Raw genomic sequence first — 87,113 nt, 5'->3', positions numbered from 1 at the left:
AAACATCCTGAATGAAATGCACGCCCGACAGACCAGCAAAAAGGTCAAGGCTGCCATGCACACAAGATTTGCCAATGGCGCACACTATGGAGCCTATGCACCACTGGGCTATGTAAAAGACCCGGACAAAAAAGGTCATCTTCTGATCGACCCGGAAACGCGCTGGATTGTAGAGAAGATTTTTGACCTTGCCGTACACGGGCGTGGAGCCGCCAGCATTACACGGATTCTGGTGGAGGAGAAAGTACCTACCCCCGGCTGGCTGAACTATGAAAGATACGGGACTTTCGCCAATATCTACGCCGGTGCGCCCGCAGAAAAAGCCTATGCGTGGACGATTGCACAGGTCAAGAGCATTTTGAAAGAGGAAACCTACATCGGTCACAGCGTTCACAACAAGCAGAGCAACATTTCATTCAAGAACAAGAAAAAGGTGCGGAAGCCGCAGGAAGAATGGTATCGTGTGGAAAATACCCACGAAGCCATCATTTCCGAAGAAGTGTTCCAAAAAGTTCAGGAGCTGATTGCAAGCAGACGCAGGCGACAGAAGAATGGCACAACGCAGATATTTTCCGGGCTGGTAAAATGTGCGGACTGCGGATGGTCATTGGCTTATGGTGTAAACAGCCAGAACAAAAATCCCTATGCACACTACCATTGCAGTAAGTACGGACAGGGATTACGCCAGTGTTCCATGCACTATATCCGCTATGATGTACTGTATGCCTATGTGCTTGCAAGACTGCAATACTGGTCTATGATGGTACAGAAAGACGAGGACAAGCTGCTGAAACGGCTGCTCAATGCCAGCGACAGGGAAAGAAACTCTGCGAAGAAAAAGCAGGCTGCGGAGCTGAAAAAGGCAGAGAAGCGTAAAGCCGAGGTTGACGGGCTGTTTGCTAAAATGTATGAGGACTGGTCTGCCGGACGCATAACCGAGTATAACTTCAATATGCTGTCCGAGAAGTACCAGAACGAGCAAAAGGAGCTTGAAACAAAAATAAGGCAGCTTCACGAAACGATGGAAGCCGCCGTACAGACCGCAGCGGACGCTGAAAAGTGGATTGCCCTGATGAAACAGTATGTCAACCCTGTGGAGCTGACCGCCGAACTTCTGAACACTCTAATTGAAAAAATAACCGTCCACGAAGCTGTCAAGGGCGAGGACGGAAGCCGTGAGCAGGAAGTAGAAATCTACTACCGCTTCATTGGCAAAATCGACTGACCTTTCTTTTTTACCCAACAATATCTTTAATTAAGGGAAACGGGTTCTAATATGCCTGATATTAGTTTGTTGGCTGAATTGGCTGATTTTTATGATGTTAGTATACCTGAAATCATTGATGGAGAAAGAAAAAGCGAGAATATGAATGAAGAAATAAAAGAAACAGTATTGAAATTATCTGATTATACAGAGACAATTAATCAAAAAATTAAAGGAAAGTTATTTGTACTTACGGTTATTGCAATAATAGGAACGATTGCGTTTGTGATTATTGAATTTACAGGACTAGATACACCTGGAAGTGTCTATGAAAGAGTAGCAAGTGCAGGTCTTGGGTTAGATTGTGGTATGTTAATAGTCCTTGCAATGTATCTTTCTGGACTTTTAGGAAAGATTAAGGCAAGACGAAAAATGAAACGATAGTACAACTGTAAATAAAAAGTCTGATAGACCGTAAAATTCTAGTTTGACGGAGTAATAGATATGAAAATCCGAGAAGTGAATGAGAATAAAAAGCAATTTATAGCATTATTGTTATTAGCTGATGAGCAGGAAAATATGATTGATCACTATCTTGAAAAAGGTACTATGTATGTACTTGAAGATGGTAATGTAAAAGCTGAATGTGTCGTTACTGATGAAGATAATGGAATACTTGAAATTAAAAATATTGCAGTTGATCCTCAGAATCAAGGACAGGGCTATGGGAAAGCATTGATTGACTTCCTTGTAAGTAAATATTCAGATGAATATTCTATTTTGCAGGTTGGAACAGGTGACAGCCCGTTGACCGTACCGTTTTATGAAAAATGCGGATTTGTCCGATCTCACAATATTCCGAATTTCTTTACGGACAATTATGACCACCCAATTTATGAGTGTGGTGTACAGTTAATAGATATGGTATATTTGCAAAGATGTTTATAACTTCCAGTTTGTCAATTACAGGTGACATTGAAAGAGTCAGCCCATTCAAGATGCTGGCTCTTTCAAAAATTCCATTCTAATAAATTGCACGACAACTTAAAGTAAAAATGAATACCCATTAGTAAGAAGTGAATAGAAAAATGAATAAAAGAGTGGTGTTTCGTATAATTATGAGTTAGTATGCATCAGACACACTTTTGTAAAAAGGGAGATTTCTATTTACTCTTCCATTCTTGTTTTTCTTATAGACTCTAATACTTGACTCTCCAAAGTATCCTAATACCCACAACAAAGAATGTACCTTGGCACATTCTCGCACCTGCGGCGGTCGCTTGCGACATCTACCTTATACGCCGCAGTGCGCATCCTCGCGAAGCGTTTTTTACTTTACAGGAAAGCAATTTCCTGTAAAGCAAGAAAAAAGCAATCCTTTGACCTAACCAAAAGACCGCTTTTCTTGATTCTTACTAATTCATATTAATTCTCATTCATCTTCGCCAATTTTGCTGCCTGGTCTGCTGCAATCAGAGCATCTAAGATTTCCTGGATGTCACCATTCATGATTTTATCCAGTTTATAGAGCGTAAGATTGATTCTGTGGTCGGTTACACGTCCCTGTGGGAAGTTATAAGTACGAATCTTCTCCGAACGGTCACCAGTACCAATCTGGCTTCTTCTGGCTTCTGCTTCTGCATCATGCGCCTTCTGGCATTCTATGTCGTATAATTTAGCACGTAAAAGTGCAAATGCTTTCTCTTTATTCTGCAGCTGTGACTTCTCCGTCTGGCTGTAGATTACAATTCCGGTTGGATAATGGGTCAGACGTACTGCAGAGTCTGTAGTATTGACACACTGTCCACCGTTTCCGGATGCACGCATAACGTCGATTCGGATATCCTTTTCATCAATCTGGACATCTACTTCTTCTGCTTCCGGCATTACTGCTACTGTAATAGTAGAAGTATGGATACGTCCACCGGACTCTGTCTCAGGTACACGCTGTACACGATGTACACCAGATTCATATTTCATAACAGAGTAAGCACCCTGTCCGGTAATCATGAAAGTAACACTCTTCATTCCACCGATTCCGATTTCTTCGCATTCCATCGTCTCAACTTTCCAGCGTCTGCTCTCTGCATAATGGACATACATACGGTAAATCTCAGCTGCAAACAAAGCTGCCTCATCTCCGCCGGCACCGGCACGGATTTCCACAATGACATTCTTATCATCATTCGGATCCTTTGGAAGAAGAAGAATTTTCAGTTTCTGCTCTAATTCTTCTACTCTTGCCTTGGAATCATTTAATTCCTCTTTGGCAAGTTCTTTCATTTCTTCATCTGTCTCTTCGTCCAGCATTGCAAGAGAATCTTCAATATTCTGCTTGCACTGTTTATATTCTTTATAAGCTTCCACGATAGGTGTCAGATCACTCTGCTCCTTCATCAGCTTACGAAAACGCTCCGGATTATTTGCCACATCCGGTTCACTTAACTCACTCATCAACTCTTCATAACGAATCAATAAATCCTCTAAACGATCAAACATTTTAATTTCCTTTCCCTTTTACCACACGATCATTTCGTGCAAGGTCTTTGATTACTTCAACTTCTGTAAATCCTGCGTTACGCATCAGCTCAGAGACTGCTTCTCCCTGGTCATAACCAATTTCCATGTAAACATATCCGCCAGGATTCAAATAATCCTTTACCTGTCCGGCAATCTTCCGATAAAAATCAAGACCATCCGCTCCGCCATCCAATGCGTTTTCCGGCTCAAAATCCCGCACCTCCGGCATCAGTGACAGAATCTCTCCTGTCGGTATATAAGGCGGATTCGCCATGATTACATCAAAAGTCTCGGTAATATTATCAAATAAATCACTGCGTATCCAGTCCGCATCCACTTCATGCATCTTTGCATTTTCTTTCGCTACCAGCAATGCAGTTTTCGAAATATCACTTCCAACACCGGTAAGTTCCGGTGCATTTTTCAACACACTGATTAATACACAACCAGACCCTGTACAAAGGTCTAATACTTTCATCCCCGGCTTTACAATCTTCAATACCTGCTCCACTAAAGTCTCGGTATCCTGCCGCGGTATCAGAACATTGGAATTTACTTTGAATCGAAGCCCCATAAATTCCTGTTCTCCAATAATATACTGTAACGGAATATGCTCGGCACGTTTCTGTACTGCAATCTCATATTCTTTCTGAGCATCCTGTGTAATATCTTCTTCCCCGTGAACGTAGTAGTAACTGCGTTCAATCCTGCATACCATCTGTAAAAGATACCATGCATCCAGTGCGGCATCCGGCACTCCTGCATCTGTAAGACACTTTGTACCAAATTCCACTGCCTCTCTATAAGTCATATATTACGCCCTTTTCTTTTACATTTCGCTCAAATATTTTTTCCAGTCAAATACTGCTTCCACGGAAGCAATACCAACCTCAATCATAGAATCATCCGGTTCTCTTGTTGTAAGCCTCTGCAGCCACAATCCAGGTTTACTTAAGAAATTCACTACCGGATTATCACTTTTTCCGGCAAGCCGGATAAATTCATATGACACACCAGCAATCACCGGTATCAGCAGCAAACGAAGCACTACCTTCAAAATCCGGCTCTTTACATCAATAAATGCAAAGAAAATAATACTGATAATCATTACAAACAGGAGAAAACTTGTACCACACCGCTTATGCAGTCTGGAACTCTTTCTCACGTTTTCTACATTCAGCTCCATTCCATGTTCAATGCAGTTAATGCATTTGTGCTCTGCTCCGTGATACATGAATACACGCTGGATATCCTTCATTAAGGAAATTGAAGCAATATATGCCAAAAAAATCATCATTCGGATGATACCTTCAATCAGCGCCAGTGCCACATGGGATGTAATAAATTTCTGAAAAATCAAAGAAAGATAATATGGCAGAATCATAAAGATTCCAATGGCAAGTACAAAGGAAAATGCAACAGTAATACCCATTTCTGCTTTTTCTTTTTTTGCTGCTGCCTCTTTTGATAATTCTTTCTTTTTTGCTTTGGTATCTTCCTCATCCTCTTCAAAGAACGATGCGGAATATGTAAGCGTTGATATTCCAAGCGTCAAAGACTCCACAAAACTTAACACTCCACGTAAAATCGGAATGTTCCGCAATGTCTTGTTTTTAATCAGTCCATAATACTCTTTGGTATCAACGGTAATCTCTCCATCCGGCTTCCGGACTGCCACGGCGTACTTTTCCTTATTTTTCATCATTACGCCTTCTAAAACTGCCTGTCCACCGATTCCCGAATATTTCATGTGTGACCTCTCTTCCTGTTTCTAAAAAAAGGTTGAGATTAGAAACCTCAACCTTATCTTTCAGTCACATTGTGCAATTTCTATTTCATGCCGTATTTCTTATTGAACTGCTCAATACGTCCACGAGCCTGGTTAGCTTTCTGCTGTCCAGTATAGAATGGATGGCATTTGGAACAAATTTCAACGTGAATATCCTCTTTGGTTGAACCAGTTACGAATGTGTTACCACAGTTACATGTAACTGTTGCCTGATAATAATCTGGATGGATTCCTTCTCTCATGTCTCTCACCTCTCATATATGAATTGCTTCGCAATTACGACATTTGTCTAATTTAAGTGCGATACTGTTTAGTTTCCGAATAAACAGCTTATTCATTGTAGCATAGGAAAAGCTGTTATGCAAGTGTTTTTAAACAAATTTTGTCTTTTTTACAGTCTGGATATATTCCCGGTTGTTTTTCGTCCGGACAAACATATTTAAGATGCTCTCAACCGCTTCATCGGTACGCATGCCATTGATTGCCTTACGCATAATAAATACAGCCTCCTGCTCTTCCTGTGTCAGTAAGAGGTCTTCTCTTCTTGTACCGGATTTTACAATGTCAATTGCAGGGAATACACGTTTCTCAGATAACTTACGGTCAAGCACCAGTTCCATGTTACCGGTTCCCTTAAATTCCTCGTAAACAACATCATCCATCTTGCTTCCGGTATCTACCAGTGCTGTTGCAAGGATTGTAAGGCTTCCGCCCTCACGCATATTACGTGCTGCACCAAAGAAACGCTTCGGCATATGGAGGGCTGCCGGGTCAAGACCACCGGATAAGGTTCTTCCGCTTGGCGGAACTGTAAGGTTATATGCTCTTGCAAGTCTTGTAATACTGTCTAAGAGAATCATAACATCCTTCTTATGTTCTACCAGACGTTTTGCTCTCTCAATTACCATCTCGGATACTCTCTTATGATGCTCCGGCAATTCGTCAAAGGTAGAATAAATAACTTCTACATTCGGTCCTTCAATTGCTTCCTTAATATCGGTAACTTCCTCCGGCCGCTCATCAATTAATAAGATAATCAGATGCATCTCCGGATTATTCTGTTTTACTGCCTGCGCCACACCTTTTAATAATGTAGTCTTACCTGCTTTTGGCGGGGAAACAATCATTCCACGCTGTCCCTTACCAATCGGAGATACTAAATCTACAATTCGCATTGCCATTGCACTGTGGCTTGTCTCAAGCCGGATTCTCTCATCCGGGAAAATCGGAGTTAAATCTTCAAAATTCTTCCGCTTTACAGCCTCCGACGGATGCAGGTCATTAATGGAAGTAATGTATAATAATGCAGAGAATTTCTCAGCCTGTGTCTTAATTCTGGTATTTCCGGTCACAATATCTCCGGTTTTCAGATTGAACTTACGAATCTGGGATGGAGAAACATAGACATCATGCTCTCCCGGCAGATAATTTTCACAACGGATAAATCCGAATCCATCCGGCATAACTTCAAGAATTCCATGTGCCTTCACACCGCTGTCTAAGTCCTTGTTTTCTTCTGCCACACGCTCAGTTTCATCCTTTTCCGGAATATGCTCATCCGGTGTATGTCTTACTGTGCTTCGACGCATCTCGCCCTCATGTCCCCTCGCTGCATTTTCCCGGTGCGGACGTTCTGCGCGATAGGTTCTGGTTTCTGCTACCTGCTCCGTAGTTTCTGTTGTGCCTTCTGCTTCTTTCTTTGCTTCCTGCACCTTTGCTTCCTTTTCATCTTCCGCCAGCATCGCTTCTACTAACTCAGCTTTCTTTAAGGTAGAAATTCCTTTCATTCCCCTTGCTTTCGCCAGTTCACGCAGCACTGCCGCAGAAAGACTTTCATACTTCTCTCTCATTCTATTCTCCTTACCTCTTGCTTATTTGATTATCTGCTAAATAATTGGGATTTCTTTTTGAAATAAAAATAATTGGAACGTAAGATTCGTCTTTTCGTATTATACAACAGTTTCTTTCAAATAGGAAGTCCTTTTTCTTGCTTTAAAAATTTTTTAATGATATGATACTAGACGGAAGTAATCAATGGCTAAGAAAAGGAGACGAACTATGGATACCAACGAAAAAGCAATTGAAATGCATAAAAAATGGAATGGAAAATTAGAAACCATCTCCAAGACACCGGTAAAGACCCGGGAAGATTTATCTATCGCATACACACCTGGTGTTGCGGCACCTTGCCGTATCATCGCAGAAAATAAAGAAGAAGCTTATACTTATACCATGAAAGCCAACACCGTTGCCGTTGTATCAGACGGAAGTGCTGTTCTTGGTCTTGGAAACATCGGACCGTACGCAGCCATGCCGGTTATGGAAGGAAAATGTGTACTGTTTAAAGAATTCGGAAATGTCAACGCTGTTCCAATCTGCCTTGACACACAGGATACCGAAGAAATTATAAAAACTGTTAAAAATATTGCTCCGGGATTCGGCGGCATCAACTTAGAGGATATTTCCGCTCCACGTTGTTTTGAAATTGAAGAGCGTTTAAAGGAAATGCTTGATATTCCGGTCTTCCATGACGACCAGCATGGTACTGCTATTGTTGTTCTTGCCGGAATCATCAACGCATTAAAAGTAACCGGAAAAGAAAAAGAAAACTGCCGCGTTGTTGTAAATGGTGCCGGTTCTGCCGGTGTTGCCATCACCAAACTGTTACTGACTTACGGCTTTAAAAATGTTATTATGTGTGACCGCATGGGAATCATCGGCAAAGATTATCCTGACTTAAACTGGATGCAGAAGAAAATGACCGAAGTTACCAACCTTTCCAATGAATCCGGTACCCTTGCCGATGCATTAAAGGGTGCTGATATCTTCGTTGGTGTTTCCGCACCAAATATCGTGACTCAGGAAATGGTTGCATCCATGAATAAAGATGCCATTCTTTTTGCCATGGCAAATCCTACTCCGGAAATCATGCCAGACCTTGCCAAAGCTGCAGGTGCTAAAGTGGTCGGAACCGGAAGAAGTGATTTCCCGAATCAGGTAAACAACGTTGTTGCTTTCCCGGGAATCTTCAAAGGTGCTTTAGAAGGACACGCTTCCCAGATTACAGAAGAAATGAAGCTTGCTGCTGCAAAAGCAATTGCAGGGTTAGTATCTGATGAAGAATTAAATGAAGACTTTATTATGCCGGAAGCATTTGACCCGCGTGTTGCCGAAGTGGTAAGCCAGGCGGTCAAATCACACATCCGCTAATGAAAAACGGCACGATTACACTGTGGGGGGAGAAGCGCTACCACTCTCTGGACTACTATTTAAAAAATACATATCACGAAAAGGTATACCGGATTGCATTAAATGCCGGACTCAGTTGTCCCAACCGTGACGGACGCTTAGATACCAGAGGCTGTATTTTCTGCTCTGCCGGTGGTTCCGGAGATTTCGCCGCCTCTCCCACACTTTCTATCACAGAGCAATTAGAAACTGAAAAAAGGATTCTGAGAGCAAAAAGAAAATGTAACAAATTCATTGCATATTTTCAGGCATTCACGAATACTTATGGTTCTGTGGAACACCTGCGGGATCTTTATATGCAGGCAGTAAATGACCCGGATGTGGTTATTATTTCCATTGCCACAAGACCTGACTGTCTGCAGCCTGAGATTCTTTTACTGCTTGCCGAAATCAATGAAAAGAAAACCGTCTGGGTGGAACTTGGTTTACAGACAATCCATGATGACACCAGAGTGTTTACACGAAGCGGCTTTACTTATGAGACTTTTCAAAAGAGTCTCTTCGCCCTTCACGCCCTTTCTATCAAGGTGATTGTTCATCTGATTTTAGGACTGCCCCACGAAACCAGAGAAATGATGTCTGCTTCCGTTCAGGCAATTGCAAATCTCCCGGTTTGGGGAATCAAACTACAGCTGCTTCATGTATTATCCGGCACCGATTTAGCCGCTTATTACGAAAAGACGCATTTTCCGGTATTTTCCATGGATGAATACTGTGAAATGATTATTGACTGTCTGGAGCTTCTGCCGCCGGAAATGGTGATTCACCGGATTACCGGCGATGGTCCGAAGGATTTACTGATTGCGCCGATGTGGAGCACCGGAAAACGGACTGTTTTAAATCAGATTCACCGCCGCTTAAAAGAGCGGAATACTTACCAGGGACGCTTAGCAACTAAGAGGTGATTTTATGGCTGAACCAGCTACTTTATATAAATTAATTATTCTGCACATGCTTGAACATATTGATTTTCCATTGTCCAATGCGCAGATTTCAGATTTCTTTTTAGACAGGGAATATACCGACTACTTTACGATTCAGCAGGTCATTCATGACCTGATGGATTCCGGGCTTGTCCGTACGGAAAACACCCACAACAGTACACGGTATATCATTACTCCTGCAGGAAAAGAAACGCTGCATTTTTTTCATGACAAAATATCCCCTTCTATTGAAGAAGATATTGCTGCTTATTTTCAGGCAAATAAGCTTGCCATTAAAACAGAAAATGCATATCTATCCGATTATTACAAAACACCGGAACAGGAATACGGTGTGCGATGCCAGCTCCGGGAAAAAGGCCGTACCCGCCTTGATTTTACTTTAACTGTCCAGACAAAGGAACAGGCGGAAGCCATCTGCACCAACTGGCAGAATCAGGCAGATGATGTATTTGCCTGTCTGATGGATTTACTTTTAAAATAAATATCTAAAATAAATGTTATTCAAAAAGCGGAACAACGAGAAGATTTTTCTCTCTGTTCCGCTTTCTATAATTTCTTATATTTTCAGTTATTTTGTTCTTTTTATTTTATTCTTTTTTATTTCGCTCTTTTACTTCGCTTTCTTCTTTCTGCCATTCTTTGAAGGCTTCTGCTTCTTTACGCTGTAACCAAAGCTTCCAAGCTTCTTACCCAGCAGAAAATATTCTCCATGGGAATAAGTCACCAGCCCGCTCTGATTCAGTTCGAATTTACCTTTTTCATTCATATAGGAATCATCAACGGTAACGCCTACTACATCTGCCAGAAACATATCATGGCTTCCAAGATGTAATATCTGGCTTACCTTGCAGGCAATGTTTACCGGACTTTCTGCAATTCCCGGTGCCGATACCTGCGGAAGGTTCAGTGGTGTCAGATGCATGGCATCAAACTTGTCAACGTCACGGCCGGATTTTACGCCACAATAATCTGTGGCACAGACCAGATCCTTTGTCACAAGATTTACAACAAATTCGCCGGTTTCCGCGATTATTCCATTGGAATATCGTTCCGGGCGGACAGATATGGAAAGCATTGGCGGATTCGTACATACCGTCCCTGCCCACGCTACCGTAATAATATTCGGTTTTTCTGTCGGTCTCTGGCAGCTTACCATCACTGCTGGAACCGGATATAACATATTACCCGGCTTCCATGTTTCTTTCGCCATTTCAATTCTCCTGTATAAGTTGTTATCTTTTTTCTGTCTCTGATATGGGCATTTATACCTGCTATCATCCTGCCGTAAGCATTTACGCTTGCTGCAATCCTGCCATTAATGTTGGAATCATCTGTTTCTTACGGGATACTACTCCCTTTAAGTAAAAGCTGCCTGATTCATCCGGCTCTCCAAAGCACTCCTTTAAAAGGCTGCCTGCCTGTGCTCCGGCATAGATTACTTCCGAATTCTCATCCAGAATGTCCGTCAGCATCACAAATACGGCATCCAGTTTCTGCTCTCCCAATGCAATTTCCAGATATGGCTGCAGCTTCTTCTTCGCCATGCCAAGCTGCACGTCACTCATGGCACTAAGCTGTGCTACACCAAAATCAAATTCATCGGTATGGAAGGTTTTAAAATCCTGATAAAACAGTTCTTCTGTTGTCTTTTTCTTAAAATCACTGCCGGCTTCAAACATCTTCTTGGCCAGCTCTTCAATATCTACTTCTGCAATCTTCGCCAGCGCTTCTGCTGCTGCCCGGTCCATCTGTGTACAGGTTGGTGAACGGAACATCAAGGTATCTGAAATAATTGCTGCCAAAAGAATTCCGGCTGTCTTTTTATCAATGATTGTTCCCTTTTCCTGATACATCTGATAAATAATCGTTGAAGTACAGCCCAATGGCTGGTTCCGGAAAAATACCGGAGCAATCGTCTCAAGGCTGCCCAGTCGGTGATGGTCAATAATTTCTAAGATTTCTGCATCTTCGATTCCATCTACTGCCTGGGATTTTTCATTATGGTCAACAAGGATCACCTGTTTTTTCTGTAAATTTAAAAGATTTCGTCTGGAAAACATACCGACATATTTTCCATTCTCATCCAGTACCGGAAAATCACGATGACGCACTTTAGACATAGTCTCTTTCACATCATCCACATAATCCTCTAATTCGAATGTAATCAGATGCTCCTTTTTCATAATATATTTAATCGGCATACTCTGATTAATCAAACGCGCCACGGTAAATGTGTCATATGGTGTGCTGATAAGCATACAGTCTTTCTCTTCTGCAAGCTGCACAATGGTCTTTGTAATCTTCGCTCCGGAACAGACAATCACACAGCTTGCATTCATTTCCAATGCACAGAACTGTGATTCATAACGGTCTCCTAAGATAACCATATCGTCATCTTCAATATACTGCTCCATCATATCCGGTGTGGTAGCCGCAACAACAACCTTACCTTTTATGAAGTAACCATGCTCATTTCCTGTTACAAGAGTTCCATTTAAAGTTTCAACAATATTCTTATACTGCGTCCGGGCAGTTGCAAGAATCCGGTTGTCCAATACATCCATATAGGATTTTGCAATATCACTGGTAACAACCATTCCCTGCAGATTGTTCTCATTGTCAGTAATCGGCAATGACACGACATCTAAATTCTTCATCAGCTCCCATGCCCGTTTAATGGAAATGTGACTGCTGACGCCCTCCGTTCTACGATATTCAATATCCTTAATCTGTGCACCGACATCTGTTACCAGTTCCGGTTCCGGCACATCAAAAAATTTTAGGACATACTTCGTCTCTTCGTTCATATGTCCTGCTCTTTTCGGTATAAAAATACCGTCCTCTGTTTGATTTTTTAAATCTGCATAGGCAATCGCCGCACAAATAGAATCTGTGTCCGGATTCTTATGTCCAATTACCCATGTCTTTCTCTTTCCCTGTGTCATATAATTCCTCGTTTTAACTACTGCTTAAAAATTAAATACTCCAAGAGAATAAAGAATAAATGCCACCAATACTACAAAATTGATAACAGAAAACCAGGTTAAGCATTTTGCATAACCTTTTACGGTATTCAAGCTCTTCTCTAAAGTATCATTTTCCTCTAACTTAACGGTAAGCTCTTTGATTAAGTCCTGCATATTGCGGTAGCACTTTACATCTTCGGTATGTATTTTCTCAGCCAGTTCCAGTTTCATGCTGTCTAACTGCTGGGAAATTTCCTGTAAAGATGCCTGCATCTGTGCAGTCTGTTCTGCGGTTCTTCCTGTGGAATCACTTACGTCTGCTGCAATCTTTTCAGACAGTGCATTCAATTTTTCTTCTACACGGTTAATCATTTCTTCCATCTGACCGTGTACTCCGGTAAGAAGAACATCTGCTTCTGATTTACGTGCATTTAAAACATGCTGCAGTTCTTTTGCTTTTTCTTCTCTTTCATCTACGATATTCTGTAATTCCTGCACTTTGTCTTCTTTTGTAACAAGCAAAGCCTGAAGCTGTTTTGCTTTCTCACGGAATTCATCAATCTGCTTTAATAAGAAATCTTCCTTATCCATTCCTTTATCCACCTTACTGTTTGTCCTCTCTGACCTGTTATGCTGTTCGTTTTCTTTTAACGAAGGGGCTGCCTTTCTGGTCTCTGTATTTCTTATCTGTACCTTCTGCTGTGTCACCGGCTCTTTTCTGCTTCGATCCGGCGTCCCATAACTCTTCGCATTTTTACGGCAAAACATCGTTTTCAGCACATCAAAAAAGCTTTTCACTACCGTCTTCCTCCTGCGGAATCTCTTCCATTCCTATTACTGCTAGACACATTCTAGCATTTACCCTGTGATTTGTCCAGCAAATGCTCAACCATTGCTTTCTCCTTTGCTGTCAAATCTGCATCTGCCAGCAAATCCGGTCTTCGTTCCATGGTTCTTTTAATGGATTGTTCTCTCCTCCATGCTTCTACCTTTGCATGGTCTCCGGAAAGTAAAATAGCTGGAACTTTCTTTCCCATCCAGTCTTCCGGTCTGCTATACTGCGGATATTCCAATAAATTTCCTTCAAAGGATTCTGTGGTTCCGGATTCATCATTTGCCAGTACGCCAGGCACCATACGGGATATCGCATCCACCATGACCATTGCCGGAAGTTCTCCTCCTGTCAGCACATAATCTCCAATCGACACATAATCCGTCACAATTTCTTCTAACACACGTTCATCGATGCCCTCATAATGCCCACAAAGCAGTACCAGGTCTTCTTCCTTCGCATAATCCTTTGCCATTTCCTGCTGAAACGTATTGCCCTGAGGTGTAAGATATACTGTTCTTGGCTTTCTTCCAATCTTCTGCGCCACTGCCTGCCACGCATCATAAATCGGCTGTGCCTGCATTACCATCCCGGCTCCGCCACCATACGGATAATCATCTACTTTTTTATGACGGTCTAATGTATAATCCCGGATGTTAATTGTTTCTATATTTAAAAGGCCTTTGCCAACTGCTCTTCCGATGATACTGGTATTCAGTCCCTGTTCTACCATATCCGGAAATAATGTTAATATATGAAAATTCATTTTGCTACCTACTTCTTATTAATATCACGAAGCCCATTTAAAAGGTGTACCGTAATGGTGCCTTCCTCTATATTGACATTTTTTACACAATCCTTAATTGCCGGAAGTAAAATATCATCTTCCCCATCTTTATGTAATACATAAATGTCATTTGCACCGGTCTGAAGTACATCCTTTACTTCACCTAAATCTTCTCCGTCATCTCCGACTGCCTTTAAGCCAATCAAATCAGCCACGAAATACTCATTCGGAGCCAGCTTTACAGCATTTTCCCTTGTTACATATAGCCCTCTGCTCTTATACTTCTCTACATCATTTATATTATCAAATTCTTTGAATTTTAATATTACCAGATTTTTAAAGAAGCGCGCCTGTGTAACCTGAAGCTCCATCGGTTCCTTTCCAGTATCCAAAAATACCTGCTTCAGCTTTTTAAAACGCATGACATCATCTGTTGTCGGATATACCTTCACTTCGCCACGCACACCATGTGTATTGGTAAGTACTCCTACCTGCAGCATTTCTTCCTTCCAGTCTTCCTGCACTTTCTTCATATCCTATCCTCTTTCTCTCATACTTCCCGTTCTTCAGGCAAGCCTGAATTTAATTATACAAAAGAAGCATAACTGCCGCAAGTAAAAAAGGTAAGATTCTTAAGAATTCTTAGGAATCTTACCTTCTAACGGTCTCTTACTTTTTTATAATCAAAATTGCTCTTATAAATTAAAGTTTTCTACATTTCGCACTTTTGCAGTATCCGTTGCAGTAATCTGCCGGATTCCGCTCTGTTCAATGTTCTCTCCCACAAAGAACTGATACTGCTGCAGTACCTGATCTTTGTGCATATCGGATAATGCCTTCTCAACATCCAGACTATGTATATCACTTTCAGAACCTTTCATCTCGTAGGTACGATCCGGCTGGTACTGTGCTGCATAATCTGCTGCCCCAAAATCCTGTTCTCTTCGTACCGGAGTCTCTAAGGTATCCTTCTGCTGCTGTTCAGATGCACCGGCATCTGCTACCGCCTTAACAACCGGTGTATCTTCTACTGCATTCCGGATATTCTGTATGCTGTTGTAATCGTAAAATCCCGCATTGGGACGAATTCCTGAAATATTCATAACGATCACGTTCCTCACATCATAATTATCTGCTACTAATTTTATCGGATAAATTCAACAAAAATTAACCCTTTTCTCCTAAAAGATTTTCTTTTATTTATCCAGCATTTTCTTTAACTCATTCATAAAGGTATTTACATCCTTAAATTCACGATATACAGATGCAAAACGAACATACGCCACTGCATCTAAATCTTTAATCTTATCCATCAGAATCTCACCAATTACGGTACTTGGGATTTCCTTTTCTTCCCGATTAAAAATCTCTGTCTCCACTTCATCAACCAGTCTGGTTATCTGCTCCACGGATACCGGTCTCTTATGGCAGGCACGAAGTACACCTGCTTCAATCTTGGAACGGTCATACTGCTCTCTGCAGTTATCTTTTTTTATTACAATCAATGGAATTGTCTCAACTTTTTCATAAGTTGTGAAACGTTTTCCACAATCATCGCATAATCTTCTCCGGCGAATGGAGTTATTGTCATCTGCCGGTCTCGAATCAATTACTCTGGTATTTTCACTGCTGCAAAATGGGCACTTCATCTTTTTTCTCCTATTCTAAAAACTACGCAAAACACGCTTTTTGAATTTTGCGTAAATAATACCGTTTTTCCATCACCAAATGTTCATAAAGAACTGCTGATATCAGCTTTTACAAATATTGGTCGTACTATTTTTAGTATAACTTTCTCGTATTCTTATGTCAACTAACTTTTCACATCTTCTACACAGACATCTACCAGAATAATATCCGGTCCAATCCGCACAACACGTTTCCATGGAATAATATATTCGCATGCCGGACAAAAAATACAGAAAAATTTTCCCGGCGCAGCTACAACCAGTGCACAGATTCTTCCATTGCACTCATCCAGTTCCAAATCCACCACATTTCCCAGGCAGCAACAGTCTGCAATATTAATCACCTGCTTTTCACACAATTCACAATAGCGTATCATGTGCCTGCCCCACTGTGCCTTTTCTTCTATTTATACTATGCCGGATTTTTCAAAAGGTTCCTTATACGTTGAAACGGAATAAAATAATATCTCCATCCTGAACAACGTAATCTTTTCCTTCCAATCTTACCAGTCCCTTTTCTTTTGCTGCTGTCATGCTTCCACACTCAATCAGATGGTCATAGGATACCACCTCTGCACGTATAAATCCACGCTCGAAGTCGGTATGAATCTTTCCTGCCGCCTGCGGTGCCTTGGTTCCCTTGGTAATAGTCCATGCTCTTGTCTCATCTTCTCCTGATGTAAGGTAGCTGATAAGTCCTAACAATTTATAACTTGCTGCAATCAGTTTCTCAAGACCGGATTCTTTTAATCCAAGGTCCTCTAAGAACATTGCTTTTTCATCATCATCTAATTCCGCAATTTCCTGTTCAATCTGTGCGCAGATAACAAATACTTCACTGTTTTCTGCGGCTGCCTGTTCTCTTACTCTTGCAACATGTGGATTGTCTGCGCCATCATCTGCAAGGTCATCCTCACTTACATTTGCTGCATAGATAACCGGTTTTGCAGTTAATAAATTATAAGATGCAAACCATGCCTGCTCGTCCTCATCATCACTCAACGGATAAGTCTTTGCCATCTTTCCTTCTTCCAGATGTGCCTTTAAGGATTTCAAAAGTGCCTCTTCTTTTGCAAGTGTCTTGTCCATTCTTGCCTGCTTGGTAACTTTTGCAATTCTTCTTTCCAAGATTTCAATATCAGAAAAGATAAGCTCTAAATTAATGGTCTCAATATCACGAACCGGGTCAATGCTTCCGTCTACATGGACTACATTGGTATCTTCAAAACAACGTACAACATGAACGATGGCATCTACTTCACGAATATTGGCAAGGAACTGGTTTCCAAGTCCCTCTCCTTTGCTGGCTCCTTTTACAAGTCCTGCAATATCTACAAATTCAATGACTGCCGGTGTTACTTTCTTGGAATGATACATCTCGCCTAACACTTTCAGACGGTTATCCGGTACGGTTACGATTCCCACATTCGGGTCAATGGTACAAAACGGATAATTGGCTGATTCTGCGCCTGCTTTGGTCAGTGAATTAAATAATGTACTTTTTCCTACGTTTGGTAAACCTACGATTCCAAGTTTCATTTTATCTTTTACCTGTTCGAAAATCCTTAAGTTATCAGGGTTTTCGCCTTTCTATGTTATTTTACTAAATAATTTTTCATGCAAATTTTTAAGCTGTATCAAAGTCTTTTCTGCCATGTTGGCAAAAGGAGCTTAATACAGCCTATTATTATATCATAAGTCTTATTATTTTGAAACCATCAAAATTTAAAGTTCAGAGTTTCCATCTATTGATTTGTTTTACATATCACTATAATGATATCTGCAAGCTAAAATATATACGTTTTCATCATCTATCTTATATATAAGCCTGTCTTTATCATTTATTCTTCTACTCCAAAATCCAGTCAAATTTCCTGTTAATGGTTCTGGCTTCCCGATACCTTCATTTCCATTTCTGCATATATCCTCTATCAGACTATTTATTTTCTTTAATGTCTTACGGTCTTCTGTCTGCCAATATACATAATCTCTCCATCCGTTATCGGTGAAAACTTTATTCATCCACAGATACCTCCGCAAGATTCCGAACAGAATAATTGCCCTTCTCAAGCTGTTCTTTTGATTCCATTAACCAGTCATAATTTGCTTTATTACCCATTACATAGACATTTTCCATTAAATTGTTATAGGCTTCCTCTGATAACATTACAACATTTTTATTGTCCTTTCGTGTTACAATCATTGTTTCGTAATCATCTGTAACTTTATCCATATATGTTTTCATATTATCTCGTAAATTTGTATAATTAACCGCTAGCATAAGACCACCTCCATAAAGCAATGTACAGTTTTCTGTACTTTTATTATATTGTACAGTTTTCTGTACGTCAAGTACCTCTATCTTTTTATTTTATGGAAAGATCGTATAAATCATTCTGATTTACAACAGCCAGCAATATCCCGGATGCTTTCTGCCATGTCCGCATCAATGCCCACTGCCCGTTTTCCAAAATTTTCCGGCACGACCGCTGCGCCAAGGTTTAATCTTATCAGACTTATATTTTTATGCTCCCGCACCAGTTTTTCAAATGGGAAACGGATGATGGTCGGCGTATTAAATCCAACACCAAGTTCCAATAATACAAGTTTCTTATGCACCGCTTCGCTAAGATATTCCGAGAAAAGTTTTTCCGCATGATACCATGCCTCATCCTGAACGAAATATCCGTCTTTTCTTAGATTCATATCCATTGGTCCGCCACAGACCGGACATTTCGGTACCATGTAGGATGGAATCTTACAGTCTTTTCTCGCCTGATTCATCTGGGAAAAAAGCTTTCTTGCATCATAAATCTTATTATGGCAGCCCCGCCTGCACTGAATATGAAAATAGTCTCCCTGGGTACAGAATATTTTCTCTTCCGGCAGCCCGGCTTTCACAAACTGCCCATCTGCATTGGTGCTTAATACAAATATATTTTTATCAGAAAGAGCCTCTAATAAACACTTATGAAGTGGTGTCACATCAAGCTCCATGCCACCGAGCAGTGCCTGCTTCGACCAGTAGCCCCAATAGCTTTCTTCATCCGGATACGGATAAAAACCTGCCGAATACATATCCTGCATATAGGGCCCTTTTCCATACTTTTTCTGGAATTCTCCAAAATTTTCTTCAAAAAAGCTGCCTCCATACTGTGTGCCTGCTGCCGTGCTCATTCCGGCTCCCGCACCAATCAGAACATAATCGGCATCCTTTAACATCTTTCCAGCTTCATTTATCTGTTCCTGATATGGAATATCCTGAGTGATATAATCCCTTGCCGGTATTCCGCAAAGGAAGTTTTCAAACGTTATTTTCATGTGTACTCCTTAACTTAATTTTTCTCACTTACAACAGGTTTCTGTAAAACGCTTCATCATAATCCTTAAAAACATTAAAGACTACTTTTATCCGGCTTCCGGTTCTCTTTTTATATGCTTTCACCGTTTCCACTGCAATCTCAGCCGCCCGCTCATTTGGAAACATAAATACACCGGTAGAAATGCAGCAGAAAGCCATGGACTCTAAGATCTTTTCATCGGCCGCTTCCAGACAGGACTGATAACAGGAAGAAAGGAGTTCCTCATGTTTCTTTGTAAGCCTGCCACTTACAATCGGTCCTACGGTGTGAATCACATATTCACAGGGAAGATTATAGGCAGATGTAAGCTTCGCCTGACCGGTTGGTTCTTCATGTCCCTGTCTTTGCATCAGCTTCGCACATGCTAACCGCAGCTGGACTCCCGCATAAGTATGGATACAGTTGTCAATGCAGTTATGGCCGGGCTGGTAACAGCCTGTCATTCCGCTGTTGGCAGCATTTACAATGGCACCCACCTTAAGTCTCGTAATGTCTCCCTTGTAAAGATAAAGCTCCGGCTCTAATTCTTCCATTTCAGAAAATGTCACGATTCCCTTTTCGGCATTTACCTGCTGCAAATAAGCATCCTGTATGTGCAAAAACTCTTCATCTATAGCAGATGGCATTCTGACATTCATCAGTGACCGGAGCAGTGTTTTCTGTTCTTCTTTTCCGGCTGGAATCTGCATAGTCTTATCTTCTTTCCAATATCCCTTCCGCTCTTCTAACAATCTTTCGATTAAATAACGTCTTCTCTCTGACTGATTCATGCTATCCTCTTCTTTCAATTGCCTGCACCGGACAATTTTCATAACAGCTTCCGCAGTGCAAGCAATGATTCTGCTGTATTGTAAATGGCTCGCCTTCTGTGATACAGCGTTGCGGACAACTGCTCTGACAGGTACCACATCCGATGCAGGCATCCGTTATGTAATATCCCTTTTCTTCTATTCCAGCATTTCCCAATTGATATGTCTCCCGGAATATGGGATTAACACCCAGATTAAAATATTCTATTTCTGCTCTGTCGATGCAGAAAACAATTCCGATATTTCTGGTATCGCCCGGATATACATTGCCAAGATAAGGCTGTTCTTCAAAAATAATATCCCGCAATTTTTCCTGTTCGCTCTCCGCCACTGCATAAGCTTTTCCGGACATCCGAATCATTTCCTTATATCTGGTATAACAAAGAATCTGCACTCTGCCATCCTGTTGAAGCTCCCTGCAGAAATTTTTCCCTCTTGCTGAAAAAAAGTAAATTGCATCTTCTTCATAATGTATCGCACTGATATTTCGAATCTGTGGTGCTCCATCTGTATCCACCGTTGCAAATGCCAGCACACCTACTAACTGCATTTTCTTTAAACATGTTGCCAAATCCATTTTCTGTCACCTCTATTTTATTATCACGATTTGATGATATCCATTAACATGATAGCACCTCCCCGGTAATCTCATTTCTTGTCTTCCAGCACTGTGGATCTGCTCCATAGAAATTTCCGGCCGCTCCGTTTGCAACAGCCGGACAGCCTCTGCACCATGCTTTCAGTTCGCATTTACTGCATTTTACAAATTTATCATAGTCCCGGTATTTCTCCATCTGGCAGAGCCAGACATCTGCCAGCCGGTCTTCGAATATATTTGCCACCTTGCTGTCCATCACTCTTCTGCATGCCATCACATCTCCGTTTGAAGATATTGTAATATGACAGTTTCCACAGTTGCAGCCTCCATAAATCATTCCGTCCACTGCATTCTGTGGCAATTTGAACTGACCGTTTTCATATTCGTATAATGTCCACAGATGGTCTTTTCTATTAAAATAGGTCTCACATCCCGCCGCCTCATATGCTTTATATTTCGCATCACAGATTTCCAGTAAATCTCTATACTCCTGTGGAGTCAGATTGCTGTCTACCTCTCCGCCAGTTGAGACATAGCGGGAAAATGCATATACCTTAACTTTCGCTTTTACTACCGCATCAATAATATCCGGAATTTCCTTTAAATTAGTCTTTGATACGGTGCTCATAATAATACTTTTGATTCCTGCCCGGTTAAGGCAGCCAACCTTTTCCAGTGTCAAGTCAAAGCTGCCCGGTTTGCGGAACCAGTCGTGTGTCTTTTGCATTCCATCCAAAGACATCTGGTATTTCTCGCAGCCGCACACCTTTAACATTCTGCAGATTTCATCATTTAAATGAAAAGGATTTCCCATTAATGTAAATGGAATATTTTTGCTTTTCAGCAATACCAGCAGCTTCCAGAAATCCGGGTGAAGGATAGGATCTCCTCCGGTGATATAAAAATATGGTACCCGGTTATAAACCTTGCAGAAGTCTTCGCAATTTCCTACCACTTCACGCATCTGGTCGAATGTCATGCTTTCTAATTCCCTGCATCCGTCTCCCGAAAAAATATAACAATGTTTACAACGCTGGTCACACTCATCTGTAATATGCCATTGAAACGAAAAATACTGACTCATCCTATCCTGCCCTTCTTTCCTAATCTTTCTTATTTGTCAGATGCACCACAAGCTGTTCCGCATGCTGCCGGTTTCTGCTCCGGTTTGTCTGCTGCACCACAAGCTGTTCCGCACGCTGCCGGTTTCTCCTCTGATTTGTCTGCTGCTCCGCAGGCTGTTCCGCACGCTGCCGGTTTCTCCTCTGGTTTGTCTGCTGCTCCGCAGGCTGTTCCACACGCTGTACTTGTCTTTGCGTACACTTTGTTGTTCCATCCAAAAAGATTTGATAATGCCATTTTTGTTTCCTCCTCTGATTCTTTTATTTTTCGGCAATTTCCTTGTTGCAGACTTATCATAGCAAGAGTTTTTCCACTAAAAAAGTACGCACTTTTTTATTACATAGGCACCTTTTTGTAACCACTATACACATGCAGATTTATATGTTACATTATTTTTGAATCTAATATCACAATTTGAACAAATGGAGGGAATACAGATGTTGACAAAAGACGAATTACCGGAATGTCCGGTTGCTACCACGGTCCAGTTAATCGGCAGCAAATGGAAACTATTAATTATAAGAAATCTTTTAGAAAGACCCTGGAGATTTAATGAATTGAAAAAGAATTTGGAAGGAATCAGCCAGAAGGTTTTAACAGACAGCTTACGTGCCATGGAAGAGGATGGAATTATTACAAGAACTGTTTACCCGGAAGTTCCGCCGCGTGTAGAATATGCACTCAGTGACCTCGGCGAATCCATGCGTCCGATTCTTACTGCCATGCAGGAATGGGGAGACAATTATAAAGCGACCTTTCTTTACTGAAATAGATAAGAAAAAGCACGCCGTTAAAATACACTTTTGGGCTTCACCCATTTTGTATTTCAAGCGACGTGCTTTTCTTATAATACTCTTTGAATAGCATCTACTACCTGCTGCCACTCTTCCATGGCTTTCGGATAAAAATGCTCTATCTTTTCGATGTTTTTTTCTTTTCCGGCACACTCCAGCTGGTAAAAGAAATCTCCAAGCGTTCTGGCTCCGATGCCCCAGGCTTCACCCTTTAATCCATGGGACTGGGTTACGAATGTTTTCCATAATTTGTTCATCATTTCTATATCTGTTGCAGCTTCTGAATCTATGATAGTTGCAGCTTCTTTCATTGTTACTACATGATTTACCTTAAGAGATTGGAACGCTTTCTCTAAATGATGCTGCTTCTTCTCTTTTTCTTTTACAAAGATGCCTAACAATTCTTTATAGAACTGTTCATCTCCATCCGCATAGGATAAGCCTTCTTCTGCTGCAATTCCATTCTTCTCAAGATAATGTAATAAGCCTCTTAGCTTTGTTACCTTTGTATCATCCATGTTTCCCTGGAAAACCATATTTTCTTCCGGCAGATAATCCCTAAGATATTTCTGCAGCATAATCTCCAGTGTGCCCGGTTTTACCGGTTTGGTAATATACTCTGCAAATCCTTCGTTTTTGTACAGTTCTTTTGCACCAGCTGTTGCATTAGCGGTAAATGCCACTGCCTGCGTATAATGATTTCGTCCTTTCTCATCTGCACGGATGAGGTGCAGCGTCTCTATGCCATCCGGCTTTGGCATCATATGGTCTAAAAGAAGTAAATCATATGTTTTCTCTTCACATTTTTGAACGGCAGTATTTCCATCCATCACGGTTTCCATTTTAACCTTTGTCTTATGTAAAAGATGTTCTAATACCATCAGATTCTGCTCATTATCATCTACCGCAAGAATGGTAAAGCTGCTGTAATCCGCATTCATACTTTTCGCACTCTGTTTTGTAAAATGATGTTTTTCCGATACTTCTACCCACGGAATCCGAACCGTAAAGGTACTTCCCTTTGTCACTTCACTAATCAGGCTGAGACTTCCACCCATAGCCTCTGCCAGTTGTCTTGCAATATCCAGTCCGAGACCGATTCCGTCTTTTCTGCTGTTTCTGGCATTATTGCCCCGTTCAAAGATTTCAAAGATTTTATCCTGCTCTTCTTTTCCTATTCCGATTCCACTGTCAGTCACAGTTATCTTTAAAAAGGTATCTCCATTTTCCACCGCTTTTTCTACACCCAGCTCCACAAAGCCTTCATCTGTGTATTTCAACGCATTTTCCAGAAGATTAATGATAATCTGACGGATATGTGCCTTGTCTCCATAGAAATGTTTTCCTGGTTTTAATAATGGTTCCTCCATCCGCAGCCGGAAGCTTAAAGATTTCTTCTCTGCCTGTGGTCTCATCTGGGCTGCTGCGTCATTGATAACCTCTTCTAAAGCAAATGCATCCTTCTTTATCTGAAGCGTACCACTTTCTAACCGTGAAGCATCTAACACTTCTTCTATCAGTGCAACCATACTGTCACCGGCAGATGCAATTTCTCTGGTATAACTACGGATTTTTTCTTCTGATGTTTCTTCTGAAATCACTTCATTCATACCAAGTATCGTATGCATCGGAGTCCGCAGCTCATGGCTCACTTTCATTAAAAATCTGGTCTTCGCTTCATCCGCACTACGGAGTCTCTGCATCATTTCCAAGTTTTCTGTCTGGTCGATAAACCAGAGCATGCAGCCATCCTTCTCACCATTTTCCACAATATCTTCCATACGAAGTTCATAGATGCGGTCATTTTTATGCAACAGCCTTTCCCGGTTTGTCAGTGCCTGCAGGATTTCTTTTTGCCTGCTTGCGGCACTTCCTACCTTTATTTCCGGGAAAAGTTCCTTCATACGCTGATTGACGGAAATAATTTTATTTTCTGCATCCAGGATAATCAGGCCTTCTTTTCCATGATTAAATGCATTATCCACCGCAGCCTGCAGAGAGCCAAAATATCCATAACGAATCATTGCCATCATCATGCAGAACATCATAATTGTCATGGCAATGACTACCGGATTATAACTGCCAAATACACCCAGACCCTTTAAGATTAATTCCAGTGCAAAAGTTCCCACACCTGCTATCATATAAATAATCCGCTTTTTATGAATCGGTGAACTCTCCCCGTAACGCATGATACACAAAATAAATACCGCAAGTATTACCGTTCCCAGATGTATATAATGCAGTTTCCAGATGATTCCGGGTATAACTTCAATCCGGTGATATATGCCATCTTTCAATATCCGCATTGTTTTATAAAAATATGGATGATATTCTGCCGTAAATACTCCTGTCAAAACAATTGTATTAATTACTGCCTGAATAAAATAAATAAACTTTGGAATTTTTAATCTGCCAAATTCGGATGCAAACCATAAAAATGCCATCAGAAAGCCTGCCTGTCCCACATACTGGATACACAGCCCCGCAAGTGCCTCACCAACGGTATCCGAATGCACCAGTTCCAGATGAACTCCCACCACAAACAGCATGGTAAAAATATCATAAATAATAAATGCAAGCTGTGCTTTGGAGAGCTTTTTATGAAGGCAGACTGCCAACATAAAAAGCATCAGGATAAGCGCTATAATATTTACCGACACAAGAAAATAGAACATACTTCTTTTCCTTTCGTAAAAGTCTTTTTGACTCTTTTACCATATTATAGCGGAATGCCTGATGCTTTTCCACTGATTTTATTTTGCAAATAAAGGAGTAGATAAATAGCGGTCCCCGGAATCCGGAAGAAGCACCACAATGTTCTTTCCTTTATTTTCTTTCCTTTTTGCCAGCTCAACAGCTGCCTTTAATGCAGCTCCTGCACTGATTCCCACAAGAATTCCCTCGCTGCGGGCAAATGCTCTTCCTTCTTCAAAGGCATCATCATTTTTGATTGGAATAATCTCATCATAAACAGAAGTATCCAGTGTATCCGGAATAAATCCGGCACCGATTCCCTGAATTTTATGAGGTCCGACTTTTCCCTGTGAAAGAACCGGACTGGTTGCAGGTTCTACTGCAACAATGTGTACGGACTTCTTCTGCTTTTTCAGATATTTTCCAACTCCGGTTATGGTTCCACCTGTTCCGACTCCTGCCACAAAAATATCAACGCTGCCTTCTGTCTGTTCCCAGATTTCCGGTCCTGTGGTTTCTTCATGGGCTTTTGGATTTGCCGGATTTTCAAACTGTCCTAAAATAATTGAACCTGGAATCTCTTTATGAAGTTCTTCTGCTTTTTCGATTGCACCCTTCATTCCCTTATACCCGGAGGTCAGCACAATATGCGCTCCATACGCCTGCAGAAGATTCCGACGTTCTACCGTCATGGTTTCCGGCAATGTTAAAATTGCATGATACCCTTTTGCAGCCGCCACAGAAGCAAGTCCGATTCCCGTATTACCGGAAGTTGGCTCGATAATCGTAGCTCCCGGCTTTAATTTTCCCTTTCTCTCTGCATCTTCAATCATGGCAAGTGCCACTCGGTCTTTTACCGAACCTGCCGGATTAAAATACTCCAGCTTGGCAATGATTGCCGCATCCTCTACACCTGCCTCTTTCATATAATTATGAAGATAGAGCATCGGCGTCTTTCCAATCAGTTCCGAAGCACTGTCCACTATTCCTTTCACACACGTTTCCTTCTTTCTATTCCATTCCTTTGATATATCCGGTTGCAGACTGAATTGCCACTGCACCATCTGCAACTGCTGTGACTACCTGACGCAGGCTTTTCGTCCGCACATCTCCTGCCACGAACAGTCCCGCAAGACTGCTACTGCAGTCTTCTCCTGCAATCACATAGCCTTTCTCATCGAGAACGTCAAGGTTCTTTAATAATTCCGTATTTGGAATCATTCCAACCGCTTCAAAAACACCATCTACAGCTATTGTCCCACCGTTATCTAAAATAATACCATCTACTTTATCTTCCCCGGTGATTTCCTGTACTCTCGTATTGGTAAGTATCGTTACATTGGAAAGCTCTTCTAATTTCTTTTTTGTCTTCTCTGCTCCACGGAATTCTGCTCTCCGGTGAATGAGATATACCTGTTCGCAGATATCGGATAAATACAATGCATCATCCAATGCGGTATCTCCACCACCGATGACTGCAGCTTTCTTTCCCTTATAAAAGGCACCGTCACAGACTGCACAAAAAGAAACTCCTTTTGCCAGCAGCTTTTCTTCTCCCGGCACCCCTAATCTGCGGTTCTGACAGCCTGCCGCATAGACTACGGTTTTCGCTTCTATGTTCTTTCCATCTTCACAGGAAATGACAAAGCTTTGCTCTTTTTTTGTAATGGCTGTAACCTCTGCCTCTTCAATGGTTACTCCAAGTCCTTCGGCATGCTCTAAGAATGCCTCTCCTAAAGAATAACCGTCTTTGCCCGGCAGTCCCGGGTAATTATCTACCCGGCTGCTGTATGCAATCTGTCCGGTTCCAAGATATTCTTTTTCCAGTACAACTGCATCGAGGTTTGCCCGCTTAGCATAGATTGCCGCACTTAAACCTGCCGGCCCACTTCCAATGATAACTACATCTAACATATTACCAGATCTTCCTTTGTTGATTCGTCGCCTTCAATATGAAATGAATTGAGTACCGGCTGTTCCGGTTCCATCAGAGAAAGAATCATATAGCTTGCTTTACTGTCATATGCAAGACGCTTATCTTCTTCGGATGGTCTTGAAGGAGATTCCGGATGGGAGTGCCAGTTGCCTAAAGGCATGAGACCATTGGCACGCATATCCTTTACGGCTGCTAACTGCTCTTTCGGATCCAGTGTAAAATGCTCATTGGAATGGTCGATATTGGTCAACAGATATACCTTTTCTACCACCTTATCCTCTCCGTCTTTGGTTCCTGCAATCAGTCCGCAAGCCTCTTCTGGTACACAGCTTTTGGCATGTGCCAGTATTTTTTCATAATCTGCTTTTTTTAATGAAATCATGCTATCCTCTTTCTATGTTTCATGGGTTATGTATCTGATAACATTTATTTACTGATACATTTATTTATCTGTACATTCTGCCTGTTCATAATCAATCAGCTCTGTTATGGTCGGATGTTCTCCACAAACGGCACATCCCTTGCCATTCCAAGGAAGCTTAATCTTGTGGAATTCCTGCTTAATTGCATCATAGGTCAATAACTGACCGGTCAGCAGATCTCCTACTCCAAGGATGTATTTGATTGCTTCCATTGCCTGAAGGCTTCCGATGACACCACCCATTGCGCCGATAACACCAGCCTGCTTACAGGTCGGTACGGCATCCTTTGGTGGTGGATTCTTAAATACACAACGGTAACATGGTCCCTCTCCCGGAACATAGGTCATTAACTGACCTTTGAAACGGATGATTCCTGCATGGGAAAATGGTTTCTTTGCCATAACACAGGCATCGTTAATTAAGAATTTTGCCGGGAAGTTATCGGTTCCGTCAATGATAAAATCATAATCTGCAATGATGTCCATGATATTTTCACTGGTAATGAATTCACGATATGTACGGACTTCTACATCCGGGTTCATTGCATTAATGGTCTCTTTTGCAGACTGCACTTTTGCTTTGCCAACATCTGCTGTCTGATGAATAATCTGTCTCTGAAGGTTACTTAAATCTACTTCATCTGCATCTGCAATTCCGATGGTACCTACACCTGCTGCTCCAAGATACATTGCTGCCGGTGCTCCAAGTCCGCCTGCTCCGATGATTAAAACTTTTGCATTTAAAAGTTTTTTCTGACCCTTAGCGCCAACTTCTTTTAAAATGATATGTCTGGAATAACGTTCAATCTGCTCATCCGTTAATGCCATAGCTTCCACCTCCCATGAAGTAAAGGAATTCTACATTATCACCATCCTTAAGAACGGTTGTTGCCTTTGCTTCTGTTTCTATAAATTCATCGTTAATGGATACGGTTACATATTCCGGTGTCTCTACATTTTCCTGCTCAATTAATTCCGGAAGTGTTAATCCGTCTTTTACTTCTTTCTTTTCGCCTGCTACTGTAATCTGCATAATTTCCTTCCTCTCACTTTTCTTTATTTTTATTTGTCAAGGGACTGGGTAATCCACTCCTCAAGTACCGCTTTTTTCTCTGCACCACTCTTACGGGCAATTTCTTCGCCATCCTTGAAGAGTACAATGGTTGGTACAGACATTACACTGTATTTTTCTGCCAGTTCTGAATCAAAGTTGGTATTTACTTTATAGACATTTAATTTTTCTGTCTGTTCGTCTGCGATAGCACCAATGACCGGTGACATTTTCTTGCACGGAACACAACTGTCTGAGTAAAAATCAATCAGCACCGGGAGGCTGCTCTTCAATACTTTTTCTTCAAAAGTGTCTTTTGTTACGCGTTCTGCCATTTCTTTCTCCCTTCCAGATGTTTAGTCCTCAACCTTCTTTACAATGAGGTTATAGGTTCCATCTTCGTTATTAACCAGTTTTAAAATCTGATGTCCTTCTTCTTTAATACTGCGTGGTACATTCTGTACCGGCTCGCCGTCATTCATACGGATTGCAATGACTTCGCCATCCTCTAACTCATCAATTGCAACCTTTGCCTTTACAAAAGTAAGCGGGCACACTTTATCGGTAATATCTACTGTATCATCAATCTTGATTCCTTCGATTTCCATCTTATTTCTCCTCATATAATAATTTTTATTTTGAATTTCCATTCCGATTTTTTCTTTTTCTGCTGCTTCCGGCAACTCTATTTTTCTTCAAATGCATTGCGGATTACTTTGCGGAATTCATCTTCTCCTACGCGCTGTAAAAGTAAACGGAAACGCTCACCCGGATTTGCATGCTCTTCAAAGAATCCAATGGCTGCATCAGTCACACGGAATAATGTCTCTTCATCGGTAATCAGCGGAAGTAACTGTTCTCCTTTGTAAATATGATTTCCAAATAATCCACCAAAGGATACAATATATCCGCTCTTTCCTTCCCATGCATCTGTCGGGCAGGATTTTACACAACGGCCGCAGTTGGTACATTTATCATAATCAATGGTAACTTCTGTTCCGGTACATTTGATAGCATCTTCACGGCACGCCTTTTCACAGACACCACAATTGATACATTTATCTGCTACCCAGCTTACTTCCATACCACCTTTTACACCGATATCATTTTCTTCTGCCTTAAGACAGTTGTTCTGACATCCGGTAACACCAAATTTGAATTTGTGTGGAAGCTCTCTTCCGAAGTAATGCTCATCTAATTTCTTTGCCAGGCTATAGGTATCGATACATCCGCTCGGGCAGATTTCAGAGCCCTGACATGCGGTAACGGTACGGACTCTCGGTCCACATACACCAGGTTTTACACCACCGTCTGCTAACTTTGCACGAACCTCTTCTATATCTTCAAAGTTAATAAATGGAATCTCAATGCCCTGTCTGGAAGTCATATGAACATAGCCTTTTCCATATTTTTCTGCCACATCTGCTACTGCTTTAATATTTTCTGCTGTCAGGTTTCCTCCAACTACCTGAATTCTTAAAGAAAAGAATCCTTTCTGTTTCTGGCGCATAAATCCGCCTTTTTTCAATGCCGCATAATCAATTTTTGCCATTGTCTGCTTCCTCCATTTACTCTTTGCTTTTCTCTGGTCTGCTCTGATCCATTGCCTGTCTGAAGTCTTCGATTAAATCTTCGATATCTTCAATTCCGACACTGATGCGGATCAAATCATCAAATACTCCGGCGTCTCTTTTTTCTTCCGGGGTACTGTGTACATTTAATGTAGATTCCGGATGAATCACTAATGTTTTCGTATCTCCGATATTGGAAATAATCAGCGGAAGCTTTAATGCATTGATTATTTCAAATGCCCGTTTCTTGCTTCCGGTCCGTATGGTTAAGATTCCACCAAAACGGTCCTTAAACTGTTTCTTTGCGATTTCATGCCATGGACTGCTCTCCAATCCCGGATAATTGACTGTTACATCCGGATATTCTCTTAAAAAAAACCTTGCCAGTTCTGCTGCATTGTCACAGATACGCTCCATCCGGATTCCCAGTGTCTCTAACCCGATGCAGTTATAAAATGCATTCTGCGGAGACAGACAGGCTCCTGTGTTGCGGAACAGTCCATTCCGAAGCTTGGCAGTATAGGCAAATGGTCCAAACTTCTTAAAGTCTGCCATGCCCGGATATTTTTCCACATCCCACTTAAATCTGCCGCTGTCCGTAATAATTCCGCTGATGGAATTGCTGTGACCATTGATGTATTTAGAGGAAGAATTCATTACAATATCCGCTCCTAGGGAAAGCGGCTTCACTAAGAATGCAGTAGCAACCGTATTATCTATAATGAGCGGTACCTGATGCTCATGTGCCAGATTTGCAAGTGCCGTAATATCTGTCACATCAAGTCTTGGATTACCAATGGTCTCTGCAAAGTAAAGACGGGTATGTTCATTGGTCTTTGCTTCAAATGCAGCCAGGTCATTGTTTTCCACATAATGTGTTGTGATACCAAATGCCTCTAAGTCACGGAATAAATCAATGCTGCCGCCATAGAGACTGGCACTGGATACGATTTCATCGCCGGAACGAAGGATATTACAAAATGCATTGTAGAGTGCTGCCATTCCTGATGCACAGGCAACGCTTGCTACGCCACCCTCTAACGCCGTTACTCTTTTTTCAAATGCATCTACCGTAGGATTACTGATTCTCGTATAGGAATATCCCGGTGCCTGATTATGAAAAATCTTTTCTAACTTCTCTGCCGACTCATGCGCGAATGCACTGGATTGATAAACCGGAGTTGTTGTTGCACCTGTATTTGGTTCTCCCTGAAAATCTCCATGTAATAATGCGGTATTAAACTTCATCTTACGCTCCAATTCCTGCACGTCTTATTGTGCACTAAATACTTTGAACTGCCTTAGGAAAATCTATTTACGATTATTCCTATTGGTTTTGTATGAATTATATTTTACTATATTTTTCTAATTTGTCAATACTAATTTATCAGAGCATTGTTATTTCTCTCCGAATATGTTATTTTATTCACGCAAGCGACCGCCGCAGGCGCGAGAATGTGCCAAGGCTCATTCTTTGTTCCAACAATACTTTTCAGGAAACACAATACATATTTCTGGAATAACGGAAAGGATTTCCTATGTACACGAGAAAAAAAATTATTTTATCTTTTGCCGGAATGTTTTTCCTGCTACTTCTTATGATGTTGGCAAGTCTTTTTTTCGGCAGCGTTTTATTAAATCCGAAAGAGATTTTATCCTGCCTGATTCAAAATGACCGGACTTCTGTCACAGGTCTGTTACTTTTTCATATCAGAATTCCACGGATGTTTGGCGCCATTGCTGCCGGCATGGGTTTATCCTGCGCCGGAGTTATCTTACAGACTGTTATGAATAATTCCCTTGCCAGCCCGAATACCATTGGTGTCAATTCCGGAGCCGGATTTGCCGTTATGATTGGACTTGCCATCTTCCATGGCCGTGCAGCCCATAATGCCATCTTTGCTTTTGCAGGTGCCTTCCTTACGACACTTCTTATTTTTGCTCTGGCATATATGGCAGACAGCAAACGTACTACCATCATTCTTGCAGGTATTACCGTTTCTTCTTTTTTAAGTGCAGGAATCAATACGGTAAAATTATTAAGTGATGATATCACTTTAAACCTCACAACCTTTATGATTGGTTCTCTTTCTGATGTCACCACAAAAACGCTTTTTGCTCCCGGCATTGCCATTGTCATTGCGGTTATCATCTCCTGCTTTTTCGGAAGCCACATGAATGTTCTGAGTCTTGGAGAAGATGTTGCCCGCTCCCTTGGCATTCCGGTATCGCTGCTCCGTTTTCTGCTGTTGATGCTTTCCAGTATACTGGCAGGCTGTGTGGTAAGCTATGCAGGACTTTTAAGCTTCGTCGGGCTGATTGTTCCTCATATTGCAAGACGGCTCTTCGGCAATGATATGCGGCTTTTAGTTCCTCTTTGTGTTCTCTTAGGTGCAAGTTTCGTCCTCTTCTGTGACACTCTTGGTCGTGTTATTGCCGCACCATATGAACTTCCTGCCGGCATTATTCTTTCTTTTGTTGGCGGACCGTTTTTCTTATATCTTTTATTAGGAAAGAAAGGAGGCCGCAGAGTCCATGCTTAAATTTGATTCCGTTTCCATTGGCTACCACAAGGTGCCTCTGATTAAAAATCTGTCCGTTGAAATTCCTACCGGCAGCATCACAACCATCGTAGGGCCAAATGGCTGTGGCAAAACAACGCTGATTTCCGTATTAAATAAATCCAGCCAGCTTTTTAACGGCTCTATCACATTAGATGGCGAAGATATTTATCATATGAATGGACACCTTCGTGCCCAGAAAATTGCATTTTTACCGCAGATTCGTGAAGTGATTCCTGCTCTTCCGGTTCATACCTTAGTGGAGCATGGACGCTTTCCATATCTTGGCTTCTCCAGACGCCTCACCGAAGAAGACCGCAGACTGGTGGAAGATGCCATGGAATTTACCCATGTTACGGATTACCGCAACGTTGCAACTGACACTCTTTCCGGCGGAATAAGACAGCGTGTCTTCTTTGCCATGACTTTAGCCCAGAACTGCGATACGATTATTTTGGATGAACCGACTACCTTCTTAGACTTGGTAAGCCAGAATAATTTCTACCGGATGCTTCCAATCTTAAAGGCACAGGGAAAAACAATTCTTCTGGTGCTGCACGACCTTGCCAAAGCACTTACTATTTCAGACAAACTTATCGTCATGGAATCCGGTGCCATCTGCTTTCAGGGCACTCCGGATGAATGCGTACAAAAAAACGTCTTAAATAAAGTATTTCATACTTCACTTAAGACGTTCTCTGATGCGGAAGGAACTTACTACTTCTTTGAGTAAGTTCCTTACTTTTCCAATGTTTCATTCATACTTCCCATCCGGTAACCGCAAAGGTCTAAGGTTACATAGGTAAATCCATATTCCCGGAAAGTTTTTACAATTCTCTCCCGGTTCTCCTTTTCCATCAGCTTCGAAAATTCTTCCGGCTCAATCTCAATTCTTGCCATCATTCCATGAATTCTTACCCTCACCTGATGAAATCCCATATCCAGCAACAATTGTTCCGCTTTATCTACCATTGCAAGTTTCTCTTCGGATATGGTCTCTCCATAGACAAACCGGGATGACAGACAGGCAAAGGACTGCTTTTCCCAAGTTGAAAGATTCAATGCCTTCGAAAGAACACGGATATCCTGCTTGGTAAAACCACAGTCTCTGAGCGGACTTTTTATTCCAAGCTCTGCCACTGCTTTTAATCCCGGACGATAATCTCCGTTATCATCAAGGTTAGAGCCTTCCACCACATAGGCAATTTTCTGTTCTTCTGCAATCTTTAATATCTTTTCAAATAATTCATGCTTGCAAAGATAACAGCGGTTCTTAGGATTCTGTGCAAATCCTTCGATTTCAAGTTCTTCCGATTCTGTAATAAAATGTCTTATATTTTCTTTCCGGCAAAATGCTTCTGCTTCCCCTAACTCTCTCTTTGGAAATGAACAGGAGGACGCAGTTACTGCAATTGCCCGCTCTCCCAATACATCATGCGCCACTTTCAAAAGATAGGTGGAATCCACACCACTTGAGAATGCAACTGCCACGCTGCCTAATTTTTCAAAATATTGTTTTAACGCTTCCTGCTTTTTTAACTGTTCCGGAGTTGGCGCTGCTATTTTATCCATTTCTTATGCCTCTACTTTGTTTCTTCTCTAAGTTCTTTCACCGTAGCAAGCTCCAGACCGACCTTTTCTGCGATCACATCATCTGTCAGGAGATCTAAAAGGTTTCTTGCAACACTGATTTTTTCTCTGGCAATTCCACGGGCTTCGCCAATCCTGATGCCCTGTGCCTCGCCAATTTCTATTCCCTTGTTGGTCATCTCTTCCGCAAACGTACACATTGTAATCACCTCTCCTGCTTTCGCACGTTCTGCTACTGTTTTCTCTATTTTGACATAGGTTTCATCATTTGTAAACACCTGAAGCAGATTCAAAACCGCTTCCACATGGCAGATTGCCTCCGGATGTTCCGTTTCAATGACATACTGAATGTCCATCTCAATATTGTGATGGAAAAGTGTTTCCTGATAGCCTTTATAGCGGGACTCATTGTGACAATCTCCCACATATCCAATTTTGCGATGTCCCAGAGAAATCAGATATTCCAATGCCCTTGCTGCAATTCTTCGGAAGAACATTTATAATCCGGATTATTCAAAACACGGGATACAGTGGCTGTCGAAACGCCTGCTATCGCTGCAATTTTCTTAATCGACATATCAATCCCTCCTGTATCCCGCATTTTTTACGGGGAACCGCAAAAGCGTATTCCCAGCTATTTTTATGACTTATTTTTTACAACTAATTTCCTATAACCAGATTTCATCCTTGAAAATAATCTTACGATAAGTCTCAAAATGTAACCACTTATTGAAGAAGTCGCTGGATGGTTTTTCACCTGCTGCAGCCAGCTCGTCTAAGAATGCCTGTGCATCCTGTGCAGATGTAATGGCAACGGCAAAGCCTCTTCCATTGATAACCGGAACATTGCTGTACTGGTATTCTGCCAGCGGTGCAATCTTTTCTACCTTGCGTCCACGAACCTGTACAAAGATTCTTTCTCTTAAGATGACAATATCGAAGTCATCCGGATACTGATAGCTTTCCCCGCTTACCGGAATCTCATCTCCAATGGTATAGGTCTTCTGAACCGGACGTACCTTGGCAATCGTCATGCTCTCAAGGTTATAATAGAACTCTTCGAAAATGTCTCCATTTCCCTTAAGACTTCCATATACGAAAGCTGCTTTTAAATCCTTGCTCTCATCTACGGCAGCATCTTCTACTACACCGCAGGCAGAAGTCATATTGGAAATACGGTCAATCAGAATCAGCTCTCCTAAAGTCTTATGCTTTTTGAATTCATCAATGACAACCGGCTCCTGCAAATCAAGGTCACAGACTGCAATCTCATTTTTCTTAAGCTGTCCTGCCGGAATAAATTCACCGGTATTTACATCAATCTTATACTGAATGTTCTTTAAGATACCAGGAATCTGCTTGGTTCCAAGTTTTACCAGATAATCGGTTCCCGGTGTCAGCTCCTCATCATCCATCCAGAGAATGGTTGCTGTAAAGGATTTGCTGATTGGCAGGTTATTGCCGGATGCAATGACACAACCTCTGGATACGTCTACTTCTTTATCAAGCTGCAGCGTAACCGGCTGTCCCATAAAGGCACTCTGGCTGTCTTTATCTCCTACTAAAATGCTCTTGATATGTGCACGCTCATTGCTTGGCAGGGTAACAATTTCGTCTCCGACTTTTACTTCACCGGATTCAATCTGTCCCTGGAATCCACGGAAAGTATGATCCGGACGGCACACTCTCTGTACCGGCATATAGAAGCCCTCTTCCTGCTTCTTTTCTGTTACATCTACTTTTTCAAGGTATGGAAGCAATGCCTCTCCCTTGTACCAGCCAATCTTATCGGACTTGGTTGTTACATTGTCACCTTCTGTTGCAGAAACCGGAATAATGTAAATGCTCTCTAACTTCAGTTCGTCTGCTAATTTCCTAATCTGTGCTTCGATTTCTTTGAAACGTTCTTCGCTGTAGTCTACCAGATCCATTTTGTTTACTGCAAATACAAAGAATTTGATTCCCATTAATGCACAGATTCTGGCATGTCTTCTGGTCTGCACCAGTACACCCTGTTTTGCATCAATTAAGATAACTGCAAGGTCTGCAAAGGATGCACCAACTGCCATGTTTCTGGTGTACTCTTCATGACCCGGTGTATCTGCTACGATAAAGCTTCTGTTGTCTGTTGTAAAATAACGGTATGCTACGTCAATGGTAATACCCTGCTCACGCTCTGCCATCAGTCCGTCTAACAGAAGAGAATAGTCAATTGCTCCGCCGCGGCTTCCTACTTTGGAATCTAATTCCAGTGCTTTTTCCTGGTCTGTATACAAAAGCTTTGCATCATAAAGGATGTGTCCAATCAAAGTGGACTTTCCGTCATCCACACTACCGCATGTAATAAATTTTAATAATCCACTCATCTTAGAAATACCCCTCTCTCTTTCTTCTTTCCATACTGCCTGCTGCTTCGTTATCAATGACACGGGTGGTTCTCTCGGAAGATACTGCACTTAAAGTCTCATCGATAATTTCATCCAATGTAGTTGCTGTTGACTCTGTTCCTCCGGTCAAAGGATAGCATCCTAAGGTACGGAAACGTACACTCTTGTACTGGATTTTCTCTCCCGGAAGCAGACGCATACGATCATCGTCCACCATGATAATATTTCCATCACGATATACTACCGGACGTACTGCTGCAAAATATAATGGCACAATGTCAATTTTTTCACGTTTGATATACTGCCAGATATCGGTTTCTGTCCAGTTGGAAATCGGGAATACACGAATGCTCTCGCCTTTATTGATTTTGGCGTTGTAAAGTTTCCACATTTCCGGTCTCTGGTTCTTCGGGTCCCAGGCATGATTTTCATTACGGAAGGAGAAAATTCTTTCCTTTGCACGGGATTTTTCCTCGTCTCGTCTGCCACCGCCAAATGCTGCGGTAAATCCATATTTATTCAATGCCTGCTTCAATGCCTGTGTTTTCATGATATCGGTATATGCAGAGCCATGGTCGAATGGGTTAATGCCCTTCTTTACACCATCTTCATTGATATACTCTAACATTTCAATGCCAAGCTTCTTTGCTGTCTCATCACGGAATTGAATCATTTCCTTGAATTTCCATGTGGTATTTACATGCAGGAATGGAAATGGCGGCTTCTCCGGATAAAATGCTTTCATGGCAAGATGCAGCATTACGGAGCTATCTTTTCCAATGGAGTAAAGCATAACCGGCTTCTCGCACTCTGCGGCCACCTCTCTTATGATGTAAATTGCTTCTGCTTCCAGTTCATCCAAATGTGATAATTCACCCATACTTACCTCTTTCTGCCACCCTGTGGCGATTTATTAATATTGATTCGATTGCTTTCTGTCAATAACGATGGTTTCTACGGTGCCATCCCGTTTCTCTATCTTCCAGTCCAGATATTGTTCCCGGCTTGCTACACTCATCTTACTTCCCATGCCGCCCATATCTGCACCCAAGTAAAGTGCTATGGCATCTACCTTACATTCCTTAATACAGGAGCAACAGCCCCAGCAGTCCTTCGGATACAGCATACATGCCTTTCCGTCAGAGTCCATTCCAATCAGTGTTCCCGGACAGACCTGACTGCATCTGCCACATCCCACACATTTGCTTTGATTAATAGCTATGCTCATAGGTCTCACCTCGCTTTACTAATTCCCGGAAGAGCACATGGATTTTACCATTTTCTTTTCTGGTATTGACATATTTTAACCACTCATCACTCTTATCCGGATAATCTAAGTTTTCTGCAAAACTGTGCCATCGGGTTTCCTTTCTGGCTCTCAGATGATAAATCAGTGTCTCACAGACCGTCAGCCGGTTCTTAAGCTCATAGACAAACATCAGCTCATGCATATTGGAAGCTCCAAGCTCCTTCGAAAGTTCCTTTAACTTTTCGATTTTCTCTTCTGCCAGATTCAGCTGGTTTTCATTAAACTGATAATGATTGCTGATTCCGCCTGCATAGGTATCCATTACCTTCTGCATAGCTTCTTCTAACTGTTCCGTATCATATAAACCGGACTGATTTGTTAAAATCTTATCATACTCTTTTATCTTTTCTTCAAATCTGCTATCACAGAATGCTTTCTCTTCTCCGGTCATTTCATAGCTTGCAGCATTTTCTTTTGCAAGGTCTTCTACCATTGCCTTTGCTGCAATCTCGCCCTCGACCATGGCTCCTGTTACATATTTCTGTGGACAGCCTCCTGCCACATCTCCGGCTGCATACAGTCCGTGAATCGTAGATTCTCTTCTGGTGTCAACCCAATAACCACTGGCGGTATGTCCACCTACCACATACGGCTCGGTTCCTTCGATTTCCACATTCTGCTCACTTGGGTTCTTTCCCTGCTCAATCCATTTTAAGGTCTGGCTCGGTGCCATGTTAAGATAAGCCTTCTTTAAGGAATCATCCTGCTCTGCACTGATTCCTTCTGTCCGAAGATAGCATGGACCATGTCCTAATAAATTCTCTTTTACGGTTCCATACACACGCTGTGAAGTGGTAAGTCCGTATTTTGTCTCATATACTTCGCCAAGGGCATTTATCTGCTTTGCTCCCACACCCTGTGCAATGGTTCCGGTCGGTGCGATGGTATCTTTGCAACGCAGTGCAATAAAACGCATTTCAAAGGTGGTCATCTCTGCTCCCGATTCAATTCCCATAGCATAACCGGCTCCGGTATTAAATGGTGGATACCACATCTTATGTCTGGAGAATCCCGGATTGTTCGGCCGGTAAAGACCGGATGCTCCACCGGTTGCACAAAGCACTTTCTTCGCCCGGATTTCTACTGCTGTCTCATTTTCAATGGAAAATCCCACTGCACCATAAATCCTGTTCTCCTTTACCAGATAATCGGTAATTGCCACCCGGTTTAAAATCGTAACATTTGGCAGTACCTCTACTGCAGAAGCAAGTAATGGCTTGATATTCTCACCGTTGATTTTGATATTCCGGTTTCCTCTTGCCACATATCTGCCATTTTCATCTTTTAAAATGACAAGACCAAGCTTCTCCATTTTCTCTGTTACACGGTTTAAGCCCTCCGACATAGTAAGAAGCAAATCCTCTCTTACGATGCCGTCTGCATCCTTTTTTGCATAATCCACATAATCTTCCGGCTTTCTGCCCTCTACGATATATGCATTAATGGCATTTACTCCGGCTGCAAGACAGCCGCTTCTTTTGATGTTGGCTTTCTCTGCAATGATAACTTTCGCATCGGACTGTTCTGCAATGGTCAGTGCTGCATAACAGCCTGCGGTTCCACCGCCAATAATTAAAATGTCTGTATCCAATATTTTTCTGTTCTTAATTTCCATAGCAACTTAGATGTAGAATACATCATCCTCCTGCATTTCTTTATTTTCACAGAGATACGTCCGCTCTTTATCCAGCACATATAACCGGTAAATCAAAAGGCTTACCTTCTCTCCGATTTCAAGACTTTCTTTTTCCAATGGCCACTCACAGATTATCTCAATGCCGCCTACGTCTACCGTAACATCCAGACGGTTTCCACGGAATACGATATCCTTTACAATGCCATCCTGGGATGCACTCATATAGCGGTCAATTTTGCCAAATTTATGTATCTTTACAAATTCCGGTCGGATGACTGCTTTCGCTGCACCCTCGATTTTATCAAATCCATGCAGTTCTTCGTAATGTTCCACTAGGGAAGAACGTCCAATAAACTGTGCTACAAACGGAGTATCCGGTGTATTATAAATCTCTGCCGGTGTTCCAATCTGTTCGATGGTTCCGTGATTAGTAATGATAATCTCATCTGCCACCTCAACGGCTTCATCCTGGTCATGGGTTACGAAAATGCTGGTGATTCCAAGCTTTGTAACTACACTGCGAAGCCAGAGTCTTAATTCCGAACGAACCTTGGCGTCAATTGCTGCAAACGGTTCATCCAAAAGCAGTACCTGTGGTCTTGGTGCCAGTGCCCTTGCAAAAGCAACTCTCTGCCGCTGTCCGCCGGACAACTGGTTCGGATACCGCTTCTCCATACCGGAAAGTCCGGTAATCTCCAAAAGCTCCATTACCCGCTTCTTAATTTCTTTCTTTGGCACCTTCTGAAGCTCCAGTCCAAATGCCACATTGTCATATACCGTCATATAGCGGAACAATGCGTAGTTCTGAAAAACAAATCCGATGCCTCGTTTGGAAGCCGGTACATCATTGACCCGTTTTCCATCGATGTAAATGTCTCCGGAATTTGGCATTTCCAGTCCTGCAATCATACGAAGCAGTGTTGTCTTTCCACTGCCGGATGGTCCAAGCAGTGCCACCAGTTTTCCTTTTTCAATGCCAAAGCTGACATGATCAGAAGCTTTAAAACTGCCATATTGTTTGCATATATCTTTCATTTCAACATACATATCAGCGGCTCTCCCTTCTTGTTTTTGCCCGATATTCCAGAATATTTCGAAGGAATAATATAATAACTGCCAGAATAACCAAAAGCGAGGATACTGCAAATGCTGCAGTAACGGACTGCTCTGTACCCGACATATATAATGCATCGATTTCCAGTGGAAGTGTAAAGGTCTCTCCTCTTGTCTTTGACAGAGCATTGACCGCACCGAACTCTCCCAAGGCTCTCGATGTACAAAGGATGACTCCATAGAGCAATGCCCATTTCATCTGTGGAAATGTAATCTTAAAAAAGATTTTCAGTCCGCCGGCTCCCATCAGGGCTGCTGCTTCTTCTTCGTCCTTGCCCTGAGCATTTAAAACCGGAATCACTTCCCTTGATACATAAGGAAATGTTACAAATACCGTTGCTAAAATAACGCCCGGAATTGCAAAAGCGATTCTGATATTCGTTCCAAAAAACTGGTTAATTGCCCGGATAAATGGATAGGTCCAGCCCAGTCTTCCAAATGTCATCAAAAATGCCAGTCCCACGATAACCGGTGAAATGGAAAACGGAATATCAATCAAGGTTGCCAGCACCTGTTTTCCTCGGAAGGAAAACTTGGTTAAAAGCCATGAAACACATAATCCAAAGAATGTGTTAATCACCACCGCTGCCACTGTTGCAATCAGAGTTACCTTTAAAGCACTCTTTACATAATCTGTCCGGATGGACTGCATGTAAAAGGCAAATCCTTCTTTTAAGGAACTTGCAATGATGCAGAGCAGCGGAAGAACCAGCATCAGGAACAGGAACAGTACACTGACTGTAATCAGAATATGACGCGTACGTTTTTTTCTTTTTTCCAGTTTTTCAAGCTCATTCATACTTTTCTCCTTCTATAACTGATTCGTGCGTTGCGCCTGCTTCATCTGAATGATATTTACTGCAAATAAAATAAGGAATGATATGATTAACATAACCAGTGCAATTGCTGTTGCAGAGGCATAATCGATATAATTTAATTTCTGCATAATGACATAGGAAATTACCTGTGTATGCTCCTTGGCACTGTTGCCGGATATGTAGATAACGCTTCCATACTCTCCTACTCCTCTGGCAAATGCCAGTCCAAATCCGGTTAAAATTGCCGGTTTCATCTCAGATAAGATTACTTTGAAAAATGTTTTCGAAGGTGTTGCTCCAAGGATATAAGCTGCCTCTTCATACTGTCCATCCAATTTTTCCAATATTGGCTGAACGGAACGCACGACAAACGGAATTCCCACAAATACCAGTGCAATGACCAGTCCCACATGGGTATATGCTGCTTTTATTCCAAGGACTGCTAACGGCTTTCCGATGACTCCGGTGTCGGAATACATCTTTGATAAAGTAATACCCGCAACTGCAGTAGGCAGTGCAAATGGAAGTTCAATAAATCCATCTAAAATCCGTTTTCCCGGAAAATCATACCGGGTCAGCGTCCAGGCTAATATCACACCAAACACCACATTGATACATGCTGCTAAGAAAGAACATCCGATGCTGGTGGCAAATGCATATAATACATTTGACTTGGTCAGAAGTCCGAAAAATTCTGACGGAGATAACTTTAAAGAATATACCATTACGGATGCCAGTGGAATCAGCACAATCAGTGAAAGCATTGTAACTGTAATTCCAAGCGTTAAATGAAATCCCGGTATGACTCTGATTTTTTTATTTTTACGGAATCGTCTTTTCATACTTGCCTCTTCTTCTAGTAGTTATATATCTCATCGAACCAGGCATCATCAGCAAAATAATCTTTATATGCCTGATCCCAGCCACCAAAATCATCAATGCTCCAAAGTGTCATCGTCAGATCAAAGGTATCTTCATATTCCTTTAAAATTTCCTGATTGGATGGACGGTAACCATTCTCTGCGGCGAGCCGCTGTGCATCATCTTCATATAAATAAGATAAATATGCTTCTGCCACATCTCTTGTTCCATTGAAATCTACATTATCATCTACCACTGCCACACTGGGCTGTGCTAAGATACTGACCGTCGGAGAAATCAGTTCATATTCTCCCGGATAATTCTTAAGTACTGTCATGGCTTCATTTTCCCATGCAATCAGAACATCGCCTTTTCTATTTTCCACAAAGGTGGTTGTGGAACCTCTTGCTCCGGAATCCATCACGGAAACGTTGGCATATAGTTCTTTTAAGAATTCCTTTTGTTCTGCCTCACTATAATCCTTTTCCCTTGCATAGCTTAATGCTGCCAGAAAGTTCCAGCATGCACCGCCGCTGCTCTTCGGATCCGGCGTGATTACTTCAACACCCGGTTGAATCAAATCATCCCAGTCTTTGATATTTCTCTCATTTCCCTTTCGTACCAGAAAGACAATGGTTGAAGTATATGGTGCGGATTCATCCGGGAATTGATCCACCCAGCCCTCATTAATCAATCCGGTATCCTCTATCAACGAAATGTCATGTGCCAGTGCCAGTGTCACCACATCTGCATTACAACCTTCCACTACGGAACGTGCCTGCATGCCGGAGCCTCCATGAGACTGGATGACTTCCACTTTTTTTCCGGTTTCTGCTTCATAATGCTGTATGAACATTTTATTATATGCTTCATAAAACTCTCTGGTCGGATCATAGGAAACATTGGTTATGGTAATGACATCACTCTTTTGTCTGCCACATCCACTGAGCAGCAACATCATGACTGCAAGTAAAAGTGCAGTGATGTGGTAACGATATGTAATTTTCTTTCCCTGCTGTTTTCTGCTCTTCTGCATGTCACCCAACATTTCCTTTCTATCTCTTTTCATTGATTTTATAATTCGAATAAAGAGGTGGATAAATACCGCTCTCCGCTGTCCGGCATTAAGATAACAATATTTTTATCTTTATTCTCCGGTCTGCCTGCCAGTTCTTCTGCTGCATGTAAGACTGCACCGGACGAGATTCCAATCAGGAGTCCATCCGTCTTTGCCACTTCTCTTGTGGTATCAAATGCCACATCATTATCTACCGGAATAATCTCATCAACCAGTGACAAATCCATAACCTTCGGAATAAATCCTGCGCCGATTCCCTGTATCTTATGTGGTCCCGGTTCTTTTCCGGAAAGAACGGCGGAAGTTGCAGGTTCTACTGCCACAATCTTAATATCTGCTTTCTTTGCCTTTAAGCCTCTTGCTGTTCCGGTCAGTGTTCCACCGGTTCCTACGGAAGCTACAAAGATGTCTATCTTCCCGTCCGTATCCCGCCAGATTTCCTCTGCGGTAGTAAGCTCATGGATTTTTGGATTGACCGGATTTTCAAACTGCTGTGGAATAAATGCATTTCCATATTCTTCTTTTAACTGGGCTGCCTTCTCAATTGCGCCCCGCATGCCAAGCCGTCCCTGGGTCAGTACCACTTCTGCTCCCAGTGCTGTTACAATCTTTCTTCGCTCAACACTCATGGTATCCGGCATGGTTAAAATCAGATGCAGCTTCTTTGCCGCACATACAAATGCCAGCCCGATTCCGGTATTGCCACTGGTCGGTTCTATAATAACGGTCTTGTCATTAATCAGCCCGTCTTTTATTCCCTGTTCTATCATTGCTTCTGCCACACGGTCTTTTACACTGCCCAATGGATTAAAATACTCAAGCTTTGCTAAAAGGTGTGCCGGAAGATGCTTTGCTTCTTCGTAATTTTTCAGTTCCAGTATTGGTGTATTACCAACTAATTCTGTCAGAGATTGTGCTATTTTCGCCATTTCCTTTTTTCTCCTTCCCTGTAACTATTTACCATAATACCCTATAATTCATATATGGTCAATAGGAAAAGTAAGAAATTTTTTTCAGGACCTCGATTTTCCCGAAAAGTCCTGAAAATTTTTCTTTTTTACTCCGGTAAATGGACGGTGTCTCCTACCACAATCACTGCTGGCATTGGAATCTGTTTCTCCTGCACTTCTTTTTCGATGGTAAGAAGTGTTCCATATGCTGCCCGGCTGCTTCCATCAGAAGTTCCATGAATTACTGCTACCGGTGTCTCTACCGCTGCACCGCCGTTTTGTAATTCTCTTACAATCTCCGCAAGTCTTGTGTATCCCATCAGAAAGACACAGGTTCCATCCATGGCAGCCATTTTGTGAATCTCATCTTTTAATGATTCCTCATCTCCGGCAAAATGCCCGGTCATTACATGAAAGCTCCGGCTGACCTTCCGCTCCGTCACCGGAATTCCGGCAAGCTCCGGCACTGCAATGCAGGAGGAAATGCCGGGAATTACTTCTGTTTCAATGCCAGCCTCCGTCAGTGCGTCTACTTCTTCATTTCCTCTGCCAAAGACAAATGGGTCACCGCCTTTTAACCTTACAACATGCGCACCTTCTTTTGCCTTCTCTATCAGCAGCATATTAATCTCTTCCTGCTTCATGCTGTGTCTGCCACTGCGTTTTCCTACACAGATTTTTTCACAGTTTTCAATGGTAAAATCAAGAAGCCTTGTATCAATTAACGCATCATAAATCAGCACCTGTGCTTTTCTGATTTCCTGCATGCCGCGCAGTGTTATGTATTCATAGGACAGACAACCGGCTCCCACCAGAACCACCTTTCCTGGGGATACTTTCCTGACCGGACAAGCTTCTTTTCCGGATTGTGCCTCCTTACCCGAAAGTGCTTCTTTATCTGCAAATGCTTCTTTTAGGGTTTTGCTTTGATAATTTTCCAGTAAAATTTCACATTCAGTTTCTGTCAGGGGACGTCCTTTTTCCATACACACATCCGCTAAATCCATCAGAAAAGCAGCTCTCTTTTTGTCATCTTCGATTGCCATTTTTGCAAAAGGACGAATCTTTTCAAGATAATCCAGGATTTCTTCCATCCGCTCCGGGATGTCTGCGCTTAACCGGGCACGGAACGTGGTTGCTACTCTTGGACTTGCTCCTTCGGTAGAAATGCCGATACTGAGTTTTCCTTCCCGAATCAGCGACGGGAACAGGAATCCACATTTTTCCTTATCATCTACAACATTTACCAGAATATTCCTCTCTTCACAAAGCTTTGCTATCCTTGCATTCAATGCTTCATCCGAGGTTGCCGCAATAACAAAATCCATTTTTTCCAGATCTGTAGTTTCAAAATCCCGCTCGGATAAAATAAGTTCCGACGTATCTTCGTTCTTTTTTCTTTTCTCTTTTATTTCTTCGGAAAGTTTCCAGATTCCATCATCAATCTTTGGTGCAACAACCAGAAGCTCTGGTTCATAAGGCAGCAGCTTTCTTACCTTGCGTTCTGCTACAATACCGCCACCGACAATCAGTCCTCTTTTTCCTTTTAGTTCCACAAAAAATGGAAAATATCCCATCCCGCTTCTCCTTTATTGCCTATACTCTGTCACTTAAGTTTCTGCGTCTTAGTTTTCCTGATATAAAATGTCTGCCAGTTCTTTATACGCTTCTCCCCAGCGGGCATTTGGTTTCAGGTTGTAAAGCCGTTTATCCAGTACATAATAGTGATTCTCTTTCACTGCAGTAAGACTGCTCCATACCGGACTGTTAATTAATGTTTCCTGCACATTTTCCAGTGCCGCATCTGTATCGGTTCCCTGTGTAGTCACGAAAATATAATCCGGATCTGCGGTTACGATTGCTTCAAGGCTCAGATTATCCAATAATCCGCTGTCGCTGTCTGCAATATTCACACATCCCAAATCCTTTAACAGCTCACCACCTACGCTGCCTTCACTTCCTTTGGCTTTTACACCACTTGCTGCTGCACGTAAAAATAATACGCTTGGATGGGAATCATCTACCCTTGCCTTGATTTCTTCAATCTGTTTCTGAACCTCAAGTCCGTTTTTCTCATATAAATCTTTTCTTCCGGTAATATCTGTACAAATGTCTAACATCTGAAGATATGCGTCAAAATCAGATACATCAAAATATGCTACTGTAACGCCTGCTTCTGTCAGCATATTTTCCATCTCCACATTAGAAGTAGTATTGGTGCTTGCAATTACAAGATCCGGCTGTGCGGCAAGCAATGCTTCTGTATTTGGCTCCTGAATACTTCCAAGATTTACCACATCATCTCCTAAGTCAAGGTCTAATGACTCCCAGGAGTCATTGGCTGTTGCCACCAGTTCACCACCGGATAATAACCAGACATCTGCAAAGCTTCCAATCATGGCTGCCACACGGTCATGGGAAGTTACGGTTACATCTCTTCCCAGTGCATCCGTAAAAGTAACCGGATTCTCTTCACTGGCTCCCTCTGTCACTTCATTTCCTGCTTCTGTCACATTTTCTGTACTCTCAATTACCTCTGTCACAGACTGCTGCTCCGTGCTTAAGGTCTCCTTTGTATCCTTATTTCCACATCCTGTCAGTGCTGTAAACATTAATGTTACGCAAAGACCGAGTGCTGCTATTTTTGTTCTTACACTTCTGTTCATTTTTTCTTTTCATCCTTTTCCTATTCATTTACTATGAATTGTATTGTACTATATTTTTTTGATTTGTCAAGCAAAAAAGAGACCTCCTTCCGTCTTACAGAATTCAGTCTCTTAAGAATCAGTCTCTCGATTCAATCATAATCAATATTCCGTTTTTTAAATCTATCACCGCTTCATCCTCTACAATTTCATTGCTGACGCCCAATGTATTATCACTGGTAAATGCTGCATCCTGCAGAGGATATTTCATTCCGGTCAATGTTACTCCGGTTACTTCTGTGGTAAGAGGAAGTAAGGATACATACTTTCCGAACTGCTGACTCTTTCGAAGAACCGCGCGCTCTTTCAACAGGCGAATCCGGTTATGGGAATCTATGAGAAAACACGGAATATCTTTTGCCAGCGGCTGCATCAGAAGCTGTATATTACCTAACACATGGTCAAGCCTTGTGCCGGTGCCGCCTAATATATGGATTTCGCTGCTATTCCGTTCCATGGCTTTTCCGATGGCAATTTCAGAATCGGTATAATCCTTCTCCGGCTGATACTGGTGCCACTCAATGCCGCTTTGCCGTCGAAATGCTTCCAATATGGTTTTATCTGCCGAATCATAATCTCCTAATATGACATCCGGTTTTATCTGATTGCGGTAACAGAATTCCATGCCACGGTCTGCTGCTAAGATACAATCCGGTTTTACTCGTTCTATATAACTTAATGCAAATGCATCCTCTATGGTTCCGCCATTGATAATCAATGTTTTCATCTTATTTACCACCATTAATGAGATTTAAGAAACATCTGGTGTTCTCTTCCGCATCTCCGCCAAAAACTGCGCTTCCGGCAACAATAATATTTGCTCCTGCATCCATCAATGTTTCAACATTGGAAAGGTTTACGCCGCCATCTACTTCAATATCAAGCTTCAGCTTCCGCTCCTGCACCATTTTCTTTAACTGACGCACTTTATCGATAGTATAAGGAATCAGCTTCTGTCCGCCAAAGCCCGGATTTACTGTCATGATTAATACCATATCCACTTTTTCTAAAATATGTTCAATGGCAGTTAATGGTGTAGCAGGATTTAATGCTACTCCTGCAATGATGCCACGTTCCTTAATGGCTTCAATGGTTCGGTCTAAATGCTTACAGCTTTCTGCATGCACCGTAATCAAATCAGCTCCACAGTCTACTAGCTCATCAATATAACGGATTGGCTCATCAATCATCAGATGAACATCAAATATTTTATCGGTGCATTTTCGAATGGAGCGGATTACCGGCATTCCAAAAGAAATGCTTGGCACAAAGCTTCCATCCATTACATCGATATGAATGTACTGCGCCCCGGCTTCATCTACCGTCTTAATCTCTTCTCCTAATTTACTAAAATCTGCTGATAAAATAGATGGGGATAAACAATTCATCGTCTGATTCCTTTCTGTATCTGATATTTCTTTCGTATCTTATCTGGCTGTACTTTATTTTCGATATCCTATTTTCTATCTCTTTCGATACTCTAATTATTTAATACTTCTTTCTGTCCTTTAATTCTCCATAAAGCTGGCAGTAATTCTCATAACGCACCGGATGAATCTTTCCTTCTGATAAAGCTTCTTTGACTCCGCAGTCCGGCTCACTGATATGGGAACAGCCCTGAAATCTGCAATACGGTTCAAAGGCTGCAAACTCCGGATAACAATCCTGCAATTCTTCCTTCTCCATTTCCGGAAGATAAAGAGAACTAAATCCCGGTGTATCCATGATATAACCATCGCCCTTAAGCTGAATCAGTTCTGCATGTCTTGTGGTATGCCGGCCGCGCTCTATCTTCTTACTGATTTCACCGGTTTCCATACAGGCTTCCGGTGCTAAAAGATTAATAAGTGAAGATTTTCCCACTCCGGAAGGTCCTGCTACCGTTGTAGTCTTTCCTTCTAATATTTCCTGAAGTTTTTTTAGTCCCAGTTCCTTTTTTGCACTGACAAAGAGTATCTTGCAGCCGCTTGCTTCATAAATAGAAGCAATCTCCTGCTGCTGTTCTTCAGTAATCAAATCACACTTATTAAAACAAAGGATTACCGGAACATCCTGCCGTCCCATCATTACCAGAAAGCGGTCTAAAAGATTAAAATTCGGATTGGGACTTGCCGCCGCAAAAATCAAAAGCGCCTGCTCCACATTGGCAACTGCCGGACGAATCAGTGCATTTTTTCTAGGAAGAATTGCTGCGACATTTCCGGTCTTCTTTTCTTCTGAAATAATATCAATCTCTACATCATCTCCCACCAGCGGTTTCATCTTCTGCTGGCGGAATATTCCTTTTGCCTTACATTCATAAATTCCGGATTCCACTACATGAACGTAGTAGAATCCGGAAATTCCTTTGACTATTTTTCCCTGCATGTGCATCCTTATTTTTCAGTAAAGTTTACAGAGGTCGATACCACATTGGTTCCTGTTGTACCATCTTCGTTGGTATATGTCCAGTCAACCTCAAGGGTACCGCTGCTCATATTTTTAATATTATCTACATTCACAGAACCAGGTGTTGTTCCCTCGAAGGTTGTTGTCCAGAGGGTACTTCCATCAGAACCTTTCAGTGTAACGGTTCCGCCGGTATAATTCTTGCCATCCTGCGGTACTGCTAATGTATCACTCTTATAAGAATAGTATGTGGTCTTCTTGCCTAAACTGATGGTCAGGGTAACGGTTGTTCCACGGTCAACAAATTTGCCATTTACCGGATCCTGACTGATAACAAGGCCTTCTGCCACATCATCACTGTAATCGGTCTTGGTTGTAACATTTAAGCCTGCACCGGTTAATTCATTTTTCGCATCAGTTTCTGAGTGTCCTCTGACATCCGGTACCTGTACGCTTTCAATACCACGGCTCAAAATCAGGGTAATGGTATCACCCTTCTTCGCATTGGTTCCGATATCTGGTGTAGTCTTGATAACATAATCCTGCTGTACGGTATCGCTGTAATCATAATCCGTGCTTACCTTAAAGCCCATATCCTCTAATTTTTTCTGTGCTTCCGAAGACTTATAACCGGCTACGTCAGGAATCGGAACATCTCCTGCTCCGCTGCTGATACGGACAGTAACGGTATCGCCAGCCTTTACAGATTCACCCTTCTTCACACTCTGCTCGGCAATCTGTCCTTCCTCATAATCATCAGAGGAAATCTCCTCGCCTTCTTCTAACTTGATATCAAGCTTCTTATCTTTGATTTCATTCTGTGCTTCTTCAAAAGTAAGACCACGCAAATCAATCATTTCGATTTTATCTTCGGTGTCTGTTTCGGTTTCTGTTGCAATCTCTGTCTCGGTATCATTTTTCTTGTTGCCGCCAAATCGGAAAATTCCAAGGATATTACCAACCAGGCAAATGACGATTCCTACGATGATAACTGCAGCGACAATTCCCATAATAGTAACTGCTTTTTCCATCTTCGGATTGAGAATTCCATTCTCCTTCTCCTCATCCTCTGTTAATTCATCCTCATCCGGTTCTTCTTCCTCTCCTGCTTCTTCCTCTTCATCATAGGAAACTTTTCCGGAGCCTTCCCGGATCTGCTCTAATTCATCCTGTCCGATGACTCTTGTCTTATCATTGCTGCCAAGTGGAACCATGGTAACAAAATCTTCATTCGGACTAATCAGACATTTCTTTAAATCAATCAACAGTTCGCCCATATTCTCATAACGGCGGTCCGGGTTCTTCTGTGTACATTTTAAAATAATCTTCTCTAAGCTGATTGGAAGGTCCGGTGTATACGCAGTTGGTGGAACCATTTCTTCCTGTAAATGCTGGATTGCTACCGCAACCGTAGTATCTCCATCAAAAGGAACTCTTCCGGTTACCATTTCATACATGACAATTCCAAGAGAATAAATATCACTCTTGCCATCTACGAAACCGTTTCTTGCCTGCTCCGGAGAAGAATAATGTACGGAACCCATAACATCTGAATTAATGGTGTTGGAAGTTGCTGCACGGGCAATTCCAAAATCGGTTACCTTTACTTTTCCTTCTGTGGAAATAATAATATTCTGTGGCTTGATATCACGGTGCACAATATTCTTATTGTGTGCAGCCTCAATACCTCTGCCTACCTGAATGGCAATGCTGACTGCTTCTTTGTAAGTCAGTTTGCCTTTCTTCTCAATATATGTCTTTAATGTGATTCCATCCACATACTCCATGACAATATAATGCATGCCGTTTTCGCTTCCGACATCATAGATATTTACGATGTTTGGATGTTCTAATCCTGCTGCTGACTGTGCCTCCGTACGGAACTTTGTCACAAAATTAACATCTTCACTGAATTCCTGCTTTAAAACCTTAATTGCCACAAAACGTCCTAAGACATGATCCTTTGCCTTATAAACATCAGACATTCCGCCTGCGCCTATTTTTCCAATAATTTCATAACGTTCTGCGATAAACATTCCCTCTGTTAACATATCTTCACCTCATCCGAAAATGGTTTTATTACAATTACTGTAATGTTGTCTTTACCGCCATTTTCATTGGCAGTCTTTACCAGTCTTTCTGCTTGTTCTGCAATATCACGCTGACTGAGCATAATATTTCTGATATCTGCATCCTCTACCATGTTGGTTAATCCATCGGTACACATAAGTATTTCATCTTCCGGATCCAGATTAATCTCAAAGAAATCCACATCCACTTCCGGGACTGCTCCGATTGCCCTTGTAATAATGTTTTTATCACGGTGATTCCGGGCTGTTTCTTTGTCCATCTCACCCATCCGCACCATTTCTTCTACCAGCGAATGGTCTTTCGTAATCTGCCTGATTTCCTGATTTACTACATATAGTCTGCTGTCTCCCACATTGGCAACCGTAAGCACGTTGTCATGAATGGTACAAATTACCAGAGTAGTTCCCATTCCCTTCATTTCCTCATGGTTATTCGCTTCCTCTAACAGCATGGTATTTGCCTGCTTTACTGCAGACTCAATAATTGCAGCCGGCTCTGACAATGTCGACTCACGAATCAGCTTCTCCAATGTCTCTACCGTATATCTGGAAGCATAATCTCCCGCTTTATGTCCTCCCATTCCATCTGCAACAATGAAAAGATTTGGCAGATTACCAATCGGCTGCTCAGAGGAAAAGACATAGTCCTGATTGGAGCTGCGCTTTTGTCCGATATCTGTAATTGAAAAAGTCTTCATGATAGTCCACCTACCTTTCTAAAAATTTCTTTCTTAACTGTCCACAGGCACCATCAATATCTCTGCCCATTTCCCTTCTAATAGTAACATTAATTCCGTTTTTTTCAAGTTTATTTTTAAATTTGAGGATTTCCTCATGGTCTGACTGCACATAATCCCGCTCTTTAATGGGATTTACCGGAATCAGATTAATGTGGCAGTTCATGCCGGAAACCAGCTTAACCAGCCGCTCTGCATCCTCATCCGTATCATTGACGCCGCCCACCAGACTGTACTCAAAAGTGATTCTTCGTCCTGTCTTGTCAAAATAATATCTGCAGGCATCCAAGACCTCGGAAAGCTCATAACTGTTGGCAACCGGCATCAGCTCTTTCCTCTTTTCCTGTGAGGATGCATGCAGGGAAAGTGCCAGTGTAATCTGAAGCTTCAAATCAGCGAGCTGCTTCATCCGTGGCACCAGTCCACAGGTAGATACCGTAAGATTTCTCTGGCTGATATGAAGTCCATGCTCGTCTGTCAGCAGTTCAATGAATTTTACAATATTATCATAATTATCCATAGGTTCTCCGCTTCCCATGACTACCACATTGGAAATACGTTCTCCGATGCTCTCCTGAATCCGGTATATCTGCTCTAAGATTTCCGATGGTGTCAGATTACGCACCAGTCCGTCCAGTGTTGATGCACAGAACCGGCAGCCCATACGGCAGCCCACCTGGGAAGAAACACATACGGAATTGCCATGCTTATATTTCATCAGCACACTTTCTATCATATTCCCATCTGCCAATGCAAATAAGTACTTTCTCGTTCCGTCAATCTTCGAAATCTGTACCAGTTCTTCTTCTAATACTATAAGGTCTGCTTTCTCTTTTAATGTCTCCCTTAAATTCTTCGAAAGATTTGTCATTTCATCAAAGGAGGTGACATGATGGATGTGCATCCATTCATATATCTGCTTTGCCCGGAATTTCTTCTCTCCCAGAGACAAAAGAAATTCTTCTAATTCTTTTAAATTCAAGGATTTTACATCAACTTTTTCTATCATACATTCTGTTTCCTTAATCTGGCAATGAAAAATCCGTCACTGCCTAATTCATCCGGCAGAATCTGTTCCATGCTTTCTACTTCAAATTCTTTATGATTTGCCATAAACCACGCAACATTTTCTTCATTCTCTCCCGCATCAATGGTGCAGGTACTGTAAATCATTCTGCCACCCGGCTTCACATACTGATGAACCGTGGATAAAATCTCCCGCTGTAATGCGATCAGTGACTTGATATCTTCCGGCTGCATCCGGTATTTGATATCCGGTTTCTTCCGGAGCACACCCAGTCCGGAACATGGTAAATCGGCAATAACTACATCTGCTTTGCCGATACTGCCTTTATCTGATACACGGGCATCCCACTGCTCGGCTGTCATATTGGTCACCTGATGACGTCTGATATTCTCTTCTATCAAAGAGACCTTATACTCACTGACATCCCTGGTGATGACCCTTCCACTGCCGGAAAGCAGCTGTGCAATATGTATACTCTTTCCACCGGGTGCTCCGCACACATCAATGACAGTATCATTTGCTTTTACCTCTGCCGCCTCAGCCACCTTCATGGAGCTTAAATCCTGCACATAAAAAAGTCCTTCCGCAAATTCTGGAATGCTGCCAAGATAATCCACACCTCTTACATGCAATGCATAAGGAAGTTTTTCATCTATGTTCACTTCCATGCCACGATTTTTTAAACGCTTCATCAAGCTTTCTGGTGTAATCTTCGTAAGATTACATCTTATGGTCAGTGGTTCTTCTTTCAAAAATGCTTCTGCTATCTTTTCAATCCGTTCTAAGGAATAATTTTTCTCCCAGAGTGTAATCATCCATTCCGGGATGGAACAGGTTACGGATAAATACTGTTTATAAGCTTTTTTCTTATCCGGGTATGCAATCTTATCAAGATTTCTTCCGATATTCCGAAGCACTCCATTGACAAATCCGGAAAGCTTTCCAAAGCCTTTTTTCTTTGCAAGCTTTACTGCTTCGTTGCAGGAAGCCGATACCGGAACACTGTCCATATATTTCATTTCATAGACTGCACTCCGGATAATACAACGGATTACCGGCTTCATTTTATTCACCTTCACACTGGAAAACTGATTGATAATATAATCAAGCTCCAGCATACGCTCCAGAGTACCCTCGCTGACTCTGGTAATAAAGCTGCGCTCCTGTTTCTCAAGATACTGATATTTGGTCAGTACATCAGAAATCGCCACATGGCTGTATATGCCATCCTTTGTTACCGCCAGCAAAATTGCAAGCACCAGTTCCCGGCTGTTCACCGAATCAGTCATCCCGTCGTCCTCCAAATAATAATATCAGACGCAGTAACTGAAGAATTGCTGAAGCTGCTCCCGCCACATAGGTTAACGCCGCTGCTCCTAAAACTTTTCTCGTATAGCCCAGTTCCTGTTCTCCTAAGATGCCTGTCTCTCCAAGGATTCTTACTGCTCTTCTCGATGCATTAAATTCTACCGGAAGTGTTACAATCTGAAATAATACTGCCAGTGAAAAGCAGATGATTCCTGCTGTAATCAATGCCTGACCACTGCGGCTGCTGATAAATAATCCAATCAGGATCAGCGGCCATGCCAGTGTAGAACCGATATTTGCTACCGGAACAATGGCACCACGAATGGTAAGCGGTGCATAATTCTTCTGATGCTGGATGGCATGTCCGCACTCATGGGCTGCCACACCAACTGCTGCAACTGATGTAGCTCCATAGACGCTGTCCGAAAGACTTAAGGTCTTATTTCTCGGGTCATAATGGTCGGTAAGGTTTCCGGAAATATGGCGGATTTCCACATCATAAATGCCTGCTGCATTTAAGATTCTCTGTGCTGCCTGTGCCCCTGTCATTCCGGACATACTGCGGTATTTTGAATATTTTTTAAACGTGTTGTTTACATGGGCAGATGCCAGAAGGCAGATTACTGCACCAATAATTACCAAGAAATAAGTCGGGTCCCACCAATAATAATATGGCATATGAATTCCTCCTTTTTATTGCTGTTTTGTTCCAAGCACCGTTCCGTTTCCGATTGTAAATCCACGTAAGAAATCAGCAACCGGCATACGTTTTTTTCCTTCTAACTGCACTTCTTCCAGCGAAAGACGGTCAACGCCTGTCTGTATGACAAGGCTCTGTTTATCTGCCTTTACCACTGTTCCCGGTGCAGCATCCGTATTGCCCGGATGTACCGTTGCCTTCCAGATTTTCAATGTCTTACCGGAAAGGTAAGTATAGGCACTCGGCCATGGATTCAGTCCACGAATCAGCCTCTCAATCTGCACTGCAGATAAAGACCAGTTAATCTTTCCCAATGACTTCTGAATCATTTTGGTATGCGTTGCAATCTCATTATCCTGTGGTGTATACACTGCTGTACCATCTTCAATGGATTTCATGGTTTCTACACACAATTGTGCCCCGGCATCCTGCAATTTATCAAAAAGGCTGCCACCGGTCTCCTGTGCATCCAGTTCCACAGCCACAGATGCTATCATATCTCCGGTATCCAGGCCTTCATCCATACGCATAATCGTTACGCCGGAAGCCTTCTCTCCATTGATTACTGCCCACTGGATTGGTGCAGCCCCACGGTATTTTGGAAGCAGGGATGCATGGACATTGATACAGCCATATTTTGGCATCTCTAAAATTTCTTTTGGAAGTATCTGTCCAAAGGCTGCTACCACAATGATGTCCGGCTGATATTTTGCCAGATATTCTATGCATTCTAGGCGACGTACCCGCTCTGGCTGATACACTTCAATTCCATAGGCGATTGCAGCTTCCTTTACCGGAGGATACTGCATGCTCTTTCCTCTTCCCTTGGGTTTATCCGGCTGTGTTACCGCAAGCACTACTTCATGGCCTGCTGCCACAATTGCCTCTAATGTACCCACCGCAAAATCCGGTGTTCCCATAAATATTACTTTCATTTCTAGCCCTCCTCATAGACTACATCATGAAGCTCGCCCTCTACTTTTTCCATATACATATGTCCATCCAGATGGTCTAATTCATGACAGATTGCTCTTGCTAAAAGCTCTGTTCCCTCAATCTCATATTCATCACCATCTTCATTAAATGCACGGGCTTTTACATAATTTGGTCTTGTAACTGTTCCTGCCTTGCCCGGAAGACTTAAGCAGCCTTCATCTCCGGTCTGGGTTCCGGAAGTCTCGATAATCTCAGGATTAATCATAAGAATCGGGCCATCTCCGATATCAATAACTACCATTCTCTTTAAGATTCCAACCTGCGGTGCAGCAAGTCCCACACCATTGGCTTCATACATGGTTTCTAACATATCATCTGCCAGTTCTAAAATCTTTGGTGTTATCTCTTTAATTTCTTTACAGGTCTTTGTCAATACCGGATCTCCTACTGTCCGGATCTGTCTTAATGCCATTTTTACTTCCTCCTTAAATTTCTTTCTCTAAAAGCCATTTACCGGGTCAAAATCAAATTGCACCGATACGTTTCTTACTCCCTGTTTTTCTTCCATAAGCTGTTCTACTTTATCTTTTATCTGAATCAACACACCATAATCCGGGTGTTTGAAATAAAGTACTTTTTTATAAATGTCATTTACCTTGGCTACTGCAGCATCTGCTGGTCCAATCATCTGAAGCTTTTTATCAGCCTGCACTTTTTCCATGGTATCTGCAAGCTCTTTTGCACATGCATAGGCTTCTGCTTCTTCTTTTGATGCACAAAGCACAACCAGCATATGCCATACCGGCGGATAACGCATTGCCTGCCGGTAGAAAATTTCCTCTTCATAGAACTGGTTATAATCCTGATTCTTTGCACAGATGACACTGTAGTGCTCCGGATTATAAGTCTGGATAATGACCTCTCCCGGTTTCTCACCTCGTCCTGCCCTTCCGGCTGCCTGGGTCAGAAGCTGAAAGGTTCTCTCAGCGGCATGATAATCGGATACATAAAGAGATAAGTCTGCCGCCAGCACTCCTACTAATGTTACATTTGGAAAATCATGTCCTTTTACAATCATCTGGGTTCCAATCAGGATATCTGCTTCCTGATTGGCAAATGCGGAGAGGATTTTCTCATAGCTGTCTTTGCTTCTTGTGGTATCAAAATCCATCCGAAGAATCCTTGCCTCAGGAAATTCTTTTTTTACCAGTTCCTCAATTTTCTGGGTTCCGGCTTTAAAACCACTGATATATTTTGAACCACAGTTCGGACATATCTTAACATGATTTTGCTCATAACCACAATAGTGACATATCAGTTTTCCATTATTATGTGCATGCAATGACACATCACAGTGGGGACATTTCATTACATGACCACAGGCACGGCAGGATACAAAGCCTGCCATTCCCCTGCGGTTAATAAATAGCATAACCTGTTCTTTCCGCAATAACCGCTGCTCTATTTTTTCATGAAGGCTTCTGCTTAAAATAGAAAAGTTTCTTGCCTTTAATTCTTCTCTTAAGTCCACAATTTCACATTCCGGCAGTGGCTTTTCCTTCACCCGCTTATCCATGGAAAGGAGTAAATAGTCACCCTTTTTTGCATGATAAAAGCTTTCGATGGAAGGGGTCGCCGAGCCTAAAATCACAGTGGCACCGGACATTCTCGCCCGCTCTATTGCGGTTTCCCTTGCATGATACCTTGGTATCGTCTCACTTTTATAAGTGCCCTCATGCTCTTCATCTATTATAATATACCCAAGATTTGAAAAAGGTGTGAACAAAGCAGAACGAGGGCCAATCATAACATCAATTTCACCTTTTTTTGCCCGCTCAAACTGGTCGGAACGCTCTCCCGGTGACAGTTTCGAATTCATAATGGAAACCCGGTCACCAAACCGATGGTAAAACCGCATCACCGTCTGATAGGTCAGTGCAATCTCCGGAATTAATACGATGGACTGCTTTCCCCTGCCGGCAGCTTCTGCAATCAGTTCCATGTAGACTTCTGTCTTACCGCTTCCGGTCACTCCATGAATGAGGCACGGCTTCTTTTCTGTTCTGACATTTTCTATCACTGCATCCACAACTTTTTGCTGCATCTCATTTAAGGTCAGGGTATAGGCTCCCATCTCCTGTGTACGGACAGGATTACGGTAAGTCCGCACTTCTTCTACCGTTATAACTCCCTGCTGCACCATTGCTTTGATGACATCTGCCGTAATATGAAGCTTTTTGGTTATTACATCATAACTTAAGACAGTTTCTTCTAACAGTGCTTCTAACAGTCTTGCCCTGGCAGTTCTATGCTTTCTTTTCAGTTCTTCCAAAAGACTTGCTGCCTCATTAAAAGGAAGCATAAGGCGTACCAAACGGCTCTTTTTTTCTTTGGCTTTCTCTTTAATCGGAATCACTGTCTTTAATGCCTGATTCATGGTTCCACCATAATTTTTACGCATCCACGCTGCCAGGGCAATGAACTGTGATTCTATCTGCATGGCATTGCTATCAACGGCTTTAATGTCCTTTAATTTTGCCGTGTCAAATTCTGCTTTATCTGTCAGTTCTAACACATAGCCCTTTATCGTCCGGTTTCCAAAGGGAACAATGACCTGCATTCCTTCCGTTATCTCATCCTTCATTTCCGGTGGAATCCGATACTGAAAGGTTTTATCTAATTTTTCATGAGAAATATCAATTATGATATTGGCATATTTTGCCATAGATTCACCTCATATACTGTTCTCTATCATTTCCCGTTCGTTCATCGGATAAAAATGTCCTTCTATCTCCTGATACTCTTCATGACCTTTTCCTGCCACTACAATCAAATCGCCCTCCTGTGCCTGGGAAATAGCATAAGAAATGGCTTCTCTTCTATCCGGGATAATTTTATACTTTCCTTTCGTTCTCTTCATTCCCTGTTCGATGTCAGAAAGGATTGCCTCCGGCTTTTCATATCTTGGATTATCCGATGTCAATATCGTGACATCCGAAAGTCTTCCGGCTGTCTCCCCCATCTGAAACCTCCGCAGCGGAGAACGGTTTCCACCGCAGCCAAACAATAATACCAGACGCTTGGGCTGATACTGCCGCAATGTCTTTATCAGGGATTCCAGACTTGCCGCATTATGGGCATAATCAATGACTACATCAAATTTATCTGAAATTCTTACTTCTTCAATTCTTCCTTTTACTGAAACATTTCTTAAGGTTTTCCTTATCGTCTCCGGGGAAATTCCAAGGAGATGTGCTGCTTCCATGGCAGCAAGGGAATTATATACATTGGCAGTTCCAGGCATTTTTAATACGATTTCATTCTTTATCCACCCGGTTGTCTGATATGTGACATTTAATCCACGACTGCTTCTTTCATATACGATATGCTCCGCTTTTACATCGCAGGGTTGTTCAATTCCATAAGTATAAACCGGAGCCTCAAGATTCGCTGTCATAAAACCATGATATTTATCATCTGCATTAATACAAATCATCCGGCTACGCTCAAAAAGCCGTTTTTTACAGCAGGCATACTCCTGAAAACTCCGATGCTCCCCCGGTCCGATATGGTCCATGGACAGATTAGTATAAATTCCAATGGCAAAAGTGATTCCTTCCACCCGGTAATGCTTCAGTCCCTGGGAGGATACTTCCATCACACAACAACTGCATCCGGCATCCGCCATTTCCCGCAGTTCCTTCTGTAATACCAGGGCATCCGGTGTCGTATTGCTGCCTGCCTTTTTTAATCCATCGCTTCTTCGTACGCCAAGAGTTCCGATCAGTCCGCATTTTACCCCGGCTTCCTTTAACATCTGATACAGCATACAGGCAGTCGTGGTCTTTCCTTTTGTTCCGGTAATTCCTATCATCTGCATGGCTTCTGCCGGTGCACCATAATAATTTCTGGCTATCCATGCCATGGCTTCACTGGTATTGCGTACACGGATGACTGTCACATCACCTTCCACCCAGACATGCTTTGATACTACACAAACTGCTGCACCTTTACGAATTGCCTGAGCAAGATAATCATGCCCGTCTTCCCTGCTTCCCGCAAGGCAGATAAACATGCTTCCTCTGACCACCTGTCTGGAATCATGGCAGATATGTGTCACCTTACAATCCATCGTTCCCCGTGTACAAATATATGTAACCTGCTTTAGTAAATCCTTAAGATATGCCATAGACGTATCCTTAAAAATACACTTTTATCATTATATGCTACCGGGTGGTTTTTTACAAGTTTTCCACTTTTTATTTATGAAAGATTTCATAATTTCTTACAGATATTTTATGAAATTACGAAACAGGGTGATGCTGCAAATGTATTATTGTGTAACCGAAATAACCGGATGTTCACGAAATCCGAATGTAACATAATGACCTGCAAGAAGCACTAAGAATTCTGATATTGTTATGATTTGTTCCGGCAACCAGCGCAAATTCACATCCATGTTCATATGCGCTTCGCTGCCACATCCATGTGTCAGCGTTGCCTGTTTTTATACAGAATTCCAAGTGCTTCTAACAGGTCTTATCATACATTCGTCCTTTCGTGAACACCCAGTTATTTTACACACAAAAATTACCAGCCGCATTCCATCCCTGTTTCATAATTTCATAGTATTTTTCTAAATTCAAAGGAGATACTTTTCTTATGATTAGCGCCTATTAGGAAAACACACTGTCAAAGGGGTTTGTAGCGGGGGTTAGCCCGCTACTGCGGTATCTTCCGTAGTGTTGATTTCAATGTACTCGGCAATCTTGCGGAGCTCGTCAGCAAATTTGAATTTCACGCTGATATTGCCGTTTTCATAGACCTTGATATAGTCCACAAGTTCAACCAAGATTTCACGGTTGAGGGCTTCAATGTTCTGATACTTCATAAAGGCTACCAGTGCAGGATGCTCATTGTCCACACCGTTTGCCAGTTCTGCGCGTTCAGCGTTCAGCCGGGTAAGCACCGCGGAAATATCAGAAGTCTGCCGTTCATAGTCAGCCTTCATATCCCGGTATTCCTGCTGGGTGATTTCACCGTCTTTCCAGTCCTGATAAAGAGATTGCTTGTAGCGTGTTATCTTTATCAGTTCCCGCTCTTTTGCAGCTATCAGATCGTCCAGTCGGTAAGACTGGCTTTTTTTGATTGGAGCGGAATTGATCTGCGTTACGATTTCTGAGTAGGAAACAGCTAAATGTACCTGATGCTGTACGGCGAACAGAACAGCAGCCTCCAGCCGTTCATGCTTGATTGAGTGCATGGTGCAGGCTGTCCGGGAACGGTTCTTGTAGGTTGAGCAAGAATAATATACATTGTTGTTCTTGCTAACGCATCGGGTAATGGCCCGCCCGCAATCGGCACATTTCAGAAAGCCGCTGAATAAATGTACCTCACGGCCTTTCGGGGAAGTACGGGTATCACGCTGTAAGAGAGCCTGTACCTTATCGAAAGTTTCATAGTCGATAATGGCCTCATGTGTTCCAGCCACTTCCACCCATTCCTCGCGGGGAACAGCTTCAATCTGGTGTACCTTGTAGCTTTTCACCCGGCTCCGGCCTTGGGCTAAGTCCCCGGTGTAGGTCGGATTGGTAAGAATGGAGTGGATCATGCGGGCTCCCCACATAGGATCGTCATACCCTCTTGTCGAAACAGGCAAGCCCTTTTGTACCTTGTAAGCCGAGGGGCTCGGTACGCCGTGTTCGTTCAGGTACAACGCGATAGCACGTTTTGATGACCCTTGAATAAGCATTGTGAAAATGAGTTTGACATTTTCAGCAGCATCGGGATCAACAATCAGCCTGTGCTTGTCCTTTGGGTGCTTTACATAGCCGTAAGGAGCAAATGCTCCGATATACTGGCCGTTGCGCCGTTTGTAATCAAATACCTGCCGGATCTTTTTGGAAGTCTGATAGCAGTAATTATCGTTCATCACGTTTGTAATGGGAACGATGATATTTGAAACGCTGTCGGGGTTCTTGTAGCTGTCCACATTCTCAGCAAGGCTGATAAAGCGAACACCCATTTGAACAAACAGGTTGTCGATCAAACTTCCGGCATCGCTATAATTTCGTGCGAAGCGGGACAGGTCTTTTACTATAACGCAGTTGATTTTACCACTCATGACATCCGCCAAGAGCCGTTGAAAATCTTCACGGTTAGCGTCCGTTCCAGTATGTCCGTCATCTACATATTCCGTGATACTTTCAAACTCGTCAATGTTGCGTCGGTAAAAATCGTTCAGTAGGTCACGCTGGTTCTTTACGCTGTTGCTATCGTCTTTTCCTTTTTTCAAATCTTCCTTTGAAAGCCGGATATAGATGCCCAGCCGCCAGCGGCGGATTGTGTAAGAGGGAGAGAAACTCTGCTGATACCCTCTGTTTTTTGCTCGTGCCATTGTTCCTCCTTCCCTATCACATTACACTTATATTATAACTCTGTCCGGGGAGGACAACAAGGATGCCTCCGCTTCGGGACACTTTGTCTCGAAGAAGCAAAACGAGCTGTAACCGAAGTTACAGCCCGCTTCTTTGCCGCAGCAGGAAATCCGTCAGCTTATCTTGGAGAGATGGCCCGCTTTCAGCAAATTCAATTTTCACGCCAACACCACCGATGCAAAAGCAGTATGGATTTTTGACAGTCTGCAAAAATCGAGAGATGCGCTCCTTTCGGGAAAGCGCATTGTCAAAGGTCATACCGCTCACATCAGGCAGGGACTCGGCAGCCACCGCGCCAATGTCAACGCTTCTCATTTGTTCAAGTTCCTGTGTAGTTAATTTCACGGTAAACCTCCTTCGCAGATTGATAGAACGCCTCCCGCTGTTTGGTGGGGAAACGCAACAGGCCAGCACCACCGGGATGCTGGCCTGTTGCCTTACTCCACCTTGGGACACTTTGTCTCGAGGTTTATTATAGTTTTTGAATATTAGAGAGCGCCGCACATATTTACTTGGCCTGTCCAAAGACAATCGTTATTTTCTGTGCGGCGCTCTCAACGCAAGTAAAGCGACAAGCCCGGAGGAACAGGCAGCCAACCTGTTCAGCGCCGGATCATGGCCTTGGGATGGCCGGGCCCATTTACAGTGTTGGTGTTGTTCGCTCAATCTCTTTTGGGAAATGTCACCGCGCACCCACCGTCTGGCTCCACGTACTTACTCAGGGTTGCCGTTATTCCCTCGCGTTAGGAAGAAAACCTCCTCTCATAAACCGAGACATTTTTTCATCAATTCCAAGTGGGTTAAGAAGAAAAAATCAAAAAGTTTTTTTCATGCGTTCAAGGCCACGCTTGATCGACTGGCGAATAGACTCCTCATGTACGCCCTCGGCCTCGGCAATTTCCTTAATCGACTTGCCAAGAATGATATGTGCGTCAATTCTGCGGCCCTGGATCTCCGGCAGAGAATTGAGAGCGTTCCACAGGCGAAGAAAGGTTTCCATCCGTTCAAGGAGCTCCTGCGGGGTCGGCTCATGCAGGCAAGCGGAATATTCAATCCCGTCATCGCAGTCCAGAGAATACTGCGCCTTGTGCCGGGAGAGCCGCCGCTGGTAGGCCATTTCATAGCGGGCATCGGCCTTGAATACCTCGGCCACCTCGTCAGAAACTTCGATAAGCTGATCCTGCGTGTACCAATAATAAAAATCTTTCAAATTGATAGTAGTCATCGTAAAATCCTCCATTTCAGTTTGTTCGGGGTTGGTCGGAAACGAAATGGAGCAACGGCGGAGAACGGCACCGCACCTCGGGACACTTTGTCTCGAAGTCTGGAAAGCAAAATGCGCCTGTGCGACACAAGGCCGCACAAGCGCACGAAAAAGTATTATCGGTTATGTACTGTTTAATTTCATGTTCAAAACCGGACTGCTCCGACGGAGGGGCTACGCTTTTTTTAGCTGGTGCAGATCACGCGAACAATGAAATAATAAAATGAACACGGCAAAATAACCTCCCATCGGCTACCGTGTCCCTACAAGTCGTCATTGGTTTGTGTAGACGCAAAGAAACGGCGGCTCTGAAAATCAAAGCCGCCGTTTCAAATGGGCGTGTTGATAGGCTGCTGTACGACGGCTTTTTTTCTTTTGCCGTCGTGCGGCAGCTTGTTCCTTTTGCGCTTATCTTAACAAGCAATCCTCACAGAAATGTCACTGACACACGCTGTTTCGACAGAATAATGGGCTGAAATCTCACGAACCTGTGAGATTTGAAAAACCGGGAGAATAATCTCCCGGTTTTCATCGCAAATATTTAATTCTGCCGCAGTCTCTCTACAACGCTTTGCTTAACATTTTGCATGAAAGTTATGACGGGGGTTGCCAAGCAGACCAGCAAAACAATAGCTGCGACAACCAACAGAGAAATTACAGGATAGTGAAAAGCTGCATAAGGAACCATTCTTCTAAAGGCTGAGTATATTGGAATATATATCGCTGTTCCCAGTGTGGCAAGCAGTAGGAAAGAAATACTCCAATAATACCCGCCTTCCCAAAGCAATACATTTCTAATTTGCTTTTTCGTCATTCCTATACTTTCAAGTGTTGCAAATTCATGTTTCCGAGTATTTACACTAACAACCATTGTGTTAATGAAATTCATAATTCCTATCAGCAAAAATACAGCGGACAACCCTGCGGCTATAATCCTTGAGGTCAGCAAATATCCGGCCATTTCTTGCTGCTTTTCATATCGTGACAGAATCGTAATGCCCGGTGACGAAGCAGTAATGGATTGAAGCTGCTCCATAATCCCTTTGTCATAACTGCTATCAATCGTATCAAAAGCAATCCGAAAGATTTTGGTTTCTCCAGACAACTTCTCTATTGCCTGCTCACTGATATACAAATCAGGGGCAGTACCTCTCTCATTTCCTCGACCACTCTGAAAATCAGCGTCCAGAAAGCCAGTTGCCACTGTAAAGACCTGTTCCCCGGACTCACCGACAACGGTGATTGCTTGCCCTGGCTGAATCAATAGGTTTCCCTCATCATCCGTCATAGCGGACAAAACCACCAACTCTCCCTTTTCAAAGGCGGTTAAGTCAATAGGCTTATCAAGCGTTTTATTAAGTTCTTCGATATATCTGGAATCTATTCCGTAAACGCCGCTCCAAAAATTATCTGTATAGTTTTTTCGTGTTTCCGCATTTGAAAAATCAAGACCTGATACGCCATCCAAGGAATCAATATATTTCCCGAATACATTTTCGTCGTAAATGACATCCATAGTGGGCCACGGTGAAGCAGAATAAGTGACGCGCAGATTTTCAATTCCCTGCATTGTTTCAATTTGCTGCAACATTTCATCAGAGAGCAGGTTTCCTTCTTCGGAAATGCTATAAGTCAATGCGAAATCACTTTCTCCCCATTGATTTACAAAATTGTCGGGACTTAGGCTTGATAGTAGACCAGCAGAAACCAAAAACAATATTAAGCCTAAAAATAAGGACGCAAAAGTAAGGAAAGCGCTTTTAGGGTTTCTAAAAATATTATCTCGTGCCATCCGAGATAATTTTGTTCTATGGCTCTTATGATCTCGGTAACTCCTTGTATTTGCCTCCGTATAGCGTGAAGCCGCAACAGGAGAAATACTTGCAGCTATTTTCGCTGGTTTCATGCTGCCGATGATTGCAGTAAAAAATGTGAAGATTGCGGCACCCGCAAAAATAATGGGGGAAAAGGACACTATCTCCCCAAGGTCTGTATCGCTTGAGTACATCATATTCATGGCAAACGGAACAAGTCCAAGCGAAACAATACCACCGACAATCAGGCCGCTGGGAATACCGATCACCGCCGTTCTGAATATTTGAGAACGCACGATCCGCTTGATTTGTCTTTTTGTCGTGCCTATCGTTTTAAGCTGTCCATAGAATTGTGTATCTCTTGAAATTGAGATATACAGAATGTTATAAATCAGCAAATAGCCGCTGATAATGATAAAGACGATAATAGCAGCCAGTGGAAGAACAATGGTGGTGGAATTGCTCTGAGCAATAGGTACAATTTCAAAGGACTGACTTTCTGTAAACGAAATCTTCCGTTTTAGTTTTTCACAGGATCGCAGGGCATTACTGTCATCAGAAAAAGAAATCATTGCGGTAGACACACTATCAAAGGGAAGCCCTGTTTGTGTTGCAAAAAGCTCCGAAACATAAGCGGCACCACGGTTGCCTGCACGTGAAGCCGAATAATCTGTGTAATAGCCCGACAAAACAAATTCATCGGAGATATATTGATAATCTGTTCCGAGTTGATAGGAAAGGGAAATATTCATCCCTATCTGTGGATCATCAATCCCCATTGCACGCAAAGCCCATGTAGGGAGCATAATTTCATTTTTTGCTTGCGGATAATCTCCGTGTATATCCGAAATTGTTGGTACACGGTGTTCTTGCCATTCTGTTTCGTCTATCCAAGTAATACTCAGCAGGGCATCGTCCATTCCAGATGTATCAATGCTGCCCAATCTCTGACTGACACCAACTACGGATACCAAGCTGGATCGGCTCAATTCTTCATATTGTTCTTCTGAGAGGCTTGTAATTGCCACATCCGCAGTCGTGCCCATCGCACGAATTTGCTGCATTTGATAGGTTTCAAAATAACTGCACCCCAAACTAAATACAGATGTAATCATAAAGGCGGTCAAGAATAATGCGATGGTAACGAAAACATTTCTCTGCTTATTAGCGCGGTAGCTTCTTTTGGCAAGACGATTGATTGTTGCCTGATTATTGTTCCCAAATAAAATATCATCCATCAATGTCACCCCCTGTCACTGTGCGATTTTTCCGTCCTCAATACGGATAATTCGGTCGGCAAGCTGGGCAATTTCATTGTTATGGGTAATCATTACAAGCGTTTGATGGAACTTCTGACTTGTAACTTTCAGCAAACCAAGAACATCACTACTTGTCCGGCTATCCAAATTGCCTGTCGGTTCATCTGCAAGTATAATAGCTGGTTTGGAAACAAGGGCGCGGGCAATCGCTACACGCTGCTGCTGGCCGCCGGACAGATTGTTAGGCATACTGTTCAGCTTCCCATCGAGAGCCAACATTTTCACGACTTCATCCATAAACCGCTTGTCCACGGTATCACCATCCAGCTCCACCGGCAGGACAATATTTTCATAGACATTCAGCACAGGAACAAGATTGTAATTCTGAAAGATAAACCCGATGTTACGTCTGCGGAAGATGGTAAGCTGTTCATCCTTGAGTTTCGATAATTCTTTCCCTTTTACTTTAATACTGCCGGAAGTTGGCGTATCTAACCCGCCCATCATGTTCAGCAAAGTAGACTTACCGCTGCCGGAAGTACCAACAATGGCAACAAATTCACCTTCCTCAATGGATAGGGTCACGCCATCCAATGCTTTTGTAATGTTCGGTTCGGTGCCGTAATATTTCTTCAAATCTGTCGTTTGTAATATGTTCATATAGAACACCACCCTTTCTTTTTGATGGCTCTATCATAAAAGGTAAACCTCACAGAAATGTCACGGGAAACAAAATACCTCTGTTTAATTAAATCTCAAATGTCATAGGCCTGTGACATTTTGTTTTTTAGCGTACTTATTTTATTGTCGAGGCAGAAAGACGGAAAAAGTTGAACCCCTCCCAACCTCGGATGTTACCCGGATATAACCGCCTTGCAAGGTTACGATCTCACGAGCCAGATATAGACCAATACCAATTCCATCTACATCATGTACGATGTCCTCTCGATAGAAACGCTTGAAAATTGCTCCCTGATGCTGTTCTGAAATGCCAATGCCTGTATCTGCAATGTCGATTTTCACATACATTTCCCAACTTTCAACCGAAACACGGATTTGACCGCCCTCCGGCGTATATTTCACTGCATTGTCCAAAATATTGAACAGTGCTTCGCTTGTCCATTTTCTGTCATGGGAAACGACCAAGTTCTCCGGGCAGTCCACTTGAACATTGATCTGTTTTTTCTCGGCGTTCAGAAGAATACCTCCCAATGCGGCGGCAAGCGTGTCATAAAGCGGCTGGCTTTTCTTTTCCAGAGAAATAACACCTGTTTCCAAACGAGAGGTTTTAATCATAGCCTGCATGAGAAAATCCAGTTTATCAAGCTGGCTGGCCTGTGCCGTTAGAAACTCTTTTTGTTTTTGCACAGGGACTTCATTTTCAAGCAGAGTGCTGTTAATCATTTTCAAGTTCGCAATCGGGGTCTTGACCTGATGGGAGATGTCGGAAATCAGTTCTTGCAGGTCAGCCCGTTCTTGTGCAATGCCGTTCTTGTTTTCCTGCATGACTTCATATAAACGGTTCAGCCGATATTCAATTTTATAGAAAAGACTTTCTTCTTCCACAGTCTGTTTCGGCTGCATATTCCCGGATAACATATCATCCATTAAACTGCAAAAAGCATCGGAGAACATTGCCAGTTTGCGGCGAACCAGCACCATAAAACAAACAGCGCAAACCAGCACAAAAATGCCGAACAATAATACATACCAGACAGCGGTTATATTTTGGGTCAGCCCATACAAAGCTGCTGAAACCGTCCCCATTGCCACCAGCAGGAGAACAGCAAAAAAGATACAGGCTTTGTTGACGGAAAGTTTTCGCACATTCATTTCAGCACTCCTCCGATCCACATATAGCCCATACCATATACCGTTTTGATATACTGACGGTCAGGTGTTTCGATTTTGTTTCGTACCCGGCTGATCGCCGCAGTCAGAGCGTGTTCATCCACAAAATTTCCGTCTGCGTCCCACAGCTTTTCCAACAAGACTTGCCGGGTCAAAACAATCTGCGGATTTTTCATCAGGATTTTCAAAAGTCGATATTCCAGTGGGGTGAATGTAAGTGACTTTCCTGATAGAGTAGCACTCATTTCTGAAAAATTGATGGTCAGTGTGCCATCCTCATAAGTATCACCACCATATTGTTTTGTCAGCCTACCCAGCACTACCGCTAATTTCTTTTGAAAGACGCTCATAGGGAAAGGTTTTGTCACATAATCCTCTGCGCCCAGTTCATACCCTTTGAGCATATCGCTTTCCATATCATTTGCGGTCAGAAAAATAATAACGGTATCAGGGCGACGCTCTTTTATTTCCCGGCAGAAGTCAAAACCGTTCCCGTCCGGCAAATTTACATCCAGCACAATCAGGTCATAGTCCTGCTTTGTCAAGAAACTACTGGCCACTGATTTTGTCAGTGCAGAATCAACCGTATAGCCCGCAGTATTCAAGTTATAGCATAAAGTATTATTCAAAAGCCGATCATCCTCGACTACTAAAATTCGCATGGTATCACACTCCTTCATTTTCAGTATAGCACCCAAATGTCACAGAAACCTCACAATATTTCTGATTTTATTTTAGATACCAACCTCTGATCTTCGGGACAAATTGTCCCAAAGTTATAGGTATATTGTACCTCACATTTCCGCGATCATCAATTTTGCGTATGTGAAATTAAATAGTCAGTAGTATGAAATACACAGTCGTTCAAATAATATCACATGAAATGTAAAATCATATCAGGTGATGTTATGAAGATAGAACGAGATGAAAGACGATTTGATTTTCACGATATAGGGCTTGCCATCAAGCGGGCTCGGGAGGCCAGCGGGATGACACAGGAGCAACTGGCCTATATTGTTGACCGGGCTCCCCGTACCATTATGTATAACGAAAATGACGGTCAGCACCCAAGCCTCAACACTTTTTATCAGATGGTCACAATGTTTGATATATCGGTAGATCAATACTTTTACCCGTCCAAAAACAAAGGAAGCGAGTGCAGAAAGCGGATTGATGCCATGCTGAACTCCTTGGACGAAAAGGAACTGAAAATCGTTGAAGCCACGATCCAAGCGATGAAAGCATCGAAAGAAACGGAGGAAACGTAAAAGAAAGCGTAACCTCCGTTTTTTGCGCCATGTAGCGGAAGCGCACGAAATGGCAAGCAATTCGGGTGTGGCCACACTCCGAAATTTTTGCAGGGCGCAGGGCCCGCAAAAATGCTTGTTGGGGAGCTCCCCAAACCCGCTATACTTCGGGACAAATTGTCCCAAAGTCCCGGTGCGCTGCACCGTAGTCTGCGGCCCGTCACTATCGTTCCTGTGCCTTATTCTCACGCTCGTCCGTTATGCCGAGCAGATGATCAATGTTCGCTTTTATTGCCACGGCCTCCCGCATTTGCCGCTGGGCCTCCCGGTATTCTGCATAAAGCTCTTTTTTCTGTTCTGCCAGCTCACGGCTGGATTTTTTTAGTGCTTCAATCTTAGGGAGCTTTGCGCCGTTCAGTATGGTGTTCATGGTATCTTTTGCCGCCCGGTAAGTGGCAAGCTCTGCTTCATGCTGGGCCAGATACTTTTTGCTGTACCGCGCAGCCTTGTACCCATCGAATACCGGGCGGGTCTTGGCATAGTCCACCGTGGCAGCCATCAGCTCCGAGGTTTTGGAAAGAGCCTCCTCCGTTGTGCGGAGCTCGTCAGACAGCTTGTGAAAGTGATCCACAGCAGCCTCGGTGCTGGCCGTCAGCGCCGCATAGTCTGTCAGATGATGCTCCTGCAAATACTGGAGCGCGGCAGCCATCTGTTTTAGGTTGTAGACCTTGGCCCATCGTTCATAGGCCGGGCCCTTGCCCTGGGTCATACGCTCTTGAATGTCGATGATGAGATTAACTCGCCGTGGCGGAACCGTGGTCTCCTCTGTCAGCTCAGGGAGTGGACGTTCCCCGGCAATTACTGCCTTGATGTCCTCCGGGTCAAATCCGGCTCCCAGTGTAGAAGCCCGGAGCCGAGTCGGTTTTTCCTGCCCGGGCGCAAGGAATGAGATGACACCGCCGCGTCCCTGTTTCACCGAAAAGCCGGACTCCTCCATGAGACGAAGAAAGTCGGCAAAGTCCGTGGGCTTTTTCTCCAAAGTGGCGAGAACAGCCAGCCGCACCCGCTGCTTGGCAGAGGGTGGCTTTTCTCCGATCCACTGTCCATAGTGGAGAAAACGACCCTTGCTGTGCTGGCACGGATTTTGGATAACAGACAATTCATGTTCGATGCACACGCGGTCAGAGAGCCTCCGCAGGGCAAAGGACGAACCAATGAAATTATGGAATTTCCGGGAGCGGTCAAAGGCCGTTGCATTGAAATAAATGTGATTGTGAATATGGGCCTTGTCGGTATGCGTACAGACGAAGAACTGATACTTTCCCTTTGTCCAGCGCATCGCCGTTTCATAACCGATACGATTTGCTTCTTCCGCCGTAACCTCCCCGGGCAGGAACGCCTGTCGGATCTGAAAGAACAGTGCCCCGCGAGATACGGCCCGGCCTGTCTCTGCATGGTATTGACTTTTTACCAGAAGAAACTCGGCGGGAGCCGTGTTCGGATCGCAGAGATAGGAAGATACGGCTCCCAGCTTTTCCGGGTTCAGACCATAGGTGAAACGATCCTCCATCGTTTGAATTGCACTTTTTCCCGCCGCTGTTTTATAAGGGCGGATGTAGGTGGTCGCCGTAAAAATCCCTCCTTCCGGCAAACAGTATTTTTACTTTGGGACACTTTGTCCCGAAGTAGAAAAAGCCGGGGAGTGGTATCAACCACTCCCCGGATGGATCAGAGCTCTACCAGCGCGGAGAGCTGTTTCAAGAGATCAGACAGCGGCCCCCACAAAGCGGCATAGTCCCGCTGTAAGGCTGCGAGTTCTTCGGGATAAATTGCGCCGTAGGTGTTGGCCTGAATTGCCACTTGGTTCAGATTGTTGGAGCAGCGCCGCTGGAGCGAAACCAGCTCACGAACAGGCGAAAGGTCAACATGAAGCACATACCCACTCAGGGCCATTTTCCGCATATAGGCTCCCATGTTACGGATGCCAGCCTCCGCCATACGTTCTTGAATCAGGGCCTGCTCCTCCTCCGACACCATCACATGAAGATGGATCGGACGACGGCGTTTCTTTGTCATCGCTCCTCACGCTCCCGGCTGCGGCAGGCGCGGGGCGGCTCCTTTACCTTATCCAGCGGCTTTTCCTGTTCGTCTGCCGGAACGGGGCGCGGCAAATGAAATTCACGGTGCAGGCGCAGCGCCTCCAGTACAGACAAATCCTGTTCACGTTTCTTTTCCATATACGCACCTCCTTATCTATCGCCACGGTCAGGCTGCCTGCGCTGGGGAGCCGGAGCCGCCGAGCCGCGATCTGCCTCCGCCAACTTTGCCGCGTTTTTCATCTGCTCGGCAATCGGACGGGGTCTGTCGGGATTATCAGGCGCAGGACGTAGCTCATAGTCGGATGCCTGTTTTTCTGTCAGGGGGCGGGTATAGGTAAGATAACCCCAAGCCAAGAACGAGCCATTTTCCACCGGGACGCGCTGATCGTAATTGAAAATTTCATCCGGCTTGTTATAGGGCGGCTTCGGGAATGTCCCGATGTCCACAGGCCGCTGGGTCGAATAATACTTGTAAAGACCGGGAGCCTCGGTCTGCCTGATCCCCACGTTATAAATACGCTGATAGTCCTGCACCCGGTCTGCAAAATCCTGTTCCATCGCGGTGCGGTCATTTCCATAGTGACCCCATTCGTACTGCCGCTGGCCGTCCTTGTCATCATAGCAGGCCCATGTGACATAGCGGGATGGCGCAGTGGGATGTTCGCCCAATGCAAATCCCCGCCCATTTTCCAGCATGACCGCCTTCAAAATAGCATAGCCTTGATTTTTGTCCATAGTACACCTCCCATCATCGAGACATTTCTTTGTTTTCTCTTTTCACAAACGGCTGGAGCTGATAGGGGCTTGTACCGTCCTCGGGTCGCAGAAAGTCTATCCGGGCCGCAGCACGGATGGCGTTCTGGTTAAGCTGCCGCTGCCATGCCCCTTGGCTGGGAGCCCACTTAAAGCCGTTGCTTTTCAGTTCCTGCCGCTGATCGGCATCGGGCTTTTCCTCAAAAATAAGCTGCAAACGGTTTTCAGCCTCGTTGATTTTGGCCTCACCTCCGGGGAATGTCCAGCCAGCAAACTCGGAGCGGCTGCTCAGTTCCTCAATGCGCTGGCGCACACGGCGGATGTTGGCGTTGTTGTTGGAAAGCAGATAGGTGGGGTACGGCTTGCTTTTATCCAAGTGCCATGACTGCGTCATATCTGCTTTGAGCTTTTCTGCCTGCTCCGGCGTAAGCTCCGGGCAGCCGTCCAGCGTTTTGTGTTTCCGAAAATACGCATTGACCGCCTTCATGGTGGCCTGCTGGAACTCCAGCCCCTCCAGCTTTTTTGTCAGCTTTTCCACGGCCAGATCATCGTCTGCGCTGATCCCGCCCATACCAACAGAGCGGATTTTATCAAGCAGTTTTGAGATCTCCGCATACTCTCCATAGTTGCGATCCCGGGCGGCGTTCTGCTTGTGCTTTTTTGCCACAGGGAAATTACCGCCCCCGGAGATCAGAATAGAGGGCACCCGGGCATCAATCACATTGCGTTCATTCAGATTTTCCGCAAGTTTCCGGGCATAGCGATCCACCAGCGCGTCAATCTTATCATGGTACATTGGATCGACACGGGCTTTCTGGCGTTCCGCCGCTGCATACGCTTCATCGACCATTGCCCGGTAGCCCGCCGTAGCGGAGCCCGGCTGATAGTCGGAAAAGCTGTTCATATCTTTTGCCCGCTTTGCGGCTTCTTCGTTGATCGGATAATATTTCGGCATAGTACCTCCTTCCACAAAAGCCGGAACTTTGGGACAAATTGTCCCAAAGCCCCGGCAGCTAAAATGTTGACAGCATCTCACGGAAACAGGGGCGGACGTAGAAACATACGCCTCCCGCAGAAAAGGGCCTTAAAAAGCCTTGTCACAGGCGGGTTTGGGGTGTCCTAATTGTCAACACATCAGCCCCGCTTTTTTCGCATATATTCTCGCTGCTGTCTGCGGTGTGCCGCCTTTGCACAGGCCGCCGAACAATAGGTTTGCCGTCCATCAGGAGCCACGGCTCTGCCGCATACCGGGCAAGCCTTGAAATCCGGCCTTGACCCCTCTGCCAGCAGCGCAGCCTCCAGCGCCGGATCAAGGGGCAGAACTGCCTCGCGGAAGTAGCGGCAATAAGCCCCCGTCCAGCATTTTCCAAACATATAGCACTCGCAATCCAGCGGCAGGCAGCCGCAGTCCCGGTCATAGTTGGCACACCATTTTGACACCAGCCTGCGGATTGCCGCTTTTTCTGTCCGGGTCAGTTCTCGGCCCACAGCATCACCTCCCGTTGCCCGGTGGTTTGAGCTGCTCCCGGTAGCAGAACACGCAGCCAATCCCACGCCAGTAAGGGCAGCCGTCACAACGGGAGCCCTTCGGCGGCAGGCTGGGCGGCACACCCTTAAAGTAGCTTTTTTCTTTCATAAATCCCTCATAGGGGTTGTTGGTAAATCTCATTCATTATCCTCGCTTTCGGTATCGTCCTCGTCCCAAGGCGGCCCATCGTCCTCGGAATCGTCATAATCAGCCAGTTCCTCACTGTAATCTTCTTCGGGTACAGCAGCTTTTTCATGCTTCAGGCGGTAAATTTTGAAGTACCAGCCTGCACCGCCGCCCAGAACAGCCACTGCCAAAATCAGCAGAAGCATCCCGGTATTGCTTTTCTGCTGGGGCTCGGGTTCCGGCTCCTCCGCAGGTTCTGTCACCGGAGCGGGTTCAGGAGCCGTGCCAGCACACTCGGTCATGTTGACCGCGCAGACCTCGCAATCCGTATGGATGGCTCCGGGCGCACATTTTTCTGTGCAGGAGCAGGCCGGAAGCTCTCCTCCAGCGGCCTCCAGTGCCGCCAGCAGATCGGCTTCATCCACCATGTTCAGAAAGTAGGTGTGATACTGTTCGCCGTCCTCGTCCACAGGCTTGTCATAGTCAATGACAATGTAAAAGGTGTTGCCGCCGCTGGTTTCTACCGTGATGAACTGTTTGTTGGTTGCGGCATCGTAGAGCAGATCGCGGGTCACAAGGTTTCCATCCTCCGAAAAGCCCTCGCCCGGGGTAATGGTAGGCGCTGGCTCCGTGGCCGGAGTTTCTTCCACAACAGGCGGTTCCTCATTCCCGCCGTCCGAATAGGCATAGGCCGGGATTGCAAAGCCGCATAAAAGAACGGCGGAGCAAAGCCCCGCCGCCAACATACGAAAGTGTTTCATATTCAGTTTTCCTCCTTTTCTTCTTCGGACTTCGGGACAGTTTGTCCCAAAGTGCCGCCGTCCTTCAGCTTCTCAAACAGCAGCGGGAGCTCCGTAAGGGAAATGCTCATGCCACGCACAATGTCCACGATCTCGCTGTTTTCTGCCTCCAGCTTTTTCTGCTCCAGCTCCTTGAGCCGGGCCTGCTGTTCACTGATTTTGGCCTTGACCTTATCAATCTCGGCCTGAATTTTCATGCTTTTGGTAGTTGCCATTTCAAAACCTCCTGTCACGGTAAACGCCCGTAGGCGTAAAAATGAGATTGCCAGTAGCTTGTATTCAAATTTGCGTAGCCGATGGGATCTCCACAATGCAGCATTTTTCCGTCACCGACATAAATCCCGCAATGGCTCACGCCCGGTGTGTCATAGGTGCCTTTGAAGAAAACCAAATCACCGGGTTTGGGAGAGCTTGTTGGCGTACAGATGTTATAGAGCCCCTGGGCTCCCAGCCTGCCCACATTCCAGCCGGAGTGATTGATGACCCACGAAACGTACCCCGAGCAATCAAAGGAAGTGGCAGGAGAACTGCCGCCCCACACATAGGGATAGCCGATATATTTCTGTGCTTCGGCAAGCATCGCGGCAAAGGTTTCATCGTCCAGATATTCTCCGGGCACTTCGTAATCACCGGGTTTCCCGGTAATATACTTGTTCAGATAGGGAGAATCCGGGAACAGATCAGGGCGGTTCCCCAGCGTTGCCATATAGATGGCATATCGGGAAAGCTGCTCCTCGCCCATAACGTACACAGGTACATGGGACAAATCAAAGTTTTCCAACGTGACCGTACAGATGTAATAATCGTAAGGCACCTGATAGGTGTCCGTATGGGAGTTGCCGTCCTCGTCCGTCCATGTGTCGGTTTCTGTGCGATACCGGGTTTCCACCACCACATCCTCCGTGAGAATGTACTGGCGGTCAAACAGCATTTGCAGTGTTCCCTGTACTTCGTCTATTGTCCATTGCCCCTCATGGAGCGCACACAAAAGAGAAAGCAGCACATAGGGGTCATGTTCGATTTCGTCCAGATCGAAGTGGTATTCGTCATAGTCATGGGTGCTTTCATAGGTGTCCAGATAATGCTGCAAATCATCTTCCAGCGCACAGTAGGCAGCTTCGGCGGCCAGCATATCCCGATCCTCGCAAGGATAGGTGCTGGCCCCTAATGCACCGGCCCCGGCGTTCCCCAGCATAAGCATGGTAGAGGAACAGGACTGCATAGCAAACAGGAGTAACACACAGAGCACCGCAACCACGGCACCTGCGGGATGACTTTTGACAAATTCCACTGCCCGGGCGGTCAGGCGTTCTGTGGCTGTGGCAGTTTTCCCAGCCGCAGCCGCGCCCTGCTTTGCAGCCTCCTTTGCCTGCTTGCGGTATTGCCTGCGAAGCCGTTGCTTTTGCCAGTAGCGGGTAAGGGCATTTTTCGTCAGCTCCGGGTGCTCCTGTGCGGCGGTGTGAAAATGGTAGTCCGCCGTGTATTTGGTATAGCGGGCCTCGGCCTTGCGTACCACTTTTGCCGGATGTTCCCGGACTTTACGGCGCACAAAGCGGGAGCCGTGCCGCAGCGCGGTTTCTCCCACAAGCTCAGAACGGTGTGCGCCTTCCGTGCCGACATTTTCCTGTTCCACTTCAAAAATCTTGCCATGCACGAAGCTGTGAACGGAACCGCTGGCAACACGGCCTATGCGTTTTACCGGGCCGGGCTTTTTCGGCGGCTTTTGCTTTGCCAGCTTCTCCCGGGCCTGTTCCAGTTTTTCGCCTTGGGACTCCATGTGGAGCTTTGCCGCCGCAGCCTGTTCCTGCTGGCTCTTTTTGCGGAACTTGGACTTCGGGACACTTTGTCCCGAAGTGTCGGAAGCCTCCGGCCCGGGCTGTTCCCCGTCAGGGGCGTGGGCGGTCTGCGACCAAGCCTCCTCCTTGGTCTTATTCGTTTTTCGTTTCATTCTTCATATCCTCCGGGCGGGTAGTCAGCAGGTCATAGATTTCTCCGCGAGGGAACCGATCCACAAACGGAATGGTTACATTTCCATAGAACAACAGCCCCTCGCCGGAATTGCTGTGTGTGATATAGGAAAGCTGATGCTCGGAAATACCGAGCTGTTTTGCCAGAATGGTACGGTCACTCTGCGCCTGCGAAAGCAGAATCATAAAATCCGTGTTGTCCAGAATGTTCTCGATTTCCCGGCTGGCCAAAAGGTCTTTGACGTTCTGCGTCAAAGCAGACGGCACACATCCTTTTTTACGCAGCATTTTCCAGACTGCCACAAAGTAGCTGGCTGTCAGCGGATCGCGGAGCAGGATATGAAACTCGTCAAAGTAGCACCAAGTCGCCGCACCCTCGTGGAAGTTCTGATCCACCGCCTGCGAAACAAACTCATTTGTGATGTGCATTGCAATCTTTCTAAGGTTTTCGCCCATGTTTTTCAGAACGATGCACACCACACGGCTGTCCGTCTTGACGTTGGTAGGATGGTTAAAGAGATTGAGGGAGCCTGTGCAATAAAGCTCTAAGGCAGTTGCCACGCGCCGGGCTTCGGGCTCCGGCTGGCGTAAGAGCTCTTCGTACAAATCCTGTAACAGCGGTGTTTTTGCAGTTTCCAGTCCGAGCGCCTGTTCCCGGTACACCAAACGCACACAGCGGTCAATGACCGTCTTTTCAATGGGCTGCAAGCCTTCCTTGCCGCCGACCACCAGCTCGCACAGGGACAAAAGAAAATCCGCCTTCATGGAAAGCGGGCTTTCTCCGGCGGCCATATTGAGCTCCACATCCATCGGATTGAGGTGGTGCGGGCTGTCCGGGGCAATCTCGATCACCTGGCCGCCCAGCCTTCGCACCAGCGGAGCGTATTCGCCCATCGGGTCAACCACGATGATCCGATCCTGCGGGATGGTGAGAAACACATTCAAGAGCTCACGCTTTGCAGCAAAGCTCTTGCCGGAGCCCGTAGAACCCAAATACATCCCGTTTGCCGACTTCAGCTTTTTGCGGTCAGCCATGATGACATTGTGAGAAAGTGCGTTCATGCCATAGTAGAGGGCCTGCCCCGCCATGCGGAGCTCCCTTGTCATAAAGGGGATAAAGATGGCTGTGGAGCTGGTTGTCATACCGCGCTGGATTTCTACCTCGTTGTAACCAAGGGCCAGCGAAGAAACAAATCCCTGTTCCTGTTGCCAGTCCAGACGGCGCAGAGCGCAGTTGTATTTCTGCGCGATGCCGCCCACGGTAAACACATCGTTTTCCAGCCGCTGGCGAGTAGGGGCAAGGTTTACCACCGTAAAGGTCAGCAGAAACATTCGCTCATTGCGGGATTGCAAATCAGCCAAAAGCTCCGCTGCGTCCTTGCTGAATGTGATCAGGTCAGGGGGAAGAATATCCGGGTCATAGCCGGAGCGCACAGCCTTTCTCTGTTCCTCTACTTTCATTTTTCCGATGTCCGAGATTTTCCCCTTGATGGTCTTGATTGCCTTGAGCTGATCCACGGTCTGAATGTGCATGGTCACAGTCATTTCTGCATCCAGCTCCAAGATTTCCGCCAGCAGCTTATCCGAAAGCTCTGATGCCATAATCTGCAAGTAGGACATCGCGCCCCAATACTGGCCGATACGGAATGTTCGGGACTGGCGGAAGTCGAGACTGTCCGGGGCAATAAAGTCTTTTGTGCCGAGCCCGGTCTGCGGGATGTCTTTCCACGAAAAGCGGAACGCCTCGCGGCTCCCCGGATGCATCTGGCTATGAAGCAGCGCAAGGCGGGCCCGCCCGTCCATAGGCTCCGAGGGAACGCCCAGCCGCTTAAAGTTTCCCATGACATCGGCCTCCACACGCTCCAGACGGGGCCGTGCCTCCGCAATCCCCTCGGCGGGTATGCCAAAGGTGATGTATTTTGAGCGTTCAATGCCGTTATTGCTTTTGGCAATCTGATTTTTCAGCATCCCGGTAAACTCGTCCCGGACGCTGTTATAGTTGTCATCCGCTTTCGGGATATTGACCTGATAGCGGCTGCGGGAATGAGAACGGCGGTTGATAAAGGAAAGCTGGAACGGCAGCGAACTGTCAAAGTAGTTGAGGAATGAGCTCCATCCGCTGAATATGGCGGTCTGATCCTCGGTGGATGCCACGGAGTAATTGATGTCCTCATATTCCACGGTTTTTGTATAGAGCCCGCCCGGGAGCTTGCACACACCGTCCGGGTGCATGGACAGATACGGGATTGTCTGCTGAGCAGACAGGGTCGCCCGGCCTTTACCCTTGGCGGCGGCTCCGTTTTTCTTCTTTGTGTTTTTCAATCACATCCTCCTTTCCAGCGCCCGGCCCGGCAAAGGGCGCATAAATGTTTTCGGTTCGGTAGGCCCTGATCCCCGGCCTTAGAAACTTGGCCCGGATGATGTTTCGCACAACCTTTTCAAAGGGCAAGCCGTCCTTTTCATACATCGCCAGCAGGAACGCCGGGAGCATAATTCCCAGCATGAGAAACATCGCCCCGGTATTGCCGAGGGTGCCACGGGTCAGCAAATAGGCCGGAATCCCCACCGCGCCCGCGCTGCCGAAGCAGACAAGCTGGCGTTTGGTGAGGTTGAAAGCCATCTTTGTTTTGATTTTGGATAAATCGTTTGGTACGTTTACATAGGGCATAGATCACACTCCTTTCTGTACTTCGGGACAATGTGTCCCAAAGTCCGGGATGGTTGGTGTTACTTCATTTCCCCATACAGCCCAGCCGGGCGGGGTCTGCCTGGCAAAGAGCTCCACGCGGGGCAGATCGCCCATCAGGGAAATGATTTTGGCGCGGGCCTCGTCCGGCTTTTTGCTATGGGCTTCAATCGGGGAAATGATGAATTGATGAATGTTGGCAGCCTGCCGCTTTGGATGTCCCTTGGTTGCCAGCAGGCAGATTTCCGCGTTGCCCCTTGTCCAGAAGCCAAGGCCGTAAAACCAGCTATCCGCCTTCTTGTTCTTTTTCAGCCAGACAAAAGCAACGGATTTATAGTTGAAGCCCCAAGCCTCGATCAGCCGGAGCGCCTCCGGGAGCTGCGGGAAAGTGGCCCATAAAAAGAGTGCGCTGTCCGGGGCTGCAAGATCAGCCACAGGCAACGCACATAACTCCTCAATGCTCATAGTGGGATAATGGTTTTCCGCCGCGCCCTGTACTTTCTTAGCCGAGTAGCGCCAAGGGGGATCGGCGTAAATGATAGAATACTGCTGGATAATTACACTCCTTTCTCGCCAGAACTTTTTACTGCCTGCGCCGCACGAATACGCTCACTGGCTGCGGCATAAAAGGCCGGGGCCGTTTCAAAGCATACAAAGCGACGTTCTGTGTTGATAGCTGCAATCGCGGTTGTGCCGGAGCCCGCGCAAATGTCCGCGACCAATTCGCCGGGGCGGGTATAGGTGCGGATCAGATACTCACAAAGCTCCACGGGCTTCTGTGTGGGATGGATGCCGCCGGACACCGTAGGCACAAAAAGCACATTTCCGGGATAGCGGCGACCATCGTTGGACTCTGAGCCCTGCCGTTCAAATTTCCCATAGTTGGAGCTTGTACCACTTCGGGAATGAACACGGGTATATGGCTTGCCGTAAGTAAACTGTGGATTGTAGACCGGGGACTTTTGGTAAAACACCAAGATGTTCTCGGACTTCTTCAGTGGAGCCCGGTTTGCATTGAGAAAGCCCGTTCCGCGCTCTTTGTACCAAATCCACTCATAGCGGAGCATGGCGAGGTTGGATGCGCCCAGCACCTTGTCAAAGGGGCACTGTGCGAAAAACAGCACTGCGCCATTCGGCTTGACCGCCCATTTCACCGCCTCCCACAGCTCCGGGAGCGGCAGGGGCACATCCCAATAATTCCGGGTTGTGCCGTAGGGCGGATCAGTCAGCAGCATATCCACGCTATGTTTTGGCAAAGAACGCAGGCCCTCGATGCCGTCCATGAGAAACAAGCCCTCCTTCGGGACACTTTGTCCCAAAGTGCGGCTATCGGTCATTGCGGGCCTCCTTTGCTTTGGCAGGTGCAGGCCGGGCGGCATTTTCTTTTCCAGCTTGTTTCGCGGCCTCGGCCATCTGCTCCTTGATCGGGGCAGGCCGTACCGCCTGGGCCCGTGCAACAAGCTGTTCCACCGCCGCATGATACGCCTCCACACCAGCCGCATTGATCCGTTCCTGTGTGGCTCGGTCAGGAATCCGAACCGTAGCCCGGTATCCCGTCCGGCTGGCAGGATCAGGTTTAGAGGGAGCGCCGAGGAAAATCCCGTTTTTCCCGTCCACAACCTTAAAATCGTCGATGACCACACCGCCAAAATTGACGCTGGCGAAGCCGATCAGTTTTCCCTGCGGCTCAATCGGGCGGACAGATACCGTGATCGGAACAACCGCCTCCTGCAAGACAGCATCTGTCCGCATTTTTACTGCCTCATCAATGCTAACGCCCTTGACTTCTGCAAGCTCCGCGATGGGAGCATCAAACAGCCAGCGCCGTTCCTCCGCAGCAATCTGCTCCGGGGTCAGCAATACATCGTCTTTCTTACTCAGATAAAATTCCTCCTTTCCGCTTGCCGGAGCAGGCTGGGCGGGGTCGTCCATCAACTCTTTTCTTTGCAGGACGGCCTCTGTTTCCGCCATAAAGCGGTAAGCGTCTGCCTCAGTAAACTCCTCCGGCGTTTTTCCATTCCATAAGCGCGTTCCGTCTGCCCCGTATCTTCTCGGCATAAGCACCACCTCCTGTTAATGAGCGCCAAAGATACGCTGGGCAATGCTCCCGGTCTTAAAGAGCATGAAGCAAAGCAGAACCGTGTAGCCCACAGTTCCCCAAATCGCCCCGATGGGATCGCCGCTTGTTGCGATGCCTTGAATGAGCACCGCGTAAATTGCAACACATACAAGAATCAGCAGCCCTTGAAAGCCCACGGCAAACAGGGACTTGATGTAGTTTTGCCCGGTGCCACCAAGCTCCCGGTTGGAAAGCGTAGCAACGGGGATGGGGGCCAGACTGGTCAGCAGATAGATTTCCAGCATCCTGCCATACACCAAAACGAAAATGATAATCCCCATCGCCTTCATCGTGAAGCCAATGAGCGCAGACTGCAGCCACAGCCCCAAAAGCGGCCCCAAGTCCATCGCCTCCAGCGAGGTTTCCAGTTCGGCAAGCATATCCGCCGAAACATCGGTAGAGCCTTGAATGAGCCCGCCTGCCTGCGCGATGACGCTCTGCGAGACATCGAACACGGCCATGACGATATTGAATGTGTTTGACAGGATCAGGATTGCACAGGCTGTTTTGAACATCCATTTATAGAGGTTCGCAACGTCAACCTCGTGCATATTGTTCTTTTCCAAAAGCATCTGTATGAGCTCATAAGTGGCAACAAAGGTCAGCACCATTCCGGCAATCGGCAGGATCACCGTTTCGGAAAGCTGTCGGATCAGGGAGAAAACCCCGGCGTGCCACGCCGCCGGGGTAGTCCCTACCTGTGCCGCAATCTCTCCGACTTGGGTATTGACGGTATCAAAAAGACCTTCGAGGTTCCCCATGATCCCGCCAATCAGAAGCTCTTTGAGCCAGTTTGTGAGCCAGTCGGTGAGAAAATCCATAAGCGCCTACCTTAAAACAGGCCAGACAGCAGAGGGATCAGTGTTGTGCCAATGACGATGATGCCGCCGCCCGCCATGAGCTGCTTCATGCCCTGGGACTTGGAGCCCGGGTTATCCGAGCCGTAGCCCTCCAGCAGATTAACCACGCCCCACACGCCAAGGCCAGCACCGAGAGCAATAACGAGGGTCTGTAAAGTGTCGATTGCAGATGAGAAAAATGCCATATAAGCCTCCATTTCTCCGGGATTTTCCCGGTAACAAAAAAGCCGCCCTTGCAGGCGGCAGGTTACAAACTTCGGGACACTTTGTCTCGAAGCGTTTATGCAAAGGCGTCTGGATCGTCGATGTCATCATAGTTGAGGATGTCCTCGTCCTCTTCTGTGAGCGCATCGTCCGGCACAGTCACCTCATACATCGTACACGCCTCGTTCAGACCGGGCCGCCTGCGGCGGTTAATGAGCCTGTCGAGGTCAAAAGCGTTTTTCTGTTTATCGGCCTCCGCCGTATAACGGTAGTTCGGATGCCGTTTCAGATCATACTTGGGAGAGAAGAACGGGGGCAGGCCCCGAAGCTGCAAAATACATTTATCTCCCGGCATGGTTGCAAGTTCGGCTGGGGTCATCAGTTCCCGGCCCAGTCGCTGGGTATTTTGACTGTAGCTTTCCGACTGACCACGGGAGCGGCTGTCAGTCTGCATACTGATTGTGGCTTTTCCCAGCCAGTTTTCGGATATTTCCTTGATGGTGCTGGCTTCGCGGCCACCGAGGAACACCACGCTATCCATGTTGCCGAGGATTGTCTCGGCGTGTTTATCGTAAATGGCCTTGCACTGTGCCAACTGCTGATATAGCAGGCAAAGACTCACCTCGCGGGAGCGGATAACCGCGACCAGCTTTTCAAGCTGGGGCACCTGTCCCGTGTTGGCTGCTTCGTCCCACAGCACCCGTACATGGTGCGGCAGGCGGCCACCGTGAACATTGTCCGCCCGTTCACACAGGAGGTTGAACATCTGCGAAAATGCCAGCGCCACTAAAAAGTTGTAAGTCTGCGTGGTATCGGAAATGATGAAGAATACCGCCGTTTTCCGATCTCCGATGCGGTCAAGCTCCAATTCGTCATAGGCCATGACTTCACGAAGCTGCGGGATGTCAAAGGGAGCCAGCCGCGCACCGCAGGAAATCAAAATGCTTTTTGCCGTCTTGCCGCTGGCCAATTTGTACTTTTTATACTGTTTGACCGCGAAGCAATCCGGCTTGCGCTTTTCAAGTCCGGCAAACATATAGTCCACCGCGTTCATAAAGTCCTCGTCATCCTCCTTGACCTCCATGCCGGAAATCATATCCACAAGGGTATTCATGTTCCGATCCTCGGCAGGCCCCTCGAAAATGATGTAGGCAATCAGGGCGCAGTACAAAAGCGTTTCCGATTTTGTCCAGAATGGATCGCCTTCCTTGCCTTCGCCCTTGGTGTTGGAAATCAGAGCATCCACGAATTTCAGAATATCGGCCTCGTTGCGGATATACGCCAGCGGGTTATAGTGCATGGATTTTGAAAAATCTATGCTGTTGAATACCTTGATTTTGTACCCGCGTTTTTGCAGGAAAGCTCCGACCTGTCCCAGCACACCGCCTTTGGGATCGACCACCACATAAGAGGAATGAGCCTGTAAAAGCTGGGGCGTGAGCCAAAAGCGGGTTTTGCCGGAGCCGGATGAGCCGATAATACAGCAATTCAGGTTTCGGGCATTTGCCGGGATTTTAGGGCGGGTGTTCATCGTGAGAAACTCCGTCCCGGTCAAAATCACGTTGTTTTCAAACTTCGGATCGACAAACGGTTTGATGTCTTTTTCCGTTCCCCACCGGGCGCTGCCGTATTCTGCATCCCGCCGAAACTTCTTAGCGTTCTTGCTTTTGAAATAGATCAGCAGCCGGAAACCAACTGCGCCTACAATACCGACAAGCCAATCCAGCGGAACAAGACCGGGTGCAAAGTCAGCAAAGGCCGGGCCAATCGTCTGGCCCAGCCCGATGAGCTTATGTGCAAAATCGTTACCCGCCGCCAGCCGGTAGGCTGTCCCCAGCTTGAGGAACGCCCACAGGATGAACAGATAGGGAATGTTCGGAATGAGATATTTTCTGATCTTATCTGTCCTCATGGGCCACCTCCTTTGCACGTTCTTTTTGTTTCGGCTTTTCTTTGGAAAGCTGATCTGCCGCCTGTTTCAGTTGTTCCCGGATGGGAACACGGTTCGATTTTGCTTTGCTTAACACCTTCCGGGAATACTCAGAAAAGCAGGCGGTCATTGCGTCTGCCTGTCCAGCCTTGAAAAACAGCAGGTATTTGTCCGATCCGGTTTTATAGAACGCATAGTCCACATTCCATTTCCGGGCCACGCGGTCAAAGGACTTGGCATCCCCGGATAGCTCAATGCTGTTTGTGGCTGTGCCGTGGGCCATGAGCTTTCGCACACTTTGTTTGCCATGTGGTACTTGCCGCCCACGGTATGCCTTGCGGATCTTCCGACCCACCATGCCCAGCACATACGCCAGTCCCCGCGCCGTCAGCTTGGTCGTTTTTACAGATATGGCTATCGTGCGCCGGGAAATATCTTCATCAATCAGTTACACCGCCTCCTTCCTTGGGACAATTTGTCTCGAAGTGCCATCACCGATCCCCACGGTCTTTTTTCTGCATTTGACGGTAGCCCTCCAAAGAAGAACCGTCTATGATTTTCTGATAAGCCGCCATCTGCTCCCGAATCGAGAACTTCGGGAAAGAGAACACCTTATGTTCCTTGGGAATATCCTGCAAGCTGTGATACACTTCCACGAAATGATCGCTTTCTTTGACAACATAGCCGCCCGGAGCAAAATGGCCGTTTTCGTGGATGCAAGCATCCCGGCCATACGCCTCATAATCGAAATACGGTTTTACCTGATCCGGCACATCCAACATTTCCAGATCGTCCACATAAATACGCCCCAGCGTTTCCTCATCGGATACGCCGGGGTAAAAGCCGTAACAGTCCAGATTTTGTGTCAGATTGATGATGTCCCGCACCGAAGAACAGTGATCGCCACTGTCGAGGACGGCCTCCAGTGTTTCCAGCTCCGATGAGGTAAGCTCGGAAAGCAGGCAGGCCAGATGATTAAGCTCGTCCAGATTTTCATACTCGCTCAAATGGTCATAGAGCCCCAGCACATCCCCATCGAAAGAGGTAATAAAAATTTCCTGATAGCGGACGCCATCCACGCCGATCCGTTTCAAGAGAGCCTCCACATCCTGGGCGGTTGTGGGAAATTTCAGTGTTTCACCCACAAGCTGGCCTTCGCTGTACTTCCCGGCGTTGGTAACGTAGGCTTCAAACAGGGTCGCCATCAGCGGCGGCCCTGTCCCTTGACGGTCAGGATACCCTCAAGGGTGGTTGCCGTAATTCCCAGCCGCTGGGCCACGGCAATATCATTTTTCATGGCTTCGGTCATACTGTGCCCGCAGACAACCAGCACATGAGAACGGCGGAGCAGGTCACGGCTCATGTCGATGCCGCTTTTATGCTCCTCGGGAACAGCATCGTTGAGAAACAGGGACAAGTACAGGGGCGGGCAAATAGGAGAAAAGCCTGCCTCATACACGGTGCGGCAATACTGCGCCGCCAGTTCTGCGTTTTCGCTATCGCCGCCGAGCCATGCAGCGGTGATATAAGCAAGGGGTCGTTTCATCGTTCATACCTCCGATATTTTAATAAGAAAGTTCAACCCAAACCCCACGCCCTTTCCCAGTCTTGGGAAAGGGGGCGGCTCTGGAGGAT

Annotated in this window: 94 protein-coding genes; 10 read left to right on the top strand and 84 right to left on the bottom strand. The window is 44.7% G+C overall.

From position 1 onward, the window contains the following. From DWW33_RS05315 to DWW33_RS05305, 3 genes are all read left to right on the top strand, one after another. A partial coding sequence (locus tag DWW33_RS05315; RefSeq protein WP_243088539.1) for a recombinase family protein occupies window positions 1–1,225 on the top strand: 1,225 nt, incomplete at its 5' end. Between the two features lie 51 nt (window positions 1,226–1,276). Next, the gene (locus DWW33_RS05310; protein ID WP_243088537.1) at window positions 1,277–1,648 is read left to right on the top strand and encodes a hypothetical protein; all 372 of its coding nucleotides are present in this window, start codon (window positions 1,277–1,279) and stop codon (window positions 1,646–1,648) included. A gap of 60 nt (window positions 1,649–1,708) precedes the next feature. Beyond that, complete coding sequence (locus DWW33_RS05305; RefSeq protein WP_117840906.1) at window positions 1,709–2,152, top strand: GNAT family N-acetyltransferase; 444 nt, start codon at window positions 1,709–1,711, stop codon at window positions 2,150–2,152. A gap of 477 nt (window positions 2,153–2,629) precedes the next feature. Here DWW33_RS05305 and prfA read toward each other — a convergent pair whose 3' ends face one another. From prfA to rho, 5 genes are all read right to left on the bottom strand, one after another. Further along, a complete protein-coding gene (gene prfA, locus DWW33_RS05300; RefSeq protein ID WP_022243126.1) occupies window positions 2,630–3,703 on the bottom strand; it encodes a peptide chain release factor 1 in 1,074 nt (357 codons plus the stop codon). Between the two features lies 1 nt (window position 3,704). Then, window positions 3,705–4,535 (bottom strand): peptide chain release factor N(5)-glutamine methyltransferase, encoded by an 831-nt coding sequence (gene prmC, locus DWW33_RS05295; RefSeq protein ID WP_117699008.1) that lies wholly within the window; start codon window positions 4,533–4,535, stop codon window positions 3,705–3,707. 18 nt (window positions 4,536–4,553) lie between these two features. Continuing rightward, complete coding sequence (locus DWW33_RS05290; RefSeq protein ID WP_118056814.1) at window positions 4,554–5,474, bottom strand: DUF1385 domain-containing protein; 921 nt, start codon at window positions 5,472–5,474, stop codon at window positions 4,554–4,556. Between the two features lie 80 nt (window positions 5,475–5,554). Further along, window positions 5,555–5,755: a 50S ribosomal protein L31 gene (gene rpmE, locus DWW33_RS05285; protein ID WP_022243129.1), complete on the bottom strand. Its 201-nt coding sequence runs from the start codon at window positions 5,753–5,755 to the stop codon at window positions 5,555–5,557. A 129-nt stretch (window positions 5,756–5,884) separates the two neighbouring features. Beyond that, entirely contained in the window at window positions 5,885–7,363 is a 1,479-nt protein-coding gene (gene rho / locus DWW33_RS05280; protein WP_118638999.1) for a transcription termination factor Rho, read from the bottom strand. A gap of 208 nt (window positions 7,364–7,571) precedes the next feature. On the opposite strand from rho, the gene DWW33_RS05275 reads away from it, so the two are divergent. Genes DWW33_RS05275 through DWW33_RS05265 form a run of 3 tightly spaced genes read left to right on the top strand, consistent with a single transcriptional unit; the run spans window position 7,572 to window position 10,187 of the window. Continuing rightward, window positions 7,572–8,723 carry an NAD(P)-dependent malic enzyme gene (locus tag DWW33_RS05275; protein WP_022243131.1) on the top strand — a complete coding sequence of 384 codons (1,152 nt, stop codon included), beginning with the start codon at window positions 7,572–7,574 and terminating at the stop codon, window positions 8,721–8,723. Further along, window positions 8,723–9,667, top strand: a complete 945-nt coding sequence (locus DWW33_RS05270; protein WP_118638998.1) for a TIGR01212 family radical SAM protein — start codon at window positions 8,723–8,725, stop codon at window positions 9,665–9,667. The genes DWW33_RS05275 and DWW33_RS05270 overlap by 1 nt, the downstream gene beginning before the upstream one ends. A gap of 4 nt (window positions 9,668–9,671) precedes the next feature. Beyond that, on the top strand, window positions 9,672–10,187 hold the full coding sequence (locus tag DWW33_RS05265; protein ID WP_022243133.1) for a DUF4364 family protein: 516 nt from the start codon (window positions 9,672–9,674) through the stop codon (window positions 10,185–10,187). Window positions 10,188–10,316: 129 nt separating this feature from the next. Here the strand turns inward: DWW33_RS05265 and DWW33_RS05260 are convergent, their stop codons facing one another. The 16 genes from DWW33_RS05260 to acgA all read right to left on the bottom strand — a co-directional run bounded on the left by DWW33_RS05260 (window position 10,317) and on the right by acgA (window position 22,107). Beyond that, window positions 10,317–10,916 carry a flavin reductase family protein gene (locus tag DWW33_RS05260; protein ID WP_118638997.1) on the bottom strand — a complete coding sequence of 200 codons (600 nt, stop codon included), beginning with the start codon at window positions 10,914–10,916 and terminating at the stop codon, window positions 10,317–10,319. A gap of 82 nt (window positions 10,917–10,998) precedes the next feature. Further along, on the bottom strand, window positions 10,999–12,651 hold the full coding sequence (locus DWW33_RS05255; RefSeq protein ID WP_118638996.1) for a putative manganese-dependent inorganic diphosphatase: 1,653 nt from the start codon (window positions 12,649–12,651) through the stop codon (window positions 10,999–11,001). A 24-nt stretch (window positions 12,652–12,675) separates the two neighbouring features. Continuing rightward, a complete protein-coding gene (locus tag DWW33_RS05250) occupies window positions 12,676–13,470 on the bottom strand; it encodes a hypothetical protein (protein WP_118638995.1) in 795 nt (264 codons plus the stop codon). 53 nt (window positions 13,471–13,523) lie between these two features. Next, entirely contained in the window at window positions 13,524–14,270 is a 747-nt protein-coding gene (trmD, locus tag DWW33_RS05245; protein ID WP_118638994.1) for a tRNA (guanosine(37)-N1)-methyltransferase TrmD, read from the bottom strand. 8 nt (window positions 14,271–14,278) lie between these two features. Next, window positions 14,279–14,824: a ribosome maturation factor RimM gene (rimM, locus tag DWW33_RS05240; RefSeq protein WP_022243138.1), complete on the bottom strand. Its 546-nt coding sequence runs from the start codon at window positions 14,822–14,824 to the stop codon at window positions 14,279–14,281. A gap of 162 nt (window positions 14,825–14,986) precedes the next feature. Further along, entirely contained in the window at window positions 14,987–15,394 is a 408-nt protein-coding gene (locus DWW33_RS05235) for a hypothetical protein (protein WP_118638993.1), read from the bottom strand. A 93-nt stretch (window positions 15,395–15,487) separates the two neighbouring features. Next, entirely contained in the window at window positions 15,488–15,940 is a 453-nt protein-coding gene (gene nrdR, locus DWW33_RS05230; protein ID WP_022243140.1) for a transcriptional regulator NrdR, read from the bottom strand. A 164-nt stretch (window positions 15,941–16,104) separates the two neighbouring features. Next, window positions 16,105–16,356 carry a YlmC/YmxH family sporulation protein gene (locus DWW33_RS05225; RefSeq protein ID WP_022243141.1) on the bottom strand — a complete coding sequence of 84 codons (252 nt, stop codon included), beginning with the start codon at window positions 16,354–16,356 and terminating at the stop codon, window positions 16,105–16,107. A 61-nt stretch (window positions 16,357–16,417) separates the two neighbouring features. After that, complete coding sequence (gene ychF / locus DWW33_RS05220; RefSeq protein ID WP_117840897.1) at window positions 16,418–17,518, bottom strand: redox-regulated ATPase YchF; 1,101 nt, start codon at window positions 17,516–17,518, stop codon at window positions 16,418–16,420. Window positions 17,519–17,737: 219 nt separating this feature from the next. Continuing rightward, on the bottom strand, window positions 17,738–18,001 hold the full coding sequence (locus tag DWW33_RS05215) for a Txe/YoeB family addiction module toxin (protein ID WP_118638992.1): 264 nt from the start codon (window positions 17,999–18,001) through the stop codon (window positions 17,738–17,740). After that, the gene (locus tag DWW33_RS05210; RefSeq protein WP_117840895.1) at window positions 17,994–18,260 is read right to left on the bottom strand and encodes a type II toxin-antitoxin system Phd/YefM family antitoxin; all 267 of its coding nucleotides are present in this window, start codon (window positions 18,258–18,260) and stop codon (window positions 17,994–17,996) included. Before DWW33_RS05210 ends, DWW33_RS05215 begins: the two co-directional genes overlap by 8 nt. A 110-nt stretch (window positions 18,261–18,370) precedes the next feature. Beyond that, entirely contained in the window at window positions 18,371–19,300 is a 930-nt protein-coding gene (locus DWW33_RS05205; protein WP_118638991.1) for an SIR2 family NAD-dependent protein deacylase, read from the bottom strand. A 28-nt stretch (window positions 19,301–19,328) separates the two neighbouring features. Continuing rightward, window positions 19,329–20,111: a protein-ADP-ribose hydrolase gene (locus DWW33_RS05200; RefSeq protein ID WP_118638990.1), complete on the bottom strand. Its 783-nt coding sequence runs from the start codon at window positions 20,109–20,111 to the stop codon at window positions 19,329–19,331. A 1-nt stretch (window position 20,112) separates the two neighbouring features. Continuing rightward, window positions 20,113–20,727 (bottom strand): 4Fe-4S binding protein, encoded by a 615-nt coding sequence (locus DWW33_RS05195; protein ID WP_118638989.1) that lies wholly within the window; start codon window positions 20,725–20,727, stop codon window positions 20,113–20,115. 43 nt (window positions 20,728–20,770) lie between these two features. Then, window positions 20,771–21,832 (bottom strand): radical SAM/SPASM domain protein, ACGX system, encoded by a 1,062-nt coding sequence (acgM, locus tag DWW33_RS05190; protein WP_118638988.1) that lies wholly within the window; start codon window positions 21,830–21,832, stop codon window positions 20,771–20,773. A 29-nt stretch (window positions 21,833–21,861) separates the two neighbouring features. After that, complete coding sequence (gene acgA / locus DWW33_RS05185; RefSeq protein WP_118638987.1) at window positions 21,862–22,107, bottom strand: ACGX-repeat peptide; 246 nt, start codon at window positions 22,105–22,107, stop codon at window positions 21,862–21,864. 200 nt (window positions 22,108–22,307) lie between these two features. Between acgA and DWW33_RS05180 the strand changes: the two genes are divergently transcribed. Next, the gene (locus DWW33_RS05180; protein ID WP_118638986.1) at window positions 22,308–22,637 is read left to right on the top strand and encodes a winged helix-turn-helix transcriptional regulator; all 330 of its coding nucleotides are present in this window, start codon (window positions 22,308–22,310) and stop codon (window positions 22,635–22,637) included. Between the two features lie 77 nt (window positions 22,638–22,714). Here the strand turns inward: DWW33_RS05180 and DWW33_RS05175 are convergent, their stop codons facing one another. From DWW33_RS05175 to DWW33_RS05130, 10 genes are all read right to left on the bottom strand, one after another. Further along, window positions 22,715–25,342, bottom strand: a complete 2,628-nt coding sequence (locus DWW33_RS05175; protein WP_118638985.1) for an ATP-binding protein — start codon at window positions 25,340–25,342, stop codon at window positions 22,715–22,717. Between the two features lie 78 nt (window positions 25,343–25,420). After that, the gene (cysK, locus tag DWW33_RS05170) at window positions 25,421–26,356 is read right to left on the bottom strand and encodes a cysteine synthase A (RefSeq protein WP_117699075.1); all 936 of its coding nucleotides are present in this window, start codon (window positions 26,354–26,356) and stop codon (window positions 25,421–25,423) included. A 16-nt stretch (window positions 26,357–26,372) separates the two neighbouring features. Beyond that, on the bottom strand, window positions 26,373–27,275 hold the full coding sequence (locus tag DWW33_RS05165; protein WP_022243145.1) for an NAD(P)/FAD-dependent oxidoreductase: 903 nt from the start codon (window positions 27,273–27,275) through the stop codon (window positions 26,373–26,375). Beyond that, window positions 27,269–27,679, bottom strand: a complete 411-nt coding sequence (locus DWW33_RS05160) for a M67 family metallopeptidase (RefSeq protein WP_118056821.1) — start codon at window positions 27,677–27,679, stop codon at window positions 27,269–27,271. The genes DWW33_RS05165 and DWW33_RS05160 overlap by 7 nt, the downstream gene beginning before the upstream one ends. Before the next feature lie 60 nt (window positions 27,680–27,739). After that, window positions 27,740–28,546 (bottom strand): HesA/MoeB/ThiF family protein, encoded by an 807-nt coding sequence (locus DWW33_RS05155; protein ID WP_117699072.1) that lies wholly within the window; start codon window positions 28,544–28,546, stop codon window positions 27,740–27,742. Further along, the gene (gene thiS, locus DWW33_RS05150) at window positions 28,530–28,751 is read right to left on the bottom strand and encodes a sulfur carrier protein ThiS (RefSeq protein ID WP_022243148.1); all 222 of its coding nucleotides are present in this window, start codon (window positions 28,749–28,751) and stop codon (window positions 28,530–28,532) included. The genes DWW33_RS05155 and thiS overlap by 17 nt, the downstream gene beginning before the upstream one ends. Window positions 28,752–28,780: 29 nt before the next feature. Beyond that, entirely contained in the window at window positions 28,781–29,104 is a 324-nt protein-coding gene (gene trxA, locus DWW33_RS05145) for a thioredoxin (RefSeq protein ID WP_022243149.1), read from the bottom strand. A gap of 21 nt (window positions 29,105–29,125) precedes the next feature. Beyond that, window positions 29,126–29,377, bottom strand: coding sequence for a sulfurtransferase TusA family protein (locus tag DWW33_RS05140; RefSeq protein WP_242988730.1), 252 nt, complete (start codon window positions 29,375–29,377; stop codon window positions 29,126–29,128). A 77-nt stretch (window positions 29,378–29,454) separates the two neighbouring features. Further along, window positions 29,455–30,321 carry a 4Fe-4S binding protein gene (locus tag DWW33_RS05135; protein WP_022243151.1) on the bottom strand — a complete coding sequence of 289 codons (867 nt, stop codon included), beginning with the start codon at window positions 30,319–30,321 and terminating at the stop codon, window positions 29,455–29,457. Between the two features lie 16 nt (window positions 30,322–30,337). After that, window positions 30,338–31,588 carry an O-acetylhomoserine aminocarboxypropyltransferase/cysteine synthase family protein gene (locus DWW33_RS05130; protein ID WP_118638984.1) on the bottom strand — a complete coding sequence of 417 codons (1,251 nt, stop codon included), beginning with the start codon at window positions 31,586–31,588 and terminating at the stop codon, window positions 30,338–30,340. Window positions 31,589–31,878: 290 nt separating this feature from the next. Between DWW33_RS05130 and DWW33_RS05125 the strand changes: the two genes are divergently transcribed. Then, on the top strand, window positions 31,879–32,883 hold the full coding sequence (locus tag DWW33_RS05125) for a FecCD family ABC transporter permease (RefSeq protein ID WP_199650715.1): 1,005 nt from the start codon (window positions 31,879–31,881) through the stop codon (window positions 32,881–32,883). Further along, window positions 32,876–33,634 (top strand): ABC transporter ATP-binding protein, encoded by a 759-nt coding sequence (locus tag DWW33_RS05120; RefSeq protein ID WP_118638983.1) that lies wholly within the window; start codon window positions 32,876–32,878, stop codon window positions 33,632–33,634. The genes DWW33_RS05125 and DWW33_RS05120 overlap by 8 nt, the downstream gene beginning before the upstream one ends. 5 nt (window positions 33,635–33,639) lie before the next feature. Here DWW33_RS05120 and larE read toward each other — a convergent pair whose 3' ends face one another. The 33 genes from larE to DWW33_RS04950 form a co-directional block, all read right to left on the bottom strand. Continuing rightward, on the bottom strand, window positions 33,640–34,473 hold the full coding sequence (larE, locus tag DWW33_RS05115) for an ATP-dependent sacrificial sulfur transferase LarE (protein WP_118638982.1): 834 nt from the start codon (window positions 34,471–34,473) through the stop codon (window positions 33,640–33,642). Window positions 34,474–34,484: 11 nt separating this feature from the next. Then, the gene (locus DWW33_RS05110) at window positions 34,485–34,988 is read right to left on the bottom strand and encodes a substrate-binding domain-containing protein (protein ID WP_118638981.1); all 504 of its coding nucleotides are present in this window, start codon (window positions 34,986–34,988) and stop codon (window positions 34,485–34,487) included. Further along, window positions 34,946–35,068: a LacI family DNA-binding transcriptional regulator gene (locus tag DWW33_RS15805; RefSeq protein WP_199650713.1), complete on the bottom strand. Its 123-nt coding sequence runs from the start codon at window positions 35,066–35,068 to the stop codon at window positions 34,946–34,948. Before DWW33_RS15805 ends, DWW33_RS05110 begins: the two co-directional genes overlap by 43 nt. Window positions 35,069–35,159: 91 nt before the next feature. After that, window positions 35,160–36,857: a sulfate adenylyltransferase subunit 1 gene (locus DWW33_RS05100; RefSeq protein ID WP_118638980.1), complete on the bottom strand. Its 1,698-nt coding sequence runs from the start codon at window positions 36,855–36,857 to the stop codon at window positions 35,160–35,162. 1 nt (window position 36,858) lies between these two features. After that, window positions 36,859–37,758, bottom strand: a complete 900-nt coding sequence (gene cysD, locus DWW33_RS05095) for a sulfate adenylyltransferase subunit CysD (protein WP_117698502.1) — start codon at window positions 37,756–37,758, stop codon at window positions 36,859–36,861. Between the two features lie 33 nt (window positions 37,759–37,791). After that, window positions 37,792–38,106 (bottom strand): 4Fe-4S dicluster domain-containing protein, encoded by a 315-nt coding sequence (locus DWW33_RS05090; protein WP_117840878.1) that lies wholly within the window; start codon window positions 38,104–38,106, stop codon window positions 37,792–37,794. After that, window positions 38,090–39,802, bottom strand: a complete 1,713-nt coding sequence (locus DWW33_RS05085; RefSeq protein WP_118638979.1) for an adenylyl-sulfate reductase subunit alpha — start codon at window positions 39,800–39,802, stop codon at window positions 38,090–38,092. The genes DWW33_RS05090 and DWW33_RS05085 overlap by 17 nt, the downstream gene beginning before the upstream one ends. Before the next feature lie 6 nt (window positions 39,803–39,808). Further along, complete coding sequence (locus DWW33_RS05080; RefSeq protein ID WP_117698499.1) at window positions 39,809–40,870, bottom strand: ABC transporter ATP-binding protein; 1,062 nt, start codon at window positions 40,868–40,870, stop codon at window positions 39,809–39,811. Window position 40,871: 1 nt separating this feature from the next. Then, window positions 40,872–41,735: a sulfate ABC transporter permease gene (locus DWW33_RS05075; RefSeq protein WP_118638978.1), complete on the bottom strand. Its 864-nt coding sequence runs from the start codon at window positions 41,733–41,735 to the stop codon at window positions 40,872–40,874. A 12-nt stretch (window positions 41,736–41,747) separates the two neighbouring features. Continuing rightward, a complete protein-coding gene (cysT, locus tag DWW33_RS05070; RefSeq protein ID WP_118638977.1) occupies window positions 41,748–42,596 on the bottom strand; it encodes a sulfate ABC transporter permease subunit CysT in 849 nt (282 codons plus the stop codon). A gap of 14 nt (window positions 42,597–42,610) precedes the next feature. Beyond that, window positions 42,611–43,576, bottom strand: a complete 966-nt coding sequence (locus tag DWW33_RS05065; protein WP_243088543.1) for a sulfate ABC transporter substrate-binding protein — start codon at window positions 43,574–43,576, stop codon at window positions 42,611–42,613. Window positions 43,577–43,689: 113 nt separating this feature from the next. Further along, window positions 43,690–44,622: a cysteine synthase A gene (gene cysK / locus DWW33_RS05060; protein ID WP_117946590.1), complete on the bottom strand. Its 933-nt coding sequence runs from the start codon at window positions 44,620–44,622 to the stop codon at window positions 43,690–43,692. 128 nt (window positions 44,623–44,750) lie between these two features. Next, window positions 44,751–46,220 carry a uroporphyrinogen-III C-methyltransferase gene (cobA, locus tag DWW33_RS05055; protein ID WP_118638976.1) on the bottom strand — a complete coding sequence of 490 codons (1,470 nt, stop codon included), beginning with the start codon at window positions 46,218–46,220 and terminating at the stop codon, window positions 44,751–44,753. Between the two features lie 48 nt (window positions 46,221–46,268). Further along, window positions 46,269–47,309: an ABC transporter substrate-binding protein gene (locus DWW33_RS05050; RefSeq protein ID WP_118638975.1), complete on the bottom strand. Its 1,041-nt coding sequence runs from the start codon at window positions 47,307–47,309 to the stop codon at window positions 46,269–46,271. Between the two features lie 118 nt (window positions 47,310–47,427). Further along, window positions 47,428–48,075: a thiamine diphosphokinase gene (locus DWW33_RS05045; RefSeq protein ID WP_118172907.1), complete on the bottom strand. Its 648-nt coding sequence runs from the start codon at window positions 48,073–48,075 to the stop codon at window positions 47,428–47,430. Window position 48,076: 1 nt separating this feature from the next. Then, on the bottom strand, window positions 48,077–48,736 hold the full coding sequence (gene rpe, locus DWW33_RS05040; protein WP_022243170.1) for a ribulose-phosphate 3-epimerase: 660 nt from the start codon (window positions 48,734–48,736) through the stop codon (window positions 48,077–48,079). Window positions 48,737–48,836: 100 nt separating this feature from the next. After that, window positions 48,837–49,715: a ribosome small subunit-dependent GTPase A gene (gene rsgA, locus DWW33_RS05035; RefSeq protein WP_118172707.1), complete on the bottom strand. Its 879-nt coding sequence runs from the start codon at window positions 49,713–49,715 to the stop codon at window positions 48,837–48,839. A gap of 8 nt (window positions 49,716–49,723) precedes the next feature. Then, window positions 49,724–51,787: a Stk1 family PASTA domain-containing Ser/Thr kinase gene (pknB, locus tag DWW33_RS05030; protein WP_117698491.1), complete on the bottom strand. Its 2,064-nt coding sequence runs from the start codon at window positions 51,785–51,787 to the stop codon at window positions 49,724–49,726. Further along, window positions 51,781–52,524, bottom strand: coding sequence for a Stp1/IreP family PP2C-type Ser/Thr phosphatase (locus DWW33_RS05025; protein ID WP_022243173.1), 744 nt, complete (start codon window positions 52,522–52,524; stop codon window positions 51,781–51,783). Before DWW33_RS05025 ends, pknB begins: the two co-directional genes overlap by 7 nt. A 10-nt stretch (window positions 52,525–52,534) precedes the next feature. Next, window positions 52,535–53,572, bottom strand: coding sequence for a 23S rRNA (adenine(2503)-C(2))-methyltransferase RlmN (rlmN, locus tag DWW33_RS05020; RefSeq protein WP_022243174.1), 1,038 nt, complete (start codon window positions 53,570–53,572; stop codon window positions 52,535–52,537). Beyond that, window positions 53,569–54,879: a 16S rRNA (cytosine(967)-C(5))-methyltransferase RsmB gene (gene rsmB / locus DWW33_RS05015; protein WP_118638974.1), complete on the bottom strand. Its 1,311-nt coding sequence runs from the start codon at window positions 54,877–54,879 to the stop codon at window positions 53,569–53,571. The genes rlmN and rsmB overlap by 4 nt, the downstream gene beginning before the upstream one ends. After that, the gene (locus tag DWW33_RS05010; protein WP_118638973.1) at window positions 54,872–55,576 is read right to left on the bottom strand and encodes a zinc metallopeptidase; all 705 of its coding nucleotides are present in this window, start codon (window positions 55,574–55,576) and stop codon (window positions 54,872–54,874) included. The genes rsmB and DWW33_RS05010 overlap by 8 nt, the downstream gene beginning before the upstream one ends. A gap of 15 nt (window positions 55,577–55,591) precedes the next feature. Beyond that, window positions 55,592–56,533, bottom strand: a complete 942-nt coding sequence (fmt, locus tag DWW33_RS05005) for a methionyl-tRNA formyltransferase (RefSeq protein WP_118638972.1) — start codon at window positions 56,531–56,533, stop codon at window positions 55,592–55,594. A gap of 2 nt (window positions 56,534–56,535) precedes the next feature. Beyond that, a complete protein-coding gene (gene def, locus DWW33_RS05000) occupies window positions 56,536–57,006 on the bottom strand; it encodes a peptide deformylase (protein ID WP_117698487.1) in 471 nt (156 codons plus the stop codon). 27 nt (window positions 57,007–57,033) lie between these two features. Then, the gene (gene priA / locus DWW33_RS04995; protein WP_118638971.1) at window positions 57,034–59,259 is read right to left on the bottom strand and encodes a replication restart helicase PriA; all 2,226 of its coding nucleotides are present in this window, start codon (window positions 59,257–59,259) and stop codon (window positions 57,034–57,036) included. A 9-nt stretch (window positions 59,260–59,268) separates the two neighbouring features. After that, complete coding sequence (locus DWW33_RS04990) at window positions 59,269–60,723, bottom strand: UDP-N-acetylmuramoyl-L-alanyl-D-glutamate--2,6-diaminopimelate ligase (RefSeq protein WP_118638970.1); 1,455 nt, start codon at window positions 60,721–60,723, stop codon at window positions 59,269–59,271. A gap of 525 nt (window positions 60,724–61,248) precedes the next feature. Further along, complete coding sequence (locus tag DWW33_RS04985) at window positions 61,249–62,931, bottom strand: recombinase family protein (RefSeq protein ID WP_046438251.1); 1,683 nt, start codon at window positions 62,929–62,931, stop codon at window positions 61,249–61,251. A 118-nt stretch (window positions 62,932–63,049) separates the two neighbouring features. Further along, entirely contained in the window at window positions 63,050–63,316 is a 267-nt protein-coding gene (locus DWW33_RS04980) for a DUF6870 family protein (protein WP_007884026.1), read from the bottom strand. 469 nt (window positions 63,317–63,785) lie between these two features. Then, window positions 63,786–64,196: a sigma-70 family RNA polymerase sigma factor gene (locus tag DWW33_RS04975; RefSeq protein ID WP_014080198.1), complete on the bottom strand. Its 411-nt coding sequence runs from the start codon at window positions 64,194–64,196 to the stop codon at window positions 63,786–63,788. A gap of 580 nt (window positions 64,197–64,776) precedes the next feature. Next, on the bottom strand, window positions 64,777–67,287 hold the full coding sequence (locus tag DWW33_RS04965; RefSeq protein WP_117536013.1) for an ABC transporter permease: 2,511 nt from the start codon (window positions 67,285–67,287) through the stop codon (window positions 64,777–64,779). A gap of 15 nt (window positions 67,288–67,302) precedes the next feature. Next, window positions 67,303–67,968 (bottom strand): ABC transporter ATP-binding protein, encoded by a 666-nt coding sequence (locus DWW33_RS04960; RefSeq protein ID WP_005335790.1) that lies wholly within the window; start codon window positions 67,966–67,968, stop codon window positions 67,303–67,305. A gap of 141 nt (window positions 67,969–68,109) precedes the next feature. Next, window positions 68,110–69,141: a sensor histidine kinase gene (locus tag DWW33_RS04955; protein ID WP_117461331.1), complete on the bottom strand. Its 1,032-nt coding sequence runs from the start codon at window positions 69,139–69,141 to the stop codon at window positions 68,110–68,112. Continuing rightward, entirely contained in the window at window positions 69,138–69,821 is a 684-nt protein-coding gene (locus tag DWW33_RS04950; protein ID WP_117715286.1) for a response regulator transcription factor, read from the bottom strand. The genes DWW33_RS04955 and DWW33_RS04950 overlap by 4 nt, the downstream gene beginning before the upstream one ends. 246 nt (window positions 69,822–70,067) lie before the next feature. Here DWW33_RS04950 and DWW33_RS04945 point away from each other — a divergent pair, with 246 nt between their 5' ends. Next, window positions 70,068–70,427 (top strand): helix-turn-helix transcriptional regulator, encoded by a 360-nt coding sequence (locus DWW33_RS04945; protein WP_118638969.1) that lies wholly within the window; start codon window positions 70,068–70,070, stop codon window positions 70,425–70,427. A 202-nt stretch (window positions 70,428–70,629) separates the two neighbouring features. Here the strand turns inward: DWW33_RS04945 and DWW33_RS04940 are convergent, their stop codons facing one another. From DWW33_RS04940 to DWW33_RS04850, 20 genes are all read right to left on the bottom strand, one after another. Next, entirely contained in the window at window positions 70,630–71,976 is a 1,347-nt protein-coding gene (locus DWW33_RS04940; RefSeq protein ID WP_199650732.1) for a relaxase/mobilization nuclease domain-containing protein, read from the bottom strand. 158 nt (window positions 71,977–72,134) lie between these two features. Beyond that, the gene (locus DWW33_RS04935; RefSeq protein ID WP_014080206.1) at window positions 72,135–72,482 is read right to left on the bottom strand and encodes a plasmid mobilization protein; all 348 of its coding nucleotides are present in this window, start codon (window positions 72,480–72,482) and stop codon (window positions 72,135–72,137) included. Next, window positions 72,479–72,643, bottom strand: coding sequence for a hypothetical protein (locus DWW33_RS15800; RefSeq protein ID WP_172749916.1), 165 nt, complete (start codon window positions 72,641–72,643; stop codon window positions 72,479–72,481). The genes DWW33_RS04935 and DWW33_RS15800 overlap by 4 nt, the downstream gene beginning before the upstream one ends. Window positions 72,644–72,655: 12 nt before the next feature. Continuing rightward, window positions 72,656–73,240 (bottom strand): hypothetical protein, encoded by a 585-nt coding sequence (locus DWW33_RS04930; protein WP_118638967.1) that lies wholly within the window; start codon window positions 73,238–73,240, stop codon window positions 72,656–72,658. Window positions 73,241–73,253: 13 nt separating this feature from the next. Further along, complete coding sequence (locus tag DWW33_RS04925) at window positions 73,254–74,213, bottom strand: hypothetical protein (RefSeq protein WP_118533129.1); 960 nt, start codon at window positions 74,211–74,213, stop codon at window positions 73,254–73,256. A gap of 179 nt (window positions 74,214–74,392) precedes the next feature. Beyond that, window positions 74,393–74,746 carry a cysteine-rich VLP domain-containing protein gene (locus DWW33_RS04920; RefSeq protein ID WP_118638966.1) on the bottom strand — a complete coding sequence of 118 codons (354 nt, stop codon included), beginning with the start codon at window positions 74,744–74,746 and terminating at the stop codon, window positions 74,393–74,395. Window positions 74,747–74,923: 177 nt separating this feature from the next. Beyond that, window positions 74,924–75,673 (bottom strand): DUF4366 domain-containing protein, encoded by a 750-nt coding sequence (locus DWW33_RS04915; RefSeq protein WP_118638965.1) that lies wholly within the window; start codon window positions 75,671–75,673, stop codon window positions 74,924–74,926. Window positions 75,674–75,675: 2 nt separating this feature from the next. Continuing rightward, a complete protein-coding gene (locus DWW33_RS04910; protein WP_118638964.1) occupies window positions 75,676–75,927 on the bottom strand; it encodes a DUF4315 family protein in 252 nt (83 codons plus the stop codon). A gap of 14 nt (window positions 75,928–75,941) precedes the next feature. After that, on the bottom strand, window positions 75,942–77,660 hold the full coding sequence (locus DWW33_RS04905; RefSeq protein ID WP_118638963.1) for a C40 family peptidase: 1,719 nt from the start codon (window positions 77,658–77,660) through the stop codon (window positions 75,942–75,944). Then, a complete protein-coding gene (locus DWW33_RS04900; protein WP_199650711.1) occupies window positions 77,641–80,001 on the bottom strand; it encodes a VirB4-like conjugal transfer ATPase, CD1110 family in 2,361 nt (786 codons plus the stop codon). Before DWW33_RS04900 ends, DWW33_RS04905 begins: the two co-directional genes overlap by 20 nt. Beyond that, window positions 79,958–80,347 (bottom strand): PrgI family protein, encoded by a 390-nt coding sequence (locus DWW33_RS04895; RefSeq protein WP_015563852.1) that lies wholly within the window; start codon window positions 80,345–80,347, stop codon window positions 79,958–79,960. Before DWW33_RS04895 ends, DWW33_RS04900 begins: the two co-directional genes overlap by 44 nt. A gap of 3 nt (window positions 80,348–80,350) precedes the next feature. After that, on the bottom strand, window positions 80,351–80,920 hold the full coding sequence (locus DWW33_RS04890; protein WP_330419803.1) for an MT-A70 family methyltransferase: 570 nt from the start codon (window positions 80,918–80,920) through the stop codon (window positions 80,351–80,353). A gap of 2 nt (window positions 80,921–80,922) precedes the next feature. Continuing rightward, on the bottom strand, window positions 80,923–81,702 hold the full coding sequence (locus tag DWW33_RS04885) for a DNA-methyltransferase (protein ID WP_021738873.1): 780 nt from the start codon (window positions 81,700–81,702) through the stop codon (window positions 80,923–80,925). After that, window positions 81,692–82,423 (bottom strand): septation protein SpoVG family protein, encoded by a 732-nt coding sequence (locus tag DWW33_RS04880; RefSeq protein ID WP_003020333.1) that lies wholly within the window; start codon window positions 82,421–82,423, stop codon window positions 81,692–81,694. Before DWW33_RS04880 ends, DWW33_RS04885 begins: the two co-directional genes overlap by 11 nt. A gap of 15 nt (window positions 82,424–82,438) precedes the next feature. After that, a complete protein-coding gene (locus DWW33_RS04875) occupies window positions 82,439–83,305 on the bottom strand; it encodes a VirB6/TrbL-like conjugal transfer protein, CD1112 family (RefSeq protein ID WP_087989534.1) in 867 nt (288 codons plus the stop codon). Between the two features lie 11 nt (window positions 83,306–83,316). Then, window positions 83,317–83,529, bottom strand: coding sequence for a Maff2 family mobile element protein (locus tag DWW33_RS04870; protein ID WP_044963257.1), 213 nt, complete (start codon window positions 83,527–83,529; stop codon window positions 83,317–83,319). A 95-nt stretch (window positions 83,530–83,624) separates the two neighbouring features. Then, window positions 83,625–85,460 carry a VirD4-like conjugal transfer protein, CD1115 family gene (locus DWW33_RS04865; protein WP_118047965.1) on the bottom strand — a complete coding sequence of 612 codons (1,836 nt, stop codon included), beginning with the start codon at window positions 85,458–85,460 and terminating at the stop codon, window positions 83,625–83,627. Beyond that, window positions 85,447–85,836, bottom strand: coding sequence for a PcfB family protein (locus DWW33_RS04860; RefSeq protein WP_442970214.1), 390 nt, complete (start codon window positions 85,834–85,836; stop codon window positions 85,447–85,449). Before DWW33_RS04860 ends, DWW33_RS04865 begins: the two co-directional genes overlap by 14 nt. A 133-nt stretch (window positions 85,837–85,969) precedes the next feature. After that, window positions 85,970–86,683: an antirestriction protein ArdA gene (locus tag DWW33_RS04855; protein ID WP_118638961.1), complete on the bottom strand. Its 714-nt coding sequence runs from the start codon at window positions 86,681–86,683 to the stop codon at window positions 85,970–85,972. After that, window positions 86,683–87,024, bottom strand: coding sequence for a DUF7768 domain-containing protein (locus DWW33_RS04850; protein ID WP_118638960.1), 342 nt, complete (start codon window positions 87,022–87,024; stop codon window positions 86,683–86,685). The genes DWW33_RS04855 and DWW33_RS04850 overlap by 1 nt, the downstream gene beginning before the upstream one ends. Window positions 87,025–87,113: the final 89 nt, after the last annotated feature.

Source organism: Roseburia sp. AF15-21 (genome assembly GCF_003479505.1).
GTDB lineage: Bacteria > Bacillota > Clostridia > Lachnospirales > Lachnospiraceae > Roseburia_C > Roseburia_C amylophila.
The sequence above is the reverse complement of the archived record's forward strand: the minus strand, read 5'-3'. Positions and strand labels throughout refer to the sequence as shown.

Excerpts from the sequence above, each read along its gene's own strand:
- DWW33_RS05310 (WP_243088537.1), top strand. The coding sequence starts at position 1,277 with ATGCCTGATATTAGTTTGTTGGCTGAATTGGCTGATTTTTATGATGTT.
- DWW33_RS05305 (WP_117840906.1), top strand. The coding sequence starts at position 1,709 with ATGAAAATCCGAGAAGTGAATGAGAATAAAAAGCAATTTATAGCATTA.
- prfA (WP_022243126.1), bottom strand. The coding sequence starts at position 3,703 with ATGTTTGATCGTTTAGAGGATTTATTGATTCGTTATGAAGAGTTGATG.
- prmC (WP_117699008.1), bottom strand. The coding sequence starts at position 4,535 with ATGACTTATAGAGAGGCAGTGGAATTTGGTACAAAGTGTCTTACAGAT.
- DWW33_RS05290 (WP_118056814.1), bottom strand. The coding sequence starts at position 5,474 with ATGAAATATTCGGGAATCGGTGGACAGGCAGTTTTAGAAGGCGTAATG.
- rpmE (WP_022243129.1), bottom strand. The coding sequence starts at position 5,755 with ATGAGAGAAGGAATCCATCCAGATTATTATCAGGCAACAGTTACATGT.
- rho (WP_118638999.1), bottom strand. The coding sequence starts at position 7,363 with ATGAGAGAGAAGTATGAAAGTCTTTCTGCGGCAGTGCTGCGTGAACTG.
- DWW33_RS05275 (WP_022243131.1), top strand. The coding sequence starts at position 7,572 with ATGGATACCAACGAAAAAGCAATTGAAATGCATAAAAAATGGAATGGA.
- DWW33_RS05270 (WP_118638998.1), top strand. The coding sequence starts at position 8,723 with ATGAAAAACGGCACGATTACACTGTGGGGGGAGAAGCGCTACCACTCT.
- DWW33_RS05265 (WP_022243133.1), top strand. The coding sequence starts at position 9,672 with ATGGCTGAACCAGCTACTTTATATAAATTAATTATTCTGCACATGCTT.
- DWW33_RS05260 (WP_118638997.1), bottom strand. The coding sequence starts at position 10,916 with ATGGCGAAAGAAACATGGAAGCCGGGTAATATGTTATATCCGGTTCCA.
- DWW33_RS05255 (WP_118638996.1), bottom strand. The coding sequence starts at position 12,651 with ATGACACAGGGAAAGAGAAAGACATGGGTAATTGGACATAAGAATCCG.
- trmD (WP_118638994.1), bottom strand. The coding sequence starts at position 14,270 with ATGAATTTTCATATATTAACATTATTTCCGGATATGGTAGAACAGGGA.
- rimM (WP_022243138.1), bottom strand. The coding sequence starts at position 14,824 with ATGAAGAAAGTGCAGGAAGACTGGAAGGAAGAAATGCTGCAGGTAGGA.
- DWW33_RS05235 (WP_118638993.1), bottom strand. The coding sequence starts at position 15,394 with ATGAATATTTCAGGAATTCGTCCCAATGCGGGATTTTACGATTACAAC.
- nrdR (WP_022243140.1), bottom strand. The coding sequence starts at position 15,940 with ATGAAGTGCCCATTTTGCAGCAGTGAAAATACCAGAGTAATTGATTCG.
- DWW33_RS05225 (WP_022243141.1), bottom strand. The coding sequence starts at position 16,356 with ATGATACGCTATTGTGAATTGTGTGAAAAGCAGGTGATTAATATTGCA.
- ychF (WP_117840897.1), bottom strand. The coding sequence starts at position 17,518 with ATGAAACTTGGAATCGTAGGTTTACCAAACGTAGGAAAAAGTACATTA.
- DWW33_RS05215 (WP_118638992.1), bottom strand. The coding sequence starts at position 18,001 with ATGAATAAAGTTTTCACCGATAACGGATGGAGAGATTATGTATATTGG.
- DWW33_RS05210 (WP_117840895.1), bottom strand. The coding sequence starts at position 18,260 with ATGCTAGCGGTTAATTATACAAATTTACGAGATAATATGAAAACATAT.
- DWW33_RS05205 (WP_118638991.1), bottom strand. The coding sequence starts at position 19,300 with ATGAAAATAACGTTTGAAAACTTCCTTTGCGGAATACCGGCAAGGGAT.
- DWW33_RS05200 (WP_118638990.1), bottom strand. The coding sequence starts at position 20,111 with ATGAATCAGTCAGAGAGAAGACGTTATTTAATCGAAAGATTGTTAGAA.
- DWW33_RS05195 (WP_118638989.1), bottom strand. The coding sequence starts at position 20,727 with ATGGATTTGGCAACATGTTTAAAGAAAATGCAGTTAGTAGGTGTGCTG.
- acgM (WP_118638988.1), bottom strand. The coding sequence starts at position 21,832 with ATGAGTCAGTATTTTTCGTTTCAATGGCATATTACAGATGAGTGTGAC.
- acgA (WP_118638987.1), bottom strand. The coding sequence starts at position 22,107 with ATGGCATTATCAAATCTTTTTGGATGGAACAACAAAGTGTACGCAAAG.
- DWW33_RS05180 (WP_118638986.1), top strand. The coding sequence starts at position 22,308 with ATGTTGACAAAAGACGAATTACCGGAATGTCCGGTTGCTACCACGGTC.
- DWW33_RS05175 (WP_118638985.1), bottom strand. The coding sequence starts at position 25,342 with ATGTTCTATTTTCTTGTGTCGGTAAATATTATAGCGCTTATCCTGATG.
- DWW33_RS05165 (WP_022243145.1), bottom strand. The coding sequence starts at position 27,275 with ATGTTAGATGTAGTTATCATTGGAAGTGGGCCGGCAGGTTTAAGTGCG.
- DWW33_RS05160 (WP_118056821.1), bottom strand. The coding sequence starts at position 27,679 with ATGATTTCATTAAAAAAAGCAGATTATGAAAAAATACTGGCACATGCC.
- DWW33_RS05155 (WP_117699072.1), bottom strand. The coding sequence starts at position 28,546 with ATGGCATTAACGGATGAGCAGATTGAACGTTATTCCAGACATATCATT.
- thiS (WP_022243148.1), bottom strand. The coding sequence starts at position 28,751 with ATGCAGATTACAGTAGCAGGCGAAAAGAAAGAAGTAAAAGACGGATTA.
- trxA (WP_022243149.1), bottom strand. The coding sequence starts at position 29,104 with ATGGCAGAACGCGTAACAAAAGACACTTTTGAAGAAAAAGTATTGAAG.
- DWW33_RS05140 (WP_242988730.1), bottom strand. The coding sequence starts at position 29,377 with ATGGAAATCGAAGGAATCAAGATTGATGATACAGTAGATATTACCGAT.
- DWW33_RS05135 (WP_022243151.1), bottom strand. The coding sequence starts at position 30,321 with ATGGCAAAAATTGATTATGCGGCATTGAAAAAAGGCGGATTTATGCGC.
- DWW33_RS05130 (WP_118638984.1), bottom strand. The coding sequence starts at position 31,588 with ATGAAGTTTAATACCGCATTATTACATGGAGATTTTCAGGGAGAACCA.
- DWW33_RS05125 (WP_199650715.1), top strand. The coding sequence starts at position 31,879 with ATGTACACGAGAAAAAAAATTATTTTATCTTTTGCCGGAATGTTTTTC.
- DWW33_RS05120 (WP_118638983.1), top strand. The coding sequence starts at position 32,876 with ATGCTTAAATTTGATTCCGTTTCCATTGGCTACCACAAGGTGCCTCTG.
- larE (WP_118638982.1), bottom strand. The coding sequence starts at position 34,473 with ATGGATAAAATAGCAGCGCCAACTCCGGAACAGTTAAAAAAGCAGGAA.
- DWW33_RS05110 (WP_118638981.1), bottom strand. The coding sequence starts at position 34,988 with ATGTTCTTCCGAAGAATTGCAGCAAGGGCATTGGAATATCTGATTTCT.
- DWW33_RS15805 (WP_199650713.1), bottom strand. The coding sequence starts at position 35,068 with ATGTCGATTAAGAAAATTGCAGCGATAGCAGGCGTTTCGACAGCCACT.
- DWW33_RS05100 (WP_118638980.1), bottom strand. The coding sequence starts at position 36,857 with ATGAGTGGATTATTAAAATTTATTACATGCGGTAGTGTGGATGACGGA.
- cysD (WP_117698502.1), bottom strand. The coding sequence starts at position 37,758 with ATGGGTGAATTATCACATTTGGATGAACTGGAAGCAGAAGCAATTTAC.
- DWW33_RS05090 (WP_117840878.1), bottom strand. The coding sequence starts at position 38,106 with ATGAGCATAGCTATTAATCAAAGCAAATGTGTGGGATGTGGCAGATGC.
- DWW33_RS05085 (WP_118638979.1), bottom strand. The coding sequence starts at position 39,802 with ATGGAAATTAAGAACAGAAAAATATTGGATACAGACATTTTAATTATT.
- DWW33_RS05080 (WP_117698499.1), bottom strand. The coding sequence starts at position 40,870 with ATGTATGTTGAAATGAAAGATATATGCAAACAATATGGCAGTTTTAAA.
- DWW33_RS05075 (WP_118638978.1), bottom strand. The coding sequence starts at position 41,735 with ATGAATGAGCTTGAAAAACTGGAAAAAAGAAAAAAACGTACGCGTCAT.
- cysT (WP_118638977.1), bottom strand. The coding sequence starts at position 42,596 with ATGAAAAGACGATTCCGTAAAAATAAAAAAATCAGAGTCATACCGGGA.
- DWW33_RS05065 (WP_243088543.1), bottom strand. The coding sequence starts at position 43,576 with ATGATGTTGCTGCTCAGTGGATGTGGCAGACAAAAGAGTGATGTCATT.
- cysK (WP_117946590.1), bottom strand. The coding sequence starts at position 44,622 with ATGGCGAAAATAGCACAATCTCTGACAGAATTAGTTGGTAATACACCA.
- cobA (WP_118638976.1), bottom strand. The coding sequence starts at position 46,220 with ATGGGATATTTTCCATTTTTTGTGGAACTAAAAGGAAAAAGAGGACTG.
- DWW33_RS05050 (WP_118638975.1), bottom strand. The coding sequence starts at position 47,309 with ATGAACAGAAGTGTAAGAACAAAAATAGCAGCACTCGGTCTTTGCGTA.
- DWW33_RS05045 (WP_118172907.1), bottom strand. The coding sequence starts at position 48,075 with ATGAAAACATTGATTATCAATGGCGGAACCATAGAGGATGCATTTGCA.
- rpe (WP_022243170.1), bottom strand. The coding sequence starts at position 48,736 with ATGAATTGTTTATCCCCATCTATTTTATCAGCAGATTTTAGTAAATTA.
- rsgA (WP_118172707.1), bottom strand. The coding sequence starts at position 49,715 with ATGCAGGGAAAAATAGTCAAAGGAATTTCCGGATTCTACTACGTTCAT.
- pknB (WP_117698491.1), bottom strand. The coding sequence starts at position 51,787 with ATGTTAACAGAGGGAATGTTTATCGCAGAACGTTATGAAATTATTGGA.
- DWW33_RS05025 (WP_022243173.1), bottom strand. The coding sequence starts at position 52,524 with ATGAAGACTTTTTCAATTACAGATATCGGACAAAAGCGCAGCTCCAAT.
- rlmN (WP_022243174.1), bottom strand. The coding sequence starts at position 53,572 with ATGATAGAAAAAGTTGATGTAAAATCCTTGAATTTAAAAGAATTAGAA.
- rsmB (WP_118638974.1), bottom strand. The coding sequence starts at position 54,879 with ATGACTGATTCGGTGAACAGCCGGGAACTGGTGCTTGCAATTTTGCTG.
- DWW33_RS05010 (WP_118638973.1), bottom strand. The coding sequence starts at position 55,576 with ATGCCATATTATTATTGGTGGGACCCGACTTATTTCTTGGTAATTATT.
- fmt (WP_118638972.1), bottom strand. The coding sequence starts at position 56,533 with ATGAAAGTAATATTTATGGGAACACCGGATTTTGCGGTGGGTACATTA.
- def (WP_117698487.1), bottom strand. The coding sequence starts at position 57,006 with ATGGCATTAAGACAGATCCGGACAGTAGGAGATCCGGTATTGACAAAG.
- priA (WP_118638971.1), bottom strand. The coding sequence starts at position 59,259 with ATGGCAAAATATGCCAATATCATAATTGATATTTCTCATGAAAAATTA.
- DWW33_RS04990 (WP_118638970.1), bottom strand. The coding sequence starts at position 60,723 with ATGGCATATCTTAAGGATTTACTAAAGCAGGTTACATATATTTGTACA.
- DWW33_RS04985 (WP_046438251.1), bottom strand. The coding sequence starts at position 62,931 with ATGGCACGAGCAAAAAACAGAGGGTATCAGCAGAGTTTCTCTCCCTCT.
- DWW33_RS04975 (WP_014080198.1), bottom strand. The coding sequence starts at position 64,196 with ATGACTACTATCAATTTGAAAGATTTTTATTATTGGTACACGCAGGAT.
- DWW33_RS04965 (WP_117536013.1), bottom strand. The coding sequence starts at position 67,287 with ATGGATGATATTTTATTTGGGAACAATAATCAGGCAACAATCAATCGT.
- DWW33_RS04960 (WP_005335790.1), bottom strand. The coding sequence starts at position 67,968 with ATGAACATATTACAAACGACAGATTTGAAGAAATATTACGGCACCGAA.
- DWW33_RS04955 (WP_117461331.1), bottom strand. The coding sequence starts at position 69,141 with ATGAATGTGCGAAAACTTTCCGTCAACAAAGCCTGTATCTTTTTTGCT.
- DWW33_RS04950 (WP_117715286.1), bottom strand. The coding sequence starts at position 69,821 with ATGCGAATTTTAGTAGTCGAGGATGATCGGCTTTTGAATAATACTTTA.
- DWW33_RS04945 (WP_118638969.1), top strand. The coding sequence starts at position 70,068 with ATGAAGATAGAACGAGATGAAAGACGATTTGATTTTCACGATATAGGG.
- DWW33_RS04940 (WP_199650732.1), bottom strand. The coding sequence starts at position 71,976 with ATGGAGGATCGTTTCACCTATGGTCTGAACCCGGAAAAGCTGGGAGCC.
- DWW33_RS04935 (WP_014080206.1), bottom strand. The coding sequence starts at position 72,482 with ATGACAAAGAAACGCCGTCGTCCGATCCATCTTCATGTGATGGTGTCG.
- DWW33_RS15800 (WP_172749916.1), bottom strand. The coding sequence starts at position 72,643 with ATGGAAAAGAAACGTGAACAGGATTTGTCTGTACTGGAGGCGCTGCGC.
- DWW33_RS04930 (WP_118638967.1), bottom strand. The coding sequence starts at position 73,240 with ATGGACAAAAATCAAGGCTATGCTATTTTGAAGGCGGTCATGCTGGAA.
- DWW33_RS04925 (WP_118533129.1), bottom strand. The coding sequence starts at position 74,213 with ATGCCGAAATATTATCCGATCAACGAAGAAGCCGCAAAGCGGGCAAAA.
- DWW33_RS04915 (WP_118638965.1), bottom strand. The coding sequence starts at position 75,673 with ATGAAACACTTTCGTATGTTGGCGGCGGGGCTTTGCTCCGCCGTTCTT.
- DWW33_RS04910 (WP_118638964.1), bottom strand. The coding sequence starts at position 75,927 with ATGGCAACTACCAAAAGCATGAAAATTCAGGCCGAGATTGATAAGGTC.
- DWW33_RS04905 (WP_118638963.1), bottom strand. The coding sequence starts at position 77,660 with ATGAAACGAAAAACGAATAAGACCAAGGAGGAGGCTTGGTCGCAGACC.
- DWW33_RS04895 (WP_015563852.1), bottom strand. The coding sequence starts at position 80,347 with ATGCCCTATGTAAACGTACCAAACGATTTATCCAAAATCAAAACAAAG.
- DWW33_RS04885 (WP_021738873.1), bottom strand. The coding sequence starts at position 81,702 with ATGACCGATAGCCGCACTTTGGGACAAAGTGTCCCGAAGGAGGGCTTG.
- DWW33_RS04880 (WP_003020333.1), bottom strand. The coding sequence starts at position 82,423 with ATGCCGAGAAGATACGGGGCAGACGGAACGCGCTTATGGAATGGAAAA.
- DWW33_RS04875 (WP_087989534.1), bottom strand. The coding sequence starts at position 83,305 with ATGGATTTTCTCACCGACTGGCTCACAAACTGGCTCAAAGAGCTTCTG.
- DWW33_RS04870 (WP_044963257.1), bottom strand. The coding sequence starts at position 83,529 with ATGGCATTTTTCTCATCTGCAATCGACACTTTACAGACCCTCGTTATT.
- DWW33_RS04865 (WP_118047965.1), bottom strand. The coding sequence starts at position 85,460 with ATGAGGACAGATAAGATCAGAAAATATCTCATTCCGAACATTCCCTAT.
- DWW33_RS04860 (WP_442970214.1), bottom strand. The coding sequence starts at position 85,836 with ATGGTGGGTCGGAAGATCCGCAAGGCATACCGTGGGCGGCAAGTACCA.
- DWW33_RS04855 (WP_118638961.1), bottom strand. The coding sequence starts at position 86,683 with ATGGCGACCCTGTTTGAAGCCTACGTTACCAACGCCGGGAAGTACAGC.
- DWW33_RS04850 (WP_118638960.1), bottom strand. The coding sequence starts at position 87,024 with ATGAAACGACCCCTTGCTTATATCACCGCTGCATGGCTCGGCGGCGAT.